Source organism: Phytobacter diazotrophicus, assembly GCF_052061655.1.
Lineage (GTDB): Bacteria > Pseudomonadota > Gammaproteobacteria > Enterobacterales > Enterobacteriaceae > Phytobacter > Phytobacter diazotrophicus.
This window is the reverse complement of sequence record NZ_CM125428.1, coordinates 4,402,395-4,517,737: the sequence shown is the minus strand read 5'-3', so window position 1 is coordinate 4,517,737 and position 115,343 is coordinate 4,402,395. Positions and strand designations below refer to the sequence as shown.

Here is a 115,343-nt window from a genome sequence, read left to right as displayed (position 1 = left end):
GTCGATCAGCACCATGTCGGCGTAGATATTGCCGTAACAGGGGTCTGAAATACCGAACTGCTTCTGCACGGCTTTGTTGGTTAAACCCAGTTTACGCCCGACCAGACGGCGGCCCTGCGCCTGCCAGATTTTGTCGTTGTAATCCTGAATCATGTACGCAGTTGTCAGGTTTTCACTGTCGACCAGCTCGCGAATCGGGTCGCCCGCTTCGTTGTTATCCCAGGCCTGGCGCAGCAAGTCTGCCGCTTTGATAATGTTGTTTTCCATTGTTCTGGCTCTAATTATTTCTTTGATTTGTAGGGTGATATCAGTCGCCAACGCGATTTTGCGGTTGTCCGGCCAGATACGCTTTTACGTTATCAACGGTGGTCGCCAGAATGCGTCCGCGCGCTTCAACCGAGGCCCAGGCAATGTGTGGGGTAATAATGCAATTCTTCGCCGTTAACATTGGGTTTTCAGGCACCGGCGGTTCTTTGGAGAGGACATCGACAGCGGCACCGGCAATCACGCCGTTATTGAGCGCATCGGCAAGGTCAGCTTCGTTAACCAGATCGCCGCGCGAGGCGTTAAGCAGCAGGGCGGATCTCTTCATTTTGCGCAGGGATTGTGCGTTGATCATGCCCTGTGTTTTGGGCGTCAGTAAGCAGTGCAGGCTAATCACATCGGCTTCGGCGTAAAGGGTATCGAGGTCGACATAGCGGACGCGGTCGTTTTCCAGCGCTTTGTTCTGGTATTCGTCATAAGCCAGTACATTCATACCCAGCGCCTGCGCCACGGCGCCGAACGCCTGACCAATACGGCCATAGCCGATAATACCCACGTTTTTGCCCGCCACCTCGAGCATCGGTTTCAGCCAGTAGCAGAAATCCGGTTTTTTCCCCCAACCACCGGCGTGGACATCGCTGTCGTGCAGGCCAACCTGGTTACAGAGTTCCAGCATCAGCGCAGTTGTAAATTGTGCGACGGTAGAGGTGCCGTATGTCGGGACATTGGAGACCGTCACGCCGTGGGCTTTTGCCGCTGCGAGGTCAATAACGTTATAACCGGTCGCCGTAACGCCAATAAATTTCAGGTTAGGACACTGGCTAAATTCTTTTTCGCTTAATACGATTTTGTTGATAATCGCTATTTCCGCATCACCAATTCGTTCCACCACTTCTTCCGGGGCCGAGTTGTCATAAACGGATATTTCTCCCAGTTGCGAAAGCGCATCCCACGACAGATCGCCAGGATTAAGTACGCCACCATCTAAAATAACAATTTTCATACATTACCTTTTCCAGTTTATTTTCAGCAGCACACCAACTTAATCGATGTACTGCTGTTTGGTCAGCAATTAATTAATGCAATTCTTTGGTCTGATTAATGGCTGTTTGTTTATGGTCGAGGGTTAATACGGCCAACAAACTTAATACGGCGTTAAATCCAAGCCAGACGCCCACCATCGCGTTACTGTTAAAGGTGTGGTTAAGCCAGGTACAAATTGCCGGCGTCAGGCCACCCAGTACGGCGGCGGCAACCGCCTGAGCAAAAGAGTAACCCGCCGTACGGGCATGTGCCGGTACCAGTTCGACCATTGCGGCAACCTGAACGGAGCTGTAGCAGGCATACATAAAAGAGAACCACAGTTCAAAGACGACAAATTTAAACACCGTCGGGTCGGCTGCCAGCCAGGAGAGCATCGGCCATGCGGTGAGCGCACCGGTCAGCGTCACCACGATAAGCATCGTTTTTCTGTTGACCCGGTCAGCGATCATCGCCGTGATTGGCAGCCAGAACAGGATCGACAGGCCAACAAAGAACAGCGTGATAAAGCCAACGTTCTCACCGAGGTTCAGGCTTTTGATAAAGGTGGGGGCATAAGTGGTGACCGTTTGCGCGGTGACGGTTGCCATCGCCACCATCCCCATGCAGACCACAATGGTGCGCCAGCCGGTCACCAGGCTTGTGCAAATCTCTTTTACGGTCGGTGTGGTTTTCTTCTTCGCGAAAACTTCCGTCTCTTGCAGGTTTGAACGCAGCCAGAACATCAGCGGGATAACCGCGCAGCCAATCAACAACGGAACGCGCCAGCCCCAGTCGTGCAGATCTTCGGTGGACATGTTGTAGAGCAGCACCAGGCCGATAATAGACGCTGCCATGACCGCAAACTGCTGAGAACCCACCTGCCAGCAGGTATAGAACGCACGCCGGTTCGGCGGCGATATCTCTGCCAGATACACAACCACGCCACCCAGTTCCGCACCGGCTGAGAAACCTTGTAGCAAGCGACCAAGAATGACGATGATCGGTGCGGCGATACCAATGGAGGCATAGGTCGGCGTCATGGCGACGCACAAAATACCGATGGACATCAGGGTCAGGGCCATAATTAACCCTTTTCGACGGCCATGACGATCGGTGTAAGCCCCCAGAATAATGGCCCCGAACGGACGGGCGAAGAAGCCTAAAGCGAATGTCATCAGGGTGAGCATTAATGACACGTATTCATTATCAGACGGAAAATAAGCCTGCGAAATATAACGCGCATAATAGCCATAGACCATAAAGTCATATATTTCGAGGGCGTTTCCGGCACCCACCTGAACAATGGGTTTGATCTGCATCTTCTTTTTGGCTGCAGGCAATGCCTCGCCGCTGTAATCGGTCATTTGAATCTCCTGAAATTATATATCGACAATTTGGAAAAACTCATACAACCAGAACAGACATCGAAAATTCAGGTCAATGCGTAGGGCCCGGAGATCACGCCTGTTCAGCTAATCGGAATAAAATTAAAAAAATTATTTATGATCTAATGCGGTGATGCCGAAAAATCCCAGAGCATTGGCCTCTTCCAGCCGAATGGCTTCATTCCATTTTGATGTACGCTCTGAGCGGGTCATTGAGCCCACTTTTAATTGCCCGGCATTCAAACCTAATGCGAGGTGGACAATAATATTGTCTTCGGTTTCACCTGAGCGCGCGGAAACAATCGCGCCGTATCCGGCTTTTTGCGCTTCGGAAAATGCATGACGTAATTGGGTAATGGTGCCAGCCTGGTTGGCTTTTAATAATACGGCGTTACAGGCTCCTATTTCCGCCGCTGCTTTTACGCGCTCGCCATTTGTCACGAAATAATCATCACCGACAATTTGCACCCGAGAACCTGCGGCTTTCGTAAAGGCGATGAGACCTTGTTCATCATCTTCTGCCAGCGGGTCTTCAATAGAGAGAATCGGATACCGATCCAACCAGCCGAGCAATAATTCACACATGCCGTCTGAGTCATATTCCGTGGCTTCCAGCGCCAGGCGGTAGCGGCCCTCTTTGCCAAACTCAGACGAGGCGATATCCAGTGCGATAGAGACATCCTGGCCCGGTACATAGCCTGCGCTTTCAATCGCTTTTACCAGCGTGTCCAGCGCCTGTTCATTGCTGCTGAACTCTGGCCACCAGCCGCCTTCATCCGCCACGCCGCTTAAATGGCCGCGCTGTTTCATGATGCGCCCCGCGCTGTGATACACCTCAGCGGTCATCACCAGCGCTTCTTCAAAAGATTTCGCCCCGTTGGCGATAACCATCAAGTCCTGAATATCGATACGCCGCCCGGCGTGCGCACCGCCGCCGAAAATCTGAATTTGCGGCAGCGGCATCGCCACTTTCCGATCGCCTGCCAGATACTTCCACAGCGGCAGATGGGCATTGTTGGCCGCCGCATAGATAGCCGCCATGGAGCAGGCGACCGAGGCGTTGCCCCCCAGACGGGAGAAATTGCCCGTGCCGTCCAGTTCAATCAGAATGCTGTCGATAAGTTTCTGATCGTTGATATCCGTGCCGATAAGCGCCGGGGCAATTTCATGTTGAATGTTATGCAGCGCTTTTTGCACATCTTTGCCGGAAAGGACACTGCCGCCATCGCGTAGTTCCACCGCTTCGTGCATCCCGCATGAGGCCCCGGCCGGTGCCATGCCGCGACCAAAAAGACCATTTTCCAGATGCACTTCAACCTCAACTGTCGGCCAGCCCCGGGAATCCCACACGCGACGGCCAATCACATTTTTAATACGACTCATAACCCGTTCTCCTTCCGCCAGAATGATGTAATGTCTTTCAATTGCGTAAATTGACGTTCCAGTAATGCGCAACTTGCGCGACGTACGTTATTCGCATGCCTGCCCTGGAGATATTCCACCGGTGATTTGCCATCGACGCGGGCCAGAATTAAACAGGGCAGCAGTGTTGCGACACGGGCTTCGTATTCCCCGGCAGGTTCCCAGGTGATGTGGTGAAAATAGCTTTGGTACATTGCATCAAAGGCGAGCATGAGTTTTTGCTGTGTCTCGTGCGATCCGGCAATCACCGTTTTCAGCAGGAAGTGGTTTAAGCAAAATGCTAAATCGAATGCCGGGTCGCCATACCATGCGCATTCCGCATCGAGAATGACCGGGCCGTGTGGGCCGCGTAAGATATTTTTCGGGCTAATATCACCGTGCACCAGTGCCAGTCTGGTGGATTGTGTTCTGTGTAATACCGTCAAAATAAAATCAGCATAGTGCGGGTGAACGCGGGCGATCTCCCCCAGATAGGGATCCAGACGCAGCGAAAAGAAGTTGTCGTCATAGGCGAAGGTTTTTGCCAGCACTTCGCTTTTCGCCGTCTTCTGATGAATTTCACCTAATATGCTGCCTGTTTGCGCGGCAAAATCGATATCGATTTCTCCGCTTAACAGTTGTGATTTCCAGTTATGAAACTGCTCTGCGGGTAGATAATCCATCACAAAACAGAGCGCGCTACGGTCGATGCCTGTGATATGGGGAACCGAGTGCGGCGCAATACCGGCGACGGTTTGCATCCAGTCTATTTCGGCAAAGACACGTTCAAGCGGTGCATGCCATTCTTTGGCGACTTTCAATTTTGGCAGTGCCTGTTTCAGGCAAAACTGCCGTTCCCCGGTGCTGACTTTTAAAATGTTGGAAGAGACGCCGCCCGTGAGTGGGCTGACGTGCAGGGCCTCTTTTGCTTCGAGGAGGCCCATCGTTCGCAATACATCACGTATTGCATCCTGATCTATCGACAGATCTTTGAAACACGTTTCCATTCATCACCCGTAATTGATGTATTTACGTAACTGTTTCTGATGAGTAAAAAACAACAGGCAAGCGTTCCCCTGCGACTGAATTAGCCGTGACGCAATGACGTTAATTATTTACAGCAAAAGGGGATCTATCATGGCGACAAGAATATGCCAGGATACATGCTTACCATCCCGAATTTAGCTTTTTAATCATACTGTATTTATTTATGCACACGTGTGCATAAGAGTCAATCAACCTACGGGTTAATTATGTTGATGCGCTTCTCATTTATTTTTTAATGAGTGCAACTCACTGTTTTTTCTGCCCTTATGTGAGTGTGATCTTGATCGTAATTATAAGAAATGAAATTTTTAAATGTCACTGTTGCGGGTTTTATTGAAAGATAATGATAATTAAAGGGACGGACAGAAGGCAGCGTACTGTGTACTGCCTGCGGCATAATTGCAGACAGCCGCAGCGCAAAGCGGGCTTTATGGCGATTTCGCAATAATCGAGATATGGCCATTGCGTTCAAGGATGGCGTACTTAATATCGTCAAGTTTATCAATGCCCTGATTATTACGTGCAGAGACCATAATGTCATCATAGGTGATATCAGCCTCTTTCATTTTGCCGCGTAACATCTGGCCATGTTCCACCAGAATGACCGGGGCACCGTCGATCATGTCTTCCGCGTTATTGATATATTTTTTGAGATAGCCGAACAGAATGTCCACCGTCACCAGGGTAATGATGGTTAGCGCCGCACCGGTGACGGAAAAATCATTCCCCAGTAACGCCTGTTGTGTGGCCTCGCTGATGATCAACAGTAAGATAAGATCAAAAGAGGTCATTTGTAACAGTGCCCGGCGTCCGGCGATTTTAAAAACCACCATTAACACCAGATAGATGGCGATTGCCCGCAATACCATTTCCATCGTCTCACCCTCAGGGGTAAATAAATTGCCAGATGCTGGTGCTGGATGCGCCTTCCACACCAATTTGCAATGTTGCGCTACCCGGAAGCTGTGGGGTCAGCCCCAGCCAAAGATCAAAGGCTTCTCCCGGATGCGCGTGAGAATATTCCAGACGCAGTATTCCGTTTCGACTGGAGACCTGGTCTGGCTGCGGCTGTAGCGTGCGTATCTCATATTGCTGCATAAAATCGCCGCCCAGCGTGATGACGAGTTGCTCATGCTTTGGCGCCCTGACGGTAACGGCCAGCGCCATATCGCTTTGTAAACGCCCGAATCGCTCGTAATGCACTTGCAGTTGTTTATCGCCAGTTTCCTGCGTTCTGTCGCTTAAAAATCCATGGGAAAACAGGCCCGCAAGGGCACTGATGACAATCAAAAAAAGCAGATAAGCGCCATACTGCTGTACCCGGGATTCGAATCTCAGCCAGCGCGGGTTCTCTCTTACAGGATGATTCTGGGGATCAGGTGCGGTCTCTTTCACCTTGGAGTCTCCACAAACGTAGAATGCACACAGGGTTAACAGAGTATGGAACAAAATTTGCGTTACGCGTCGCGCTTTACCCTTGGGCGATAAAGCGCGCGGGAGGCTAGCGAACGCGTGGGGTCACGCGTCCATGCAGGGCAGGGTTATCGCTTTCGTCTTTTAACTTCACGCCGGTAAGCCTGCGCAGGAACGCCTGTTCCAGCAGCCAGGCGAGCTTAAAGGCGGCGGCGTCGTAGTTCAGCCCCTCGGGGCGAATGTTCGAAATGCAGTTGCGCTCCGACTCAAGCCGTTTGCGCTCGGGGTTCCATGTCAGATAGACACCCAGGCTGTCCGGGGAGGAGAGGCCGGGACGTTCACCAATCAGGATCGCGACCGCTTTGCTGTTGAGCGTTTCGCCAATGTCATCCCCCAGCGCAACCCGTGACTGATGCGCCAGCACCACCGGACCCATTGAGATCCCCAGCGTTTCCAGATAGGGCAGCAGCGCTTTAATCAGGCCGACGGACTGGCGTTGCACCGCATGTGAAGAGAGGCCATCGCCAATCACCAGCAACAGGTCGTGGGCGGGCGTCCGGCTCGCTTTTAAGGCATCGCGGCTCTCTTCGCTGAGCATGCGCCCCAAATCCGGTCGATTCAGATAGATGTGCCTGTCTGTCGCCGCGCTATGCGCATTCAGCGTTTGTAGCCCCAGCTCGTGTAGCTGTGTCGCCAGGCTTTCACTGTCGAACGGCTGGTGGATGGCATCGCGGGCCTGAGCATGGGCCAGGCCAAAGTTCAGCACCTCACGCGTGGGCAGACTGGCGCCGCTGCGTCCAAGCGCGATGCGGGCATCGGTAAATTCGCGCAGTAATGTCCAGGCATCGGGTGGATTCATGCGCTCACTCCTTGTGGTAATGCGGTCAGTAGCGGGTGGTTTGCCCCGGTTAAACGCAACTGTCCATGGGTATCGATAATTTGCATACGGGTGAGCCAGTCGGCGAACTCGGGCGCATGTTTCAGCCCCAGCAGACGGCGGGCATAGAGGGCGTCGTGGAACGACGTGCTCTGATAATTGAGCATGATGTCATCCGCGCCCGGTACGCCAATCAGGAACGTCAGCCCGGCGTTACACAGCAGCGTCAGCAATGTGTCCATATCATCCTGATCTGCTTCGGCGTGGTTGGTGTAACAGACGTCGCAGCCGATAGGCAGCCCCATCAGCTTGCCGCAGAAGTGATCTTCTAAACCGGCACGAATGATCTGCTTGCCGTCATAGAGATACTCCGGCCCGATAAATCCGACCACGGTATTGACCAGTAACGGGTTGAAGTGGCGCGCCACGGCATAGGCCCGTGCTTCGCAGGTTTGCTGGTCAACGCCGTGATGCGCATTCGCCGACAGGCAGCTCCCCTGGCCGGTTTCAAAATACATCACGTTGTTGCCGAGCGTACCGCGTTGCAGGCTCAGGGCTGCATCCTGCGCCTCTTTAAGCATCGACAGATTAATGCCAAAGCCGCTGTTGGCCGCTTCGGTCCCTGCCACCGACTGAAAGACCAGGTCCACCGGTGCGCCACGTTCAATCAGTTGCAGCGTGTTGGTGACATGCGTCAGCACGCAGGATTGGGTGGGGATGGCAAAACGGCTGATGATGTCATCCATCATATGATTGAGCCGTTCGAGGACCGGCAGGCTGTCGCTGGCCGGGTTAATACCCACCACCGCATCACCCGCACCGTAGAGCAGGCCATCGAGCATGCTGGCGGCGATGCCTTTTAAATCATCGGTGGGATGATTCGGCTGCAGGCGAACGCTCAAATGGCCGGGCAGGCCGATGGTGTTGCGAAAACGGGTAATCACGCTGCATTTGCTGGCCACCAGAATCAAATCCTGGTTACGCATCAGCTTGCTTACCGCGGCTGCCATCTCCGGCGTGATGGCCGGGGCGATGTGTGTCAGCGTGGCGGCATCGGTGGTATCGGCCAGCAACCAGTCACGGAAATCGCCGACGGTCAGGTGGCGGATAAGCGAAAAGGCATCGGCGTTGTGGGTATCAATGATCAGGCGGGTAACTTCATCGCTTTCGTAAGGAATGAGCGGATTGTCCAGAAGGTCACGCAGCGGGATATCGGCAAGGGCGATTTTCGCCGCCATGCGCTCTTCCGCTGAATCTGCCGCGACACCCGCCAGTACATCCCCGGAACGGGCCGGGGACGCTTTTGCCATGACTTCTTTAAGACTGGCGAACCGGTATGTCCGGTGCGCCAGGGTCGTTTTATACATTTCGCCTCCTCAGGAGAGCGCACGCAGTTGCGGATCCATCGCCGCACGCTCACGGGCTGACGCTGTTTTACGGAACCACATGTAACCCCCTAGCATCATCAGCGCGAAAATGAGCGCCAGCAGGGTGTTGTACCAGACCATCGCGACCAGACAGAGTACCGCCATACCCAGCGCAAACGCGGGCGCTATCGGGAACAGGGGCGCTTTAAACGGACGCACCAGGTTCGGCTCGCTACGGCGCAGTTTGAACAGCGCGGCCATTGAGATGATATACATAACAATAGCGCCGAATACTGACATCGTCACAATGCAGGCGGTCAGCGGCATGCCGCTAATGGTTATCAGCGAATCGGAGAAAATGGCCGCGATCCCCACCACGCCGCCAGCCAGAATCGCCAGGTGCGGTGTGCGCGTTTTACGGTTCAGGTTCGCCAGGCTGGCAGGCAGATAGCCCGCACGCGCCAGTGAGTAGATCTGACGGGAGTAACCCATGATAATGCCGTGGAAAGAGGCCACCAGGCCAAACAGCCCCAGCCAGACCAGCATATGCAGCCAGCCGCTACTGTTGCCCACCACGACTTTCATCGCCTGCGGTAAGGGGTCATTAATGTTCGACAGGGCGCGCCAGTCACCCACGCCGCCGGCAAATATCATTACGCCAACTGCCAATACGGTCAGCGTCAGGATACCGCCGCCCAGCGCGCGAGGAATGGTGCGTTGCGGGTCTTTGGCTTCTTCGGCGGCCATCGAAGCGCCTTCAATTGCCAGGAAGAACCAGATAGCAAAGGGGATAGCGGCAAACATCCCCGACAATGCCGGGGCGTTAAAGCTTTCTGCACCTGCCCAGCCGTTGGCCGTGAAGTTGTCCCAGGAGAAGCCCGGTGCAACAACACCCATAAAGACCAGCAATTCAAATATTGCCAGCAGGGTGACGATCAATTCAAACGTAGCGGCAATGCCGACACCGAGAATATTCAACGCCATAAAGATGATATAGGCACCGCAGGCGATCCATTTCGGATCGAGGGACGGAAATTGCACGTTCAGGTAGGCCCCAATGGCCATTGCAATAGCCGGTGGCGCAAACACAAATTCAATGAGCGTGGCGAAACCGGCAATAAATCCGCCGGTGGGGCCGAAAGCCCGATACGCGTAAGCAAAAGGGCCGCCCGCATGTGGGATCGCCGTTGTCAGCTCAGTGAAACTGAAAATGAATGCGCAATACATGGCGGCAATCGCCAGCGCGACAATCAAAAATCCCATCGTTCCAGCCTGGGACCAGCCATAACTCCAGCCAAAATATTCGCCTGAAATGACCAGGCCGACGGCTATGCCCCATAAGCGGAAGCTACCGAGTGTTCTTTTTAATGTGGTTGATTCTGTGGTCATCATTTACTGCCTCGCCATTAAACACAGTGCAATGTCAGTAGCAAAGGCAGCGCCAAGCTTAAAAAGCAAATAAATTCATTTGGTTATGGGTGACGCGAGGAATGGCACGAAAAAAACACGGCACCGATGTAGCGCCTGACGGGTAATTCTGGTGCATGCTGCCCCGCAATGGTGAAATTTGCCGTAGGGTAAAGGCTTTTGATGTTTATCACTGGAGAAAATTGCTGAAAGCGAAGCGTAAAAATAATGCCTTGAGTGAAATTTCATTAGGTATAGTAGTTTGAATCTTTTATGGTTGAGGAAAAACAAAATATTATAGGGAGCATGTAGGGCATAAATCCGACAATTCTTACACCCTTTTTATCCCGACGACGCTTTACTATTATTAATTATTGACGATATTTAATTTTTTATTTCACATAGTTTTTACATTTTAGATTTTCATTACCTTATGACATTGTTTTGTCGGTTGTATCACAATGTTTTCAGGTAATTACCTGATGTTAAATTTAATCGTTGAGAATGAGTTGACCTGAATTGTTTCGCACTTTAGTTTGAGAGAAAAATTTTTCAGGCAAATCCAGGATTATATTTAACTAAGGAGGGGCATATGGCCTGGCGACCGATTTTATATGTCATTTTTACGACTAACCCACGGCTGAGCAGCAGACGAGCCCGACTGCGTGTGGTCGCAAACCATCCATAGTGAGGTTCCTGGTCAGGAAGGTAAGGTGTTCCGGTGGCGTAGCCGCATCCGGGAGCATTCCCCCGGTGGCGCGAACGCTTACCGGGGCTACGAATTGACCCTCTCCTGTGGGGGGAGGGGGAAAATGCGGCTCGGGAGGTGGGTTCCGTTCCCCGTATGTTCATGGCGAAATGTCGCCTCCCGCCCCGCTGCCTGCGGTCGGTCTGACTCGCATTACTCGCCCCATCCCTGGCGGCCTGACCTTGTCATCGGGTCTTCGTCTCACCGCTTTCAGCGGGGACTCAACCCCCTCGCTACATGCTCTGCGCCAGGGGGGGGACAAAGATGTCGCTGTGGTTGTCATGTGGGAAAACGAGTCAGCCATGGCTAAAAAGGTTGAAGACGTTCACCGTATCTACGATGGTGGCGGTAGCCCGGATAAGGCGCGGCCGCATCCGGGAATAACCCCGGTGTCGCTGACGCTTACCGGGGCTACGATGGTGGCGTTAGCCCGGATAAGGCGCAGCCGCATCCGGGATAAACTCACGCGGTTTCGGCCAGTTCGAACATACCGTAGGGGTGGATTTGCAGGTAATACTGCTCACCGACATCCGGTTGCAGACGGGTGGCGTTAACCTGCAACAAAATGCGCTGGCCGTGCCATTCCACAATCACCTCGTACTGCGGCCCCATATAGGCCACATGCACGATCACGCAACGCTGGCTGTCATCACCCTGTTCACCCAGCGTAATGGCCTCCGGACGGACACCCACCGTGCCGCTTCCCTGGGCCGAGAAATGTGCTGGCACAGGCAAACGGTATCCATAGATATCAACGAACTGCGGGTGGAACGTTGCCGGGAACAGGTTGGCATCCCCCATAAAACTCGCCATAAAACGTGATGCAGGCTGGCGATACAGATTCTGCGGCGAGCCCATCTGCATGATGTGACCCTTGTTCATCACCAGCACGGTATCGGAGACGGCAAATGCCTCGCTCTGATCGTGCGTCACGTACAGCGACGTGATGTTGAACTGCTTTTGTAACTCGCGAATTTTATCGCGCATGCTGCGACGCAGGTTGGCGTCGAGGTTACTCAACGGCTCATCAAACAACAGCACCTTGGGTTTGAGGATCAGCGCGCGAGCCAGCGCCACACGTTGTTGCTGCCCACCGGAAATCTGATCCACGTAGCGGTCTTCAAAGCCTTCCAGATCCACCATCGCCAGCGCTTCTTTCACCCGCGTTTTCACCTCCGCGCGTGAAACCCCCAGCATCTTGAGACCGTAACCCACGTTTTCTCCCAGCGACATATGGGGGAAGAGGGCGTAGGACTGGAACACCATGCAGATATCGCGCTGCTGAATGGAGCGATGCGTGACATCCTCACCATCAATAAAAATGTGTCCCTCAGAGGGCTTTTCCAGCCCTGCCACCAGACGCAGCACCGTGGTTTTCCCACAGCCTGATGGGCCGAGTAACGTCACCATCTCTCCCTGAGGGATGGCAAGATTAATGTTGTCGATAACCGTGTTGTTACCAAATCGCTTGGTGACATTGCGCAGTTCAACGAAATGTTTTTGTGTCATGGTCGCGCTCCGTTACGCCTGGTTTTTAGCTTTGGAACGGGAGATACGCGCCTCACCGATCAGCCAGTCAAAGATGAAGATGATGGCGAGCATCACCACAATAAGGATTGAGCCATAGGCTATCGCCACGCCGTATTCGCCGTCTTCCACGCGGTTCAGGATGTAGGCGGTCGCCACACGCGTATCCGGCGTTACCAAAAAGACAATGGCGCTGACGGTAGTGATGGCGCGGACAAAGCTGTAAATCAGCGCGGACAAAATCGCCGGGCGCAGCAGGGGCAGCAAAATCTGCGTAATGGTACGCAACGACCCGGCGCGCAGGCTAAGTGAGGCCTCATCCAGTGATTTATCAATCTGGCCTAAGCCTGCGATCCCGGCGCGAATACCCACAGGCACGTTACGCATCACCATCGAAATAATAACAATGGCGGCGGTGCCAGTGATGTACACAGGGGCGCTGTTAAAGGCGAGAATATAAGAGACACCCGCCACGGTGCCCGGAACCGCAAAGCACAGCATGGTGGTGAACTCGATGGTCTTTTTCCCTTTGAATTGCTGGCGCACCACAATCCAGGCAATCAGCAGGCCGAAAATGGCGGTAATCGGGGCGGCAATCCCGGCGTAAAGCAGGGTATCGAGCAGAGAAGGCCACGCGCCGTCGCTCATTCCCTGGCCAAACAGCTTAATAAAGTTATCCAGCGTCAGGGTATAATCCACGCCCCAGTTCACCGTGAAACTGCCGTAGAAAATGCTGCCATAGAGCAGGGCGTTGAAGGCCACCCAGACTGACAGCAGCGCCACTACGCTCCATACCAGCGTGACCGGCAGAGGCTGCACATCGCCGCGATAGGATTTGCCGGAAACGGTGACGTAAGAGCGTTTGCCGATCCACATGTACTGCACGCAGAACACCAGCAGCGAGAAGAGCAGCAGGAACGCACCAAGCGTACTGGCGGCCTGATAATCAAGCTGCGAACCGGTGATGTAGAAGTAGATTTGCGTTGCCAGCACGTCGAAGTTGCCGCCAAGCACCAGCGGGTTACTAAAATCGGCCAGCGACTGCACGACCACAATCAGAAACGCGTTAGCCAGCGCCGGTTTTAGCAGCGGGATAAATACCCCGTTAAAGGTCTGCCAGCGGCTGGCGCGCAGGGTGTACGAGGCCTCTTCCAGTGACGGATGAATAGTCTTAATCGCCCCGTCGAGGATCATAAAGGCCATGGGAGTGAATGCCAGCACCTGCGCCAGCCAGATACCAGTAAACCCATACAGCCAGTTGGTATTGGTGAGTCCGAACCAGTCGACCATTAATTCGGTGATATAGCCGGAACGTCCCATCATCAGGGTAACGCCGAGGCCGACGACAAACGGCGGGGTGACGATCGGCAGAATCGAGAAAATGCGGCCAATAATCGCGCTGCGCTGCGCAATGCGGGTTGTGTAAATCGCCAGCACCAGGCCGAAGAAGGTACAGCCGACGCCCACGGCAATAGAGAGCCAGATGGAGTTCAAAATCACCTGAATGATGTGCGCCTGGGCGAGCACATTCATAAATGCCAGCGGGGCAAATTCGCCGCTGGCGGTGGTGAACATAGGAATAAAGATGGCAATACTTGGCCAGACGATAAAGACGCCGATCAGCGCCACGATGACAATCAGCGAACCAATAACAAAACGGTCGCCGCCGAGCCACTCCAGGCGGGTGAGCGCCAGAGTCATGATGGCTGCAAGGGCGACAAACAGCACAATCACCGCATAACCGAGGCCACGTCCTTCTACGGTGGCGCTGACAGCCACAAACGCCATGCACAGTAAGGCCCAGCCGGCGTCAAAGTAGTGGCGGCCTCGCTGCTCGCGCTTCGCTTCACTCAGTGGGCGAAGCAGTAACACGGCGGGCAGCAGATACCACAACCAACTGACGTTAACGTGCGACCAGCCGTAGGCGTCGATAATTTCATCGCGCGTGGACTCCAGCAGGCCATAATCCAGGCTCCAGCTTGGCAGCAGCGCAAAGGCCAGCCCGCCAAGCAGAACCCAAAGGAATATCGCATCCCGCTTGGGGGCAGGATGGAGTGTGAGTGTGTGTGACATAAGCATTCCGGTGTTGTAGGCCGGGTAAAGCCGTTACGCCGCTACCCGGCAATATGATCGCCAATGCGCGTTTACTGGCCCATCTTCACGTCGCTAACCCATTTGTTAATGAGCGCTTTACGTACGTCCGTGGAACCGTATTTATCCATGTCGTAATTGATAAGTTTCAGATCGTCGAGTTTGAGCGAGTTCGGGGAGGTTTCGGCGGTGGTGTTGGTCAGGATCTGGTAAGACTTGCCCTTTTTCCATGCCAGCTCCTGTGCGTCTTTTGACAGCGCCCAGTCAACGAACAGCTTCGCATTATCCAGGTTACGTGCCCCTTTCAGGATGCTGATACCGCCAATTTCGTAGCCGGTGCCTTCACAGGGTGAAATCAGTTCCAGCGGCGCGCCTTGCTCTTTTTCCAGCGAGTAGTCATGCAGGAAGCCAATGCCGATGGCGGTTTCGCCACGCGCGGCGTTACGTGCCGGGGCGATACCGGATTTGGTGTACTGAGAAATATTGCTATTGAGCTGTTTTAAGTAATCGAAAGCCTGGTCTTCGCCCCAAAGTTGAACGAAGGTTGCCAGCGCGGTATAGGCGGTGCCGGAACTCTGCGGGTCGGCGATTTGAATTTCGCTTTTGTATTCCGGCTTCGTCAGATCTTTCCAGCACTTCGGAATGGGCAGATTTTTCTCTTTCAGGCGTTGGGTGTTAACGCCAAAACCGAGAATGCCCACGTAAACGGCGGAAGAGAGATTGCCTTTTACTTTGGCCGGATCGCGGAATTTCTCCATGATTTCGCCCAGATTGGCTGATTTATAGGGCTGCAACAGTCCCATCTCCCCGGCCTGCGACTGTGGATCCAGCGTGCCGCCGTACCAGACATCCGCCTGCGGGTTTTTCTTCTCCGCATCAACTTTCGCCAGCGTGCTGCCTGAGCCGTTGCGGATGAAGGAGGTTTTCACATTGTATTTCTCGCCGAAGGCCTGTGTTTCGGTTTCACACATTTCGTTGGTCGCGCTGCAGTAGACCACCAGACGACCTTCTGCTTTGGCCGCGCTGCTGAATGCCGCCAGCGCCAAACCGGTCGCCACCAGGGTAGAGAGCAGGGTAACTTTCATTGTTTTATCCTTCCTGTGAGGTTGTAGGACTGCGAGACGTCATGATGCCCGCCATCAACAAGGGCATCAGAAGTAAACCCATTAATACGGCAGCGACGGAGAGCAAGCTGAACATCCCCGACCAGCCATAACGTTCAATCACCTGCGATAGCGGCCAGCCCGCCAGCGCTGCGCCCGCATAGGCAAAGACGCCGAGAAAACCGGTTATCGATCCTGCCGCGGCCTTATGCCCGCATTCGACGGCGGCCAGGCCGATGAGCATTTGTGGGCCAAAAACAAAAAATCCCACGGTAAAAAAGCACATCGCCAGCAACGCGTAGTGATGTACCGGCGCCAGCCACAGTGCTGCGACCGAAACAATCAGCCCCAACGTGAAGAGCAAAATCATCGGCGCTCTCTGCCCACTAAACAGCAAATCCGATCCCCAACCGGCGAACAGCGCACCTAACAGACCGCCGACTTCAAACAGCATCACCGTGGCATTCGCGCTCAATAAATTGACGCCGTGGCTTTCTGCCAGCCAGATGTTGCCCCAGTCATTGAGCGCAATGCGGATCAGGTAGACCAGCACATACGACACGCCCAGCAGCCAGATCATCGGGTTACGCAGCATGGTGATACGTAACATCTGCCATAAGCCCATTGGGGGGCTTTGTTGTTCCTGACGGAGCTCCAGCGGGTCATGCCGCCATTCGCCCACGCTCGGTAATCCTTCTTCCTGCGGTGTACCCCGCAGTTGCATTGTCAGCCAGACGCCGAGCGCCATGCTGATTATCCCTGGTGTCAGCATCGCAGCCTGCCACCCCCACCAGTGGGCGGCAAAGGCACATATCAGCGGAATCACGGCACCGCCAATATTGATGGACATGTTCCAGCATCCCCACCAGAAGCCGCGTTCATTGCGGGAATACCAGTGGGTGAGCAGGCGAGCACAGGGGGGCCAGCCCCAGCCCTGAAAAAAACCGTTTAACGTCCAGACCACTAACAGCAGTGGCAGTGAGTCACCAAAAGCGAACAGCACGTTCAGTAAACCCGTGGCGAACAGCCCGCAGCCCATAAAGGCGCGCTGCCCGTGGCTGTCGTGCCATAGCCCGGCGGCAAACTTTGACAGGCCATAGCTGAGGTAAAACAGTGAGCCCATCAGCCCGATGTCGCCTTTGTCTAACCCCAGATCGCTTTGTAGCGCTGGAAGCACGTAATTGACGCTTTTACGTGTCAGGTAAAACGCCGCATAACCCACCACCATGCACAGCAGTAACCGTGGGCGAAAAGCCCGGTAGCGTTGTTCAATTTCAGCAGATGAGATGGCGTGCATAGCGGTCTCCAGTTGCGCTGACTATAGGTAAGCGCAAACGAAAGCGGATGAGAGAAACTCCCCAGGTGACTAAGACTTTTTCCTGGTCAGAGCGGGTTTTGTTGCAAAATTGTGGGCAGGTTAACAGTTACGTGCGTGCCCTGACGCGACTCAAGCGTCAGCTCACCCCCCAGGGCATGGACACGTTCGCGCATTCCCTGGATACCAAAGCCCGGCATCTTCTCAGCGGCTATACCGAGGCCGTTATCATGAACTTCGAGGCACAGACGGCCGTTTTGCTCGCTAAGGGCGATGCGCACTTCACTGGCGCAGGCGTGTTTGCAGACGTTATTGAGTAACTCTTGCAGCAAGCGATAGAGGGTGAAAACCAGAGTTTCGCTGGCGGGGGGAGCACTTAGCCGATAATCGAAATGGCAGGCAATACCGCGCTCGGCAAAGGCAAATTCGTTAACCAGATGGTGCAAGGCTTCTTGTAACGAGAGCTCATCCAGCACCGGTGGGCGAAGCTGGCGCAACAGTTGTCGGGTGGAGTGGTGGATGCGCCTGGCGAGTTCGTTGATTTGATTCGCGGCTTCCAGCGCCCGATCTGTTTCGCCCGCCCGCTTCACCAACTGAGACTGAATTTGGATGGCGGTAATATTCTGGCCAATTTCGTCATGCAGTTCGCGGGCGAGACTTTTGCGGGTGTCCTCTTCTGTATGGATAAGTTTCTCGGTCAACACCCGGCGGGCCTGTAATTCCGCCTCCAGCCGTTTGCGGTAGTGGTGAAGATTTTGCGCCAGATGTTGCTGACGGCTGATGGCGATCCCCAGGCCAATCCCCAGTAGCGCTTGTGTCGCAAGGAAGATTTCCAGTTCCAGCAGGTCGCTAAACCCCACCCCAATCTGACGGGCGATGGTGATCAACATACTGCCGAGCAGGCCAGACAGCACGCCGCCCTGCCAGCCGAACTTCCATGCCATCACCACGTTGGGTAAAAACACCACGATCAGTAACAGGCGTTCAATCTGCGGTGACAGCACCATCTGCGTGCCGATCCCGATAATAAAAAAGAGGCTGCACCAGATGATAAGCGAGGTCCGTAACGGTGGCGCGATCGTGTCAAGGCCAAGCAGATGATGGCGATGTTGCTGACGTAAGAATTCAAAAATGAGATAGACAAAGGGTGTCAGTAGCACCCCGCCGGTGAACGAAGCCAGGACCGCCAGCAGCATGGTGCTTTGCAAAAAAGGGGCGAGCAGCAGGGTATGCAGCAGTGCGCTGGCGGTAACGGCAGTCAACAACAGGGACAATCGCTGCCAGTAGAGCGGAAAGCGATGCCAGAAATGTTGCGTCATCAGCGCCGGAAGCAGGCTGATGACGGGCGCGGCCAGCATCGTATAGCCACTCAGGAGCTGCTCGCTGTGCAGCCAGAAAATCAGCGCCAACTGGGGGAGCAATAAGGCTGGCCAGAAACGACGCGAGAGCAGAATCAGCAGTGCCAGATAGACGCCATGCGGTAGAAAGAGCACCGCCTGCTGGCCGTTATGGGTGAGGTAGAAACTGAGCGTCCACAGCATTAGCCAGCCAGGCCCCCAGGCCAGCACAATAAACAGCGAGATGATCCCGTGGCGTAATGAACGCGACATCAGTGATTCGCCAGCAGATTATGGTTAAGCGCAAAATGGACCAGCTCAATGGTGGTGGCGCAGTTCAGTTTACCGAGCACATTGGCACGGTGAACATGCACCGTTTTATGGCTGAGATCGAGTTTGAACGCGACTTCTTTGACGCTATCGCCTTTCACCAGTAAATCAAATACTTCCCGCTCGCGTGGTGTCAGGGACGCCAGGACTTTGACCGGTTCTATCCCGCCGCGCAGCGCCTTTAGCGCATCGGCACAAAGATAATGGCCGCCAAGACCGACGGAACGCACCGCGCGCACCAGTTCTTCCGGGCCGCAGCGCTTGGTCAGATAGCCGCTGGCTCCCGCGTCCAGCGCGCTTTGCACAAAGGCAGGGGTATCGTAGATGCTTAGAATGATGGCGCGAAAATCAGGGCGCTGCGCCCGCAGGCGTTTCAGCAGGCTCAGACCATTTTCATCCGGCATGGCGACATCAAGGACGGCGACATCCACATCACTTTTTAATAGTGCAGGCCAGGCGTCGGCGGCGGTACTGTATTGCCCGGTGATGCTGAGATCGTCTTCAAGGCCGAGAAGTTGGGCGAATCCTGAACGCACCACCACATGATCATCCACCAGAACCACACGAATCATAACGTACTCTCATAAGCCTAAAGCTTTATGATGCCGTCTGGTTTTCGCGTGGCAATGCTCTGGTCAATGATATGTAAGCGGTGTAACAAAATTGCAATATTTAACCTGTTCCGGGAAGGGAAAGAGGGGTTGCCATTGAGGCCATCCCTGGCCATCCACGAATCCTTTCTGAGGATCAGGCTGCTGTGTCATTCAGATGTGCGGCGATATAACGTTCATAGCGGTTCGCTTTCAGATAGGTCAGGTCGACGAGCACCAGACCGTCTACGCAGTTGTTGAAATCCGGGTCACAGCCAAAATCGATAAACTGCACGCCGCCGGGATCGCACAGCTCGGAGTATTGCTTGTAAAGCGGCGGAATACCGCAGCCCAGGTTGCCCAGCAACGACTTAAGACGCGTCAAATCTTCGATGTAATCTTCGCCCGTAAACTGTGCCAGCACATCCGGTAGTGTCGCAGGCCAGGGGCGGCGGGATTCGGCCAGCGGCCATCTTGCCGGAAACCACAACCGATAGAAGGCAACCAGTAAATCCCGTGCCGCGGGCGGTAAACCGCCGGAAATAGAGACAGGGCCGAACAGATAGCGATACTGGGGGTAGCGTGCCAGATAGGCGCCAATACCGGACCACAGATAGTCGAGGCCACGCCGTCCCCAGTAACGCGGCTGAATAAAGCTGCGCCCCAGTTCAATGCCGTGTTCTAACACCTCTGACATGCGTTCGTCGTAATGGAACAGGCTATAGCTGTACAGCCCCTCCGGGCCATGCGCCTCCACCTGACGCGCCGTGGGCGTAAAGCGGTACGCGCCGACGATCTCCAGATCGGTTTCATCCCATAAGATCAGATGCAGGTAGTCATCATCATAACGATCCGTGTCACGACGCTTGCCGCTACCTTCACCGACCGCACGGAAAGCAATTTCGCGCAGGCGGCCTAACTCACGCAGCAACGGCGCATCTTCTTGCCCCTGGCGCTGCCAGAGGTAAATGATTTTGCCGTCAGCGGTGCGTCCCAGACACTCCGCCCGGCTAAGTTCGCGACGTAGCGTGGCCCGGTCTTCCGGGCGGGCGATCGCACATTCGGTTTTAAAGACGCCGGGCGCTTTTTTACCTAAACGTCGCACGTGTTTACGGCATTTATCCGCCAGATCGCGTGGAGCCAGCGAGGTCGAATGCCAGCTATCCCAGGGAATGCGCTGACCGATGGTGATGGGCAGTTGGGTACCACGGCGACGGAACATCTGCTGCATAAGGAGCAGCATTGGCAGCGTATCGGAAAGCAAGGCGCAGCCATAAAAGAGGGGGCTGTTTCGGGCATTGATCCACACCGGCAAAAGCGGGGTGCGGAATTTGGCGGCCAGTTTAATAAAACCGGGGTGCCATTTGCCGTCGCGAATCCCTTTGCGGGTCAGGCGTGAAACTTCACCAGCCGGGAAGAAAATCAGCACGCCGCCGTTCTGCAACTGGGTTTCCATCTGCTGCAGCGAGGCCTTGCGGGTGCGACCGCCACCCATATTATCCACCGGGATAAACAGGGAACTGAGCGGTTCCAGATGGCTCAGCATGCGGTTGGTCACGACTTTTACGTCGCGACGCACGCGAGAAACCGCATACATCAGCGCCAGGCCGTCCAGCGTGCCTGTCGGGTGGTTGGCGATAATCACCAGGGGGCCTTGTTCGGGGATTTGTTCAAGATCGTATGCGGGGATGGTGCAGCGAATTTGTAGATGCTCCAGAACCTGCTCAACCATATCCAGCCCTTTCAGATGGGGATGGTTTGCAGCGAACTGCTGGAACTCTTGTTCGTATAATAAACGTCTGAGTAGATTCTTTTGCCAGGGCGCGGGTTTGGCCTGTGGCCAGAGGTCGTCGAGTACATTGTCGAGACTAAACATGGTGGCTCCTCCTGCCGTCTTGCGATGACAGTAGAAGTACGGGATGACAGTTGCATTTCAGCTTTATGAATAAATGGTAATGCGGGTAAGGTGAGGAGAACAGGCCCGGCAGCCGCGCCGGGCCTGAGGGCTTACAAAATCTTACGTTCAGCCAGGTCGAGTGCGAAGTAGCTAAAGATCAAATCGGCACCGGCGCGTTTGATGGCGCCCAGACTTTCCAGTACGACTTTCTCTTCGTCAATGGCTCCCGCCTGCGCGGCGAATTTAATCATCGCGTATTCGCCGCTCACCTGATATGCGCCCAGCGGCAGCGTGGTGCGCTCGCGGATATCACGCAGGATATCGAGGTACGGACCTGCCGGTTTGACCATCAGGCAGTCGGCGCCCTGGGCTTCATCCAGCAGCGATTCGCGAATCGCTTCACGACGGTTCATCGGGCTCATCTGGTAGGTTTTACGATCGCCTTTCAGCGCTGTCCCTGCCGCTTCACGGAACGGGCCGTAGAATGATGACGCGAATTTAGTGGAATAGGACATGATGGCGGTGTCGGTAAAACCAGCGGCGTCCAGCGCCTGGCGAATCGCCTGCACCTGACCGTCCATTGCGGCGGAGGGAGCAATAAAGTCAGCGCCAGCGGCGGCGGCAACCACTGCTTGTTTCCCGAGATTAATCAGCGTAGCGTCGTTATCGACACCGTGGTCGCAAAGTACGCCGCAATGGCCATGTGAGGTGTATTCACAGAAGCAGGTATCTGACATCACAATCATTTCCGGCACCGCGTCTTTGGCAATCCGTGACATGCGTGCTACCAGGCCGTTTTCCTGCCAGGCATCGCTACCGGTCGCATCGGTGTGATGAGAGATACCAAAGGTCATCACAGATCGAATACCGGCCCTGGCAATGCGTTCAATTTCGCGGGCGAGGTGTTTTTCCGGAATGCGCATCACGCCAGGCATGGCGCTGATGGCTTTGTAGTCGTCGATCTCTTCTTCAACGAAGATAGGCAGCACCAGATCGTTCAGGCTGAGTGTTGTCTCTTCGAACATAGCGCGGAGCGAGGCAGATTTGCGCAGGCGGCGCGGACGGGTGATTAAGTCGGTCATGATTTGCCTGATGTCTTAGGAACAGAGGCCACAGTGTATCCGAAAAGTGACCAGTATGTTTCACCAAAATCGGCGTTAAAACGGCAATATATGTAGAACAATGCGTAGAGACATTAAAATGCATTGAATTATTCATCAGTTTAATTTTGATTGGCGTGATTTATAGCTTGTTATGATGTTATTTTTATTTTAATTGAGAGTTGTATTTTTATTTCTTCTGTCAATATGTTTTTTAGCGAATTAATATTCATTGAAATGCTATCATCTTTTTGATTTTAAAGTGTTTTATAATATTTATATATTCTGATTTCTTATGTTTTTGTTTTGTATGTCCGAATTCGGACTTTACGTGAACTTTAATTGAACCATTTTCTTTTTCTGCGGCATAATTTCCCCGCAAATAATTTTATTGCATTTGATGCATTAATAATTGATGGACCAACGATAATGTCCCTGAGGAGGGATGACAAATGCACTCGTGGAAAAAGAAACTTGTAGTATCTCAATTAGCATTAGCCTGCACGTTGGCAATTGCTTCTCAGGCAAATGCGACGAAGTACGATACCTTTGGATATCATGACGACATCAATACCGCATACAGTTGGGATGATTGGACAGTCGCCGATAAACTCAATTATATTTCTTATCATGGTTATATCTATAATAATGCGGCTGATGGCGCTTACGATCAGACGTTCAATAATGATGTTGTAAACGGTGTCCTCTCCACCTATTACATGAACCATGATTATGCCAATGGCACGAGTAATACCCTGGATGTTAAAAACTCAACTATCCACGGTATGATCACCTCTAAGCGTCCGATTGCTTATGTTGACGATGCTGGTATGGGCTATACTTGGAACAACGGTACTAACGTCGATTATAAGTGGCATGATGGTGACATCTTCACTCTGAATATCGAAAACTCCACTATTGATGACGATTACGAGTATTTCTATTTTACCGACAGCTATCTGAATGGTGAAGGTAAAACTGCATCGAAAGATTACCGTACAGCAGCGTTCGCTAAGCAAGGTGTTGCCGTCACTCTGGACGTAGAGAGCAACATCAATATCACTGCCAATTCCCGTGTTGCAGGTCTTGAACTTTCTCAGGGTGACACTTCGAATGTTGATTACACGACCGAATCCCATACCTGGGACAATAATGTCGTTGTAAAAGATTCTGCGATTACTTCGGGATCTTACAGCCCGCTGGAAAACGAAGGCTTCTACGGTAAATCTCCTGAACCAAGCGATTATTCTGGAAATATTGCCTATAACACTGATTCTGCAGGAAATATCATTCCTAACGATGACACCGCAATGTCTTTCAGTGATAATTCTGCGTCTAACTATTCGATGAAAAACAAAGTCTCTCTCAGCAATTCGACGCTGACGGGCGATGTCGTTTTCAATAGTAGCTGGAATGCCAACTTCTACGCGAATGGTCATGATTCAAACAATGATGGTGTGCTGGATACCAACGGCGGCTGGATTGACGATGGACTGAACGTTGACGAACTGAGCATTACGCTGGATAACGGCAGCAAATGGACTGGTGCGGCACTGTTTAGCTACGAAGCTATTGGCCCAGCCGATATGTATGATGTCGCAGTTAACGGCATTGACCCACGCTCAACCAAAGATAAATGGGGCAATGTTGTCGATAACAAAACCTTCCAGAGTGGCCTGTTCAATGTTGCGCTGAACAACGGTTCCCACTGGAATACCGTCAATAAATCTAACATCGATAACCTGACCGTTAACAACGGCTCTCATGTTGATGTGGCTAAAGGTTCAAGCCTGCTCGCGGACAACATTACGCTGACCAACAATTCAGCTATGAACCTGAGCTCTGGCGGTCAGGTTGCAACCGATCATCTGAAAGTCGACAGCTACAGTAAAGTCGACCTGAACGATGAAACCACTTATCTGTATGCGAATACCATTACCGTATCTAACGGCGGTGAATTCAGCATTGGCGCAGGCGCTTATGAAGCAGGGGCTTTTGGTACAAATACCATGGACCTGAATAAAGGCGGCGTATTTAACATCAACAGCAGCGACTATGTGTTAGACGCAGACCTGGTCAACGCCCACACCAATACGAAGAATAAGTCTGATTCAACGTACGGTTATGGTGTGATTGCTATGAATTCTGATGGTCACCTGACTGTCAATGGTAACGGCAACCTTAACAATGCCGACCAGGAATTCAGCGTTTATGATAAGGATGACAATGTTGTAGCGGCCAAAGGTAACTACAAAGTTCGTATCGATAACTCTACTGGTGCAGGCCGTATCGCTGACTACAAAGGTAAAGAAATTATCTACGTCAACGATAAAAACACCACTGCAACCTTTAGCGCAGCAAACAAAGCTGACCTTGGTGCGTATACCTATCAGGCTGAGCAGAAAGGTAACACCGTCGTTATGCGCCAGATGGAGCTGACCGACTACGCGAACATGGCGCTGAGCATTCCTTCTGCAAACACCAACATCTGGAATCTGCAACAGGATACTCTGTCTACCCGTCTGACCAATGGTCGTCATGGCCTGGCTGACAACGGTGGCGCATGGGTGAGCTACTTTGGTGGCAGCCTGAATGGCGACAACGGCGTGATCAACTACGATCAGGACGTTAGCGGCATCATGGTCGGTGTTGATACCTTCGTTGACGGTAACAACGCGAAATGGATCGTCGGTGCGGCAGCAGGCTTTGCGAAAGGTGATGTAAGCGATCGTTCTGGTAAAGTTGATCAGGATAGCCAGTCCGCGTACATCTACTCTTCTGCGCGCTTTACTAACAACATCTTCCTTGATGGTAACCTGAGCTACAGCCGTTTCGATAACGATCTGTCAGCCAGCATGTCCAACGGCCAGTATGTTGACGGCGACTCCTCAACGGATGCATGGGGCTTCGGTCTGAAACTGGGTTACGACTGGAAAGTTAACGACAAAGGTTATGTTACTCCTTATGCCGCTATTTCTGGTCTGTTCCAGTCCGGTGATAACTTCCGTCTGAGCAACAACATGAAAGCGGGCGATCAGGACTACGATAGCCTGCGTTATGAACTGGGTGTGAACACGGGTTATACCTTCACCTATGGCAGCGATCAGGCTCTGACTCCGTACTTCAACCTGGCATACGTTTACGATGATTCCAACAATACTGCAAAAGTAAATGGCGATTCCATCGACAACGGTGTTGAAGGTTCTGCGGTTCGTGTTGGTCTGGGTACGCAGTTCAGCTTCACCAAAAACTTCAGCGCATACACTGATGTGAACTATCTGGGCGGCGGCGACTTTGAACAGGATTGGGGCGCAAAAGTTGGCGTGAAATACACTTGGTAATAAATCTGGCAGGGAATATATTTTCCCTGCTATTTTATCAGTATCCAAATTCCCGCCACGGATTGGCGGGAATTTTATTTTATAAGGGACCTGGATGATTTCATTAAGCAAGCCGCTTGCGGAATTATATTTATTAGATGAATGCTTTTCCGCTCATGGTATTCCTTTTGAGTTAGCCAATGACACCATTCTGACTTTCAATAAAATCGACCCGAATAACGTTACCCTTGTCCTGGCTTTGTTGAATAAATCAGATTTCGGGTAAGTCTCCCCCGTAGCGGGTTGTGTTTTCAGGCAATACGCACGCTTTCAGGCATACCTGCTTTCGTCATTTTGTTCAGCGCTCGTACCAGGGCCATAGCCTCCGCAACCTGACCATCGTAGTCACGCAGCGTCAGTGACCCCCCGAACAGCTGTTTTACCCGGTACATTGCCGTTTCCGCTATCGAGCGACGGTTGTAATCTGTTGTCCATTTCCACCGCGCATTACTCCCGGTCATTCGCTGATTAGCCACTGCACGGTTACGGTCTGCATATTCACCGGGCCAGTAACCCGCACCTTTTCGGGGAGGGATAAGCGCGCTGATTTTCTTACGCCGCAGTTCATCGTGACAGAGCCGGGTGTCGTAAGCGCCGTCTGCCGATGCTGCCCTGATTTTTCTGTGAGTCTGCCGGATAAGACCCGGGAAGGCTTCTGAGTCCGTCACATTGTTCAGCGACAGGTCTGCACAGATGATTTCATGTGTGTTGCTGTCAACGGCTAGATGCAACTTTCGCCATATACGACGGCGTTCTTTGCCGTGTTTTTTGACTTTCCATTCGCCTTCACCAAAGACCTTCAGCCCGGTGGAATCAATCACCAGATGCGCGATTTCACCCCGGGTGAACGTTTTGAAACTGACATTAACCGACTTTGCGCGCTTGCTGACACTGGTGTAATCCGGGCAGCGCAACGGAACATTCATCAGTGTAAAAATGGAATCAATAAAACCCTGTGCAGCCCGCAGGGTCAACCTGAACACGCGTTTAATGACCAGCACAGTCGTGATGGCAAGGTCAGAATAGCGCTGAGGTCTGCCTCGTGAAGAAGGTGTTGCTGACTCATACCAGGCCTGAATAGCTTCATCATCCAGCCAGAAAGTTATGGAGCCACGGTTGATGAGGGCTTTATTGTAGGTGGGCCAGTTGGTGATTTTGAACTTTTGCTTTGCCACGGAACGGTCTGCGTTGTCGGGAAGATGCGTGATCTGATCCTTCAACTCAGCAAAAGTTCGATTTATTCAACAAAGCCCCTTGTCCTTCTGCAGGGTGAAGTAGCCATAAGTCGAAAATATAACGATGTATTATTAGGTATTGCCAGGGCACCGTTTATCAAAGGGTTAAGTACAGGTTTTATTCAGCGCCCATCCGAGTATATATACACCGCGCAAAACGAATGCTCGGGATATTACTTACCTTCTGATTTAGCAATGACGCTCATAGATAAAAACCAACTATGGCGTGAAGCTTTTGCATGGCTGACATGGTGGCACCGCATTGCTGAAACCCGGGATTGCCAGCTTATTGGCAGCAGTACCTACGACCAAATTCGGGCATCACTGTTAACCATGTCTGACTGGGACGAACAGCTTAGAGTACGCGTTGGGGTTATTCAGTACATCCAGCGGCGCACGGGGGTTTCTCGCTCTGTGATTGCCGAAGTACTGTCCGCGCTGCGTAAAGGAAACTATATCGAAATGCATAAAGGCAAGCTGTTGAAAATCAACCGCTTGCCTTATGAGTATTGACCAACTGCCCGGCCAAATCAGGACGAAGGCGCAGCCACCGGTTTATTGTTGCTCAATTCACTAACCAGATCGTTTACACCATCGCTCATATTCACGAAACGCGTTAATGGCGAACGCGTGATCACCACGAACACACCGACATTACTTTGCGGGATCATCGCCATATAAGTAATGAAACCGCCACCACCACCCGTTTTCTGAATAATTCCCGGATGCCCGTCTTTCGGTGCCATATACACCCAGCCCAGGCCTAACGCGTCGGCTTTACCCGGCACATCCATTCCGATAACACGTGTAAGCTGATTGCGCTGATAGATCAGCGTCTGCATACGATCTGCCTGGCTGTTACGGCTGTAGAAATCAGAAGTGAGGAATTGCTGCATCCAGCGCATCATATCGCCCGGCGTTGAATAAACACCACCGCTACCAATAGCCGCCAGGGTGTTATCGCACGGACTCGCGCCTTTTTCCGCCACCATCAGACGACGACACTGATCAGGTGATGGCGTAAACGTGGTGTCTTTCATCCCCAGCGGACGCGTGATTTGCTCTTCGAAAAGCTGAGAGTAGGGTTTCCCCGCCGCATTCGCCAGAGCGTCGGCCAACAGATCAAATGCCAGGTTGGAATACGCCGCCTGGGTTCCCGGTGCCGATTTTAAGGTCGCCGTAGAGAGCCAGTTCCAGCGCTCTGTGCGGGTCGGCCAGGTAAATACGGTACGCTTTGCCGCACCACCCGGTTGTTCACGCGGCAGTGCGCTGGTATGTGTCGCCAGGTTAACCAGCGTAATCGGCGCCCCCTGATAAGTCGGCACACGCGCACCCGGCGGCGCATATTTGCTTAACGGATCGTTGAGTTTCACTACTCCTTGATCGAGGAGCTTCACCAGCATTTCGCTGGTCATAAGCTTGGAGAGCGAGGCAATGCGAATAACCGAATCAAGCTGCGGACGCACATTCGAACCAGGACGCGTTTCACCAAAGCTTCTGAAGACCCGCTGGTTACCGTCAATCGCCACCATCGCCATCCCTGTTGCGCCACTGCCATAAAAAATATGGTTGGCGTAACGATCAACAATATCAGACGCAAATTCAGCATCAGGCGACTGTTGTGCTGCATGCGCGCAAGTCAGTGTTAACGCGTAGAGCGTCGCGGAGAAAAACAAACAACGTTTCAACGAAAGCATCCGTAAATGAAAGAAGTGGATAATGCGTATTTATACTACCAGGCGGCATATTTCAAAGCACCGAAAAGCGCATTATTTCGCGAAATAACGTAACGAGGGGTAAACATGAACTTTTTTCCGGACCACAAAATAGCCGCTTCGTTGTGATACCCTTTTTCTTTCCGCAGCGAATTTCTGGAGGGGAGCAATGTCAGGTAAGCGAGTGGTGATGGTAGTGGATATGCAAAACGGGGTTTTTGCGACGCCACGTTTTCGACGCGAAGCGTGTGTGGCGCAGATAAATCAGCTCACACGGGCGGCGGATACGGTAATTTTCATCCAGCACATCGAAAGCGGTGGACTGGAAGAGGGGAGCGAAGGGTTCCAGTTACTGCCCGATCTTTACCAGCCTGCTAACGCTTTGTATGTCACCAAAACCGCGGCTTTGTTGAATAAATCAGATTTCGGGTAAGTCTCCCCCGTAGCGGGTTGTGTTTTCAGGCAATACGCACGCTTTCAGGCATACCTGCTTTCGTCATTTTGTTCAGCGCTCGTACCAGGGCCATAGCCTCCGCAACCTGACCATCGTAGTCACGCAGCGTCAGTGACCCCCCGAACAGCTGTTTTACCCGGTACATTGCCGTTTCCGCTATCGAGCGACGGTTGTAATCTGTTGTCCATTTCCACCGCGCATTACTCCCGGTCATTCGCTGATTAGCCACTGCACGGTTACGGTCTGCATATTCACCGGGCCAGTAACCCGCACCTTTTCGGGGAGGGATAAGCGCGCTGATTTTCTTACGCCGCAGTTCATCGTGACAGAGCCGGGTGTCGTAAGCGCCGTCTGCCGATGCTGCCCTGATTTTTCTGTGAGTCTGCCGGATAAGACCCGGGAAGGCTTCTGAGTCCGTCACATTGTTCAGCGACAGGTCTGCACAGATGATTTCATGTGTGTTGCTGTCAACGGCTAGATGCAACTTTCGCCATATACGACGGCGTTCTTTGCCGTGTTTTTTGACTTTCCATTCGCCTTCACCAAAGACCTTCAGCCCGGTGGAATCAATCACCAGATGCGCGATTTCACCCCGGGTGAACGTTTTGAAACTGACATTAACCGACTTTGCGCGCTTGCTGACACTGGTGTAATCCGGGCAGCGCAACGGAACATTCATCAGTGTAAAAATGGAATCAATAAAACCCTGTGCAGCCCGCAGGGTCAACCTGAACACGCGTTTAATGACCAGCACAGTCGTGATGGCAAGGTCAGAATAGCGCTGAGGTCTGCCTCGTGAAGAAGGTGTTGCTGACTCATACCAGGCCTGAATAGCTTCATCATCCAGCCAGAAAGTTATGGAGCCACGGTTGATGAGGGCTTTATTGTAGGTGGGCCAGTTGGTGATTTTGAACTTTTGCTTTGCCACGGAACGGTCTGCGTTGTCGGGAAGATGCGTGATCTGATCCTTCAACTCAGCAAAAGTTCGATTTATTCAACAAAGCCCAAAACCGCCTGTGACAGCTTTTACCGTACCCGGCTGGCGGATGTTTTACGCGAGCACGATATCTCTGCATTCGTCATGTGCGGCTGTGCGACAGATTATTGCCTCGATACCACGCTGAAAAATGGTGCCAGCCGTGGGTATTCAATTACCGTAGCCGAAGACGCCCATACGACAGCCAACCGGCCAGCAGCCCCGGCTGAAACACTCATCGCCCATTATAATGAAGTCTGGCGCACACTTACGGTGCCGGATAACCCCGTTTTTGTGAAACCCGTCGAAACAATTCTTCACGAGTGGCAAACGAACTAAGGCGTTACGCTCAGGTCTGATTCTACAGTTCTCACAACGCTCCCCCACTGCAGGACGCTCCTGTGGCGGAGGTGTGTTGTGCGCCGTATGAGTAATGCAGAAAAATAAGAAGTGAGCAGGAGAGTATTATGTTTAAGTCTTTTTTCCCAAAGCCGAAGCTGTTCTTTCTTTCGGCCTTTATTTGGGCACTGATCGCAGTCGTTTTCTGGCAGGCCGGTGGGCAGGCCTGGATAATGCGGCTGGTTGGCGCTTCTGAGGATGTTCCCATCAGCGCGGCGCGCTTCTGGTCCCTGAACTTCCTGCTGTTTTATGCCTACTACGCATTATGCGTTGGCCTCTTTGCGCTATTCTGGTTTTTCTACGCACCGCATCGCTGGCAGCGCTGGTCAATCCTGGGAACGGCCTTAATCATTTTTGTGACCTGGTTTCTGGTTGAAATCAACGTCGCAATTAACGCGTGGTACGCGCCATTTTACGATCTTATTCAAAAAGCGCTGAGTGCGCCGAATAAAGTCAGTATTGGTCAGCTTTATAGCGAAATCGGCGTCTTTTTGTGGATTGCCCTGATTGCGGTAACCGTTGCGGTGCTGAACAACTTCTTCGTGAGCCACTATGTTTTTCGCTGGCGTACGGCGATGAACGAATTTTATATGGAGCACTGGGACCAGTTGCGCCATATCGAAGGGGCGGCGCAGCGTGTTCAGGAAGACACCATGCGTTTTGCTTCTACGCTTGAAGACATGGGTGTTAGCTTTATCAATGCGGTCATGACGTTGATTGCTTTTTTACCGGTTCTGGTGGCACTGTCGCCACACGTACAGGAGCTGCCGCTGGTGGGGCATCTGCCGTATGGTCTGGTGATTGCGTCCATCGCCTGGGCGCTCTCCGGCACCTTTTTATTGGCGTTTGTCGGGATTAAACTGCCGGGGCTGGAGTTCAAAAATCAGCGCGTGGAAGCCGCATATCGTAAAGAACTGGTGTATGGCGAAGATGATGCCAACCGTGCGAAACCTCATACAGTGAAAGAGCTCTTTTCTGCCGTTCGCCGTAACTATTTCCGTCTTTATTTCCACTATATGTATTTCAATATTGCCCGTATTTTGTATCTGCAGGTTGACGTGGTGTTCGGTCTGGTCGTCCTTTTCCCGACCATCGCCGCCGGGGCGATTACTTTTGGTCTGATGCGCCAAATCACAAACGTATTTGAACAGGTGCGCAGTTCATTCCAGTATCTGATAGCCTCCTGGACCACGCTAGTGGAACTTATGTCCATCTATAAACGTTTGCGCAGCTTTGAAAGCGAGTTGAATGCACCGCCAGCATCGCAAATGACCAACACTTTCAGTTGAGCAAGGAACGATATGCCTGTTTGCGCGCCGCGTCTTATCGCGACCACAATGACACTGCTGGCGGGAATGATTCTCGCCGGTTGTACGACACCGAAAAACACAACCAGTGCAGAAAAAGAGACGAAGGAGGCCGAAGCGGAGAAGCCCCGCGATGTGGCGAGCGTGGTCAGAGAAAAAATGCCCGCGAGTGTGAAAGACCGGGATGCGTGGGCGCAAGATATTGCCACCACTTTTAGCAGCCAGTCGATTGCACCGACGCTGGAAAATATCTGTTCGGTGCTGGCGGTTGCGCAGCAGGAGTCTAACTATCAGGCCGATCCGCAGGTGCCGGGGCTGAATAAAATTGCCTGGAAAGAGATTGACCGCCGTGCGGCACGTTTACATATCCCACTTGCCCTTGTACACACCGCGCTGAAAATTGAATCGCCCAATGGCAAAAGCTATAGCGAGCGTCTGGACAAGGTTCGCACCGAAAAACAGTTGAGTGAAATTTTCGACGATTTTATCAGCGTCGTGCCGATGGGTCAGACGCTTTTTGGTTCTTATAACCCGGTGCATACCGGTGGGCCTATGCAAATTAGCGTTGCGTTTGCCGAGAAACACACCGACGGCTACCCGTGGAAAATGGAAGGCACGGTGCGACAAGAGGTCTTTACCCGTCGCGGTGGCTTGTGGTTTGGCACATACCACCTGCTCAATTATCCGGCAAATTACACAGCTCCCCTTTATCGCTTTGCTGATTTTAATGCCGGACATTACGCCAGCCGTAACGCGGCATTCCAGAATGCACTAAGCAAAGCGACCGGCGTTAAACTGGCGCTGGACGGCGATCTGATTCAGTACGGCAGCAACGATGCAGGTGCAACGGAGCTGGCAGCCAGAAAACTGGGGGCGAAACTGGGGATGAGCGACAGAGATATCCGCCGCCAGTTACAAACCGGCGACAGTATTGCCTTAGAGAAAACGGCGTTATACCAGAATGTTTATCATCTGGCAGAACAGAAGGCCGGGAAGACGTTACCGCGAGAAATGCTGCCGGGGATCCAACTCGAAAGCCCGAAGATCACACGTAACCTTACAACTGCCTGGTTTGCTAAGCGTGTCGATGACCGTCGGGCGCAATGTATGATGAAAAACTAATGATGGCGTCGCCAGCGCAATACCAGGGCAATCACGCCCAGAAATGCGCTGCCAATCAGGAAAGGCACCAGACCAAAAATGGTGCCTACACCTAACCCCATCTCAACGTGTGGTCGGTTGGTGTCCTGCATTTGCATCAAATGTTCAAAGACCCCGGGCGCATGCACCAACAGGTTCAGCAGTTGCGCGCCTGCCCAGAAGCAGAGCAGCACAAACACGGCATAAGCGATATTACCGGGCGTAGAGGCGTCGCGAGTTTTTTTACCCGAAAAGGGTTTCGACAGGGTAAAGTCAGCCATATAGACCTCCGCTACGTTTAATTACGTCGGCTCAGAGCCAGTGAATCAGTGTAATTTTGACAGTTCGATTAAATTGTCAACATCGGAATGGTGATAATTTCGCAGCGGGAATGATTCCGGATGTGTAAATTTTGTACGCGCTCACATTTCTGTAACATTTTGACCATCAAATTAACATTTCAGAATTTCCGTATGCGCCACAGACGTGCCATGACAAATATGCGAGGATGGCGTTTTTATTGCCGGAGTTGTCATGAAGCTGCCTTCAAAAATACGCCGTGACTGGCACTACTATGCGTTTGCGATTGGTTTGATCTTTATTCTGAATGGCGTTGTGGGTTTGCTGGGTTTTGAAACGAAAGGCTGGCAAAACTATGCCGTCGGGCTGGTGACCTGGGTTATCAGTTTCTGGCTTGCCGGGTTTATCATTCGCCGCCGCCCCGAAGAAAATGAAGAAGCGGCGAATGAGGAAGAAAAAACGCAGGATTAACCGTTCATCGAACTTTTCAGCGCGCTATCAGCCTGATGGCGCGCCACAGCCAGTTCAATCAGGCGCGTGATCAAATCGGTGTAGCCGAGACCGCTCGCCTGCCACAGTTTCGGGTACATGCTGATATTGGTGAAACCGGGCAATGTATTGATCTCATTAATAATCACTTTGTTGTCCGGTGTCAGGAAGACGTCGACGCGTGCCATACCCGCGCAGCCCAGAGTCTGATATGCCTGTACGGCGATGGCGCGAATATGATCATTCACTTCGGGGGCGATCGCCGCCGGTACAACCACTTGCGCACCGTTATCGTCAATGTATTTGGTGTCGTAAGCGTAAAACTCACTGTTAAGCACAATTTCGCCACAGGTACTGGCTTGCGGATCGTCATTACCCAGCACCGCACATTCGATCTCGCGACCGGTGATGCCGGTTTCGACCACCACTTTATGGTCAAATTCGAACGCCAGGCTGACGGCGGCATGGTACTGCGCTTCGTTGGTGACTTTACTGACGCCAACGGAAGAGCCCTGGTTGGCTGGTTTTACAAACAGCGGCAGCCCAAGTTTCGCCTGTATCTCAGAGAACGTCATACGATCGCGATTACTGCGGGTTAAGGTGACAAACGGCGCAATAGCGAGACCCGCATCACGGAGCAGACGTTTGGTCACGTCTTTGTCCATGCAGGCGGCGGAGCCCAGCACATCTGAGCCGACAAACGGCAGGTTTGCCATGCGCAGCAGGCCCTGTAGCGTACCGTCTTCACCCTGCGTACCATGGACAATCGGGAAAATCACATCCACTTGTGGGAAGGGTTTGGCATCCGTGGCATTCATCAGTTGCTGTGACGGTTGTCCCGGCACCAGCGCAACGCTGCTTTCAGAGGGATTAAGTGCAATTCGCGCCGGATCGCTGGCATTTTGCAGATAATTATTCGCGTCGTTGATATGCCACTGACCCTGCTTATCGATCCCCAGCAATACAACATCGAAACGCGATTTATCCATTGCATCGACGATATTTTTTGCCGATTGCAGCGACACTTCATGTTCAGCCGATTTGCCGCCGAACACGACCCCTACCCGCAGTTTTGCCATCTCAACTTTCACTCACATGAATCAGAAAGCACATACCATATCACTTCTGCCATACTGTTTTGCAGTGATTAATGGAGGGGATGCGTGAAAGGGAAAGGCTTCATCGGTTTGTTTATTTTGCTCGGCGGACTGGCGGCGGGTTGGCGCTATTTGCCTGCCTACTACAACCCCTTCGCACCATTACAACTTAATGATCCGCCTGGCCGCATTACCCAGTTTAAGTTACGCCGGCTCGAACCGGGGCAATGCGTTGAGTTGCTGCAGCAGGCAAACCAGCAGCAACTCATTTCTTCAACATCTGTCGCCGATACCCAGGGTGACTGTCCGCTGAACAATGTGGTACGGGTGCGCGATTTTGGCCCGGTCAAACTCAGCAGCACTTTTCTTGCCAGTTGCCCGCTGGCACTCAGTTCAGCGCTTTTTGTTGAACAACAGGCCCGGCCGCTAACGCAGCAATTTATGGGCAGTCCGCTCATACGCATCGACCATCTGGGCAGTTACGCGTGCCGTAATATCTATAATCGACCCGATGCCCGTCTTAGCGAACACGCCACTGCCGAAGCGCTGGATATCAGCGGTTTTCATCTGGCAAACGGTCAACAGGTAACGGTACTGCGAGGCTGGACGCGCGATGATACGCACCCCTGGCTACAGGCGATGTTGAGCGCGAGTTGTGGGTATTATGGCAATGGTCTTGGGCCGGAGTACAACGCGGCGCACGCCAACCATTTTCATCTTGGAATGCGTGGATTTGGGCTATGCCGCTAAAGCATAAACTACCGTGATAAGTGTGGTTGATATTCAGGGCTGTGGTCTGTGGCAGAATAGAGAAGATAAAACACCAAAAAAAAGCTAATCGCACCTCTGGTGCGTATTCTTATTACTGTTCTTGTTAACCTGTGTCTCATTTGCCAAAAACTGAATACTAATTGCTGTTTATGGAATCCTGGAGAATTAACCTTATTTCCGTATGGTTCGGCTGTTTTTTCACCGGTCTTGCCATCAGTCAAATCTTACCGTTCTTACCCTTATATGTCTCCCAACTGGGGGTCTCTTCTCACGAAGCGTTGTCGATGTGGTCCGGGTTGACCTTTAGTGTCACGTTTATGGTTTCCGCGATAGTTTCACCGCTATGGGGCAGCCTTGCTGACAGAAAAGGGCGCAAGTTAATGTTGTTGCGCGCCTCTCTGGGGATGGCAATCGCCATTTTACTGCAGGCTTTTGCGACAAATGTCTGGCAGTTGCTGATCTTACGTGGCGTCATGGGGCTCACGTCTGGTTATATTCCCAATGCGATGGCGCTGGTCGCCTCTCAGGCTCCCCGTGAGCGTAGCGGTTGGGCCCTAAGCACACTCTCGACGGCGCAAATCAGTGGGGTGATTGGCGGGCCGTTAATGGGCGGTTTTCTGGCGGACCATTTTGGTTTACGAACCGTTTTCTTAATTACCGCAACACTGCTGATCGTCAGTTTTCTGGTCACACTGTTTCTGATCAAAGAGGGGGCGCGTCCTAAGGTCAGCAAGGCGCAACGGCTGAGCGGCAAGGCCGTTTTTTCCTCGCTACCTTATCCGGGCCTGGTGATCAGTCTTTTTCTGACGACGCTGGTTATCCAGTTATGCAATGGCTCTATCGGGCCTATCCTGGCGCTGTTTATCCAGTCTATGACGCCCGACAGCAGCAATATCGCCTTCCTCAGCGGGATGATTGCCGCCGTACCGGGTGTTTCCGCGCTGATCTCGGCGCCGCGTCTGGGAAAACTGGGCGATCGAATTGGTACGGCGCGCATTCTGATGGCAACGCTAGTCTGCGCCGTGGTGCTATTTTTCGCCATGTCGTTTGTCACCTCGCCGCTACAACTGGGCATTCTGCGTTTTATGCTTGGCTTCGCCGACGGTGCGATGCTTCCCGCCGTTCAAACGCTGCTGCTTAAATATTCCAGCGACCAGGTGACCGGACGTATTTTTGGCTATAACCAGTCGTTTATGTATCTGGGTAACGTGGTCGGGCCGCTGATGGGGGCGTCTGTCTCGGCGATGGCCGGATTCCGCTGGGTATTTGTCGCCACGGCGCTGGTGGTTTTATGCAATATCTGGCAACTGGCGCTGGCATTACGTAAAGCGCGACGTTGAACGAATATCCAGATCGAAAGCTTCTGGCTCCGGTCTGGATATAAATTTTCTTTATAGAAAAATATATTCTTTTATCTCCCGCCTCGCTTTGACACAGAAATAAATTTGCGTCTATATCATAGAAACGTTTCGTTACTGGGTTTCCTGTTTTACGGTTCTACATAGCGCAAATTTAGCGAAAAATAATAGATGCATCCACTTTGCAACTACAGAACAGAATGCTAACGTCATCGAATATCACATAAGGAAATAGCGCTATGAAAAATCTCATTGCAGAGCTGTTGGTAAAACTCGCGGAAAAGGAAGAGGAATCCAAAGAACTGGTTGCGCAGGTGGAAGCGCTGGAGATCGTTGTCACTGCACTTTTGCGTCAGATGGCGCTGCCTGAGCAACAGGCGCTTATCCAGAGTATTGAAGGCGCGATGGATGATGTTCATCCGGGAACGGACGTTTCCGATCAGGATACGGAGTTGCTGCAACAGTATATAAAAAAGCTTTTAAGGCACCCGCGCAACTGAGACTTTGAGATAAGTCACGCTGTCATCTCACTGTCATACGCGGTGCCTATAGTCGCTCTGTTTTATTTCTTTTTAAGTATTTATACACGGAGAAAATAAAGTGAAACAGAGCGCACTATTCGTCGCCTTATTCCCTATTTTGTTTACCCCTTCTATTTATGCGGATACTACTTCCGCCACCACTGTGCTTGAGAATCGTGCCGCGCAGGGTGATATTACGACGCAAGGCGGCGCCCGCCGTTTAATTGCCGATCAAACTGACGCAATCCGTTCCTCGCTCAATGACAAACCGGCTAAAAATATTATTCTGCTGATCGGTGATGGCATGGGTGATTCAGAAATTACCGCTGCGCGAAATTATGCCGAAGGGGCGGGCGGTTATTTTAAAGGTATCGATGCGTTACCACTGACGGGTCAGTACACGCATTACGCGCTGGATAAGAAAACGGGCAAACCCGATTACGTGACCGACTCTGCGGCATCCGCCACGGCATGGTCTACCGGCGTGAAAACCTATAACGGCGCCCTGGGCATCGATATCCACGAAAAAGATCATATGACGATTCTGGAGATGGCAAAGGCCGCGGGTCTTGCTACCGGTAACGTCTCTACCGCTGAATTGCAGGATGCTACGCCTGCCGCGCTTGTTTCCCATGTGACGTCGCGTAAATGCTACGGCCCGAGCGTTACCAGTGAAAAATGTGCCAGCAATGCGCTGGAGAAAGGTGGCAAAGGTTCCATCACTGAGCAGTTGTTGAATGCGCGTGCCGATGTCACTCTCGGCGGCGGTGCGAAAACCTTTAGTGAAACGGCAACCGCCGGTGAGTGGAAAGGCAAAACGTTGCGTGAGCAGGCACAGGCGCGTGGCTATCAGTTAGTGGGGGACGCCTCGACGCTGGCGGCTATCACCGAAGCGAATCAGGATAAACCGCTACTGGGGCTGTTCTCCGATGGCAACATGCCGGTTCGTTGGGAAGGCCCGAAAGCCACATTACACGGTAATCTCGATAAACCTGCGGTGACCTGCACGCCAAATGCTAAACGTACCGATAGCGTACCGACGCTGGCGCAGATGACCGAAAAAGCGATCGACCTGCTGAGCAAAAACGAGAAAGGTTTCTTCCTGCAGGTGGAAGGCGCATCGATCGATAAACAAGATCATGCTGCCAACCCGTGTGGTCAGATTGGTGAAACCGTAGACCTCGACGAAGCCGTGCAAAAAGCGCTGGCCTTCGCCAAAAAAGATGGCAACACGCTGGTCATCGTTACCGCTGACCATGCTCACGCCAGCCAGATTATCCCGCCTGACACCAAAGCGCCTGGCTTGAGCCAGTTGCTGAACACCAAAGACGGTGCTGTGATGGCGATAACCTATGGTAACTCTGAGGAAGAGTCGATGGAGCATACCGGTACGCAGGTTCGTCTGGCAGCCTATGGTCCACACGCGGCTAACGTTGTAGGCCTGACCGATCAGACCGACCTGTTCTTCACCATGAAAAACGCGCTTGGGCTGAAATAAGTTACTGCCCGGTGGGAAATCTCTCCTGCCGGGTGGTTTTTTCTCCATGACAGACCATCCTTAAGGGGCAAGGCTTACAAAAGGATGGTGCTATGAAAATAACATTACTTGTTACGCTCCTGTTCGGCCTGGTGTTTGTTACTGCACTGAGTGCCGCTGAGAAGACCCTTACCCCTCAACAACAACGTATGACCCTCTGCAATCAACAGGCTACGGCGCAGACCCTTTCCGGCGATGCTCGCAAGCGGTACATGAGCGATTGCCTGAAAAATACCAAAACCGAGCCCGGACAAAAAAGTTTGAGTCCTCAGCAGCAAAAAATGCGCGAATGCAACGCACAGGCGACGCAGCAGTCGCTTAAAGGTGAAGATCGCAGCAAATTTATGAGTGGCTGCCTGAAAAAAACAGGCTAATCCAAACGGGTGAGCTCGCCACGCGACTCACCCGAAATTTCATACTTTCCCCGCATGGCCCCTCTCTATAATTTGGGAAAATGTTTCAGAATGTTCCCAATAATGATGAATGATAATAACTTTTATACAACAGAGAGTGGCAAGGAGAGACGTAGCGCTCTGCACGATGACGATCCCCATTCCATGGGGCTCCAGTTCGCGCAGCGGGAACGGCTGCCACGGGCGGTGGGGCTGGCTTGCCTGTTTATGCCGCTCGCTGGGGTACTGGTATTACAGCCGGTTGCGGGAGGCTGGTGGATTTTATTGGTTTTATGGACTTTCGTCTGGCCGCATCTCGCCTGGCAACTGGCGGCCCGCTCAAGCGATCCCTACGCCAGTGAAACCCATAATTTGAAGGCAGATGCCCTGCTGGCTGGAATGTGGATGGGGCTAATCGGCGTAAACCTGCTTCCCTCTATCGCCATGGCAATGGTGGTTTTTATCACTACGATGGGGGCGGGTGGGCCGCGACTGTGTCTTGCCGGCGTTATCCTGATGGCGGTTGCCTGCCTGGTCACACTCCAGCTTACGGGTATTGCCATTACCCCCGATAGCTCGTCACTGATTATCTGCCTGACGGTGCCGGTACTTCTGCTGTATCCACTCCTCTTTTCCTGGGTGACTTTCCGTAACGCCGCGAGGCTTGAGGAGCATAAACGCCGCCTGCAGGTGATGAGTATTCGTGACGGTATGACTGGCGTTTACAATCGTCGCCATTGGGAAAGTCTTTTGCGTGATGAATTTGATGATTGTCGCCGTCATCAACGGATCGCGACGCTGTTGCTGATCGATGTCGATCATTTCAAAACTATTAACGATACCTGGGGTCATGACGTGGGTGATGAGGCGATCATTGCCATCACCCGTCACCTGCAACTCACTTTGCGCGGTAGCGATCTGATTGGGCGTTTCGGTGGTGATGAATTCGCCGTCATCATGTGCGGCACACCGCCTGAAAACGCTATTGCAGCCATGGAGCGTGTTCATGACCGCCTTACCGCCTTCCGCCTGCCTTCTGCTCCGCAACTGGCGCTGCAAATCAGCGTCGGTGTTGCCCCTCTGAGCGAAGAAATGACCCACTACCGGGAGTGGCTAAAATCTGCCGACCTGGCGTTATACAAAGCGAAAAAAGCCGGGCGCAATCGCACCGAAGTGGCCGCCTGACTCCTCGCCTGGTTGCTATAGGCCTATTCTCTGCCAGGCTTAACAGGTCATCATTACAGATTGAGTGCTTTTTATTTCCTCGTGGTGTGCGCTGTCTGGCGTTACGTCCGTATCTCCAACACTGACACGAGAGCAATGTTATGAGCTACCAATACGTCTTAGATATCAATTCACTACCGGAAAACAAGCCGGTAAAAGTCGAAGTGGCGGGTACCGCCATGATCCTCATTCGCACCTTAACGCAGGTGCGCGCATTCCAGAGCAAATGTCCCCATGCGGGAGCTCCCCTTGAAAAAGGGGCTGTCTGCGAAGGGCGCCTGGTTTGTCCGTGGCACAAAGCTGAATTCGACATTAAGAATGGACAGTGGCTTGAGCCGCTTGCGCTGACCAGCCTTAAACAATATCCGGTACTGCTGGAACAAAACCGCGTTCTGGTCAATCCACGCTCGATGTCCCCTGCCAGCAGGCCACTGATCCGCGGTGAGCAGGAACAGACCACGGTTATTTTGGGTACCGGGGCAGCCGGGAGTTCCGCCGCCATAACGCTGCGCGACGCGGGCTATAGCGGGCGTTTAGTGCTTATCGATAAAGAGAACGATGCCCCCTATGACCGTACGGCACTGAGCAAATTTGTCCCCGCGGGCAAAATGAAAATCAGTGAAGTGCCGCATGTGCTTGATGATGCGTTTTACCAGCAGCCGGGCGTTGAAAGCCTGCGAGAAGAGGTGACCGACCTCCACAGCCGTGAGCACTTTCTTATCCTGGCCAGCGGGCAAAGGCTCCATTTTGACAAACTGTTGTTGGCGACCGGCGGGCAACCGCTGTGTCCTGATATTGAAGGTAACCACCTGCAAGGCGTTCATGTTCTGCGAGATCTCCATCAGGCACAGCAGTTGCTCAACGATGTGGAGCAGGAACATCAATTAGTGATCATCGGCAACAGCTTTATTGCCATGGAGCTGGCGGCAGCCTTACGTAACCAGGATATTGACGTGACGGTGGTGTCGCGCCACGAATTGCCTTTTGTTCCGCAGTTTGGTGAAGAGATAGGCCAACACTTTCTCAATATGCATAAGCAGAATGGCGTGAAATTTGTGACCGGTGAACCGGCGGCACTGGAGGGTAACGGGCATGTGCAGGGGGTACGCCTGAAAAATGGCCTTACGCTGCCTGCACATGTGGTGGTGTTTGCCACCGGGGTTCGTCCGTTTACCGATCTGGCCCATGATCTTCACCATGAAGAAGACGGTAGCCTGACGGTGGATGAAACCTTATGTGCCGCGCCGGGAGTGTGGGCGGTAGGCGATATCGCCAGTTATCCGGCGCCGGAAGGCAGACGGCGAATTGAACACTGGCGCGTGGCGCAGCAGCAGGGGAGACTGGCGGCAAAAAATATGCTGGGTGAGCACCATGCATTTGATCGGGTGCCATTTTTCTGGACCACTCATTTCGGTACGCGCTTCGAATATCTGGGTTATGCGCGGGAATGGGACAGTGTAAAAATGCTTGGTTCGTTTGAGGATAAGCGTTTTGCGGTGCTTTATGGCGAAGAGGGGATGCTGAAAGCGGTACTAAGCTGCGGTGAAAATACCGCAACGGCACAATTGTTGGTGAAAATGCAGCAGCCGATGCCTCTGCGTCAGGCCAGTGAGATGCTGGCGTAGCACAGTGCTTGCGCCGCGGGTGGCCCCGGCGGCGCAAGCACGGTCTTATTTACTCATCTGTTCGGATTTCGCCATACAGGCCTGAATGGCGTCGATAACGGCCGCGCGGAAGCCTTTCTCTTCCAGTACCTTGACCGCTTCAATGGTCGTACCGCCGGGGGAACAGACCATGTCTTTCAACTCTCCCGGATGTTTGCCGGTTTCCAGCACCATTTTCGCCGATCCCATCACCGCCTGCGCGGCAAACTTGTATGCCTGTGCGCGTGGCATTCCGCCCAGCACGGCGGCATCGGCCATGGCTTCGATAAACATAAACACATACGCCGGGGCGGAACCACTGACGCCTACCACCGGGTGAATCATCGGTTCGGCAATAACCTCAGCGGCACCAAAGCAGCGGAAGATGTTAAGTACGTCGGCGATATCTTCCGGTGTCACCAGGGCGTTCGGCGTGATGGAGGTCATACCGGCATTTACCAGCGACGGTGTGTTAGGCATGGTGCGGACGATTTTCCGATCGTGGCCCAACGCCCGCGCCAGTTGATCGAGGGTGACGCCTGCGGCAATCGACACGACCAGAGACTCTTTGTTCAGGCTGGATGCGACGTCGCTAAGAACCTTGACCATAATATTCGGTTTTACGGCGCCAAAGACAATGTCGGCTATCTGGGCGACTTCCTGCGCGCTCTGCGCGGCGTTAATGCCGTACTGGTCATGCAGTGCGGCGACTTTTTCTGGCGATGGGGTATAGACCCAGACCTGTCCAGGCTGTACCTGACCGCTGGCGATCAGACCGCCGAGAATGGCTTTGCCCATGTTACCGCAGCCGATAAAACCGATTTTTTTCTCCATTACGTCTGTCTCTCTGCTGTTACGTATTGTGAGGTATAGCTTAACGTGGAAAGGCTTACAGGGCGAAAGCTTAACGTCATGCTTTGCGAAGCGGGGCATTTAACGCGACAATGCCCGAAATGAGAGTGAGGAGCGATAATGGCGATTTGGGTTGATGCGGACGCCTGTCCGAATGTGATTAAAGAGATTCTGTTTCGTGCAGCCGAGCGCACACAAACGCCAGTGACGCTGGTGGCGAACCAAAATATCCGTGTGCCCCCCTCGCGCTTTATCCGTTCCGTGCGCGTTGCAGCGGGGTTTGATGTCGCAGATAACGAAATTGTGCGTCTGTGTGAGGCGGGCGATCTGGTGATCACCGCAGACATCCCATTGGCGGCGGAAGTCTTAGCCAAAGGCGCGGCAGCCGTTAACCCGCGCGGCGAGCGCTACACCGAAGCGACGATTCGCGAACGTCTGACGATGAGAGATTTTATGGATACGCTGCGTGCCAGCGGGATTCAGACCGGCGGTCCGGATAGCCTGTCCCAGCGTGACCGCCAGCAATTTGCCGCGCAACTGGATAAATGGCTGCTTGAGCGCCAGCGCCGCAAGGCTGACGAGTAGTAGCATCAACGGTTATATGAATATGTTACGCTAAACGAGCCTGTGGGCTTGTCAACAGGCAATCTTTTAAAGTAAGGTTATCGCTACATAGGTTGCATTAAAATCTTTACACTCAAATGTGGCGTCGTCTCTGGGTTCTAATGAGGAAGGATGCAAGTTGTTTTTGAAGCGTAACGATTTGTTTACGATCACTCAACGCCCGGCAGGGTGATTTACCGTTATCTTATTTTTCTTTTTTTCACCTTGCGATATCAGAGGGAACACCCGTTCATGACGTTACCCATTTTTTTAGTTGGCGCACGCGGTTGCGGTAAGACTACCGTTGGTCATGCGTTATCACAGTTACACCTTTGTCAGTTTGTCGATACAGACCATTGGTTGCAGGAGCAGGCGCAGATGACCGTTGCCCAGCTCGTAAGCAAAGAAGGCTGGCATGGTTTTCGTGCGCGTGAAACCGAAGCTCTGGAAGCTGTTACCGCGCCTGCGCGTGTTGTTGCCACTGGCGGCGGTATCATTCTGAGCGAATATAATCGCAAGTTTATGCGCGAGCAGGGTGTGGTGATTTATCTCTCTGCGCCTGTCCCGGTACTGGTTGATCGTCTGGAAGCGTACCCGAAAGAGAGCCAGCGTCCGACCTTGACCGGTAAGCCAGTTCGCGAAGAAGTGGGCGAAATTCTTGCGGTTCGTGATGCCCTCTACCGTGAAGCTGCACATCATGTTGTGAATGCCGCGCAAGATCTTGATTTGGTGATCGCTGAAATTCAGACTGCTCTGCGTCTGGCGCGCGCCAGCTAGCGAAACGATTGTCTATACTTAAGGCCTGACCCCGTAACTGAGGTAACGTCATGCCTGGTAAACCACCTTATCCTCGTGAAGCCCGTGTTGTTGCTGTAGAAAAAGGCACAGCCGGGCAGACCGTCACCTGGTACGAATTGCGTGCCGACCATCCTAAACCTGACTCTTTAATCAGTGAGCACCCCACTGAACAAGAAGCGCTGGATGCTAAAAAGCGGTATGAGGATCCAGATAAAAACTGATTGCCTTGAAAAAGTTCTGAAACATGAAATAAACGGGTCCTCATCACATTTTTCACTCTGGCAAGATGGATGAGGACCGTCAATAATCAGACATTACTGGCGTATTTGGGAATCTTTTAGAACCTGGAAGTTGCCTGTGCATTTAGGCTGCGTCAAAGCATTAATGAAAAAGCAGTTTTGCAAGGTGGATGAACAAGATGAGTTCAACGATGGCGATCCTCACCGTAGGGGTGGTGCCTGTTCAAACGATATTACCGTTGCTGACCGAGCATATTTCTGAACAGCAGATAACCCATTTCAGCCTGCTTGGTAAAATGGATCCCCAGGACGTCCTGACAGATTACAAAGTTGATCCGGGCGAAACGCCGCTGCCTACGCGCCTGTGCGATGGCAGTATTGCGATGGTCTCGCGCGAGAAAGTGGAGCGTGATCTGCAAAGCGTTATCGAAGTGATGGACAACCAGGGCTACGACGTTATTTTGCTGATGAGTACGGCAGATATTCGTGGGCTGAATGCGCGTAATGCCATTTTGATCGAACCACAGCGTATTATCCCGCCCCTTGTTGCCTCGATTGTTGATGGTCATCAGGTGGGGGTGATTGTGCCGATCCCTGAATTGATGGAACCACAGCAGCTAAAATGGAGCGTGCTGGAAAAGACGCCATTTTATACGCTGGCACACCCGTACGAGGCGACTGAATATCAACTGGTTTCGGCGGGAAAAGAGCTCATTGAGCAGGGTGCGGACGTATTAATGCTTGATTGCCTCGGTTTTCATCAATGGCACAGAGATTTACTTCAAAAATCATTGGATGTGCCAGTATTACTTTCTAATGTTCTGGTGGCGCGGCTCGCCTCGGAACTGCTGGTATAAGCCGTTTTACGCTGCAATTTCGCGTGACAGAAGCGAAGTCTGGCCTCTATAGTGTTTTTCCAGACATTTTCTTTATAAGGGCCAGTTCATGCTTCAAAGTAACGAATACTTTTCCGGTAAAGTGAAATCCATTGGTTTTACCAGCAGCAGTACTGGCCGCGCCAGTGTGGGCGTAATGGTGGAAGGTGAATACACCTTTGGTACCGCGCAGCCGGAAGAGATGACGGTCATTAGCGGTGCGCTTCATGTTTTGCTGCCTGGTGAAACTGAGTGGAAGACTTACTCTGCGGGTGAAGTGTTCAATGTTGCCGGCCAAAGTGAATTTCATCTGCAGGTAGCCGAGCCGACCTCTTATCTCTGCCGTTATCTGTAAAAAAACGCCCGGCTAAACCGGGCGTTCTGCTTTTTAGCGTCTGATTTTTTTGTCTTAGCGCTGAGCTTCGCCGCCGAGTCCTTCTACCAGACTGTGGATCAGCGTCGCCAGTTCACCTGTCATCAGAATAAAATCGGCATCAAAGCGCTGGGCGACATCATCGCGGTCGATATCTTCGTTCTGATCGCGGAGCTCATCACCAAATTTCAGGCGTTTAATCGATCCATCATCACATACCACAAACTGAACGCGTTGCTGCCAGTCGAGCGCCAGTTTGGTTACCACTTTGCCCGCTTCGATATGCACGGCGATCTCATCGCTGACCAGTTCCTGTTTTTTGCAGCGAATCACGCCGCCATCTTCCAGGATGGCTTTCAGTTCGGCCTCGTCGAGAAGCTGGAAGCCTTGCGCCACCGTACCGGAACGCACCCATTCCGTCAGCGTCAGTTCAATAGGGGTTTCCAGCGTCAGCGGGACAACCGGCAGAGAACCCAGGCTTTTACGCAGCAGTGCCAGCGTGTCTTCCGCTTTTTTCGCGCTGGCGCAATCCACCATAATGAGGCCATTAACGGTATCAATCCACATCATGGTCTGGCTAAAACGACTGAAGGCGCGCGGCAGCAATGAGTGCAGTACTTCGTCTTTCAGAGAATCTTTTTCGGTTTTTTTCAGCTTGCGGCCCTGGTCGGCCTCAAGACGGGAAATTTTGGCTTCCAGCGCCTGTTTAATCACCGGCGCAGGCAGGATTTTCTCTTCTTTGCGCGCGCAGATAATAATCTGACCGTTCGCAGTGTGGGTCAGCGCATCACTGTGTGAACCCATCGGTGGAACCCAGCCGGTTTTCGCCATATCCTGACTACCGCACGGGGTAAACGATAGTGGGGCAAGCTGTTTTTCCATCTCTTCCGCCCGCAGCGCTACATCGCGGCTGAGACGGTATACCATTAAATTTTTGAACCACAGCATGATATTTTCCACGGTCTAGTCGTTAATTGCAGCGGGCATGATAACCAATTGTCGCCGCGCTTGCATGTGAATGCGTTGTCCAACTATGAGGAGCATTATGTGCGTATTGGTATCGATTTAGGCGGCACAAAGACGGAAATCATTGCGCTCAGCGATAGCGGTGACGAGCTGTTTCGCCATCGTCAGCCGACACCGCGTGATTACCATCAAACCCTTGATCTGCTGGTCTCTCTGGTGGCGTTGACTGAGAAAGAAACCGGGCAAACGGGCACCGTCGGTATGGGGATCCCCGGCTCTATTTCCCCCTATACGGGCGTGGTAAAAAATGCCAACTCAACCTGGCTCAACGGTAAGCCGTTCGATAAAGATTTAAGCCAACGTTTAAACCGGGACGTTCGTCTGGCGAATGACGCTAACTGCCTGGCCGTTTCTGAGGCTGTGGATGGCGCAGCGGCCGGTGCGCAGACCGTGTTTGCGGTGATTATCGGTACAGGCTGCGGAGCGGGTCTGGCGTTTAATGGCCGCTCGCATATCGGCGGCAACGGGACGGCGGGCGAGTGGGGGCATAATCCGCTGCCGTGGATGGATGCAGATGAATTGCGTTATCGGGAAGAGGTGCCGTGCTATTGCGGCAAGCAAGGGTGCATCGAAACCTTTATCTCCGGCACGGGCTTTGGTACCGATTATCAGCGCTTAAGCGGACATACGCTTAAAGGCAATGAAATCATTCGCCTGGTGGACGCGCAGGATCCGCTTGCCGAGCTGGCGTTAAGCCGTTATGAGCTGCGTCTGGCGAAGTCGCTGGCCCACGTGGTGAATATTCTCGACCCGGATGTGATTGTGCTTGGCGGCGGGATGAGCAATGTCGAACGGTTGTATAAAACCGTGCCGAATCTGGTGAAAAACTGGGTATTCGGCGGTGAGTGTGAAACCCCGATCCGTAAAGCGCTGCACGGTGATTCCAGTGGTGTGCGTGGTGCAGCCTGGCTGTGGCCTCAGGCGTAAATTAACGATTCCCCGGCTGCGCTGTGCCAGCCGGGGCGACTAAATTGTGGTCTGGTTTTAGTCTCAAAACGAAACGTTCGCTAGCCCGGATAAGGCGCTTACTCCGCATCCGGGTATTCACAGATTACGTGTGTGGCACCGAAAATGCGCTATCCAGCTTGCTGTACCCTAGCCCGTTAATTTTCCTGACTTTAATCTGCACCGGAATACGCTCCTTCATTGCCTCAACGTGACTGATAACGCCAATGGTTTTTCCACTGGCATTCAGTGCGTCTAGCGCATCCAGGGCGGTATCCAGTGTTTCGCTGTCGAGCGTGCCGAAACCCTCATCCAGGAAGAGTGAATCGATGCGGGTTTTATGGCTCACCAGGTCCGACAGCGCCAGCGCCAGCGCCAGGCTCACAAGAAAACTTTCGCCGCCGGAAAGGGTGCGGGTATCGCGTATCGCATCGGCCTGCCAGGTATCGACGACCTCCAGCTCCAGCGCTTCGCTGACTTTGCGTTTAAGCAAGTAGCGCCCGTGCAGGCGGTTCAACTGATTGTTGGCCAGCCACACCAGGTTATCGAGAGTTAACCCCTGGGCGAATTTACGGAATTTATCCCCTTCTTTTGAGCCAATCAGCGCGTTGAGATGCCCCCAGTCGTCACAGCGCAGCGCCGCGCGTTCAATATCCAGCATCAGCGCCTGCTGGCGCTGGCGATTGTCTGCATCCTGTTTAAGTTGCTGCCGGCATTCCCCCTGGCGGGTGGTATTTTCACGCAACTGGCGGGCCAGCAACTCCAGCGCCTCACGGGATTTTTCGGCGTCCGTATCGTCAGTCAGGGCGGCAGGAGGCTGCGCGCTATGCGCCGCGAGAGCCTGTTCAGCGTTGGCCACCAGTACCTGTGCCTGTTGTTCGTCACGGTCGAGACGCTGACGAAGCTGCTCCAGGCGCGCGCGTTCGTCATCGCTCAATAGCGCAGCAAGAAAGTCCTGCCGATCGGCAAACTCACTGTTTGCCAGCGCATCGGCAAACTGTTTCTCCAGTTCAGCCAGGCGCTCCGTCTCAAGCCGTAGTTGCTGTTGCAGCGTTTGCCACTGACTGTGCAGCGACACGCAATCGTTATGTACCTGCCGCCAGTTGTCCAGAGCAACGGTTTTTATCGCCTCCGGTACTGCCTCCTCCGGCAGTGTGTCGAGAAGCGGCGTCAGTAGTGCAATCTGCTCGTGCAATGCGCTAAATGCGCTCTGTTTTTCCTGCCAGAGTTCCGCTTCCGAGGTGCGTGCTGCCAGCCATTGTGCCTCTTCACCTTCTGGCGGCAGTGTTAGCTCCAGTGGTTCCAGCATCGCGGCCAGACTGGCCCGGCGCGCCTCTGCCGCCTGCTGGTATTGCTGAACCTGCAGGCGCAACTCGTTGATCTGGCTCTGTAATGTCAAACGCTGACTCAACTGATAGAGTTGATGTTCGTAGGCATCCTGCGCGCTCAGCCAACTGGAGATGTCTTGCTGCGGCCGCAGGGTGACATTCAGCGTCAGGCACAATTCCTGCCACTCGTTGGTAAGCGTTTGCTCCTGCTCGCGAAGTGATTTCGCTTCGCGGTCGTCTTTTTCAATGCGCTCACTTATCCCCTTCAGACGTTCGCTGAGTGCCACGCCATCCTCTTTTACCTGACGGACTTCGAGATCCAGCGCATCGCGGCGGGCATGATTCACGCCGGGGACGATGGCCTGATATTCAGCAATCGCAGGGTGCGATGCCGAACCACAAAGCGGACAGGGATGACCCGGTTGCAGACGGGCGCGTTCGGTTTCCAGGCTGTGGATGCGGTCTTCCAGCTCGCAAATGGTGCGAACATCCGTCAGCAACTGGTTTTTTTCTTTATAAAGCTCACGCTTACGCGCCAGCTCGGCCGTCAGTTTTTCCTGCTCAGCTTTCAATTCGGTCAGGCTTTGCTGCCGCTGGGCGAGATGTTTTTGTAACGGAGCAAAACGTGCATGCAGGGCGGTCAGGCGTTGACGCAGCGGGCGGTTCTGCGCACAGAGCGTCATCGCTGCGCTAACCTCATCGGTTGTCATCTCCAGCGAGACGGTCATCAGATTACGTAATTTGTGTTCGTTTTGCTGAATGCGTTCCTGCAGGGCATGCCACGGCTTTTTGTCATCTTCCTGCTGGCTTAGCATCGCCCGCCAGCCGGTTAACTCGGTCTGCCAGCGCTGGAAGCGTTTGTTGTCTTCAAGCCAGAGTGACAGCGTTTTTTGAGACGCCATTAATTCCTGATGCTGGCGTGCAGCGCTGGCGCGGATCTGTGCCCGCAGCGCGAGGCTCGCCTGTAAGCGAGTATTTACTTCTTCATTCTGGCGACGACTGCTGTCCTCTGCTTTTCGCTGCTCCAGTAACCGTTCCCAGACAGGCCGCAGCAGCAGGGCCGGTTGAACCCGCGCAAGCCGCGCCAACTGAGGCTCGGCGGCAGTGCGTGCCTGTTGTGCCTGCTGCCGGGCTTTGTATGCCTGGTCGCAGGCGGCTTGTAGTTCACCGCTGCGAATAAGCCAGTTCAGTTGTGCCTGCACACTCCGCTGCCCGTCTAACAGACGCTGTTCTTCGTCAGTGAGTGCCTGCACACTTGCATTCAGGGATTCCCGCTGCTCATCGGTAAGCAGAACCACGCCTTCGGCCTGCGCCTGCAGTTTCTCCAGCTCGATTTTGGCAACTTTATGTTTTTCAAACACATCGGCAGAAATCTGCCCGTAGATTTCGGTGCCGGTCAGTTCTTCAAGCAGTTCTGCACGCTCTTTCGGTTTGGCGTTGAGAAACGCGGCGAATTGCCCCTGGGAGAGCAACATGGAGCGGGTGAAACGGCCATAATCGAGCCCGGTTAAGGCGGCGGTTAGCTCCAGTTTATCTTTTACTTTGTCGGCGAGGATCTTACCGTCTGCACAGCGGGCCAGTTCTACACGCGGAACCTGCAAATTACCGTCCGGCTGATTACGCGCACGGCTCTGGCTCCAGAATGCACGATAAGCGACCTCTTTAACTTCAAATTCGACCTCTGCCAGGCAGTCGGCGGTGTCACGTGTCATCAGATCATTCTGCGACTGTGAAACGGTATTCAGACGCGGTGTCTCGTGATAGAGCGCCAGGCAGATGGCATCCAGCAGTGTCGTTTTCCCGGCGCCGGTTGGCCCGGTGATGGCAAACAGGCCGTTACTGGCAAACGGCTCGGCGGTGAAATCAATCTTCCATTCGCCTTTTAATGAGTTCAGGTTTTTCAGGCGTAGGCTGAGGATTTTCATGCGTCATGCTCCTGATTGAGCGAGTGGAGCGTTTCGGAAAAGAGCGACTGCAGGCGGGCAATCTGGATGTCATCGAGCTTCTCCTGCGCCAGGCGACGCGCGAAAACCTCCTCCACTTTTAACTCGCTTAAGGTTTCGCTGCGCTCGCCCGCGAGGATGCGCTCCCGCTGTTCGCGGCTGCGGCGAACCAATAACACCTCGACCGGCAGATCGGCGGTAAGCGCCTGAATTTTTCGCTGCATGTCGCTCAGATAATCCTCGGTTGCGATCTCAATATCCAGCCACACGGGAGCGTCGGTTGGGCTGCCACGCCACTGCTCAAGTTGCTGACGAATCGACTCAAGATCACCCTTGATGACCGCCAGTTGCTGTGTAACAGGGACTTCCAGCGCTGTCACATCCGCCAGTTTTCCTGCTGAAAATGTCACCAGATTGACATATTTGCTGTTACCGGTTTCGTCAAAGCTCAGAGCGATAGGCGAGCCGCAGTAGCGGATATGCTCTTGCCCACCCGGCTTTTGTGGGCGGTGAATATGCCCAAGCGCGATGTAATCCGCAGGCGGGAAGTTTTGCGCGGGGAAGGCATCCAGCGTACCGATATAGATGTCACGTACGGCGTCACTCTTACTGGCACCGACGGTGGTCAGATGCCCACTGGCGATTATCGGCAGCACGCTGTCGCCGCGTAATTCGCAGGCGGCCTGATACTGTTGCTGGTAGTAATCGGTAATGGCTTGCAGCAAATGAAGCTGTTTTTCTTGCCCGGAGAGTCCCGCCTGGCTGGTCATGATGTCGCGTGGACGCAAAAAAGGCACCGGGCAGAAAACCGCACCGGGCGAACCGTCACGCAACGGTAAATAAAAAGGCGCGCTGCCTGCGCTGGCAACAACGGTTGTCTTCAGCCACGCAAGAATATCTTTCGATTCATTAAGGGTGGCTACTGAATCATGATTGCCTGCCAGCACAACCAGATGACAACCCGTCTGCTGTAATTTTACCACAAAACGGTTGTACAGCTCGCGCGCATAGCTGGGTGGGGAGCCGGTATCAAAGATGTCACCCGCGACAATAATGGCGTCGACCAGGTGCTCCTCAGCGGTGACCAGCAGCCAGGTGAGGAAAGCGTCGTGTTCGGCGGCGCGGCTTTTACTGTAGAAGTTCTGACCCAGGTGCCAGTCCGAAGTATGAAGGATGCGCATAGCGGTTCCGTGGCAAAAAAGCGTAAACGCGATTATAACATTCAGGGGCACACGAGCCGCCAGTGAAAGAATTTCCCACTGTCATAAAACAAAGGCTTGGGTCACCTGTTGGTCATTTGTTTCATAAATCTGTCACAAAAGTGACGCATAATGGCGCCGCACTTAGCTGATGACTTAATTTAAACAGGGCAAATTATGGCAAGACGCATTCTGGTCGTAGAAGACGAAGCGCCAATCCGTGAGATGGTGTGTTTCGTGCTCGAACAAAACGGCTTTCAACCTGTCGAAGCGGAAGATTATGACAGCGCGGTGAACCAACTTAATGAACCCTGGCCCGATCTAATTTTGCTCGACTGGATGCTGCCAGGTGGCTCAGGTATTCAGTTCATTAAACATCTCAAGCGTGAAGCGATGACCCGTGATATCCCGGTGATGATGTTGACCGCCCGTGGTGAAGAAGAAGACCGCGTGCGCGGACTTGAGACGGGCGCGGACGATTATATTACTAAGCCGTTTTCGCCCAAGGAACTGGTGGCACGTATTAAAGCTGTCATGCGTCGTATCTCGCCGATGGCGGTAGAAGAAGTCATTGAAATGCAGGGGTTGAGCCTTGATCCGAGCTCTCACCGTGTGATGACCGGTGAAAATCCTCTGGACATGGGGCCGACGGAGTTTAAGCTACTGCATTTCTTTATGACGCATCCTGAGCGTGTGTATAGCCGCGAACAGCTGCTGAACCATGTCTGGGGAACGAATGTGTATGTTGAAGACCGCACGGTGGATGTGCATATTCGCCGGTTGCGTAAAGCGCTGGAACACAGCGGCCACGATCGTATGGTTCAAACCGTTCGCGGCACGGGTTATCGTTTCTCGACCCGTTTCTAAAATCTGAAAGGAGTGTGACGCGTGCTGGAACGGCTGTCATGGAAAAGGCTGGTACTCGAACTCATCCTTTGTTGTCTACCCGCTGCACTGCTCGGCGCTTTATTTGGTTATCTGCCCTGGTTTTTACTGGTGGCAGTCACCGGGTTACTGGCCTGGCATTTCTGGAATTTAATGCGTCTTTCCTGGTGGTTGTGGGTCGATAAAAGTATGACGCCGCCGCCGGGCACGGGAAGCTGGGAACCCCTGCTTTATGGTCTGCACCAGATGCAGATGCGTAATAAAAAACGCCGTCGTGAGCTGGGTAATCTGATCAAACGTTTTCGTAGCGGCGCGGAGTCGCTACCTGATGCGTTAGTGATGATCACCGAAGAGGGGACGATGTTTTGGTGTAATGGCCTGGCACAGCAATTGCTGAATCTACGCTGGCCGGACGATAACGGACAAAACATTCTCAACCTGCTGCGTTATCCGGAATTTACCCGCTACCTTAAAACGAAAGATTTCACCCGCCCGCTTAATCTGGTGCTTAACAATGGTCGTCATCTGGAGATCCGCGTGATGCCCTACAGCGAGCAGCAGTTATTGATGGTGGCGCGTGACGTCACGCAAATGCATCAGCTTGAAGGGGCCCGGCGTAACTTTTTTGCCAACGTCAGCCATGAGCTACGCACACCGCTGACGGTATTGCAGGGCTATCTGGAAATGATGCAGGAGCAGACGCTGGAAGGGCCGCCGCGTGACAAGGCGCTGCACACCATGCGTGAGCAGACATCGCGAATGGAAGGTCTGGTTAAACAGTTACTGACATTATCCAAAATAGAAGCGGCGCCGACGTTACCGCCAAATGAAACTATTGATGTGCCGATGATGCTGCGTGTTGTGGAGCGCGAGGCGCAGACGTTAAGCCAAAAGAAGCATGAGCTTGAATTCGTGGTCGACAACGACCTGAAAGTGCTGGGGAATGAGGATCAGCTACGCAGCGCGATTTCCAATCTGGTCTATAACGCCGTGAACCATACGCCAGCGGGAACACACATTACCGTGCGCTGGCAGCGTGCGATCTCTGGCGCGCAGTTTATCGTTGAAGATAATGGGCCGGGGATTGGGCCTGAACATATTCCTCGCCTGACAGAGCGCTTTTACCGCGTTGATAAAGCCCGCTCCCGGCAAACCGGTGGTAGCGGTTTGGGGCTGGCTATCGTAAAACACGCGCTTAACCATCACGAAAGTAAGCTCGAAATCGACAGTACGCCGGGTAAAGGCACCCGTTTCAGCTTTACATTGCCCGCACGTCTCGTCGTGAAGAACGCAAGCTGACACCTGAGGTGTCAGTTTTTCTTTCCACTTCTGTCATAGACCCGCTTTTCACACTTCGTTTTTCCCGAATCTTCAAACAGATTATGTCTCTGACTATTTTTTGTTCGCATGATTAGCCATCCGTTTTTCTTATATACAGTATCTTCATCTGGCATTTATTGTAGAGTTGGTATAACCATCTGGTTTTGCGATCCCTTATTGCCTTTAAACGTTATAAGCGTTTAAATTGCGCCCCGTATGTCGTCAGACCGACTGTATTTGCGTGATAAATCGAAAAACTATTCTCCGTCACGCAGCGCGGGAAGTGTTTCCCGCTACGTTTAAAGGTTATTTCCGCCGTAATGTTCCGCTGAAATAAGGCGAAAATTTCAACACTTACAACATCACATCCACAGGCAGTAAACGTTTATGACCCATCATTTAAAACCACGAGACATTGTTGCTCTGGGCTTTATGACTTTCGCGTTGTTCGTCGGCGCCGGAAATATCATCTTCCCTCCGATGGTTGGTTTGCAGGCGGGCGAGCACGTCTGGACTGCCTCAATTGGCTTTCTGATTACCGCTGTGGGCCTGCCGGTGCTGACGGTCGTCGCGCTGGCGAAAGTGGGCGGAGGGGTGGATAGCCTCAGCACGCCGATTGGTAAAGTAGCCGGCGTACTGCTGGCCACCGTCTGCTATCTTGCCGTGGGGCCGCTGTTTGCCACGCCGCGTACCGCGACGGTATCGTTTGAGGTGGGGATTGCGCCGCTGACCGGTGAAGGTTCTTTGCCGCTGCTGATTTACAGCATTATCTATTTTGCACTGGTCATTCTGGTGTCGCTCTATCCGGGCAAATTGCTGGATACCGTCGGGAATTTTCTCGCACCGCTGAAAATTATCGCGCTGATCGTTCTCTCTGTTGCCGCTATCATCTGGCCAGCCGGTCCGATTAGCCATGCGATGGATGCCTACCAGCATGCGGCGTTCTCGAACGGTTTTGTGAATGGCTATCTCACCATGGACACGCTGGGCGCGATGGTGTTCGGCATCGTTATCGTTAATGCGGCACGTTCACGTGGCGTAACAGAAGCCCGCTTGCTGACCCGCTATACCGTCTGGGCTGGCCTGATGGCCGGCGTCGGTCTGACGCTGCTCTATCTGGCGCTGTTCCGTCTGGGTTCTGATAGCTCGACGCTGGTGGATCAGTCTGCCAATGGTGCTGCGATTTTGCATGCATATGTTGCCCATACCTTTGGTGGCGCTGGCAGCCTCCTGTTGGCTGCGCTGATTTTTATCGCCTGCCTGGTTACGGCGGTGGGGCTGACCTGCGCCTGCGCGGAGTTCTTCTCGCAATATCTGCCGCTCTCTTACCGTGCGCTGGTGTTTATCCTGGGGATCTTCTCCATGGCGGTGTCGAATCTGGGGCTGAGTCATCTGATTCAAATCTCTATTCCGGTGCTGACAATGATCTATCCGCCGTGTATCGCACTTGTGGTGTTAAGCTTTACGCGCTCCTGGTGGCATAATTCGACCCGCGTAATTGCACCGGCGATGTTCATCAGTCTGGCCTTTGGCGTACTGGACGGTATCAAAGCATCTGCATTTAGCGATATGCTTCCGGCCTGGACTCAACGTCTACCGCTGGCAGAGCAGGGGCTGGCCTGGTTGATGCCAACAGTGGTGATGGTGGCTCTGGCTGTGTGCTGGGATCGTGCCGCCGGGCGTCAGGTGACATCCAGCGCCCATTAATTGCGCAATAAGGTTTACTAACCACGGGACGTAAAGTCCCGTGGTTTTTTGTTTTTTTTAGATCCTGGAACAGGAAACCATGGAAAGTACGAACAAACTAAAGCGAGGTCTTAGTACCCGGCACATTCGCTTTATGGCCCTGGGGTCGGCGATTGGCACCGGGCTGTTTTACGGTTCCGCCGATGCCATCAAAATGGCCGGGCCAAGCGTATTGCTGGCCTATATCATCGGTGGTGTGGCGGCGTATATCATCATGCGCGCGCTGGGCGAGATGTCAGTACACAACCCGTCCGCCAGTTCATTTTCCCGCTATGCGCAGGAAAACCTCGGGCCGTTGGCCGGTTATATCACCGGCTGGACCTATTGTTTCGAAATCCTGATTGTGGCGATTGCCGATGTGACCGCCTTTGGCATTTACATGGGTGTCTGGTTTCCCGCCGTACCACACTGGATCTGGGTGCTCAGCGTGGTGCTGATCATCTGTGCCATCAACCTGATGAGCGTGAAAGTCTTTGGTGAGCTGGAGTTTTGGTTCTCTTTCTTCAAAGTCGCTACCATCATCATCATGATTGTCGCTGGTTTTGGCATCATCATCTGGGGGATTGGCAACGGCGGCCAGCCTACCGGTATCAGTAACCTGTGGACCAACGGCGGTTTCTTTAGTAACGGCTGGTTGGGGATGGTGATGTCGCTGCAAATGGTGATGTTCGCCTACGGCGGTATTGAAATCATCGGCATCACCGCCGGGGAAGCGAAAGACCCTGAGAAATCTATTCCGCGTGCAATCAACTCCGTGCCGATGCGTATCCTGGTGTTCTACGTGGGCACGCTGTTTGTCATCATGTCTATCTACCCGTGGAACCAGGTGGGGACCGACGGTAGCCCCTTCGTGCTGACCTTCCAGCATATGGGGATCACTTTCGCGGCCAGCATTCTTAACTTCGTCGTACTGACAGCCTCATTGTCGGCGATTAACTCCGATGTGTTTGGCGTGGGGCGTATGCTGCACGGTATGGCGGAGCAGGGCAGTGCGCCCAAAGTGTTTGCCAAAACGTCCCGTCGCGGCATTCCGTGGGTCACGGTAATGGTGATGACCATCGCGCTGCTGTTTGCGGTTTACCTCAATTACATCATGCCGGAAAACGTCTTCCTGGTGATTGCTTCGCTGGCGACATTCGCCACCGTGTGGGTATGGATCATGATCCTGCTGTCGCAAATTGCCTTCCGTCGTCGTTTGTCGCCGCAGGAAGTGAATGCTCTGAAATTCAAAGTCCCGGGCGGCGTTGCCACCACGGTGGCTGGCCTGGTTTTTCTGGTCTTTATTATCGCCCTGATTGGCTGGCACCCGGACACGCGCATTTCGCTGTATGTGGGTTTCGCGTGGATTGTTCTGCTACTGATTGGCTGGATGTTTAAACGCCAGAAAGCATAATTCTCTGATGCCCGGTAATGTCAGATTACCGGGCAAACACTGCGTTAACACTCTTCCTTCATCTTCCACCTTACCGCGCCTGTATCCGACGAAAAACCCGACAAATCACATCTGGCTTTGCGAAAAATATGCGCAGCGAGTTTTCTGCGCCCTGGTTCTCAACCCCATAAAAACGCAGAAAAGATGAGCTATCGAGACGAGATTTGTGCAAGAGTGAGGTCATTTTTGACATAGGGGAAAGTCGATGTTGCAAGCCTGGCATCTGCCTGTCGCGCCATTTGTAAAACAGAACAAAGACCAACTGGTGATGACACTCTGGCTAACCGGAAGTAAGCCTCCGTCTCGTGTCACGTTACGGGCCGAGATAGACAATGAAGAGACCTCGATACCGATGCGGCGGGTCCGCCTGGCACCAAAATCAGGCGTGACGGCCTGGCGTGCAGCCATCTCACTACAAAGTGGGCAGCCGCGGCGTCGTTACAGCTTTAAGCTGCTGTGGGACGACCGCCAGCTCTGGTTTACCCCTCAGGGGTTTAGCCCGTTTCCCCCTGCACGGCTGGAGCAATTCGCCGTCGATTCCCCTGACAGTGGGCCGCAGTGGGTAGCAGAACAGGTGTTCTATCAGATCTTCCCCGATCGTTTTGCCCGGGGGGAACAGCATCAAGATCGGCAGGACAACGTTTACTATCACCATGCCGCAGGCCAGGAAATTGTGCTGCGCGACTGGGATGAACCGTTGAGCGGCGAGGCCGGCGGCTCGACCTTTTATGGCGGTACGCTGGACGGTATCAGTGAAAAGCTGTCCTATCTGCATGAACTGGGCGTAACTGCGCTTTATCTGAACCCGGTCTTTGTCGCCCCTAGCGTGCATAAATATGATACGGAAGATTATCGTCACGTGGACGCACGTTTCGGCGGCGATCAGGCACTGCTTCGCCTGCGTCGGAGTACCCTTCGTCTGGGGATCCGTCTGGTACTGGACGGGGTCTTTAATCACAGCGGTGATTCACATGCCTGGTTTGACCGACACAACCGCGGCACCACCGGCGCCTGTCATAATCCCGCTTCCGAATGGCGTGAATGGTACAGTTTTGATGAGGATGGCCGCGCGCGTGACTGGCTGGGCTATTCCAGCCTGCCAAAGCTGGACTACCAGGCGCAAACTCTGGTGAACGAGATGTACCAGGGCGAAGACAGTGTGGTACGTCACTGGCTGAAAGCGCCCTGGAATATGGATGGCTGGCGGCTGGATGTGGTGCATATGCTGGGTGAGGGGGGCGGTGCGCGCAATAACCTGCAACATGTCGCCGGGATTACCAAAGCCGCCAAAGAGACGCTGCCTGAGGCCTACATCGTTGGCGAGCATTTTGGCGATGCGCGCCAGTGGCTACAGGCGGACGTGGAAGACGCCGCCATGAACTACCGTGGTTTTACCTTTCCGGTATGGGCGTTTCTGGCGAATACCGATATTTCGATGGATCCCCAGCGTATTGATGCGCAAACCTGCATGGTATGGATGGATAACTACCGCGCCGGGCTTTCGCATCAGCAACAGTTACGTATGTTCAACCAACTCGATAGCCACGACACGCCGCGTTTTAAAACGGTGTTGGGAAAAGATGTGGCCCGGTTGCCGCTGGCGGTGGTTTGGCTGTTTACCTGGCCCGGCGTGCCCTGCATTTACTATGGTGATGAGGTTGGGCTGGACGGTGCCAACGATCCCTTCTGCCGCAAACCCTTCCCGTGGGACAAAGCGAAACAGGACACGGAACTGCTGGTGCTCTATCAGCGGCTGGCCCGTCTGCGCAAACGTAGCCAGGCGCTCTGTTACGGCGGCTGTCAGGTTATCTACGCCGAAGGGAACGTGGTGATCTTTTTGCGTCTGTATCAGCAAGAAAGGGTGCTGGTGGCGATTAACCGTGGCGAGCACTGCGAAGTTGTCCTGCCGGAATCGCCGTTACTGGATGTCAAAGTCTGGCACGGTAAAGAGGGCAAGGGCACATTACAGGATGGGGTACTGTCGTTACCGGCAATCTCTGCCTCAGTGTGGCAGGGGAACTAACACCTACCAGAAAGCGCAGCGGGAATAGCGCAATTCCGATACTTTGTGCCAAAGTATATGCACGCTCCGGAATGAAGGTGAAATCATGGATGGACTGGTACTGATAGCCTGTACTGTGTTGTTTTTATTGCTGGTGGTTATCCCGGTAATGTCGATTCTGGCTTACCGGCGTAGTAATGCGGCCAGAGATGAGCTGTCGCGCCTGCGCCAGCGCGTGGCTCTGCTTGAACAGCAGATGAGTGGTTATGCGCCGGGACATGCGCCTGCAGCGCAGGAGGCTGCTTCTCCTGTTGACTCGCCTGAGGTTATCGTACCTGATGTTGTCGTACCTGAGGTTTCAGTTACGGAACCGCAGCCAACGCCTGAACCCGAACCGGTTCCTATCGAACCGGCTCCGGTGAATGTCTGGGCGCGAGGGACGACGGCGGCAACCGTGTCGGCCAGAGGTTCCGTTCCCCTGCCGGAACGCGAGGAGCCCGCGTCTGGCAGCCAGGCTGGCGGTATGGTCACCTCGCTGTTGCGCTGGTTTATGCAAGGAAACCCGCTGGCAAAGCTGGGTATCATCCTGCTGTTTCTTGGGCTGGCTTTTCTCTTTCGTTATAGCGTTGAACGCTCGCTCTTCCCGTTGGAGCTGCGTCTGGCTGTTGCCGCGCTGGGTGCGATGGCGCTGTTATTCCTCGGCTGGCGCTTGCGGCACAAGCAGCCTGTTTTTGCCTTAATTCTACAAGGTGGTGCAACAGGCGCGCTCTATTTAACAGTCTTTGGCGCGTTTCGACTGTGGCAGATGCTCCCCATGTCGCTGGCGTTTGCGCTGTTATTGCTAATTTGCGCGGCCAGCGTCGGGCTGGCGGTGCTACAGCGCGCATTGAGTCTGGCCATGCTGGCGAGTCTGGGTGGTTACGCCGCGCCGCTGCTGCTGTCTTCGGGCGGCGGCAGTCATGTCACGTTATTCTCTTTCTATTTATTACTGTCTGTCGGCATCCTGGCGATCAGCGTCTGGCAGCACTGGCGCGAACTCAATCTGTTGGGGATGTTCTTCACCTTCGGGGTGGGGGGAGTGTGGGGTATCGCCGACTACCGGCCTCAGTACTATCTGAGCTGCCAGCTCTTCCTGATTGCTAATCTGTTGATCTTCGGCGTATTGAGCGTGGCGCTGTCACTGCGTGCGCAAAAGAGAGGCAAACGCATTATCGATGGCGTGCTGCTCTTTGCCCCGCCGCTGATAGGGTTTGGCATGCAATATGCCATCACACAGCACCTGACATATGGCCCGGCACTCAGTGCGCTGGGTTACGGCGCGTTTTATATGCTGCTGGCCTGGGGCGCCGTAAAACGCTTTCCTGCGGCGGGAAAACCGCTCGTTCTGGCGGCGCTGGCACTCGGCGGCGCATTCACCACGCTTGCTATTCCGCTGGCGCTTTCAGCCCGTTGGACTGCAATGGCCTGGGCGCTGGAAGGGTTGGGCGTATTGTGGCTTGGCGTGATGCAAGGGCAGCGTCGCATGAGCTATAGCGGTACTGGTTTGTTGGTACTGGCGCTCGGCAGCGCGCTATGGGCGATGACCGACGGCACAACGGCGCTCTCGGTGATGGTGATTTTTGCGGTATTGAGCGCGACCTGGCTGGTTGCCGCCAGATTGTGGCGTCGCCTGCCGACACCAGGCAGCCTGGTGCTGTTGGCGGGCGGCATCGCCTTCTGGCTGGTGGCGCTCTGGGGCGCGTCTGACTGGATACTCAATAAAGGCATTCCGGCGGCGGTACTCGGACTGCTGGCGCTGTCGGTTTGGGGCTGGCGCTATATGGCACGGCGGCTTCACTGGCGGGCGTTACACTATGCTGTATGGCTGCTTTGGCCCGTGATGCTGGTGGTTTTGCTCTGGCAGTTGACTATCGAGCGGCAATTGTTGGGGGCGGGCTGGCAAAACCTCGCTTGGTGCGTGGCGCTGCCCTCGGCGTACTTACTGTTATCGCGGGAGCGCAGAGTTCCGGCCCGGTTGTCGCAAGGGCTTCATATTTCGCTGCTGTGGATGGTTTTACTGGCGGCGGGAACCGAGCTTTTCTGGTTTGTTGATGCGCTGCCCTGGGGAATGGACGCCTGGCGTATCGGCTTGCCGATGGCGGCTGGCGGCATTGTTATTCTGCTGCTTCACGGCGGCATTCGTCGCCATATTTGGCCGCTACGCGTCTGGCCTGCACTCTATGGTCAATTGGGGCCGCTGCCGCTTATCCCGCTGTTAGTTGTTCTGCTGGTGGCTGGCAATATGCATGACGGGCGCGTTATTCACTCCCTTTATCTGCCGCTGGTTAACCCGCTGGAAGAGGGGGCAGCCTTCGCGCTGCTCGGCGTGTGGTTCTGGTGTCGTTATGCGCGGCCGCGCCTGCCTGCGACCGTTACGCCATTGGTTGCACCTGCGCTGCTGGCGCTGGCTTTCTGGTGGATTAACGGGCTATTGCTGCGCCTGCTGGCGCACTATGGCGGTGTGGACTGGGATAGTGAAAGCCTGTGGAATTCGCGTCTGGTACAGACCAGTTTCGCGTTGTTCTGGATGTTGGGTGCGCTGGTGGTGATGCTGCTGGCTACCCGGCGAGGGTCGCGGCACCAGTGGCTCGGCGGCGCGACGTTGCTGGGGGTTGTCATCGTGAAATTAATGCTGGTAGACAGCGCGGGCGGTGGCGGCCTGGCGCGGGCTATCGCCTTTATTGGCGTGGCGGTGCTGGTGTTAATCGTGGGGTATTTCTCTCCCTTACCGCCTAAAGGGGCGAAGGCGTTCAGCGAGGAAGAAAAATCATGAAATGGAAGATAGCGATTTTTACCGGCGCGTTATGGTGCGCGGCGTTACCGGGGCTTGCCCAGGAAACCGCCCCGGAGTCGCCGCAGGATTATGCCTGGGGCAGGTCGCTTACGACAACGGCCTCATCGCCCTGGTATCGGGTTGCGTTACCCGACGATGTCTACCAGCAAAGCGTCTGGCCCGATCTGCGCGATGTCCGGGTGTTTAACCATCAGGGTGAGCGAGTGCCCTTTACGCTCCAGGTGCAGCAGGAGGCGCAGCCCGCGCCGAAGGAGCAGGCTTTACGCCTTTTCCCTCTTGCTGCTTCACCTGTTGAAAAGCTGTCCGATTCCGGGGAACGGGTCTGGCTGCGTTCCCCGGAGGGTTATGAAATCAAGCTTGAAGGGGAACGCATTAACACGATGGGCGAGAGCTATCTGCTGGCGCTGCCGGATAACGTGCAAAGGCAGAACGTCACACAGCTTCAGCTTAGCTGGGATAAACCGGCGGTGAACTGGCAGGGGAAAGCATCGCTCTACTACAGCAGTGATATGAAAGAGTGGGATTTAATGCAGGCGGATGCGCCGCTGATGGACGTTGCGAGCGGCAGCGATCGCCTGACGCTGAATACCATCACCATTAGTCTTTCGATGGCTATCAATACCCCGCGCTATTTACTGCTGGTGTTTGATAAGCCGCAGTTGCCTGTCACGCTTACCCGCGCAGTGGTGATAGAAAACCCGCAATCGACGGAGATAACGAACGTGGCCCTGCCCGCCGCCGGGCGAGCGATCTCGCAGGATAAGGCGCTTTACCATTGGGCCAGCCCGCAGCCTATGACCTCCATTTCCTTGAGTCTGGAAGAGGAGGGTACACTGCCGGTAGAGATCGCCTGGCGCTCCGGCGCCGATGAGGCGTGGCGACCGCTTGCGAAAACAGTGCTGTGGAATTTAAATAACCAGATATCAGAGCCAATTCCCGTCACGGTGGGTAACGTGCAGGAGATTCAGGTGACAACGGTCAACGCTCACCTGCCGAAAGTCTTGCCGCAATTGACTGGGTTACGACCGGGCCAGACGCTTATCTTTAATGCCCAGGGGAGCGGCCCGTACATTCTGGCGTGGGGGAATAAAGCGGCGCAAAGCGTGGCAACGGATCTCGATGCGTTGATTCCTGCGGCTTTACGCCAGAAGCATGCGCCGGAAAGCCTGCCAGAGGCGTGGGTCGGCGACGAGGTAAAACTGGGCGGCGAAGGGCGTCTGAGCGCCACCTCGCCGATTGAGCAGCGTAGCCAGTGGCTTACCGGCCTGGTCTGGGCCGCGCTGGTACTGGGCGTACTGGCGCTGGCATGGATGGCGCTGCGCATATGGCGCGAGGTGAAAGAGAAGGCGTAATTACAGCGTTCTGGCTTCTGCCTGCGCCATCATGCGTGGGTAGAACTGCCAGAACTTCTCTTCCAGCGCCTCGTAGTGGTTATCCAGGTCCTGCCACGAGTCACGCAGAGCATCGAGTCGCGGTCGGCGGCTGGCCATGCCGTTTAGCACCCGCTGGATAAAATCCATCTCCCGGTAGCGCTCCAGCCAGCGCTCCGACCATAAATAGTCATTTAAATTGACGAAACGTGGCGGGGCCTCCGGCAGGATCACACTGACTTGTGAATGTGCGTAGCCGACAAATTCGCTAAGCGGCATTGACGGCGAGAGCTGCTCCCAGTGGCGCGAGACGAAATGATCCCACATCACATCAAGCGTGATTGGCGCGACACGGCGTGTTTCAGGACGAAACCAGCCGCGCGCTTCTTTGACTTCCGGCAGGTTGTCGGTCAGTACGTCGATACGGCGGTGCATATGGATGCCGGAAACCACGTCGGGCGCGTAGAGTTCATCCGGGTTGCCGCGAACAAAATCCGCCAGCAAATTACCGGAAAGCGAACTATTGGCGAGGTGAGCCAGGTGCAGGTGTGCGAGAAAATTCATCGTTATACTCGTTTTTGTTCAGGTCGCATATCGTAGCGGCGTGTGTCATTCACCAGCGATGATTGGGAATTTCCTGTGCTGCCGCCATTTGTAATGCGAATTATTTAGAGTATATGAACTCTCCGGAGGGGTAAAGGTTGCAGGGAGAACGCCCCGGCACTAGACTACCCGCCTCTTATTTACGTCTTGAGTTAGTGTCATGCGCGTTGCCGATTTTTCCTTTGAATTACCTGAATCCCTGATTGCCCATTATCCGCAGCCTGAGCGCAGCAGTTGCCGCTTGCTGTCGCTGGACGGGCCGACAGGCGCGCTTGCGCACGGTACGTTCACGGATTTACTCGACAAACTGAATCCTGGCGACCTGTTGGTCTTCAATAATACCCGCGTGATCCCGGCGCGCCTGTTCGGGCGCAAAGCCAGCGGCGGTAAGATTGAAGTGCTGGTTGAGCGTATGCTCGACGATAAGCGCATTCTGGCGCATATCCGCGCCTCTAAAGCGCCGAAACCGGGTGCGGAACTGTTGCTGGGCGATGACGAGAGCATCCATGCCACCATGGTGGCCCGTCATGATGCGCTGTTCGAAGTGGAATTTAACGACGAACGTCCGGTGCTTGATATTCTTAACGCCATCGGCCATATGCCGCTGCCGCCTTATATTGACCGTCCTGACGAAGACGCCGACCGTGAGCTTTACCAGACGGTCTATAGCCAGAAGCCGGGTGCGGTTGCGGCGCCCACCGCCGGTCTGCATTTTGATGAACCGCTGCTGGCGCGTTTGCGCGAGAAGGGGATTGAGATGGCATTCGTTACGCTTCACGTCGGGGCGGGAACCTTCCAGCCGGTGCGCGTGGACAGTATCGAAGACCATATTATGCACTCTGAGTACGCCGAAGTGCCGCAGGAGGTCGTCGATGCGGTGCTGGCGGCCAAAGCGCGTGGCAATCGTGTTATCGCCGTGGGGACCACCTCCGTGCGTTCGCTGGAGAGCGCGGCGCAGGCGGCGAAAAATGCATTGATCGCGCCCTTCTTTGGCGATACGCAAATCTTTATTTTTCCGGGCTATCAGTATCAGGTGATCGATGCGCTGGTGACCAATTTCCACCTGCCGGAATCGACCCTGATTATGCTTGTTTCAGCTTTCGCTGGTTATAAGCACACCATGCACGCCTACCAGGAAGCAGTTGCGCACAAATATCGCTTTTTTAGTTACGGTGATGCGATGTTTATCACGTACAATCCGCAGGCAATTAATGAACGTCCGGGTGAGTGATCTCCCCTGACCGTCGTAGCCCGGCCAAGCGATAGCGCCAGCCGGGGCACTATTAGCACCCTGGCGTGATGCCGGGGTGAATTTTTAACCATCAGACTGTCTCTCTGATGCAGGAGAAATGAAGTGAAATTTGAACTGGATACCACCGATGGTCGCGCACGCCGCGGCCGTCTGGTGTTTGATCGTGGCGTAGTGGAAACGCCTGCTTTTATGCCTGTCGGCACCTACGGCACCGTTAAGGGGATGACGCCGGAAGAAGTGGAAGCCACTGGCGCGCAGATTATCCTCGGCAATACCTTCCACCTGTGGTTGCGTCCCGGTCAGGAAATTATGAAATTGCACGGCGACCTGCATGACTTTATGCAATGGAAAGGGCCGATCCTGACCGATTCCGGCGGTTTCCAGGTCTTTAGCCTGGGTGACATTCGTAAGATCACCGAGAAAGGCGTGCACTTCCGTAACCCAATTAACGGTGACCCGATCTTCCTCGATCCTGAAAAGTCCATGGAAATTCAGTACGATCTCGGCTCCGATATCGTCATGATTTTCGATGAATGTACGCCGTATCCAGCAGACTGGGACTACGCCAAACGCTCAATGGAGATGTCGCTGCGCTGGGCAAAACGCAGCCGTGACCGTTTCGACTCGCTGGAAAACCCGAATGCACTGTTTGGCATCATTCAGGGGAGCGTTTACGAAGATTTACGCGATATCTCTGTGAAAGGTCTGGTAGAGATTGGCTTTGATGGCTACGCTGTCGGCGGTCTCGCTGTGGGTGAACCAAAAGCGGACATGCACCGAATTCTGGAACATGTTTGCCCGCAAATACCGGCGGATAAACCACGTTATCTGATGGGCGTGGGCAAGCCAGAAGATTTGGTAGAAGGCGTTCGTCGCGGCATCGATATGTTTGACTGTGTTATGCCAACACGCAATGCCCGCAATGGTCATCTGTTTGTGACCAACGGCGTGGTGAAAATCCGTAACGCGAAATATAAGAGCGATACGGGTTCACTCGACCCTGAGTGTGATTGCTACACCTGTCGCAATTATTCCCTCGCTTACTTGCATCATCTCGATCGTTGCAACGAAATATTGGGCGCGCGACTCAATACCATTCATAACCTGCGTTACTACCAGCGCTTGATGGCGGGTTTACGTAAGGCCATTGAAGAGGGTAAATTAGAGAGCTTCGTGACCGATTTTTACCAACGTCAGGGGCGAGATGTTCCGCCTTTGAATGTTGCTTAATTTTAATAATGAGGGAATTTGAATGAGCTTTTTTATTTCTGATGCGGTAGCAGCAACAGGCGGCGCGGCAGGTGGCAGCCAGAGCCCGATGTCTCTGATCCTGATGTTGGCGGTGTTTGGTCTGATTTTTTACTTCATGATCCTTCGCCCACAGCAGAAACGCACCAAAGAACATAAAAATCTGATGAACTCCATCGCGAAAGGTGATGAAGTGCTGACCAACGGTGGTCTGGTTGGTCGCGTAACCAAAGTAGCGGAAACTGGCTACATTGCTATCGCGCTGAACGATACCACCGAAGTGGTTATCAAACGTGACTTCGTAGCTGCCGTTCTGCCGAAAGGCACCATGAAGGCGCTGTAATTTCTTGTTTTCCCAAAGGGAACTGCCGTGTTAAACCGTTATCCTTTGTGGAAGTACATTATGCTGGTCGTCGTCATTGCCGTCGGCCTGCTCTACGCACTTCCCAACCTGTATGGTGAGGATCCGGCTGTTCAGATCACTGGTGCGCGCGGTGTCGCCGCCAGTGAGCAAACGCTGATCCAGGTCCAGAAAACTCTACAAGAAGAAAAAATCGACGCGAAGTCTGTGGCACTGGAAAACGGCGCTATTCTCGCTCGCTTTGACAGCACTGACGTTCAGTTACGCGCGCGCGAAGCGCTGGTGTCTGAGCTGGGTGACCAGTTTGTCGTGGCGCTTAACCTTGCTCCGGCCACCCCGCGTTGGCTGAGCGCAGTGAATGCCGAACCCATGAAACTGGGTCTCGACCTGCGTGGCGGTGTGCACTTCCTGATGGAAGTGGACATGGACACCGCGCTTGGCAAACTCCAGGAACAGAATATCGACAGCCTGCGTAGCGATCTGCGCGATAAAGGCATTCCTTACACCACTGTGCGTAAGGAAGATAACTATGGCCTGAGCATTCTCTTCCGCGATGCCAGCGCACGTGACCAGGCGGTCACTTATCTGACCCAACGTCACCGTGATCTTGTTATCACCAGCCAGGGCGACAATGCGCTGCGTGCGGTGATGTCCGACGCGCGTCTGAGCGAAGCCCGCGAATATGCGGTGCAGCAAAACATTAATATCCTGCGTAACCGTGTGAACCAACTCGGCGTCGCTGAGCCGCTGGTACAGCGTCAGGGTTCAGACCGTATTGTGGTTGAGCTGCCGGGTATTCAGGATACGGCGCGTGCAAAAGAGATTCTGGGGGCAACGGCGACGCTGGAATTCCGTCTGGTCAACAGCAATGTTGATCAGGCCGCCGCCGCCGCGGGCCGCGTTCCGGGCGATTCCGAAGTGAAGCAGACCCGTGAAGGCAACCCGGTCGTGTTGTACAAACGGGTGATTCTGACCGGTGACCATATCACGGACTCCACGTCCAGCCAGGATGAGTACAACCAGCCACAGGTGAACATTTCCCTGGATAGCGCTGGCGGTAACATCATGTCTAACTTCACTAAGGACAACATCGGCAAACCGATGGCGACCCTGTTCGTGGAGTACAAAGACAGCGGTAAGAAAGACGCGAATGGCCGCGCTATTCTGGTGAAAGAGGAAGAGGTGATTAACATCGCCAATATCCAGTCTCGTCTGGGTAACAGCTTCCGTATCACCGGTATCAGCAACCCGACCGAAGCGCGTCAGCTCTCTCTGCTGCTGCGTGCCGGTGCGCTGATTGCGCCGATTCAGATTGTTGAAGAACGTACCATTGGTCCAACACTGGGTATGCAGAACATCACTCAGGGGCTGGAAGCCTGTCTGGCAGGTCTGGTGGTCTCCATCATCTTCATGATCTTCTTCTATAAGAAGTTTGGTCTGATTGCGACGAGCGCACTGATTGCCAACCTGGTACTGATTGTCGGCATTATGTCCCTGCTGCCAGGGGCGACGCTCACCATGCCGGGTATTGCGGGTATCGTGTTAACCCTTGCGGTTGCGGTCGATGCTAACGTACTGATAAACGAACGTATCAAAGAAGAGTTGAGCAACGGTCGTTCGGTGCAGCAAGCCATTGATGAAGGCTATAAAGGCGCGTTCAGTTCCATCTTTGATGCGAACGTCACCACGCTGATTAAAGTCCTGATCCTGTACGCAGTGGGTACGGGCGCCATCAAAGGCTTTGCCATTACAACCGGTATCGGTGTGGCAACGTCGATGTTTACTGCCATTGTCGGCACCCGTGCCATCGTGAACCTGCTGTACGGCGGCAAGCGCGTTAAAAAGCTGTCTATCTGAGGAGTGCGTTGTGGCACAGGAATACACTGTTGAACAATTGAACTACGGCCGTAAAGTCTGGGACTTTATGCGCTGGGATTACTGGGCGTTCGGCATCTCAGGTCTGCTGTTAATCATCTCTATCGCTATCATTGGCGTGCGCGGGTTTAACTGGGGTCTGGATTTTACCGGCGGTACGGTTATCGAAATCACGCTGGAAAAACCAGTGGATATGGACCAGATGCGTGAAGCACTGCAGAAGTCGGGCTTTGAAGAGCCGCTGTTGCAAAACTTCGGTAGTAGCCGCGACATCATGGTACGTATGCCGCCTGTACACGGGGAAACCGGTGGTCAGGAGCTGGGCAGCAAAGTCGTTAAAGTCATTAACGAAACCAGCAGCCAGAATGCAACGGTCAAACGTATTGAGTTTGTTGGCCCGAGCGTGGGCGCAGACCTTGCACAAACCGGTGCAATGGCGCTGATGGTGGCGCTGATTTGTATCCTTGTTTACGTCGGATTCCGCTTTGAGTGGCGTCTGGCTGCAGGGGTGGTTATCGCGCTGGCGCACGACGTGGTGATTACCATGGGGGTGCTGTCGTTGTTCCATATCGAGGTTGACCTGACTATCGTGGCATCGCTGATGTCCGTTATCGGTTACTCGCTCAACGACAGTATCGTAGTTTCGGACCGTATTCGTGAAAACTTCCGTAAAATTCGTCGCGGAACGCCTTACGAAATCTTTAACGTGTCGCTGACCCAGACGCTGCATCGTACGTTGATCACCTCCGGGACAACCTTAGTCGTGATCCTGATGCTGTATCTGTTTGGTGGTCCGATTCTGGCGGGCTTCTCCCTGACCATGCTTATTGGTGTCACCATTGGTACGGCGTCCTCGATTTACGTGGCCTCTGCGCTGGCGCTGAAACTGGGCATGAAACGCGAGCACCTGATTCAGCAGAAAGTGGAAAAAGAAGGGGCGGATCAGCCGTCAATTCTGCCGTAATCCGGCTCTCCGCTTAAAAAAACCGCAGCCGCAAACTGCGGTTTTTTTATGGCTGATGTGACTGCGTTACGTCGACGAGGACTTTCTCCGTCCAGAAGCGGGAATATTGATAAAAATACTGCCGCGCGCGAAACTGACGCTAATCCGATATTTATCCAGGTACTGACACATATGGCGATTATCCCTAAAAACTATACGCGGCTGGAAAGCGGCTACCGTGAAAAAGCATTAAAACTGTTTCCATGGGTGTGCGGGCGCTGTTCGCGGGAGTTTGTTTATTCGAACCTGCGTGAACTCACCGTTCACCATATCGATCACGATCATACCAATAACCCCGAAGACGGCAGTAACTGGGAATTGCTTTGCCTGTTCTGCCACGATCATGAGCATTCGAAATATACCGAAGCGGACCAGTACGGTTCGACGGTAGTAGCGGGGGAGGATGCGCAAAAGGATATTGGTGAGGCGACCTATAATCCGTTCGCCGACCTGAAAGCGATGCTCAACAAGAAAAAATAAAACAAAAGTGAAAACCACGGATGGTTTTCTGACGAACAAGGATGTCTGCTATGAGTAAACCTCACTATTTTACATTCCGCTTTCGCGGTTTTGCCGTGGGTAACGATCCCGAAAGCGGCTATCTGCGCCTCATTACCCGCCATCACACTTTTTATACCGATAAGCGCTTTTTCAACGATGATGCAGGCTTTGACCAGCTTCAGCCAGACAGTCGAATCTACCTTGGAACCCACCGTTTAAAAGATGGCAGTTACTGGATTGACTGGATAACTGATGGCACGACGACGCTTGAGATCGCTCACGCACGTCCCGCGTTACTTCTTCCGCTTAGCCGCCTGCTAACAGGAATTCCGGCTTTTTTTATCTCTGGCTCAATGATGTTTAGCTGGGGATTTGCTTTTCTTATGCCGCTGCTGTTTCTGACCGTCACGATGATGCTGCTAACCTGGGGACTGGCGGACCTTCATGCGGTCTGTTTGCGCTTTTCCCCACGGGTTCGTGATCTTCTGGCAAAGCTTGAGCAGGCAAAGCGGGGTGATACCTCCTTTTGTGAAGATATTGGTCAGGCGCTGTTAAACCCGCCGTATCCCGATTCGATGCCGGAAGGCTTCTCTGACTTTGGTCCAACGTTGAGTGAAATAAAACAGACGGTCTCGGCTGTCAGAAGCGGGGAGTGGAAATCGTATGTTGCCGACAGTTCCGGTGCGGCGCTGGTATATGTATGTCAAGGGCGGGGGTTATCGCTGTCATGGCGGATGGGAGATCCGGCGCTGCGCAGCCAGATAGATAAAATTTTGCCTTTTTTCTACCGGACCCATGCGCCTTTTATCAGTCAGGGCGATCATGTTCTGACCATTTTCAACCACCATTCAAATAAAGCGATTGGCGTCTATAACTTTACCGATGGCGGCTGCTACATCGCCAACGGCAACTGGTATCGCAGTGACCAAAGCATGGCGGCATTTTATCGGGGTATGTTGTTTATCTTTGCCCCATGCATGATGGCGCTGATGATGCTTTTTAGCGCGGGCTTTGCATTGAGCGCGGGCGACGTATGGCGCTGGCATGCAGTTTGCGGGGCGCTGAAAAGTATGTTTTCCGTCCTCTGCATCCTCTGTGGCGCACTGCTTGGCGGAAGTGACCTGGCTATTCAACTGACACGCTTATGCTCATCTCGGGTCAGCGACTGGCTGCGCCTGCGCAGGCGGCTTGAAAAATTGCGTCAGGAACAGCAGCACCCACCTTACATTCAGGAGATTTGGTAATGTTCGCTACCTTTCCCCGGCGCAGCCTGTGCGTGGCGCTTTTGTTCGCGCTCGGTTACTGGCTGAGCCCGTTTACTGTTTAAAAATAAAAAAGGCACCGACGCAAATCGCGTTCGGTGCCTGATTTTAAGCCCAAAAGCGCTTAAAAGTTGTAACCCACAACCAGGTATCCACCCCAACCCGTAGAGCGTACGTTCTCTTTCATCCAGACCAGGTCGGCATCATTATTCCACTGACCACCATTGTGCCAGTAACGCGCAACAGCAGAGTAGTGCCAGTGATCGTAGCTCAGAGACAGGATGTGGCTGGACGCGATAGAGTTGTTGGTGCGCTGCTTGATGCCGTTTTCAGCATACGCGCTCTTATCGCCCAGATCTGAACCCCAGTCAAAGTTGGTGAAACCGATATAGCTCAGGTTGCCGCCCCACAGGGAGGTGATCGGCACAAAGTATTTCACTTTGAAACGGTAGCCGTCCCAGTCGTTCTGGTTTTCTGCACCGTAGTTCTGCCACTGGTATTTCGCGTACACGTTCAGAGACAGGCTCATCGGCAGACCGGTATCAATGTCAGTACCCAGACCCATATACCAGGTGCTCTGGCGGCCGGATGCGTTGCGACCCATGTCGTAGATGTAGTTGTTCGCGAAGTACCACTCTTTGAACGGGCCAAAGCTCAGGTCGGTACCGGTCAGCTTATCAATTGAGAAGCGCGGTTCGATTTCCATGAACAACGGAGAGCCATGGTTCCAGATACCTTTTGCGTCAGTGTTACCACCGAAGAAGACGGGTGCATCGGCATAGCCGTAAAAATCGAACCAGTCTTTTTTTGCAAATGCTTCATATTCCAGATAGGTATCGTTACGAATCTGCGGTCCGAAGCGGGTGTGATAGCTACCTACCACGTTAACGCTCTGGTGCCACCAGTCAGACACGTATTCCGGTTTGCTGTTATCCGCTGCATTCACGGAGAAAGAGGTCGAAAAAGCCAGTGCAGCGCCGGCTGCGAGTAATGTTTTCTTCATAATTATGCCACTGATAAGAGATCCCTTACGGGAATGAAAGAATGCACGCATTGCGTTTCTAAATATTTCATGTTTCTGCGGGCTTATTATAAGTATCCTTGCTCACAAAAATATGTGTTGTTTCACATTAATGAAACACACGTAATCGATTGCGTTCACGTTTGCGCGTATTAAGCAGCGGGGATTGTACTGATGATCATCATTGTTGCCAATAAATGACACCCGCCAGATTCTCATCCGGCGGGTGTTCAGACGTAACAAAGTGTGAATAAGAGCGACGGCGTCGCCGGGGAAAATTATTGTGGAGTGGCGGGCTGAATATCGTGGATGCGAACGAAACCTAACTGATCCGGCGTGATGCCATTGAGTTGTAGCGCGACGTCAACATCACTTGGCGCGAGCGTACTGGCCGGAGCACTAATAAGCTGGTTTTGTACGTTAACTTCCTGGAAGCTCTGCGTGGTGCCCTGAATTTGTCCCCACTCAACGGTGCCGCTGAATGCCGGGAGTGGATCGTTAGACTCCCCCTGAATTCGCAGCGTGGCCCGCGTGCCGTTCGCATTTGGCGTGATGTCTTTCAACGTCATACGCAGCATACCGATCTGGCTGTTCAGCCGGGCAGGGGTATTGGAGCCGGGTAGCAGGTAGACACCATTGGTGGATTTAGCATTCAGCGCGTTTTGCTGAGTGATTTTCACCGTCTCTTTGTTCAATTTGGCCATTTCATTGTTCAGTGTGCTGACATTCTGATGCAATTGGCGGACCTCGCTTTGCTGTGCACAGGCGCTAAGGGCGAAAACGCTTCCCAGTAACAGGGATCTTAGGTAACGTCTTGTCATTCTGTCTGTTTCCTTGAAGATGAGGATGTTCTTTATGGTAGATCGCAACGGCTGCGTTGCCATCGATCCATTGTCTCAAAATCGGCTCGTCTTTGTTGTCATGCCAGTTCAGGGTAAAATAGATTTCAGTTAACTCACTCGCCAGGACGTCGTATGCATTGCCCATTCTGTTTCGCCGTGGATACCAAAGTAATTGATTCTCGCCTTGTCGGTGAAGGTTCCTCTGTTCGCCGCCGCCGCCAGTGTCTGGTATGTAATGAACGTTTCACCACGTTCGAAGTGGCTGAGCTTGTCATGCCGCGCGTTGTAAAAAGCAATGAAGTTCGCGAACCGTTCAACGAAGATAAGCTACGCAGCGGTATGTTAAAAGCGCTGGAAAAACGCCCGGTGAGCTCTGATGACGTTGAGATGGCGTTAAATCACATCAAGTCACAATTACGTGCTACCGGTGAGCGAGAAATTCCCAGCAAAATGATCGGCAATCTGGTCATGGAACAATTGAAAAAGCTCGATAAAGTTGCCTATATCCGTTTTGCGTCGGTATATCGCAGTTTCGAGGATATCAAAGAGTTCGGCGAAGAGATCGCCCGTTTACAGGACTGATCATGCACGACGAAATGTACATGGCGCGCGCGCTTAAGCTTGCGCAACGCGGGCGTTTCACTACTCATCCGAACCCGAATGTCGGCTGTGTGATTGTGAATAACGGCGAAATCGTCGGCGAAGGCTTCCACTATCGTGCGGGTGAACCGCACGCTGAGGTACATGCATTGCGTATGGCGGGTGAGCGTGCACGGGGTGCTACCGCGTATGTGACGCTTGAGCCGTGCAGCCATCATGGGCGTACACCGCCGTGCTGTGAAGCACTCATTGCCGCTGGTGTCGCTCGCGTTGTGGCGGCCATGCAGGACCCGAATCCGCAGGTTGCGGGGCGGGGGTTGTACCGCCTGCAGCAGGAGGGCATCGAGGTCAGTCATGGTCTGATGATGTCAGAAGCCGAAGCGCTGAATAAAGGTTTTTTAAAACGCATGCGTACCGGTTTCCCCTGGATCCAGCTTAAACTTGGCGCATCCCTTGACGGCCGTACCGCGATGGCCAGCGGCGAGAGTCAGTGGATCACGTCGCCGCAGGCGCGACGCGATGTACAGCGTTTACGCGCCCAGAGCCACGCGATTTTAACCAGTAGCGCGACGGTACTGGCGGATGACCCAAAACTGACCGTTCGCTGGGACGAGCTGAGCCCGGACGTACAAGGGCTTTATCCGCAAGAAAACCTGCGCCAGCCGGTGCGTATTGTCGTGGACAGCCAGCATCGCGTGACACCTGAACATGCCATCGTTCAGCAGTCGGGAGAGACCTGGTTTGCGCGGACACGCCATGATAGCCGTGCCTGGCCTGAATCAGTACGTGAGATCCTCGTGCCGGAACACCGTGGTCATGCAGACCTGGTCACGCTGATGATGCTGCTGGGCAAACAGCAGATCAACAGCATTTGGGTAGAAGCGGGGGCTAACCTTGCGGGCGCTTTGCTGCAGGCGGGGCTGGTCGATGAACTGATTGTCTATCTTGCGCCGAAACTGTTGGGTGCGGATGCTCGGGGGCTGTGCGTACTGCCAGGTCTGGAAGCGCTGGCCGATGCACCCTCTTTTAAATTCAATGAGATACGTGAGGTTGGGCCAGACGTCTGCCTGCATCTTACCCACGCGTAGCCTCTGCTGTAAAAGGGAGGCAGCGCGTGAAATATTATGATAAAATCCGCCCCCCTGCGGGGTCTGAACTGAACCTGTGAAGGAAGAGTATGAACATTATTGAAGCTAACGTTGCAACCCCGGACGCTCGCGTCGCCATCACCATTGCGCGTTTCAACAACTTTATCAATGACAGCCTGCTGGAAGGTGCGATTGACGCCCTGAAACGCATTGGTCAGGTAAAAGATGACAACATTACCGTTGTTTGGGTGCCGGGCGCGTATGAACTGCCACTGGCGGCTGACGCGCTGGCGAAAACCGGTAAATATGATGCGGTGATTGCGCTGGGTACCGTTATCCGTGGCGGCACCGCGCACTTTGAATATGTGGCTGGCGGTGCAAGCAATGGCCTGGCGCATGTCGCTCAGGACAGTGGAATCCCGGTAGCCTTCGGTGTTCTGACCACTGAAAGTATTGAACAAGCCATCGAACGCGCTGGCACCAAAGCCGGTAATAAAGGTGCAGAAGCTGCACTGACCGCGCTTGAAATGATTAACGTATTGAAAGCCATCAAGGCCTGAATTTTGTAAGGGGAATTCCGTGAAACCTGCTGCTCGTCGCCGCGCCCGTGAGTGTGCCGTCCAGGCGCTCTACTCCTGGCAGTTGTCCCAAAACGACATCGCTGATGTTGAATACCAGTTCCTGGCGGAACAGGACGTAAAAGATGTGGACGTTCTGTACTTCCGTGAACTGTTGACCGGGGTGGCGACTAACAGCGCGTATCTCGACGGCCTGATGAAGCCGTATCTGTCCCGTCTGCTCGAAGAGCTGGGCCAGGTTGAAAAAGCGGTGCTGCGCATTGCTCTGTTCGAATTGTCTAAACGTGATGATGTTCCGTACAAAGTTGCGATTAACGAAGCTATCGAACTGGCGAAAACCTTCGGCGCAGAAGACAGCCACAAATTTGTAAATGGCGTGCTCGACAAAGCAGCCCCCGCGATCCGTCCCCACAAAAAATGATCCGTAAGCCGGAGCCGGGCGTTGTTTTGACACGCCCGATCCGGCTTTTTCTTTTCTTTGCTGAGGCATAACGTATGGCATGCGGCGAATTTTCCCTGATTGCCCGTTATTTTGACCGTGTAACAAGCTCGCGCCGTGACGTCGATACCGGCATTGGCGACGACTGTGCACTGCTCAACGTACCCGAAAAGCAGACGCTGGCAATCAGCACTGACACGCTGGTGTCAGGCATCCATTTTCTTCCTGATATCGAACCGGCTGACCTGGCATATAAAGCACTGGCGGTGAACATTAGCGATCTGGCGGCCATGGGGGCTGATCCGGCATGGCTAACGCTGGCGCTGACCCTGCCGAGTGTCGATGAAGACTGGCTTAAAGCGTTTAGCGATAGCCTGTTCGAGCAACTCAATTACTACGATATGCAACTCATTGGCGGTGACACAACCCGTGGTCCGTTGTCGATGACGTTGGGTATTCATGGCTATGTTCCCGCCGGGCGCGCTTTAAAACGTAGCGGCGCCAGGCCTGGCGACTGGATTTATGTCACCGGCACACCGGGCGATAGCGCCGCCGGGCTGGCTATTTTGCAAAAGCAGTTGCAGGTCGCCGACGCACAAGATGCCAAATATCTGTTGCAGCGCCACCTGCGCCCTGTACCGCGCGTTTTGCACGGGCAGGCGATGCGCAATCTGGCAAGCTCGGCTATCGATCTCTCCGATGGGTTGATCTCGGATCTTGGACATATTCTCAAGGCCAGCGGTTGCGGTGCGCGGGTCGATCTCAATGCGTTACCTTATTCGCAGGCGATGTTGCGTCATGTGGATACGGAACAGGCTCTGCGCTGGGCGTTGTCAGGCGGTGAAGATTACGAGTTGTGCTTTACCGTACCGGAAATTAACCGGGGTGCGCTGGAGGTAGCCGTGGGCCATCTGGGTGTGCCTGTGACCTGTATTGGGCAGATGAGCGCGGATGTGGAAGGCCTGAATTTTACCCGTGAAGGTAAAACTGTGACGCTTGACTGGAAAGGATATGACCATTTTGCCGCGCTTTAAAGACATTGCCAAAAGCCGTTTGAAAATGAGCAACCCGTGGCATTTGCTGGCTACGGGTTTTGGTAGCGGATTAAGCCCTGTCGTGCCGGGCACAATGGGCTCTTTAGCCTCTATCCCGTTCTGGTATCTGATGACCTTTCTCCCGTGGCAGCTCTATTCGTTGCTGGTGATGCTGGGGATTAGCGTGGGCGTTTATCTCTGCCATCGTACGGCGAAAGATATGGGCGTGCACGATCATGGCAGCATCGTCTGGGATGAATTTATCGGGATGTGGATCACCCTGATGGCACTCCCGACGAATGACTGGCAGTGGGTCGCCGCCGGTTTTGTGATCTTCCGTATTTTCGACATGTGGAAACCGTGGCCGATTCGCTGGTTTGATCGGAATGTACATGGGGGCATGGGGATCATGGTTGACGATATCGTGGCCGGGATTATCTCCGCAGGTATTTTGTATGCGGTGGGTCACTACTGGCCGATTGGTATTCTCTAACCGACGCTTTTATCAGAGATTGCCCGGATGAGGCGTTTAACGCTGCATCCGGGACATTTCAGACCGTTCAAAAAACCACTAACGAATCACTTAAACCCGACCACCGGATGCTGTTTGTACGGTGTTTCCATTTCGGCGATCTGCTCTGGTTTTAGCGTTAAATCTACCGCCTGTAATAGCTCTTCGAGTTGTTCTTCGCGCGATGCGCCGATAATCGGGGCGGCGATACCGGGTTTGCTCAGCAGCCATGCCAGCGCGACCTGCGCGCGCGTAGCGCCCGTTTCTTCGGCAATGGAGCCAAGACGCTCAGCAATCTGCGCGTCGTTCTCATCGCTTTCGTTGTAGAGTTTTTTCCCTACCTCGTCTGATACGATTCGCGCGGTGGTTTCACCCCAGGGACGAGTCAGGCGACCGCGCGCCAGCGGACTCCACGGGATCACCGCCACCCCCTCTTTATAGCAGAGCGGCAGCATTTCACGCTCTTCTTCACGGTAGATGAGATTGTAGTGATCCTGCATGGTGACAAAGGGCGCCCAGCCGTGCTGTTTTTGCAATTCCAGCGCCTGTGCGAACTGGTGGGCGTGCATGGAGGACGCGCCGATGTAACGGGCTTTCCCGGCTTTTACGACATCATTGAGCGCTTCCAGCGTCTCTTCAATCGGTGTGTTGTAGTCCCAGCGGTGGATTTGCAGTAAATCGACATAGTCCATCCCCAGGCGTTGCAGACTGTCATCAATGGAACGCAGAATTTGCGCACGTGAGAGGCCTTCTTTGAGCGTGCCGGACGCATGATAGACCTTGGTGGCCACTACCACGTCTTCACGGCGGGCGAAGTCACGTAGCGCACGGCCCACGATCTCTTCACTGCTGCCATCGGAATAGCTGTTTGCGGTATCAAAGAAGTTAATTCCGCCATTCAGGGCGTGCTGGATAATCAGACGACTACTCTCTTCCGGCAGCGTCCAGGCGTGGTTGCCACGATCTGGTTCACCAAAGGTCATGCAGCCAAGGCAAAGGCGGGAAACTTCAAGATCTGTTTTTCCTAACGTGTTGTATTGCATGGGTCCACTCCTGCTTATACTCGTCATATCTCGAGTGACAGGTGCGTTGCCTGCGTCAGCGCGCCCCAGTCACATCGGTGTCTATGCTCCCGGGGATTTACTGACTTGGTGCCTTCCTGCAACCCGAACTATTTAGAGTAGGATTTAAAACATTACCGTTAAGCATAGCAGGAGCGTCAGGGGAGGTTATGCGAGCCAGCCTGTGATACGTGCTTGAATACCCGCAGCATCCAGCCCCAGTTCGGCACGCGCTTCATCCTGGGTTCCCTGAGGAATGAAAAAGTCCGGCAGGCCAAGGTTCAGGACAGGAATCGGTTTACGCTGCGACATTAATAGCTCGTTCACGCCGCTGCCCGCGCCACCGATGATGGCGTTTTCTTCCAGCGTAATCAACGCCTCATGCCGTGCCGCCATCTCCAGAATCAGCGCGTTATCAAGTGGTTTAACGAAACGCATATCGACCAGTGTGGCGTTGAGTGCTTCCGCGGCTTTTGCGGCTTCCGGCAATAAGGTACCGAAGTTAAGGATGGCGACTTTCTCACCTTCACGCTTCACTACGCCTTTACCTAACGGCAGTTTTTCCAGCGGTTCGAGCGTCACGCCAACCGCGTTACCACGTGGGTAACGCACGGCGCTCGGGCCTGCGCTGTGGTGATATCCGGTAAACAGCATCTGGCGGCATTCGTTCTCGTCGCTTGGCGTCATGATAATCATGTCCGGGATACAGCGCAGATAGGAAATATCAAACGCCCCCTGATGAGTCTGGCCATCAGCACCGACGATCCCTGCACGATCAATGGCGAACAGCACCGGCAGTTTCTGGATAGCGACGTCGTGGATAACCTGATCATAGGCGCGCTGCAGGAAGGTGGAATAGATGGCGACCACTGGCTTATAACCGCCAATCGCCAGCCCGGCGGCAAAGGTCACCGCGTGCTGTTCAGCGATCGCAACATCGAAATAGCGATCCGGGAATTTGCGGGAAAACTCCACCATGCCTGAACCTTCACGCATCGCGGGGGTAATCGCCATCAATTTGCTGTCTTTTGCCGCCATTTCGCACAGCCAGTCACCGAAAATCTTCGAATAGCTCGGCATACCGCCACTGCTTTTCGGCAGGGTACCGCTGGTCGGGTCGAATTTCGGTACCGCATGGAAAGTGATCGGGTCTTTCTCGGCGGGCTCATAGCCACGGCCTTTCTTGGTCATGATATGCAGGAACTGCGGGCCTTTCAGACCGCGCATATTCTTAAGCGTATTGATAAGCCCCAGAACATCGTGGCCGTCAACCGGGCCAATGTAGTTAAAGCCCAACTCTTCAAACAGGGTGCCGGGCACTACCATGCCTTTGATGTGTTCTTCGGTACGCTTGATGAGCTCTTTGATTGGCGGCACGCCGGAAAGCACTTTTTTGCCGCCTTCGCGCAGCGTGGAATAGAGCTTACCCGAGAGTAACTGCGCCAGATGGTTATTCAGCGCGCCGACATTTTCAGAAATCGACATCTCATTGTCATTCAGCACAACCAGCATATCCGGGCGGATATCGCCCGCATGGTTCATGGCTTCGAATGCCATACCGGCGGTAATCGCGCCATCGCCAATCACGCAGACGGTGCGGCGCTGTTTGCCCTCTTTCGCGGCGGCAACGGCAACACCAATGCCCGCGCTGATGGATGTGGAGGAGTGACCGACGCTTAACACATCGTATTCGCTCTCACCGCGCCACGGGAAAGGGTGCAGGCCGTTTTTCTGCCGGATAGTACCGATGCGATCGCGTCGGCCTGTAAGAATTTTGTGCGGATAAGCCTGGTGGCCAACGTCCCAGATTAACTGATCAAATGGCGTGTTATAGACATAATGCAGTGCCACGGTCAGTTCAACCGTGCCAAGCCCGGAGGCGAAGTGTCCGCTGGAGCGGCTCACGCTGTCGAGCAGGTAGCGACGCAGTTCATCGCACAGCTTCGGCAGGCTCTCTTTTGGCAGCGAACGCAATTCCGCAGTGGAATCGACAAGTGCCAGGGTCGGGTATTTGGCTATATCAAAACTCATCAGAGACTCATCGTGTTGCTCGTCATCCATTGGGCGATGTTTTTGCCTTTCGGCAACCCGGACGATTCGGAGCGTATTGTTTATTTATCACGCTGGATTATGTAATTCGCCAGTGCTTCCAGTGCCGTTGTATCCAGTGATTGCGCCGCCAGGAGATCAAGAGACTGGCGAGCGTCGGCAATCAGATCGCGGGCTTTAATCCGGGCTTGCTCAAGGCCCAGTAACGCAGGATAGGTGCTTTTGCCGAGCTGCTGATCGGCACCCTGGCGTTTACCAAGTGTCGCAGTATCGCCGACAACATCCAGGATGTCATCCTGAACCTGGAAGGCCAGACCGATGCTTTCGGCGTACTTATCCAGCACCGGCAGCCATTGATGACCTGAATTGCCCGCACTGAGTGCCCCCATTCTTACCGCCGCGCGAATCAATGCGCCCGTTTTATGGCGATGAATGCGCTCCAGCGCGGCTAAATCGACCTGCTGACCTTCTGCTGCGAGATCCAGAGCCTGGCCTCCGCACATGCCGGCAGCGCCGCTGGCAATCGCCAGTTCGCGTACCATGGCAAGGCGGTCCTGCGTTGCCACTTCTGGCATGGGCGCATCACTGAGGATAGTAAACGCCAGCGTTTGCAGCGCGTCTCCGGCCAGTATCGCATTGGCTTCGCCGAATTTGATGTGGCAGGTGGGCAGGCCACGACGCAAATCATCATCGTCCATGGCAGGCAAGTCATCGTGAATCAGCGAATAGGCGTGAATACACTCAACCGCTGCTGCAGGGGCATCCAGGGTTTCCCGGCTGACGCCGAACATGCCGCCAGTGGCATAGACCAGGAACGGACGCAGGCGCTTACCGCCTAATAATGCGCCATATTGCATGGCCTCAACCAGAGGAGTGTTCTGAAAGGGAAGAGGGGCAATAAACCGCCGCAGGGCATCATTGGCATGTTCGACACAGGCCTGTAATTGTTGGCTAAAGTCCATTTACTCGTTATCCGGTGTGAACGGCGTGAGAGGTGCCTCTTCATTGTCGGACAGCAAAATCTGTACGCGCTGTTCCGCCTGCTGGAGTTTCACTTGCCCCTGACGGGCAAGCTGTACGCCGCGTTCGAATTCATTAAGGGCCTCTTCCAGCGGAAGATCGCCGCTTTCAAGACGGGTAACAATCTGTTCCAGCTCGCTCAACGCCGTTTCAAATGTGGCGGGTGCGTCGTTTTTCTTTGGCATAGTGAATGTCTGACTCTTATTGATACCGACTACGATATGGTAGCGAAGTCGTGAGGCTTAGCAAATAACGCGCAATGGTCATGCAAAATGCGCAGGAGCTTCGCGATGGTGGTATACTTCCGCGCCTGGATGGCAGCCGCGGTATACACTTCATCCTTCAAACTGCTTCTTTGTTGGCTGCCTTTGTTCACCCCAGTCACTTACGTGAGTAAGCTCCTGGGTTCACTCAGTTGCCGCCGCGAAGCATTTTGAATGATTTTGTGTATAAGGGCTGCTGTACTATTTTCCATTTCTAGCCCTGTCGGGCTTACCAACGAACCATTGCCGCCATGAAGTTTATCATTAAATTGTTCCCGGAAATCACCATCAAAAGCCAATCTGTGCGTTTGCGCTTTATTAAAATTCTCACCGGGAACATTCGTAACGTTCTTAAGCAGTATGATGAGACCCTCGCCGTTGTCCGTCACTGGGATAATATCGAAGTGCGCGCCAAAGATGAAAACCAACGTCTGGTGATTCGCGACGCGCTGACCCGTATCCCGGGTATTCACCATATTCTGGAGGTGGAAGATGTCCCGTTCACCTCTTTGCACGATATTTTCGAAAAAGCGCTGGTGCAATACCGCGACCAGATCGAAGGCAAAACGTTTTGCGTGCGTGTAAAACGTCGCGGCAAGCACGAGTTTAGTTCTATTGAAGTGGAACGCTACGTCGGCGGCGGTTTGAATCAGCACGTAGAGTCCGCCCGCGTGAAGCTGACGCACCCGGATGTCACCGTGAATCTGGAGATCGAAGATGATCGCCTGCTGCTGGTAAAAGGCCGTTACGAAGGCATCGGTGGTTTCCCGATTGGTACGCAGGAAGATGTACTGTCGCTGATTTCCGGCGGTTTCGACTCCGGCGTCTCCAGCTACATGCTGATGCGTCGTGGCTGTCGCGTACATTATTGCTTCTTTAACCTGGGCGGCGCGGCGCATGAGATTGGCGTGCGCCAGGTTGCGCATTACCTGTGGAACCGCTTTGGTAGCTCCCACCGGGTACGTTTTGTGGCGATCAATTTTGAACCAGTGGTTGGCGAGATCCTCGAAAAAGTTGATGACGGTCAGATGGGTGTAGTGCTCAAACGCATGATGGTGCGTGCGGCATCCAAAGTTGCTGAGCGCTATGGCGTGCAGGCGCTGGTAACGGGCGAAGCGCTCGGTCAGGTCTCCAGCCAGACGCTGACCAACCTGCGCCTGATTGATAATGTCTCCGATACCCTGATCCTGCGTCCGCTGATCTCTTACGATAAAGAGCACATCATCGATCTGGCGCGTGAAATCGGTACCGAAGATTTCGCCCGTACAATGCCGGAATATTGCGGTGTTATTTCGAAAAGCCCGACGGTGAAAGCTGTGAAGGCCAAAATCGAAGCGGAAGAAGCACATTTCGATTTCGAGATCCTGGATCGGGTGGTTGCAGAAGCCTCGAATATCGATATTCGTGATATCGCCGCGCAGACCAGCGAAACGGTTGTTGAGGTCGAAACGGTCAGCGGATTTGGCCCGAACGATGTGATTCTCGATATCCGTTCTATTGACGAGCAGGACGATAAACCTCTGGCGGTGGAAGGTATCGACGTGGTGTCGCTGCCGTTCTATAAGCTGAGCACCAAATTCGGCGACCTCGATCAGAGCAAAACCTGGTTACTGTGGTGTGAGCGTGGGGTGATGAGCCGCCTGCAGGCGCTCTATCTGCGTGAGCAGGGCTTTGAGAATGTGAAGGTGTACCGACCGTAAGCATTGCTGTGCGATTTGTCCGGGCTACATGCAGCCCGGCATGTCTGACACCGCCAGGGCAATCCTGGCGGGCTAAGCAGGCAAATTAAGCGCCGTAAAAGTTATAAATTCCGGCTGGAATGACCAATTGCGACGCTACTTCATGGGCCTTCTCCCCACTGACCAGCAGATCAATAATCTTTAAGCCAAAATCAATGCTCGTGCCTGGCCCCTGGCTGGTGAGCAGTTTTACGCGTGGATCCCAGACAACGCGTTTGTCCTGCCACTGCTCCGCCGGTATTTTCTCTTTCAGCGCCGGGAAGCCGGTCATATTGCCTAGTGGGAACAGGTTGTGGGGCACCAATACGGTAGCTGCCGCTGCGCATATGGCCGCGACGATACGTCCGGAGGCATGGAATTGCCGTACGGTCTCTACCAGCAGTGGGCTGTCACGGAAACATTCTGCCCCCTTAATTCCGCCCGGTAAGACGATAATGTCGTAATCACCGTCTGCCACAGAGACCAGCGGCGCATCTGCCAGCAGCTTGACCCCACGTGAGCAGGTGATCGCAAGATTACCGTCACTGGCAACGCTGGCGGTGGTCACGCTGATGCCGCCACGAACAAGCAGGTCGATAGTGGTGACCGCTTCGGTCTCTTCACTACCAGGGGCGAGACATACCAGAGCTGATGCGCTCATACTCACTCTCCTTACGTTTCACTAAGTCATACAGGCGGGCGTTTTCCGGCACCGCGATACCGTGGGCACGGGCGCGTTTGAGCAGGTAGCCTGTGATGTAATCGCACTCGGTATGGCGCATGGCGCGGATGTCCTGCAGCATTGAGGAAATATTATCCGCCGTGTTATCAATCACCTGGTAGACATAGCTGAGTAACTCATCTGCCGAGATATGGTGGCCTTCACGTTCGATAACGGCAGCGACCTCATGGGTGATTTTCTTGATTTCATCGGGAAAGTTACGTAAATCGCCGTTTCGGCAATTTTCCAGCGCGCTCAGCGGATTCACCACGCAATTAACCGCCAGTTTGCGCCAGAGGGCCGGACGAATGTTGTTATGCCAGGCCACGTCCGGAAGCACCTCCTGCAGACTATCAGCCAGATAGCTAAAGTCGCCGTCCTGCTGCCTCGCCGGGCCAATATGCGTCGTGCCGCTGGCAACATGCACAATGACATTGCCATCACGGCGCGCTGCGTGCGTCGTGGTGCCAATCAGTAAGGGCTGCGACAGTGATTTCAGCTCTTCTACCGTGCCCATGCCGTTATGAATCAGCAAAATAGGTGTGGTGGCTGGCAACATCGCCGCTAAACCTCTTACCGCGTCAGAAACCTGCCAGGCTTTAAGCGTGACCAGCAATAAGTCGCTGCTCGCCAGAAATTCGGGATCGTTCGCGGTCAGGGATTCGTTAAAAATGGAGCCGTCTTCATCAACCAGGTTCACACTGCAAAAGGGTTGCGGTACGCGCAACCAACCCTGTACTTCGTGTCCATGCTTGCATAGAGCAGTTAACCATAATTGCCCTAAAGCACCGCATCCGAGTACGGTAATTTTCATTGTTCCTCCTCACCTGCAACTGCGCCAGGTGTCACTGCTTACAGTATAGCGCCGTCAGCACTGCATTCAGCTATTACAAGTTGAGTTATGCTTCGTTGCGGGTATTATGCATCGCAATAAACACTGAGGGAGAAGAAAAGATGCCATCTTTCGATATTGTTTCTGAGGTTGATCTTCAGGAAGTCCGCAACGCCGTTGAAAATGCGACCCGTGAAGTCGAAACACGCTTCGATTTTCGTAACGTTGAAGCTACTTTTGAGCTGAATGAACAGAATAAGACGATCAAAGTTCTCAGTGAGTCCGATTTTCAGGTCAATCAATTGCTGGATATCCTGCGTGCGAAGCTGTTAAAACGCGGCATTGAAGGCACATCAATTGATGTTCCTGAAGAGTTTGTCCACAGTGGCAAAACCTGGTTCGTTGAAACCAAACTCAAGCAGGGCATTGAGAGCGCTGTTGCCAAAAAAATCGTTAAGCTGATTAAAGACAGCAAACTGAAAGTACAGACGCAAATTCAGGGCGAAGAAATTCGCGTTACCGGGAAAGCGCGTGACGATCTGCAGTCCGCGATGGCGCTGGTACGTGGCGGTAATCTGGGACAGCCTTTCCAGTTCAAAAACTTCCGCGATTAATAAAAAAAGCGGGATTTCCCCGCTTTTTTTTATACCCCTTTGATGGCTTGCTCAACCTCGAAACGGTTGGTGACTTTGCTGTCTATTTTGACGTAGGCGCTGCGTTCTTCAGCGACGACCAGCACTTCGCTCACCCCGCTAGTTGCCAGCAGCCGCTCCTGCAGCGAGGCATCTGGCGTGACCCCCTCCGGTATCGCAATACGCAGGCTACTGACATAGGGCGGTTCCTGCATACTTCCGGCGACCAGCAGCCAGACCATGGACAATAGGGCGCCGGCCAGAAAGACCGTCTGTGAGTCGAACAGGCCGTCGACCCAGCCACCGAGCGCGCCGCCAATCGCCACCCCAAGGAACTGGCTGGTGGAGTAAATCCCCATCGCCGTGCCTTTGTATCCGGCAGGGGCTTCTTTGCTAATAAGCGACGGTAGCAAGGCTTCCATCAGGTTAAAGGCGAGGAAGAAAATCTGAACCCCCAGCACCAGTTCCCAGAAATGGGGACCCGCCCCCCAGAGCACGATCTCCGCAATAAGCAGCAGCGCGACGCAAAATACAAACACGCGCTTCATGCGGCGCTTCACTTCCGCATAAATAATAAAAGGCACCACGGAAACAAACGACACCAGCATCGTAACAAGATAGATTTTCCAGTGATCGCGGGCGGCAAATCCGGCGGCTTCAAGCATGCCCGGCAGGGCGACGAAGGTGGACATTAGCAGGATATGCAGACACATAATGCCGAAGTTCAGTTTCAGCAGTTTCGGACTGGCGATGACCTGACTAAAGCAGCCTTTTACCATCCCGGAGTCCCGGTTAAGCACGTGGTTGTGGCTGTTTGGCACCACCCACAATGTTAACGCAATACCCAGGGTCGCCAGCGCGGCAATCAGCCAGAAGAGGGCGTGCAGACCCAGTGTGTGGGTGATGATCGGGCCAAGCACCATCGCGATAGCAAAGGTCACGCCGAAACTGACGCCAATAAACGCCATGGCTTTCGTGCGATTTTGTTCACGGGTTAAATCAGAAAGCAGAGCCATCACCGCGGCGGCAATGGCGCCAGAGCCCTGGAGCGCTCGCCCAAGAATAATGCCCCAGATGGAATCTGAGAGGGCCGCAATAATGCTGCCGATCACAAAGATGGCGAGGCCACCGACGATAAGCGGTTTGCGACCAACGCGGTCTGAAAGCAGACCAAAGGGAATTTGAAACACCGCCTGTGCCAGGCCGTAAATGCCAATCGCCAGACCAATCAGCGCCTCGCTGGCACCCTGTAATGCCATGCCATACGTGGTCAGAACGGGCAGGACCATAAACATGCCAAGCATGCGCAGGGAAAAAACAGTCCCTAAACCCCAGGTTGCGCGCAACTCGCCTGGCGTCATTTTATAATCGTTCATTACCACCTCAATCGAAAAACAGGCCATAGTTTAGGCGGGGCGCCAGGCGCGGTAAATAGGTGATTGTTTAATAGATATTACGAGGCTGTGAACGGTATTTATTTCGCTGCCAGCACACATTAACTACCCAGCCGAAACGGACCGACTCTGGAAACGTGCCGCGAAAGAATTATAAAGGCCATATCGTGGTAAAGAGACGAGGGGAGGGGGCTATGGGGAGGTGGAACGCTGTAGCCAACTGACAGACATAAAAAAGCCGGGTTATCCCCGGCTTTTAAAAGGCGTTATCCGTTACCAGACAGCCGCGAGCAGACTGTGAGAGTCAGGGACCATAAAATCCACTGACATCATCACACTTAACGCGGTAATTGCGATGATGGAAAAGCCGAACAGCTTACGCGCCCAGACTTTGTCATCTTCCACTTTGTAGCCACGCAGCGCCATACCCAGCCACCATACGCTTACGGCCGCGGCAACCACCAGATATTTGTACCCGGCGTAACCGCCAAGGGAGAGCATCAGTGTTGCGACCGCAAAAGCGATGATATAGAGCGTGATATGGTTTTTGGCGACCGAAATGCCTTTCACCACCGGTAGTACCGGGATGTTTGCCGCCTGGTAATCTTTAAAGCGGAAAATGGCGATGGCGTACGAATGAGGCATCTGCCAGAGGCTGAAAATCGCCAGCAGAATAGCCGCACCGCTGTCAAACCCGCCGGTGACGGCACAGTAGCCAATCACCGGAGGCGCTGCGCCGGAAAGCGAGCCGATCAGCGTGCCGTAGACCGAGTGGCGTTTCATATACAGGCTATAGACGCCCACATACACCACAAAGCCCATCACCCCCAGCCAGCAGGCCAGAGGATTCGCGCCAAACCACAGCAGCATGAAGCCAGCAATACCCAACAAGGCAGCGTAAACCAGCGAGACTTTCGGCGAAATCAGGCCCCGGACCAGCACGCGGTTTTTCGTCCGCTCCATCTTCTTATCGATGTCACGGTCAATGTAGTTGTTAAATACACAACCGGAGGCGACAACCAGCGACACGCCAACCAGCGTGTAGACGAACAGCGGGTAATCAATATGGCCTTTAGAGGCCAGCAGGAACCCACCGATCACCGAGATCAGGTTGCCAAAAATAATGCCAGGTTTCGTTACTTGCAGGTATTGCTTCAACATACTCGCCGCTCTTAGTGAACCATCATGTTGTAGTTGAGGTTCCACATGATCCAGATGGAGCCGACTACCAGGATTGCGATGATAATCACGGTAAAGACGAAAGCTGTCATATTCCAGCCTTCATCGGACTTCGTGTTCATGTGCAGGAAGCAAACCAGATGCACCAGAATCTGCACAACCGCCGTTACCAGTACTGTGCCCAGAATCGCAGCATGAGATGCTGTGCCGCTCATCACCATCCAGAACGGAATAACCGTCAGGATGACCGACAGGATAAAACCTGTCATGTAGGTTTTTACGCTACCGTGGGAAGCGCCATGTTCCGTTGAATGACTCATTACATCGCCCCCATCAGATAGACTACAGAGAACACACAGATCCACACCACGTCCAGGAAGTGCCAGAACAGGCTCAGGCACATGATACGGGTACGGTTAGTGCTGGTCAGGCCGCGACGCGAAACCTGGAACATCAGCACTGCCATCCATACCAGACCCGAGGTCACGTGCAGACCGTGGGTGCCGACCAGCGCGAAGAACGCGGAGAGGAAGCCACTGCGATCCGGACCCATACCTTCTGCGATCAGGTGATGGAATTCATAAATCTCCATGCCTACGAACCCGGCACCGAACAAGAAGGTCAGTGCCAGCCAGGAAATAACCTGGCTTTTGTTGTTTTTGTACATGGCGATCGCCGCCATGCCGTAGGTGATGGAGCTGAATAACAGCAGTGCGGTTTCTACCAGGACGAACGGCAGCTCGAAGATGTCCTTGCCAGTCGGGCCACCCGCCGTGCCGTTCACCAGAACGGCATAGGTAGCAAACAGGCATGAGAACAAAATGCAGTCGCTCATCAGGTAGATCCAGAACCCAAATACCTTAGTCGGGCCTGCATCGTGGTGCCCATGTTCGTGCGCGTGGGCATTCGCATGCGTTAAAGTATCAGTTGCCATTTTTCAGCCCTGCCTTAGAAATCTCATCGAAATGCTGTTTTTCCAGTTTTTCGATTTCTGCAACCGGTACGTAGTAATCCACGTCCTCGTCGAAGCTTTTCACAATCCAGGTAATGATCATGCCGGCGAAGCCAACAATCGCCATCCACCAGATGTGCCAGATCATCGCGAAACCAAACACCGTTGCGAAGGCGGCAATCACAACGCCCGCACCGCTGTTTTTCGGCATATGAATTTCTTCATAATGCGCCGGTTGCTTGTACGCTTCGCCTTTTTCTTTCATTTCCCAGAAGGAATCACGTTCGTGAATCTCAGGAACCACAGCGAAGTTATAGAACGGCGGCGGAGAAGAAGTCGCCCATTCCAGCGTACGGCCACCCCACGGGTCACCGGTCAGGTCACGGTTCTGGTCGCGGTCGCGAATAGACACGTAAATCTGAATCAGCAGGCAGAGGATACCGATAGCAATCAGTGCCGCACCGCAGGCTGCAATCACCAGCATAGAGTGGAACTGCGGATCAATCTGCTGGCTCAGGCGACGGGTCATACCCATAAAGCCCAGCACGTACAGCGGCATAAATGCCACGAAGAAGCCGATGATCCAGAACCAGAATGCGCGTTTGCCCCAGGTTTCATTCAGCGTGAAGCCAAATGCCTTCGGCCACCAGTAGGTCAGGCCTGCGAAGCAACCGAACACCACACCGCCGATAATCACGTTATGGAAGTGGGCAATCAGGAACAGACTGTTGTGCAGTACGAAGTCCGCACCCGGCACCGCCAGCAGAACGCCCGTCATACCGCCCACCGAGAAGGTGACGATAAAGCCGATGGTCCACAGCATCGCAGAGTGGAACACGATGCGACCCTGGTACATGGTGAACAGCCAGTTGAAGATTTTCACCCCGGTCGGGATGGCGATGATCATCGTCGTAATACCGAAGAAGGCGTTTACGTTCGCGCCTGCACCCATCGTAAAGAAGTGGTGCAGCCAGACGATAAACGACAGGATGGTAATACAGATGGTCGCCCATACCAGCGAAGTGTAACCAAACAGACGTTTACGCGAGAAGGTCGCTGCGATTTCGGAGAATACCCCGAACACCGGCAGAACCAGGATGTACACTTCCGGATGGCCCCAGGCCCAAATCAGGTTGATGTACATCATCATGTTGCCGCCCATATCGTTGGTAAAGAAATGGGTACCGATATAACGGTCGAGGGTCAACAGCGCGATGGTCACGGTCAGAATGGGGAACGAGACGATAATCAGGACGTTGGCGCACAGCGATGCCCAGGTAAAGACTGGCATCTTGAACATACCCATGCCCGGCGCACGCATCTTCAGAATCGTTACGAAGAAGTTGATACCGGTCAGCGTCGTACCGATACCAGAGAGCTGGAGTGCCCAGATCCAGTAATCGACCCCGACACCAGGGCTGTATTCAATTCCCGACAGCGGCGGATAAGCCAGCCAACCCGTCTGCGCGAACTCACCGACGCCCAGAGAGATGTTAACCAGAATCACACCGACAACCGTGAACCAGAAGCTCAGGTTGTTCAGGAACGGGAACGCCACGTCACGCGCGCCGATCTGTAGCGGAACCACGAGGTTCATCAGACCGATAACGAATGGCATCGCCACGAAGAAGATCATGATCACACCGTGAGCGGTGAAAATCTGATCGTAGTGGTGAGGTGGCAGGAAACCTGCTTCCCCGGCAGAAGCCAGCGCCTGCTGACTACGCATCATCACGGCGTCTGCAAAGCCACGCAGCAGCATAACGACTGCAACCGCAACATACATAATGCCAAGACGTTTGTGGTCTACAGAGGTAAACCATTCATTCCACAGCCATGCCCACTTTTTGAAGTAAGTGAGCAGACCGACTACCGCCAGTCCCCCGACGATAATCGCAGCAATCGTGACCATGATAATGGGTTCATGGTACGGCACTGCATCCAGTGTAAGTTTTCCGAACATCGTATTCTTCCTCGACCCCTTTAGTGAGAGGCTTCCGCGTGGCTCATGTCCATGCCTTCCATACCTTCATGCGAGGCGTGCTCACCTTCCGGCTGGGTCATGTCCATGCTCTTGCCGTGGCCCATAAATTTGTTGATAACGTCTTTAAACAAATCGGGTTTCACGCTGGAGAAGTATTCAACCTTATTGTATTCGCTTGGTGCGGCAACTTTCTCGTAAGCATCCATGTCAGCCATGGTGTTCTGAGATTGTTTCACTTTAGCGACCCATTGGTCGAACGCTGCGCGGTCCGGCGTGGCGATAGCTTTGAACTTCATACCGGAGAAACCTGGTCCGCTATAGCTGGCGGAGATACCGTCGTAGGTACCGGCTTCATTGGCGATAAGATGCAGTTTGGTCTGCATACCCGCCATCGCGTAGATCTGGCTGCCCAGACGCGGGATAAAGAACGAGTTCATCACGGAGTTGGAGGTCACCTTGAATTCCACCGGAGTGTTCGCCGGGAAGGCGATTTCATTCACGGTAGCAATGCCTTGTTCCGGGTAGATGAAGAACCATTTCCAGTCCATGGCGACAACTTCAATGGTAACAGGTGCTTCGTCATGCGCCAGCGGTTTGCTCGGTTCGAGCGAGTGGGTAGTTTTCCAGGTGAGTACAGCAAGGAACAGGATGATCAGAATCGGCACCGTCCAGACCACAGCTTCAACTTTGTTGGAGTGTGACCAGTTAGGGCTATACTTCGCATCTTTATTGCTCGCACGATACTTCCAGGCGAAACCAACGGCCATCAAGATGGCGGGAATAACGACAATCAACATCAGGCCAAATGCCGTCAGTATCAGCGAACGTTGCTCCAGTCCAATCTGTCCTTTGGGGTCAAGTAGTGCAGAATCACAGCCACTGAGTAAAATCGTGCCTGCAAATAATGACAACCATCCCAAACTTTTATTGTATTTCCTGAGTCTCATTTACCGACCTCAATTCCACGGGGATCTGGTGGCGTTTAAAGTGTGCGGGCATTTTACGGGAAGGTTACATTACTGTAAACATGAATGGCGTAGTGTCAGTATGGTGTTACTGGGTTCTGCCGATTATGTCACACGAAATGCAACAACCTGTAAAATTGGGTGTTCGCACAGCCTGCCATTAAGGTTATAACGAAATCCCAGGAATACAATAAGGGGGCAGGTAAATTGGTATAACCAATCAAAATCATAAACAATTGCTTAACAATATTTCAGCATTTATTGAACATTACTGGAAACATATAATTAATAACCGTGCTGAATCGTTCAAGAGTAACCCTTAATTAATACCGCACAAAATAATTAAAGAAATTTTCTTCCCCTTTCGATAAATATTCGTACGTTGAATATTGTTAGCTTGCTTGTTTATTGAACGAAATAATAACTGAAAGGTAATATCTAAAGCGAATCCGCATAACTTGCTGATTATTATATTGCGATTCGTTTTTGCTTTTTTATCAGTGACTAAGGGATGGAAATGGCCATAACAGGAAACGACTCGCCAATTATTGGGATAGATCTGGGAACATCTAACAGTGCTGTCGCGTGGTTTGATGGTGAGAACCCACAGTTGCTCACGGGCGCGCGGGGCGAAAGATTGACCCCCTCAGTGGTTGGAGTGGACGACGACGGTAATCTGCTGGTGGGTGAAGCGGCGAAAACACGACTGGTCAGTCATCCTCACCTGACCATTGCCAGTTTCAAACGCTACATGGGAACAGATAAGACGTGGAGCCTGGGGGCTCGCCGGTTCCGGGCAGAAGAGCTGTCGGCGTTGGTGCTACGTAAACTGAAGACTGACGCGGAAGTTGCGTTGGGTGGCACCATTTCTCGCGCCGTCATCACCGTACCGGCTTATTTTAATGACGTTCAGCGTAAAGCCGTCAAAGCGGCCGGAAGACTGGCCGGGCTTGAGGTTGAGCGCTTGCTGAATGAACCCACTGCGGCATCTTTGGCATACGGGCTTGCGGATAATCGCGAGCAAAAATTCCTGATTTTCGATCTCGGCGGCGGCACCTTCGATGTCTCCATCGTCGATATGTTTGAAGGGGTGATTGAAGTTCGCGCCAGCAGCGGCGATGCCTGGCTTGGTGGCGATGATTTTACCCAGGCTATTCGTCAATGGATGCAGGAGCGTTACCCTGCTTTAGCCCACCCGAATACGGAATGTGCGGCGGAGTTAACCCGGATTGCCGAAGCGTTCAAATGCGCACTGAGCCAGCAGGATGAAACCAGCGCGACGCTGAGCTATAACGGTGAAGAGTACTGTTGGATATTAACGGCTGAGACCTTTGCTGGCTGTGCCGCCTCACTTCTCACGCGGTTAAAAAAACCGGTTGTACAGGCTTTGCAGGATGCGCATTTCGACCCCGAACACCTCGACCATGTCATCCTGGTGGGGGGCGCAACCCGGATGCCGATTGTTCGTCAGATGGCGACCCGCATGTTCGGGCGCTTCCCGCGTAGCGAATTAAACCCCGATGAAGTGGTGGCCCTTGGTGCCGGTGTTCAGGCCGGACTGATTGCCCAGGCATGCGCGCTGGATGATATTGTCCTGACCGATGTCATGCCTTATTCCCTGGGGATCGAGGTTTCACGCAGAAATGGCGACAAAATCGATACTGGCCATTTCCTGCCGATTATTGAACGCAACGCCTTTGTTCCGGTGAGCGTGATGAAAACCGTGAGTACGCTGTTTGATAATCAACAGTATCTGGAGATAGAAGTTTACCAGGGGGAAGCCCGTCGGGTCAGCGACAATCTGTTGCTGGACAAAATGAAGATTAACGTCCCACGTCGTAAAGCTGGTGACGTGAGCGCTGACATCCGCTTCACCTATACGCTGGACGGCATTCTTGAGGTTGAATGTAAAGTTCAGGGTGAAGAGACCGCATCAACCCTGGTCATTGAAAAAGTGCCCGGACAGCTCAGCGAAGAGGAGATACGTGAACGTCTTCGTCAGCTTGATGGCCTGAAAATGCACCCCCGTGATGTGCCAGAAAATCGTCATTTACTGGCAGAGGCTTCTCGTTGTTACGAACGGCATCTTGGGGAGCGGCGACAAATTATCGATCACTATACCAGCCTGTTTGAACAGTCACTTGATCGCCAGGATGTACGTATGATTGCCGCCGCGCGGGATGAATTGCGTCAGGTGCTCAACCAATTTGATGATGGGATGTAAGTGATGTCGACAATGTGGGAAACACTGGGCATCGAACCAACAACCGATGAATCCACCATTCGCCGGGCATACGCGCGAGAGCTTAAGATGCATCGTCCCGATCAGGATCCGCAAGGCTACCAGCTACTGCGTGAAGCGTTCGATGCGGCGAAAGCATTCGCAAAAGGCGAGATAATCTGGCTGGACGATGACAATGTGAAAGCGGTCATCAATCTGGACCGGGCGTTGTCTGAGTTACCGCAAGCTGAATCACAAGAGGCCGTGCAGCCAGCGCTCCCACCGCAGCCAGACTGGCAGCGAGAAACCCTTGAGGAGGATGCCGAGCGCTTTTCCGTTCAGTTACTTGCTGATGAAAGTGACGCGCTGAATGCGCTGCGATTCTATCTTGATCACCACCTGCCTGATGCCCTGGAAGCCGGACGGGTGTTTAGTCTTGAGCTGGCCCAGGCGTTGAGTCAACGACCGGGCATTTCCCGGAGTCTGGTGAACAATGTGTCGGACATTATGGGATGGGATCTGGGTGGGTATCGCGATTCCCAACTGCCTTATTGGATCGTTCACGCCCTGGAAACGCAAATTGAGGCGACTGCTGCGGACCATCATTGGGACTATCTATGCCGACAGGCTAGCCTGGATCGACAGAGCCGTCTGGCCTGGCGAATCCTCAGCGGCGAAATAGCGTATTTACCCTGGTGGGCGAGACTCATTCCGGATTTTGTTCAGGGGCTGTTGAATCAGGTGGCTGAGATCAAAAATGCTTATCCACAGTTGCTGGAACGCGTTAACCCGGCGCTGCTCCGGCTTCTTTCGACTCCCACGCCAGCCGTTTCCTGGGGGGCGCTGATCGCTATCTGGTTCTGGGGATTTGCACTTTATATCCAGGTGCGGGCTGATGAACATTTGGTCTGGCAGGCGGTCACTATGGTGGGGATTGTGATCCTGTACTTATGGGGGGCGCCTGTGTTGCTGGCGTGCTACGAACGTAAGGCACTTCTCGCACGCATAAGCCATATTTTCTTCTGGCTACTTTCATGGGTCATTATGGCGGTCCCGTTGTTCCACATCTACGCGCTACTGTATCACTATCCGCCAGCGAGTGCGGGCGTTGCGCGGGTCTGTATGTTTACTGCGGTGATTGCTTACCCTGTCTGGTGGCTGGTGCGCAGTAATTTACATCAGTGGTACGCAATACCCTTTAATGGCGTCGTGAAACTGATCATGTTGCCTATCTTGTTTCTCAAGCAGTTGCCGCCGATGGTCAATGTCGTCGGGCTTATCATCCTGCCACCGTTATACAGTTACGTGATTAAGTGGCTCTATTTTTTCAATTAATCACTGCGCGAGCGCCAGCGATGCTGGCGCTTTCAGACAACACGTGTTTTGCGTAGCGCCAGAAAATCTAATAATCCGCCATAGACAATACCCACCAGCGCCAGTAATGCGCCGAATTCCAGCAACGTACTGCCAATGTCGATATGGACCCATCCGCTGGCGTTCACTATCAGGATGACCAGCCAGAAACCCAGTAACAGACAGCCAGTAGAAAGCAGGCGTAATGCCAGGCGGTAGGCTTTGGCAAACTCAGTGCGTGGCATAAAACGTTCTGTGCGCTGCGTGAATTCAAGCGTCTCTTTACAGAGCAGCAGCATCAACAGACCTGGCAGGGCAGCCGCGATAGAGAACAGGTAAAACATCGACCAGCCATGGGCTTCAACAAACCAGCCTGCCAGCGGCCCAACGTAAACCCGACCAACAGCAGATAACGCGGAAAGCAGGGCAAACTGAGTGGCAGAAAAGGACTTGTTGCACAGTGTCATCAGCAGCGCAACGAAGGCAGACGTGCCCATACCGCCGCAGAGGTTTTCCAGAAAAACCGCTGACGCCATGCTGATCATATCTTTCGGCGTCACGGCAAGCAGCCAGTATCCCGCATTCGAAATGCCTTGCAGCAGACCGAAAATCAGCAACGCGCGAAACAGCGACAAGCGTTGCATTAATACACCACCCCAGAGTGCGCCAATAATTGTTGCGATAAGCCCAAGGGTTTTGTTGACCACGCCCACTTCACCGGCATCAAAGCCGACACCGCGAATCAGAAAGGTGGTTGTCAGGCTCATCGCGAACGCGTCGCCAAGCTTATAAAGAACAATCAAGAGCAAGATAAGCCAGGCATTATTGCGACCGAAGAAATCACGCAGCGGTTCGACAACGGCTTGCTCCAGTGAGCGCGGTGCCGGGATAGCGTCGGTCGGTTCAGGGGCCAGCAACGTTGCGATAATGCACGGGATCAACAGCCCGGCCATCAGCCAGTACATGCCTTGCCAGCCGAGCCAGCGGTCCGCCAGCCACAGCGCCAGGCCGCCGGACACTAACATGCCTAAGCGATAACCCAGAACGCTGATTGCCGCCCCGGTTCCGCGCTCCTCTGCCGGTAGCACATCCGTTTTCCACGCATCGAAAACAATGTCCTGTGAAGCAGAACAAAAAGCGATAACGACGGCCAGACCTGCCATCCAGCGTAAATGACTGCCTGGCTCAAGAAAGCCCATCGCAGCGACCGCGACAAGTAAACCCAGTTGTGTCAGGAGTAGCCAACCGCGGCGTCGGCCAAGGAAGGGCGGGGTATAGCGGTCCATCATTGGCGACCAGAGAAATTTAAAAACATAGGCCTGGCCGACAAGCGAGAAGAAACCGATGGTTTTCAGATCGACGTTAGCTACTGTCATCCACGCCTGGAGCGTACCGGATGTCAGCGCCAGTGGTAAACCTGAGGCGAAGCCCAGCATCAGCAGAATGGCTGATTTGGGTTGCTGAAATATACGAAGGTAATGACTGGACATGGTTGAGTACTGGCCCGGCGAACCGGGCCAGCGTGCGGAACTTAACGCGTGTTCTGCTTGATGAACTGATGAATTGTGGTGTCCTGAGACATATCCGCGATGGTGTCGGTCAACACGCTGTTAACGGCATTCGTGATCTTGTCGTTAGTCGCCTGGAGTGCGCCTTCAACGTTATAGCTGGCGCGGTAGTTTTTCGTCATTTTATTGCCGTTAGCTGCGGTTGCGATGATCGCGATATCCGCTTTCGTGGCAATGCTGTAACGCAGGTTGCCCTGAGAAACATCGGCATACAGCTGGTTAACAATGATTTGCAGGTTAGCCGCACCGCTTGGGCCAATCATATAACCGCGCGCAGTCATTTGTTTTTCCAGCACTTCTTGTAGCAAGAAGCGCAGGTCGCGGGATGCCGTTAGGGTAACCAGTTGGTTATCGCGAGTGACTTTTGCCAGTGCCTGGTCGGGACGCTGGTCTGCGCCAGTGATGCTCACTGTAACGCCCATCAGGCTAGGATCCTGCTGTGGCAGCGTAATCTTCGGTGACACTTCAAGAGTGGTTGGCGGGGTGGCGCACCCGGCCAGCATAAATAAAGCGACCAATGGGAAGAGAAGTTTTTTTAACATGTTCAGGCTCTCAGTGGATCTTAAGCTTAGATAGGGAAAATTCTTGCCATCATAACATCGCCGTCAACAAGGGGAAGTCCTCAATGCATGTAAATTCATCGCCTTGTGTTTTTTTTAACCGCACGACCGATTTGCTCTGTCGAACATGACGTCATTTTTGACCTTTTCAGTAGAGTTCATACCTTTGACTGAGAAAATAGGACGAAAGCTAAATTTTTGTTGTTTTCTTGTTATGAACACGATAAAAGCGGCTAACATTTAAAGGGATGGGTCGCATCTCAGCGTTGTCGGAGGAGTCCTTTCATGATGATACGTGAGCAGATAGAAGATAAATTAAGGGCAGCGTTTGAACCCGTGTTCCTCGAAGTTGTTGATGAAAGCTATCGTCACAATGTACCGGCCGGTTCCGAAAGCCATTTCAAAGTTGTGCTGGTCAGTGACCGCTTTTCCGGGGAGCGTTTCCTCAACCGTCACCGTATGATCTACGGCACCCTTGCGGCGGAACTCTCGTCCACCGTTCATGCACTGGCTCTGCATACCTACACGATTAAGGAATGGGAAGGTCTGCAGGACACCATTTTCGCCTCGCCGCCATGCAGGGGAGCAGGCAGCATCGCGTAAAACGCATTTGCAACTGCCTGAGCTTTTCCAGTATGTTGCGTACAGTTTAAGTAAAAACGGCCTACGGGCCGTTTTGTTTTGTCTGAGTTTTGAGCGAGAAGCGCAATTTTTAGGTCAAAATTACCTCGGAATTGTGAAAAATGGCGCAACAATGCGGCGTTCCCGTTCTCGACTCACTAAAGTGATGCCGCTATAATGCCGCGTCTTTATATATGAACGTCTTCGGGATGATTCTGGTGACAGGGAATGTATATCTGATTTGAGAGAGCATCCCGGTTCTGCGAAGCCCTATGACAGCTTCCAGAGTAGAGTTGACCGAGCACTGTGATTTTTTGAGGTAACAAGATGCAAGTTTCAGTTGAAACCACTCAGGGCCTTGGGCGCCGTGTAACGATTACTATCGCTGCTGACAGCATCGAGACCGCTGTGAAGAGCGAGCTGGTTAACGTAGCGAAGAAAGTACGTATTGACGGCTTCCGTAAAGGCAAAGTACCGATGAATGTCGTTGCTCAGCGTTATGGCGCCTCCGTACGTCAGGACGTACTGGGCGAACTGATGAGCCGCAACTTTATTGACGCGATCATTCAGGAAAAAATCAACCCGGCTGGCGCACCGAACTATGTTCCGGGCGAATACAAGCTGGGCGAAGACTTTACCTACTCCGTAGAATTCGAAGTTTATCCGGAAGTTGAGCTGAAAGGCCTGGAAACTATCGAAGTTGAAAAACCGGTTGTAGAAGTGACCGACGCTGACGTCGACACTATGCTGGACACCCTGCGTAAACAACAAGCAACCTGGAAAGATAAAGATGGAGCTGTTGACGCGGAAGACCGTGTGACTGTTGATTTCACTGGCTCTGTAGACGGTGAAGAGTTCGAAGGCGGCAAAGCCACTGATTTCGTGCTGGCGATGGGCCAGGGTCGTATGATCCCAGGCTTTGAAGACGGCATCAAAGGCCACAAAGCGGGTGATGAGTTCACCATCGACGTGACCTTCCCGGAAGACTACCACGCTGAAAACCTGAAAGGTAAAGCGGCGAAATTCGTTATCAACCTGAAAAAAGTTGAAGAACGTGAGCTGCCGGAACTGACCGAAGATTTCATCAAACGTTTCGGCGTTGCAGATGGTTCTGTTGCTGGTCTGCGTGCAGAAGTACGTAAGAACATGGACCGTGAGCTGAAAGGCGCAGTGCGTAACCGCATCAAGTCTCAGGCAATCGAAGGTCTGGTAAAAGCGAACGAGATCGAAATCCCGTCTGCCCTGATCGACAGCGAAATCGACGTTCTGCGTCGTCAGGCTGCTCAGCGCTTCGGTGGTAACGAGAAACAAGCGCTGGAACTGCCGCGTGAGCTGTTTGAAGAGCAGGCTAAACGCCGCGTGATCGTCGGTCTGCTGCTGGGCGAAGTGATTCGCACCAACGAGCTGAAAGCTGACGAAGAACGCGTAAAAGGCCTGATCGAAGAGATGGCTTCTGCTTACGAAGATCCGACCGAAGTTATCGAATTCTACAGCAAAAACAAAGAGCTGACCGATAACATGCGTAACGTCGCTCTGGAAGAACAGGCTGTTGAAGCTGTACTGGCAAAAGCAAAAGTGACTGAGAAAGCTACCAGCTTCCAGGAACTGATGAACCAACAGGCTTAATTTACTCATCCGGTATAAAGAGTAAACAATAAGCCCGTCACCTTCTGGTGACGGGCTTTTTTTATCGCATTGATGTTATCAGAAGTGTGCTAAAAGGGCGTTTCAGTGTTAGCGTAACAGCAAAAGGTTGTTATGCTTGAAATAAGGTGTGGTCATCCCCATTAAGGGACTATCGACTGTGAACACTCTGGCTGATAATCCGTCCGTGAGGGGTCGTAGTCAGACCTGGCTCACTCAAGTACAATCAGTACAGCAGGTTATTTATTTTTAGATCCAGGAGACGGACATGTCATACAGCGGCGAACGAGATACCTTTGCACCCCATATGGCCCTGGTGCCAATGGTTATTGAACAGACCTCACGCGGTGAGCGCTCTTTTGATATCTACTCCCGTCTTCTTAAGGAACGTGTCATTTTCATGACGGGTCAGGTTGAAGACCACATGGCAAACCTGATCGTGGCGCAGATGTTGTTCCTGGAAGCGGAGAATCCGGAAAAAGATATTTACCTGTATATTAACTCTCCGGGTGGCGTTATCACCGCCGGAATGTCAATTTACGACACCATGCAATTTATTAAGCCTGACGTCAGCACCATTTGTATGGGCCAGGCCGCGTCCATGGGCGCATTCCTGCTGACGGCGGGAGCAAAAGGCAAGCGTTTCTGCCTGCCAAACTCACGCGTGATGATTCACCAGCCGCTGGGTGGTTACCAGGGGCAGGCGACGGATATTGAGATCCACGCCCGTGAAATCCTGAAAGTGAAAGGGCGTATGAACGAACTCATGGCGCACCATACGGGTCAATCTTTAGAGCAAATTGAACGAGATACAGAACGTGACCGTTTCCTCTCTGCGAACGAAGCCGTCGAATACGGTCTGGTTGATTCAATTTTGACCCATCGTAATTAATGCTCAGGCCGGAGTAGTGCCGCTATAATGAATATCGAGCGGCACTACGCTGGCAAGCGTTTTGCGCCTGGAATGGCATTTGCGTCGTCATGTGCGGCACAAAGAACAGAAAAGAGGTTTTGACTCATGACAGATAAACGCAAAGATGGTTCGGGCAAACTGTTGTACTGCTCTTTTTGCGGCAAAAGCCAGCATGAAGTGCGCAAGCTCATTGCCGGGCCGTCCGTGTATATCTGCGACGAATGTGTTGATCTGTGTAACGACATTATTCGCGAAGAGATTAAAGAAGTTGCGCCGCATCGCGAGCGCAGTGCACTGCCGACCCCGCACGAGATTCGCCATCACCTGGACGATTATGTTATCGGCCAGGAACAGGCGAAAAAAGTGTTGGCCGTCGCGGTATACAACCACTACAAACGTCTGCGCAACGGCGACACCAGCAATGGTGTTGAGCTGGGCAAAAGTAACATTCTGCTGATCGGGCCAACCGGTTCCGGTAAAACGCTGCTGGCTGAAACACTGGCGCGCCTGCTGGATGTTCCGTTTACCATGGCGGATGCCACTACACTGACCGAAGCGGGTTATGTGGGTGAAGACGTTGAAAACATCATCCAGAAACTGTTGCAGAAGTGCGATTACGACGTGCAAAAAGCGCAGCGCGGAATCGTCTACATCGATGAGATCGATAAGATCTCGCGTAAGTCTGATAATCCGTCTATCACCCGTGACGTATCCGGTGAAGGCGTACAGCAGGCATTGCTGAAACTGATCGAAGGTACCGTGGCAGCCGTGCCGCCGCAGGGTGGTCGTAAACACCCACAACAGGAATTCTTACAGGTTGATACCTCCAAGATCCTGTTCATTTGTGGTGGCGCATTCGCCGGTCTGGATAAGGTGATTTCCCATCGTGTTGAAACCGGTTCTGGTATCGGCTTTGGCGCGACGGTAAAAGCGAAATCCGAAAAAGCGAATGAAGGCGAACTGCTGGCCCAGGTTGAGCCGGAAGATCTGATCAAATTTGGTCTGATCCCGGAATTTATTGGTCGTCTGCCGGTGGTGGCAACCCTCAACGAGCTGAGCGAAGAAGCGCTGATTCAGATCCTGAAAGAGCCGAAAAATGCCCTGACCAAACAGTATCAGGCGCTGTTCAATCTTGAAGGTGTGGATCTGGAGTTCCGTGACGAGGCCTTGACCGCTATCGCGAAGAAAGCGATGGTGCGTAAAACGGGTGCGCGTGGTCTGCGTTCCATCGTCGAAGCGGCGTTACTGGACACCATGTATGATCTGCCGTCTCTGGAAGAGGTCGACAAAGTGGTTATTGATGAGTCCGTGATTGCCGGGCAAAGCAAACCGCTGTTGATCTACGGTAAGCACGAAGCGCAACAGGCATCTGGTGAATAATTCACCAATCCATACATACAGTTAATGAAAAAGGGGGGATTTTATCTCCCCTTTTATTTTTCCTGATTCTCGCCGTTGAATGTGTGGGAAACATCCCCATATACTGCTTTACATGTTAATGGTGCGTGTTGCACAGTCACGTCACCGGATTACCTGGCGGACATTAAACTAAGAGAGAGCTCTATGAATCCTGAGCGTTCTGAACGCATTGAAATCCCCGTATTGCCGTTGCGCGATGTGGTGGTTTATCCGCACATGGTCATACCCCTGTTTGTAGGGCGGGAAAAATCTATCCGTTGTCTTGAAGCGGCCATGGACCATGATAAAAAAATCATGTTGGTTGCACAGAAAGAAGCCTCAACGGATGAGCCGGGTGTAAACGATCTTTTCACCGTCGGGACCGTGGCCTCTATTCTGCAGATGCTGAAACTGCCTGACGGCACTGTCAAAGTGCTGGTGGAAGGTCTGCAGCGCGCGCGCATTACCACGCTGTCGGATAATGGCGAACATTTCACGGCTAAAGCGGAATACCTTGATTCCCCGGCCATTGATGAGCGCGAGCAGGAAGTGCTGGTACGCACTGCCATCAGCCAGTTTGAAGGCTATATCAAGCTCAACAAAAAAATCCCACCGGAAGTGCTGACTTCGCTGAACAGCATTGACGATCCTGCGCGTCTGGCCGATACCATTGCCGCGCATATGCCATTGAAACTGGCCGACAAACAGTCCGTTCTGGAGATGTCCGACGTTAATGAACGTCTGGAATATTTGATGGCGATGATGGAATCGGAAATCGACCTGCTGCAGGTCGAGAAACGTATCCGTAATCGCGTCAAAAAACAGATGGAGAAATCTCAGCGCGAGTACTACCTGAACGAGCAGATGAAGGCCATTCAGAAAGAACTCGGCGAGATGGATGACGCGCCGGATGAAAACGAAGCGCTGAAACGCAAAATCGACGCGGCCAAAATGCCAAAAGAGGCAAAAGAGAAGGCCGAAGCCGAACTGCAGAAACTGAAAATGATGTCCCCGATGTCTGCGGAAGCCACCGTGGTCCGCGGTTATATCGAGTGGATGATTCAGGTTCCGTGGTATGCGCGCAGCAAAGTGAAAAAAGACCTGCGTCAGGCGCAGGAAGTGCTCGATACCGACCACTATGGCCTTGAGCGTGTCAAAGACCGCATCCTTGAGTATCTCGCGGTGCAGAGCCGTATGAACAAACTCAAAGGCCCAATCCTGTGTCTGGTTGGACCACCGGGGGTGGGTAAAACCTCCTTGGGTCAGTCCATTGCCAAAGCGACAGGACGTAAGTACATCCGTATGGCGCTGGGCGGCGTGCGTGACGAAGCTGAAATTCGCGGTCACCGTCGTACCTACATTGGCTCCATGCCAGGCAAACTGATCCAGAAGATGGCCAAAGTGGGCGTGAAAAACCCGCTGTTCCTGCTTGATGAGATCGACAAAATGTCTTCGGACATGCGTGGCGATCCGGCGTCTGCTTTGCTGGAAGTGCTTGATCCGGAACAGAACGTTGCATTTAGCGATCACTATCTGGAAGTGGATTACGATCTCAGCGATGTCATGTTTGTCGCGACGTCTAACTCCATGAACATTCCGGCACCGCTGCTCGATCGTATGGAAGTCATCCGTCTTTCCGGTTACACGGAAGATGAGAAGCTGAATATTGCTAAACAGCATCTGCTGACGAAACAGATCGAACGTAATGCGCTCAAACCGACGGAACTGACCGTGGATGACAGCGCCATTGTCGGGATCATCCGTTATTACACTCGTGAAGCGGGCGTGCGTAGCCTTGAGCGTGAAATCTCGAAATTGTGCCGTAAAGCGGTGAAACAGTTGCTGATGGATCCGACACTGAAACACATCGAGATTAACGGGGACAACCTGCACGATTACCTGGGTGTTCAGCGCTTTGACTATGGCCGTGCGGATGACGAAAACCGTGTGGGTCAGGTAACCGGGCTGGCGTGGACCGAAGTCGGCGGTGACCTGCTGACCATCGAAACCGCGTGCGTACCGGGCAAAGGCAAGCTGACTTATACCGGTTCGCTCGGTGAAGTTATGCAGGAATCTATCCAGGCTGCGCTGACCGTGGTGCGTGCACGGGCGGAAAAACTCGGTATTAACGGGGATTTCTACGAAAAACGCGATATTCACGTTCACGTACCGGAAGGGGCTACGCCGAAAGACGGCCCGAGCGCCGGTATCGCGATGTGTACTGCGCTGGTTTCTTGCCTGACGGGTAACCCGGTACGTGCTGATGTGGCGATGACGGGTGAAATTACCCTGCGTGGCCAGGTTCTGCCGATTGGCGGCCTGAAAGAAAAACTGCTGGCGGCACACCGTGGCGGGATCAAAACCGTGCTAATTCCTTACGAGAACAAACGCGATCTTGAGGAAATTCCGGAAAACGTCATTGCCGACCTGGACATCCATCCGGTTAAGCGCATTGACGAGGTTCTGGCCCTGGCATTGCAAAACGAACCGTTTGGTATGCAGGTCGCGACCGCAAAATAGTGACCGCGCGCAAAGAGCGTTGATAAAAACAAGGCTGGTAAGGCATTTCGGACTTGCCAGCCTTTTTTTGTATAGCTAATTTAGATTGCTGGTTGGGTGTGTCATCATCAACTGGTGTTGTAAGGGCATGACAGGCCTGATATAACTGCTGCGCGGTCGCGCTGTGAAGGACTCAGGCGCGATATAAATTATAAAGAGAGGAAGAGAAGAGTGAATAAATCTCAACTGATAGACAAGATTGCCGCGGGGGCTGACATCTCTAAAGCGGCTGCTGGACGTGCGTTAGATGCTTTAATTGCTTCTGTTACTGAATCTCTGAAAGAAGGGGACGATGTAGCGCTGGTAGGTTTTGGTACTTTTGCTGTTAAAGAGCGTGCTGCGCGTACAGGTCGCAACCCTCAGACCGGCAAAGAAATCACTATCGCCGCGGCTAAGGTTCCGGGCTTCCGCGCTGGCAAGGCACTGAAAGACGCGGTTAACTGATCGCTTCCCTGTGGGAGGTGAAAAGTACAAGGGCGCATCGAGAGATGTGCCTTTTTTATTTATTCAGTCACTCTTATCTGAGTTTCTGCGAGTTGTGGGCTGACAATTGCCCCCTTTTCTTGTCAAAATACGACCCTATACGCAGCGTCGGGAAACTGAGTGACTGCGAGAGGTCTACAGTCACCTACAGCGGAGTGTTGTTACACCATGATGGACAATTTACGCACGGCAGCAAACAGCATCGTGCTCAAGATCATTTTCGGCGTCATTATCGTGTCGTTCATTTTGACCGGCGTCAGTAGCTACCTTATTGGCGGTAACAATAATTATGCCGCAAAGGTAAATGACCAGGAGATTGGTCGCGCACAATTCGAAAATGCGGTTGCCAGTGAACGTAATCGTATGCAGCAACAGCTGGGTGACCAGTTCTCAGAGCTGGCCGCGAATGAAAACTATATCAAATCCATGCGTCAGCAGGTGCTGAACCGCCTTATCGACGAAGCACTGCTGGACCAGTACGCGCATAACCTGCACCTGGGCATCAGCGATGAGCAGGTTAAGAAAGCGATTTTCTCCACCCAGGCTTTCCAGACCAACGGTAAATTCGATAACGACCGTTTCAACGGTATCGTCAACCAAATGGGTATGAATGCAGATCAGTATGCGCAGGCGCTGCGCAATCAACTGACTTCTCAGCAACTGATCAACGCGATTGCGGGTACTGACTTCATGCTCAAAGGTGAGACGGATGAACTGGCGGCGCTGGTTTCCCAGCAGCGCGTTGTGCGTCAGGCGCTGATCGACGTGAATGCGCTGGCGGCAAAACAGACCGTAAGCGATCAGGAGATCGCTGGCTTCTATGAGCAGAATAAAACCCGCTTTGTCTCCCCGGAGCAGTTCCGTGTCAGCTATATCAAGCTGGATGCGGCTAACATGCAGCAGGACGTCAGCGACGCGGATATTCAGTCTTACTATGATCAGCACTTGGATCAGTTCACGCAGCCACAGCTTAATCGCTATAGCGTTATTCAGACCAAAACAGAAGATGACGCGAAAGCCGTGCTGGACGCACTGAGCAAAGGGGCAGATTTTGCCGCACTGGCGAAAGAAAAATCCACTGACATTATCTCTGCCCGTAACGGCGGTGATATGGGGTGGCTGGAGCCGGCCACCACACCTGATGAACTGAAAAATTCAGGCCTGAAAGACAAAGGCCAACTGTCAGGCGTGATCAAATCTTCTGTTGGCTTCCTGGTTGTTCGTCTTGATGACATTCAGCCTGCAAAAGCTAAACCGCTGAGCGACGTTCATGACGAGATCGCCGCGAAAGTGAAGCAGGATAAGGCACTGGATGCCTGGTATGCCCTGCAACAGAAGGTGAGCGAAGCCGCAAGCAACGATAATGAATCTCTGGCGGGTGCTGAGCAAGTCGCCGGAACAAAAGCCATTGAAACGGGTTGGTTTAGCCGTGACAGCCTGCCGCAAGAGCTTAATTTTAAACCGGTTGCCAATGCTATTTTTGACGGTGGTCTGGTGGGTGTGAACGGTGCGCCGGGCAGTAACTCTGACATTATTACTGTCGATGGTGACCGCGCCTTCGTGCTGCGTGTGAGTGAGCATAAAGCAGAAGCGATTAAGCCACTGGAAGAGGTTAAAGCTCAGGTCAGTGATATTGTTAAGCATAACAAAGCGGAGCAGCAGGCCAAACTGGATGCTGACAAGCTGATCGCTGAACTGAAAGCGGGTAAAGGCGACGATGCGCTGAAAGCCGCAGGGTTAAGTTTTGGCGCAGCGAAAACCTTGACTCGTACCGGTCAGGATCCGATTAGCCAGGCGGCCTTTAGCCTGCCGCTGCCTGAAAAAGACAAACCGGGCTATGGCGTAGCGAACGATGCCCAGGGCAATGTCGCGATTCTGGCGTTAGATGAAGTGAAAGCTGGCACCATGCCGGACGACCAGAAGAAAGCGATGGTTCAGGGTATTACCCAGAACAATGCACAGATCGCTTTCGAGGCGCTGATGACCAACTTGCGTAAAGAGGCCAAAATCAAACTTGGCGCGATTATGGAACAGCAGGAATAACGAGACGCTTCCCACAAATATTGCAACGCTTTGCAATTCAAAAGGCCGCTTTCGCGGCCTTTTCCACATTTGCGCTTCGCCATTTGTACCGTTTTTCCCGGTTGTTTATCGTAGCCTCGTTGTTAAACACCAAGGAGAAACAGCATGAAACATGGAATCAAAGTACTTTTACTGACCCTTTCTTTTGCCTGTGCTGGCATCAGCCATAATACGCTGGCTGCCCCCAATGGCGGTGGTGCGAAAGCGCCAGCGGTACAAACCAAAGCCGATAATGGCGCGACGCCGAATGCTAAAACCCCCGACCCGGCAAAAAGCACTGATGATGACGGTACAAGGGTTAGCATTAATACCGCCAGCGCCGAGGATCTGGCGCGGGTGATGAATGGGGTGGGCATGAAAAAAGCGCAGGCGATTGTGAGCTACCGGCAAGAGTACGGTCCCTTTAAGACCCTGGACGATCTCAAGCAGGTGCCTGGTATGGGGAGCGCGCTTGTTGAACGCAACCTCGGAAATCTGACCCTATAAAAGATGATGCTTGCGTAGTGGCGAAATTTTGCCAGACTAAAGAGGTCATACCAGTTATGGCCTCTGTTCCTATAACAAAAGTAAAGGTTAAAGCGCTATGCAGACTCAGATCAAAGTTCGTGGTTATCACCTCGATGTCTATCAGCATGTGAACAATGCCCGCTATCTGGAATTCCTGGAAGAAGCGCGTTGGGATGGGCTGGAAAACAATGAAAACTTTAAATGGATGACGACGAATAACATCGCGTTCGTGGTCGTCAACATCAATATCAATTACCGTCGTCCTGCCGTGCTGGGCGACCGCCTGACGGTGACCAGCCACGTTAAACAGATTAACGGACGAAGCGGCGTACTCAGCCAGGTCGTGACGCTGGAACCGGGAGGTGAAGTGGTGGCGGATGCGTTAGTGACCTTTGTGTGTATCGATCTTAAAACGCAAAAGGCGCTGGCGCTGGAAGGGGAGTTACGTGAAAGGCTGGAAGAGATGATCCGCGAAGAGGCGTGACAGTCGCAAAAATCTCCCGGATAAGGCGCTTGCGCCGCATCCGGGCTTGTATTATTAAAAAATCCAGAGATAACCGGCCAGTTCTCTCTGGTGGTGGTCCGGATGCCGTATCCGGGCTCAGACTTTGAGTCTGTATCGTAGATCCCCGCACCGGACCACCGTTATCCACAAGTGATAAACCGAACAGTATCATGGACCGGATTACCCGGTACCCCGCATTTGCAAGGAGGGTTACACTATGGAGTACGAACTTCACTTTATCGGCATTGATGTTGCCAAAGCTAAACTCGATGTCGATATGTTGCGGCCTGATGGCCGTCACCGCAGCAAAAAATTTGCCAACACCCCCGGAGGGCATGACGAGCTCGTCAGCTGGTTGCAGGGACATCAGGTCAGCAATGCCCATATCTGCATGGAAGCGACCGGGACGTATATGGAAGATGTCGCCGCTCATCTCTCTGACGCAGGATATCAGGTCTCTGTTATCAATCCGATGCTCAGCAAAGCGTTCGTTCAGAGCCAGGGAATACGCAGCAAAACCGATACGGTGGATGCCCGCCAGCTGGCATATTTTTGCCGGGAGAAACGCCCGGCGATATGGGAAGCCCCCATCCGGTTGAACGTGCCCTGCGGGCGCTGGTGCTGCGGCATCAGGCGCTGACAGAGATGCATGTACAGGAGCAGAACCGGCGGGAAAGCGCGCGTGAGGTTCAGTTGCCGAGCATAGACATGCATCTGCTGTGGCTGGAGACGGAACTGAAACGTCTTGAAAACCAGATAAAAGACCTGACGGATGATGACCCGGATATGAAACAGCGGCGCAAACTGCTGGACAGTATCCCGGGCATAGGCCCGAAAACCGCAGCGGTGCTGCTGGCTTATGTGGGACTGAAAGACAGGTTCAGGGAGGCGAGGCAGTTCGCGGCGTATGCAGGTCTGACGCCCCGGCAACATGAATCAGGCAGCAGTATCAGGCGGGTGAGCAGGATGAGTAAACTGGGCCATGCGTCGCTGCGTCGTGCGCTGTACATGCCAGCGATGGTGACGCTGTACAAAACGGAATGGGGCCGGGTGTTCAGGGAACGGCTGGAGAAGAACGGGAAGAATGCGAAGCTGATAATCGGGGCGATGATGAGGAAACTGGCGCAGGTTGCCTATGGCGTCCTGAAGTCAGGACGCCCGTTCGATGCCACGTTACATCAGGGAAATGCTTGCGCGGCATAACAGTATCTACGCGATTATCGCAGTGGATACAAATTGTAGCCCGGGGAAGCCATGTTCCCGGTTCATACCGCAGCGCACCTGGGAACCCAGAAAGGTGCGTCACTTCAACCCGGTTTTCTTTTTCATGGTTGCCATCACCCCGGCCTTATCGGCCAGGTAATGGCTCAGGCCATTCGCCCGCAGGTTACAGGCGGCGCACTGTCCGCAACCATCGCCTTTGATGCCGTTATAGCAGGTCAACGTCTCATTGCGCACCAGTTCCAGCTTGCCCCAGTAATCTGCCAGCGCCCAGGTTTCGGCTTTATCTATCCACATCAATGGCGTTTCAAAGCGAATGTCTTTCGCCATGCCCAGATTAACCGCATGGTTCAGGGCTTTGACAAACTCGTCGCGGCAGTCCGGATAACCGGAAAAATCGGTTTCGCAAACGCCGGTGATCACCGCTTCGGCCTGCACCTGATATGCGTAAATGGCCGTCAGGGTCAAAAACAGAATATTGCGCCCGGGTACGAACGTATTCGGGATACCACTGGCATCAGGCTGATAATCCGGTACCGGGATGCTGTCGCGCGTCAGGCTGCTAACTGCCAGTTCATTCAGTAACGTTACATCCAACACTTTGTGCGCACGTGCACCTAACTGTAATGCCAGTTCACGCGCCACATCGATTTCCGCACGATGACGCTGACCATAATCGAAGGTGACACAATGCACTTCATCGTATTGTTGCAACGCCTGAACCAGACAGGTTGTGGAATCCTGCCCGCCACTAAACACGACTACGGCACGTTTCATAATTATTCCCGGTATTCATTCATAAAGGCGATATGGTAGCGCGTGCGGATTGCCCCGACCAGCTTCTTCACCGCGCCGGTGCCGGTAGCCAGGCCTGGGTAAAATCAAACCAGCCACGGGTGTTCAGGCGAATGCCTTCTACGCCTGGTGGCGCGCTAATCCGATACTGATAATTAAACAGCGGTGTCAGTATGGCCTCATCCATCAGGTGGCTGAATACCGCCTGCAACGCCTCGCTACGCGCAGTTTCGTCCGCCAAGCTTTGCACGGCATCGAGCGTTGCCTGCAAATGGGAGAATTGCGCACGGCTGAGTACATTGGGCCAGACCGGGTCGCAGCGCAACCACTGTTCCAGCGCATATTCCGGGGCTTCGCCAATCAGCCTGTCGCCCATCAGTAAGTCTGCCTGCGCCAGCGCACTGCACCCATCCCAGGTTTTCGCATCATGAAAAATCAGCGTGACATCGCAACCCAGTTCGGCCAGATAACGTTTGAACTGTTGCGCCATAGTGTGTAATTCCACCGGCAGATGGTAAAGCAGGGTTAGCGTGGGCGGTAACTCAACGCTCTCTTCCGGTGGCCACTGCGGAATCGTCCAGCCAGGGAGAAGTTCTTTACTGGGGGTAATGAGGTTTTCATCCAGCGGCAGTGTCTCCAGCAGCGACGTCTGATGGATGATTTGCACAAGGCGTCGTGACTGTGCCGGGGTGAGATTCGCGCCAATACGCTGTGTCAGATAACAAAACCCAAGGCTGACACTGTTACTCACTTGCTGCAAATGCACAAGCTCATCAGGCTCGCCAATCGCAATTTGCACAGGGTGGCGACAACTGGTCCCGAGATTCTGTTCAAAAAGCTGCGGTGTAATCCAGAACTCCACCGCTTTCAATAATGGATGGGTGAGGTGGTACTGCTCATGACTTTCCAGTCTGACCAGTTCCTTACTGAATGAGGCAAGACGGAACGGCCCGGTACCGATAAGCGGCATTTGCGGATGCGCCAGCGTGGAGGCATAGCTGGCAAGACGGTGTGCCAGCCAGAAATCTGGATGGTGCAATGTAAATGTCAGACAGTGGGAATGGGTAGCCTCTACGCTTTTGACGCTGGCGAACAGCGTCCGCAAGGCGGGCAGTTCAAGGAGTAGCATGAAACGTGTTGCTAACTGACGAACATTCACGACATCGCCGTTATGCCAGTGCAATGTCGTGCGGATATGAAACCGCCAGGTCAGCGTGTCCTCACTAATATCCCAGTGGTGCGCTAAATCCCCCTGCGGTAAAAAGCTATCGTCCACGAAACGCGTCAGGCCAGAGAAGATTTGCCCGGCAAGATGCTGTTCCGCACGGCCAGGTAAAAAACCCTGCCGTAGCGGCTCCAGGGGGCGGTAGTAAGGAATGCGTAACGTCGGGGTATCGTTTTGCCAGAGCCCGCCAAGGAACGGATTCAGTAAAATGCGCAAATCTTCCGGCGCGAGCTGCGCCAGCGCCAGCGCGTTTTGCTGCTGGCCCTCATTCAGCGCCTGCTCCATCATCTCCTGGCGCAGGGATTCCGGCGTCCGCAAAAACTGCAGGGCCGCACGTTTACCCCGCCCGGAACGGGAATCCCAGTTCAGCCAGCCGGCTTCCTGCATCTGGCGTAACAGCGTACGCATATGGCGTTCGCTGCAAAAACAGCGTGCGGCAAGTTCGGCCACGCTGACCTGTTGCGCTTCTCCTGATGAGACCTGCCAGAGGCGCTGGTATTGATTGAGTCTGTTAAGGAGTCGCATAAACCCGGAACAATTCTCTCTATCTGCTCACTATTACTTCCGTATATATCAGGCAATACTTCTGCGCAATACACGGTGATCACATCTGGAGATGAAATATGGCCCGGTTGGCTGCTTTTGATATGGACGGTACTTTGTTGATGCCCGATCACCGCCTTGGTGAGCAAACTGTAGCGACGCTGCGCCGTCTGCGTGAACGCGACATTACCCTCACTTTTGCGACCGGCAGGCATGCGCTGGAGATGCGTAAGCTCATCGATATCCTCGCGCTGGACGCTTTTTTGATAACCGGTAACGGCACGCGCGTCCACTCTCTGGAGGGGGAGCTTTTACATCGTCAGGACCTTGATCCCGAAGTGGCTGAACTCTTACTGCACAGCAAATGGGATACGCAGGCCAGCATCCATGCGTTTAACGATGATGGCTGGATGACGGATAAACCTGTCCCGGAGGCGTTGGACGAACATATCTACAGTGGATTCACTTACCAGTTGGTGGATCTCAAGCGCCTGCCTGCCCATGACGTGACCAAAATCTGTTTTGTGGGTGAACATGACGACCTGTGCCGCTTGCGGATTCAGATGAATGAAGTGTTAGGCGGACGCGCGAGTTTATGCTTTTCCGCCTCTTACTGTCTGGAGGTATTACCGCTCGGCTGCAACAAAGGTTCGGCATTGACCATGCTCAGCTCGCTGTTAGGCGTGCCGATGCAGGATTGCATGGCGTTCGGCGATGCCATGAATGACAGAGAGATGCTGGAAAGCGTAGGGCGCGGCATGATCATGGGAAATGCCATGCCACAGTTGCGCGCCGCGCTTCCACACTTACCGATTATTGGACACTGCCGCGATCAGGCCGTGTCGCACTTCTTAACGCATTGGCTGGATACACCTAATCTTCCTTATTCCCCCGAATGATGAGATCTTTTCCAGCGGCCAGGTGTGAATGCCTGGCTTTTTTATTTTATCAGCGAGTTAATTTCTTCCCGCCACGGGCGGATATCGCCAATATTGGCTTCGACCCACTGCGGGTTGTAGTAGGTATCAAGGTAACGTTCACCGCTGTCGCACAACAGGGTCACGATAGAACCGCTTCGCCCCTCGTCGCGCATACGCGCCGCCAGTTGTAGGGCTCCCCACATATTGGTGCCGGTCGATGCGCCAACCCGACGCCCTAATTGTGTCTCCAGCCATTGCGCCGTTGCCACACTGGCGGCATCCGGCACTCGCAACATCTCGTCCACCACGTCAGGAATAAATGACGGTTCGACGCGTGGTCGGCCAATGCCTTCAATTTTGCTTCCCACCGAGGAACGCAGCCTGGCGTCTCGGGTCTGCCAGAAATCGAGAAATACCGAGTTTTCCGGATCCACGACCATCAGTTCGGTGCTGTAGCCCTGACAGCGAATGTAACGCCCGATAGTGGCCGATGTGCCACCCGTACCTGCGCTCATGACGATATAGTCCGGCACCGGATGCGGCTCGTTTTTCATCTGGCGAAAAATGCTATCCGCAATGTTGTTATTACCGCGCCAGTCGGTGGCGCGCTCGGCATAGGTAAACTGATCCATATAATGGCCGTTCAGTTCACGCGCCAGGGTTTCTGAGGCCGCGTAAATCTCGCAGGCGCTCTCCACGAAGTGACAGCGACCACCGTAAAATTCAATCTGCTCGACTTTTCGTTTTGCCGTGCAATAAGGCATAACGGCAATAAACGGTAATCCCAGCAGACGGGCAAAATACGCTTCTGATACCGCCGTTGAACCGGATGACGCTTCAATGATGGTGGTGCCTTCTTTAATCCAGCCATTACACAGGCCATAGAGAAAGAGTGAACGCGCCAGCCGATGTTTGAGGCTTCCGGTTGGGTGCGTACTTTCATCTTTCAGATAGAGCCTGATGCCGGGGAAAGCAGGCAGCGCGAGACGGATCAGGTGCGTGTCCGCAGAGCGCTGATAATCGGCATTGATTTCATTAATGGCGTGCTTAACCCAGTCACTGTTCATACATCGTTTCCATTTATCATTTTGTGCCCAGATTAGCGGAAAACGCAGGAAAAATTGTTGCCATTTAAACTTTGAAATAGACTGTTAAGAGAAAAACTTTCTCCGGGAAGGCGTAATGCTAGATAAAATAGATCGTAAGTTGCTTTCGTTGCTCCAGCAGGACTGCACGCTCTCTTTGCAGGCGCTGGCGGATGCCGTTAATCTGACCAGCACGCCATGCTGGAAACGACTAAAGCGGCTT

At 53.4% G+C, this 115,343-nt stretch carries 101 protein-coding genes and 3 pseudogenes (2 of these 104 cut by a window edge); 57 read left to right on the top strand and 47 right to left on the bottom strand.

Annotation, left to right across the window (positions count from 1 at the left end):
* From ACS0RQ_RS22035 to hemB, 18 genes are all read right to left on the bottom strand, one after another.
* Nucleotides 1-267 carry the 5' portion of a 2-keto-4-pentenoate hydratase gene (locus tag ACS0RQ_RS22035; protein WP_271850672.1) on the bottom strand. 516 nt of this gene lie to the left of the window's left edge, so the window shows 267 of its 783 coding nt (coding positions 1-267); its start codon is at nucleotides 265-267; its stop codon lies beyond the left edge, outside the window.
* A 40-nt stretch (nucleotides 268-307) separates the two neighbouring features.
* Nucleotides 308-1,267 (bottom strand): D-2-hydroxyacid dehydrogenase, encoded by a 960-nt coding sequence (locus ACS0RQ_RS22030; RefSeq protein WP_271850673.1) that lies wholly within the window; start codon nucleotides 1,265-1,267, stop codon nucleotides 308-310.
* Nucleotides 1,268-1,340: 73 nt separating this feature from the next.
* On the bottom strand, nucleotides 1,341-2,651 hold the full coding sequence (tcuC, locus tag ACS0RQ_RS22025; RefSeq protein WP_071195874.1) for a tricarballylate/proton symporter TcuC: 1,311 nt from the start codon (nucleotides 2,649-2,651) through the stop codon (nucleotides 1,341-1,343).
* 132 nt (nucleotides 2,652-2,783) lie between these two features.
* Nucleotides 2,784-4,055: a phosphopyruvate hydratase gene (gene eno / locus ACS0RQ_RS22020; RefSeq protein ID WP_271850675.1), complete on the bottom strand. Its 1,272-nt coding sequence runs from the start codon at nucleotides 4,053-4,055 to the stop codon at nucleotides 2,784-2,786.
* Complete coding sequence (locus ACS0RQ_RS22015; protein ID WP_271850676.1) at nucleotides 4,052-5,080, bottom strand: phosphotransferase family protein; 1,029 nt, start codon at nucleotides 5,078-5,080, stop codon at nucleotides 4,052-4,054. Before ACS0RQ_RS22015 ends, eno begins: the two co-directional genes overlap by 4 nt.
* A gap of 468 nt (nucleotides 5,081-5,548) precedes the next feature.
* Nucleotides 5,549-5,995 carry a DUF421 domain-containing protein gene (locus ACS0RQ_RS22010; RefSeq protein ID WP_041852583.1) on the bottom strand — a complete coding sequence of 149 codons (447 nt, stop codon included), beginning with the start codon at nucleotides 5,993-5,995 and terminating at the stop codon, nucleotides 5,549-5,551.
* A gap of 10 nt (nucleotides 5,996-6,005) precedes the next feature.
* Nucleotides 6,006-6,515 carry a hypothetical protein gene (locus tag ACS0RQ_RS22005; protein ID WP_271850677.1) on the bottom strand — a complete coding sequence of 170 codons (510 nt, stop codon included), beginning with the start codon at nucleotides 6,513-6,515 and terminating at the stop codon, nucleotides 6,006-6,008.
* 106 nt (nucleotides 6,516-6,621) lie between these two features.
* Nucleotides 6,622-7,392, bottom strand: coding sequence for an ethanolamine ammonia-lyase subunit EutC (eutC, locus tag ACS0RQ_RS22000; RefSeq protein WP_193795236.1), 771 nt, complete (start codon nucleotides 7,390-7,392; stop codon nucleotides 6,622-6,624).
* Entirely contained in the window at nucleotides 7,389-8,777 is a 1,389-nt protein-coding gene (locus tag ACS0RQ_RS21995; RefSeq protein WP_271850678.1) for an ethanolamine ammonia-lyase subunit EutB, read from the bottom strand. The genes eutC and ACS0RQ_RS21995 overlap by 4 nt, the downstream gene beginning before the upstream one ends.
* Before the next feature lie 9 nt (nucleotides 8,778-8,786).
* On the bottom strand, nucleotides 8,787-10,166 hold the full coding sequence (gene eat, locus ACS0RQ_RS21990; protein WP_271850725.1) for an ethanolamine permease: 1,380 nt from the start codon (nucleotides 10,164-10,166) through the stop codon (nucleotides 8,787-8,789).
* A gap of 1,228 nt (nucleotides 10,167-11,394) precedes the next feature.
* On the bottom strand, nucleotides 11,395-12,441 hold the full coding sequence (gene fbpC / locus ACS0RQ_RS21985) for a ferric ABC transporter ATP-binding protein (RefSeq protein WP_041852578.1): 1,047 nt from the start codon (nucleotides 12,439-12,441) through the stop codon (nucleotides 11,395-11,397).
* Nucleotides 12,442-12,453: 12 nt separating this feature from the next.
* Nucleotides 12,454-14,532: an ABC transporter permease gene (locus tag ACS0RQ_RS21980; RefSeq protein WP_271850679.1), complete on the bottom strand. Its 2,079-nt coding sequence runs from the start codon at nucleotides 14,530-14,532 to the stop codon at nucleotides 12,454-12,456.
* A 71-nt stretch (nucleotides 14,533-14,603) separates the two neighbouring features.
* Complete coding sequence (locus ACS0RQ_RS21975; protein WP_271850680.1) at nucleotides 14,604-15,635, bottom strand: ABC transporter substrate-binding protein; 1,032 nt, start codon at nucleotides 15,633-15,635, stop codon at nucleotides 14,604-14,606.
* 4 nt (nucleotides 15,636-15,639) lie between these two features.
* Entirely contained in the window at nucleotides 15,640-16,950 is a 1,311-nt protein-coding gene (gene uhpC / locus ACS0RQ_RS21970) for an MFS transporter family glucose-6-phosphate receptor UhpC (protein ID WP_271850681.1), read from the bottom strand.
* A gap of 86 nt (nucleotides 16,951-17,036) precedes the next feature.
* On the bottom strand, nucleotides 17,037-18,578 hold the full coding sequence (locus ACS0RQ_RS21965) for an MASE1 domain-containing sensor histidine kinase (RefSeq protein ID WP_271850682.1): 1,542 nt from the start codon (nucleotides 18,576-18,578) through the stop codon (nucleotides 17,037-17,039).
* Nucleotides 18,578-19,207, bottom strand: coding sequence for a response regulator transcription factor (locus tag ACS0RQ_RS21960; protein ID WP_271850683.1), 630 nt, complete (start codon nucleotides 19,205-19,207; stop codon nucleotides 18,578-18,580). The genes ACS0RQ_RS21965 and ACS0RQ_RS21960 overlap by 1 nt, the downstream gene beginning before the upstream one ends.
* 175 nt (nucleotides 19,208-19,382) lie before the next feature.
* Nucleotides 19,383-21,101 carry a bifunctional ornithine lipid synthase OlsF gene (gene olsF / locus ACS0RQ_RS21955; protein WP_271850684.1) on the bottom strand — a complete coding sequence of 573 codons (1,719 nt, stop codon included), beginning with the start codon at nucleotides 21,099-21,101 and terminating at the stop codon, nucleotides 19,383-19,385.
* 131 nt (nucleotides 21,102-21,232) lie between these two features.
* Nucleotides 21,233-22,204, bottom strand: coding sequence for a porphobilinogen synthase (gene hemB / locus ACS0RQ_RS21950; RefSeq protein ID WP_071195863.1), 972 nt, complete (start codon nucleotides 22,202-22,204; stop codon nucleotides 21,233-21,235).
* A gap of 470 nt (nucleotides 22,205-22,674) precedes the next feature.
* Here hemB and ACS0RQ_RS21945 point away from each other — a divergent pair, with 470 nt between their 5' ends.
* Both ACS0RQ_RS21945 and ACS0RQ_RS21940 read left to right on the top strand, forming a co-directional pair.
* Nucleotides 22,675-25,563, top strand: a complete 2,889-nt coding sequence (locus tag ACS0RQ_RS21945; RefSeq protein ID WP_334634540.1) for an autotransporter outer membrane beta-barrel domain-containing protein — start codon at nucleotides 22,675-22,677, stop codon at nucleotides 25,561-25,563.
* A gap of 94 nt (nucleotides 25,564-25,657) precedes the next feature.
* On the top strand, nucleotides 25,658-25,828 hold the full coding sequence (locus tag ACS0RQ_RS21940; protein ID WP_499079240.1) for a hypothetical protein: 171 nt from the start codon (nucleotides 25,658-25,660) through the stop codon (nucleotides 25,826-25,828).
* A 25-nt stretch (nucleotides 25,829-25,853) separates the two neighbouring features.
* On the opposite strand, the gene ACS0RQ_RS21935 is transcribed toward ACS0RQ_RS21940, so the two are convergent.
* Nucleotides 25,854-26,822 carry an IS5 family transposase gene (locus tag ACS0RQ_RS21935; RefSeq protein ID WP_023279773.1) on the bottom strand — a complete coding sequence of 323 codons (969 nt, stop codon included), beginning with the start codon at nucleotides 26,820-26,822 and terminating at the stop codon, nucleotides 25,854-25,856.
* On the opposite strand from ACS0RQ_RS21935, the gene ACS0RQ_RS21930 reads away from it, so the two are divergent.
* Nucleotides 26,802-27,350 carry a helix-turn-helix domain-containing protein gene (locus ACS0RQ_RS21930; RefSeq protein WP_499079239.1) on the top strand — a complete coding sequence of 183 codons (549 nt, stop codon included), beginning with the start codon at nucleotides 26,802-26,804 and terminating at the stop codon, nucleotides 27,348-27,350. The genes ACS0RQ_RS21935 and ACS0RQ_RS21930 overlap by 21 nt on opposite strands.
* A 17-nt stretch (nucleotides 27,351-27,367) precedes the next feature.
* Here the strand turns inward: ACS0RQ_RS21930 and ampH are convergent, their stop codons facing one another.
* On the bottom strand, nucleotides 27,368-28,525 hold the full coding sequence (gene ampH, locus ACS0RQ_RS21925) for a D-alanyl-D-alanine-carboxypeptidase/endopeptidase AmpH (protein ID WP_334634854.1): 1,158 nt from the start codon (nucleotides 28,523-28,525) through the stop codon (nucleotides 27,368-27,370).
* Nucleotides 28,526-28,721: 196 nt separating this feature from the next.
* On the opposite strand from ampH, the pseudogene ACS0RQ_RS21920 reads away from it, so the two are divergent.
* Nucleotides 28,722-28,955, top strand: a pseudogene (locus ACS0RQ_RS21920) (cysteine hydrolase family protein); the annotation flags it as partial.
* Between the two features lie 55 nt (nucleotides 28,956-29,010).
* Here the strand turns inward: ACS0RQ_RS21920 and ACS0RQ_RS21915 are convergent.
* Nucleotides 29,011-29,979: an IS5 family transposase gene (locus tag ACS0RQ_RS21915; protein WP_023279773.1), complete on the bottom strand. Its 969-nt coding sequence runs from the start codon at nucleotides 29,977-29,979 to the stop codon at nucleotides 29,011-29,013.
* A gap of 33 nt (nucleotides 29,980-30,012) precedes the next feature.
* Between ACS0RQ_RS21915 and ACS0RQ_RS21910 the strand changes: the two are divergent.
* From ACS0RQ_RS21910 to ACS0RQ_RS21900, 3 genes and pseudogenes are all read left to right on the top strand, one after another.
* Nucleotides 30,013-30,321: pseudogene (locus tag ACS0RQ_RS21910) on the top strand (isochorismatase family protein); the annotation flags it as partial.
* Nucleotides 30,322-30,449: 128 nt separating this feature from the next.
* Nucleotides 30,450-31,670, top strand: coding sequence for a peptide antibiotic transporter SbmA (gene sbmA, locus ACS0RQ_RS21905; RefSeq protein ID WP_271850689.1), 1,221 nt, complete (start codon nucleotides 30,450-30,452; stop codon nucleotides 31,668-31,670).
* 12 nt (nucleotides 31,671-31,682) lie between these two features.
* Complete coding sequence (locus ACS0RQ_RS21900) at nucleotides 31,683-32,810, top strand: DUF1615 domain-containing protein (RefSeq protein WP_271850690.1); 1,128 nt, start codon at nucleotides 31,683-31,685, stop codon at nucleotides 32,808-32,810.
* Here the strand turns inward: ACS0RQ_RS21900 and ACS0RQ_RS21895 are convergent.
* The gene (locus ACS0RQ_RS21895; RefSeq protein ID WP_041852564.1) at nucleotides 32,807-33,109 is read right to left on the bottom strand and encodes a YaiY family protein; all 303 of its coding nucleotides are present in this window, start codon (nucleotides 33,107-33,109) and stop codon (nucleotides 32,807-32,809) included. The genes ACS0RQ_RS21900 and ACS0RQ_RS21895 overlap by 4 nt on opposite strands.
* A 253-nt stretch (nucleotides 33,110-33,362) precedes the next feature.
* On the opposite strand from ACS0RQ_RS21895, the gene ACS0RQ_RS21890 reads away from it, so the two are divergent.
* A complete protein-coding gene (locus ACS0RQ_RS21890) occupies nucleotides 33,363-33,599 on the top strand; it encodes a DUF2754 family protein (protein ID WP_047371635.1) in 237 nt (78 codons plus the stop codon).
* On the opposite strand, the gene ddlA is transcribed toward ACS0RQ_RS21890, so the two are convergent.
* Entirely contained in the window at nucleotides 33,596-34,696 is a 1,101-nt protein-coding gene (gene ddlA, locus ACS0RQ_RS21885) for a D-alanine--D-alanine ligase (protein WP_271850692.1), read from the bottom strand. The two genes, ACS0RQ_RS21890 and ddlA, sit on opposite strands and share 4 nt — an antisense overlap.
* 84 nt (nucleotides 34,697-34,780) lie before the next feature.
* Here ddlA and ACS0RQ_RS21880 point away from each other — a divergent pair, with 84 nt between their 5' ends.
* From ACS0RQ_RS21880 to ACS0RQ_RS21850, 7 genes are all read left to right on the top strand, one after another.
* Nucleotides 34,781-35,464, top strand: coding sequence for an extensin-like domain-containing protein (locus ACS0RQ_RS21880; protein ID WP_271850693.1), 684 nt, complete (start codon nucleotides 34,781-34,783; stop codon nucleotides 35,462-35,464).
* A gap of 170 nt (nucleotides 35,465-35,634) precedes the next feature.
* Nucleotides 35,635-36,825, top strand: a complete 1,191-nt coding sequence (locus ACS0RQ_RS21875; RefSeq protein WP_041852687.1) for a multidrug efflux MFS transporter — start codon at nucleotides 35,635-35,637, stop codon at nucleotides 36,823-36,825.
* 257 nt (nucleotides 36,826-37,082) lie between these two features.
* Nucleotides 37,083-37,343 carry an anti-adapter protein IraP gene (gene iraP, locus ACS0RQ_RS21870; RefSeq protein ID WP_271850694.1) on the top strand — a complete coding sequence of 87 codons (261 nt, stop codon included), beginning with the start codon at nucleotides 37,083-37,085 and terminating at the stop codon, nucleotides 37,341-37,343.
* Nucleotides 37,344-37,443: 100 nt separating this feature from the next.
* Nucleotides 37,444-38,862 carry an alkaline phosphatase gene (gene phoA / locus ACS0RQ_RS21865; RefSeq protein ID WP_271850695.1) on the top strand — a complete coding sequence of 473 codons (1,419 nt, stop codon included), beginning with the start codon at nucleotides 37,444-37,446 and terminating at the stop codon, nucleotides 38,860-38,862.
* Nucleotides 38,863-38,954: 92 nt separating this feature from the next.
* Nucleotides 38,955-39,275, top strand: coding sequence for a phosphate starvation-inducible protein PsiF (psiF, locus tag ACS0RQ_RS21860; protein ID WP_132439366.1), 321 nt, complete (start codon nucleotides 38,955-38,957; stop codon nucleotides 39,273-39,275).
* A 90-nt stretch (nucleotides 39,276-39,365) separates the two neighbouring features.
* A complete protein-coding gene (gene adrA / locus ACS0RQ_RS21855) occupies nucleotides 39,366-40,478 on the top strand; it encodes a diguanylate cyclase AdrA (RefSeq protein WP_334634061.1) in 1,113 nt (370 codons plus the stop codon).
* 140 nt (nucleotides 40,479-40,618) lie between these two features.
* On the top strand, nucleotides 40,619-42,142 hold the full coding sequence (locus ACS0RQ_RS21850; RefSeq protein ID WP_271850697.1) for an FAD-dependent oxidoreductase: 1,524 nt from the start codon (nucleotides 40,619-40,621) through the stop codon (nucleotides 42,140-42,142).
* A 45-nt stretch (nucleotides 42,143-42,187) separates the two neighbouring features.
* On the opposite strand, the gene proC is transcribed toward ACS0RQ_RS21850, so the two are convergent.
* The gene (gene proC, locus ACS0RQ_RS21845) at nucleotides 42,188-42,994 is read right to left on the bottom strand and encodes a pyrroline-5-carboxylate reductase (RefSeq protein WP_071195854.1); all 807 of its coding nucleotides are present in this window, start codon (nucleotides 42,992-42,994) and stop codon (nucleotides 42,188-42,190) included.
* A gap of 138 nt (nucleotides 42,995-43,132) precedes the next feature.
* On the opposite strand from proC, the gene ACS0RQ_RS21840 reads away from it, so the two are divergent.
* The 5 genes from ACS0RQ_RS21840 to ppnP all read left to right on the top strand — a co-directional run bounded on the left by ACS0RQ_RS21840 (nucleotide 43,133) and on the right by ppnP (nucleotide 45,882).
* Nucleotides 43,133-43,597: a YaiI/YqxD family protein gene (locus ACS0RQ_RS21840; RefSeq protein ID WP_041852554.1), complete on the top strand. Its 465-nt coding sequence runs from the start codon at nucleotides 43,133-43,135 to the stop codon at nucleotides 43,595-43,597.
* Nucleotides 43,598-43,867: 270 nt separating this feature from the next.
* Entirely contained in the window at nucleotides 43,868-44,392 is a 525-nt protein-coding gene (aroL, locus tag ACS0RQ_RS21835) for a shikimate kinase AroL (RefSeq protein WP_041852553.1), read from the top strand.
* A gap of 50 nt (nucleotides 44,393-44,442) precedes the next feature.
* Nucleotides 44,443-44,634, top strand: a complete 192-nt coding sequence (yaiA, locus tag ACS0RQ_RS21830) for a protein YaiA (RefSeq protein ID WP_041852552.1) — start codon at nucleotides 44,443-44,445, stop codon at nucleotides 44,632-44,634.
* Between the two features lie 197 nt (nucleotides 44,635-44,831).
* Complete coding sequence (locus tag ACS0RQ_RS21825) at nucleotides 44,832-45,509, top strand: AroM family protein (RefSeq protein WP_271850698.1); 678 nt, start codon at nucleotides 44,832-44,834, stop codon at nucleotides 45,507-45,509.
* Nucleotides 45,510-45,597: 88 nt separating this feature from the next.
* Nucleotides 45,598-45,882 (top strand): pyrimidine/purine nucleoside phosphorylase, encoded by a 285-nt coding sequence (gene ppnP, locus ACS0RQ_RS21820; RefSeq protein ID WP_041852550.1) that lies wholly within the window; start codon nucleotides 45,598-45,600, stop codon nucleotides 45,880-45,882.
* A gap of 54 nt (nucleotides 45,883-45,936) precedes the next feature.
* On the opposite strand, the gene rdgC is transcribed toward ppnP, so the two are convergent.
* Nucleotides 45,937-46,848 carry a recombination-associated protein RdgC gene (rdgC, locus tag ACS0RQ_RS21815; RefSeq protein ID WP_079497577.1) on the bottom strand — a complete coding sequence of 304 codons (912 nt, stop codon included), beginning with the start codon at nucleotides 46,846-46,848 and terminating at the stop codon, nucleotides 45,937-45,939.
* Between the two features lie 99 nt (nucleotides 46,849-46,947).
* Between rdgC and mak the strand changes: the two genes are divergently transcribed.
* Nucleotides 46,948-47,853, top strand: a complete 906-nt coding sequence (mak, locus tag ACS0RQ_RS21810; RefSeq protein WP_271850699.1) for a fructokinase — start codon at nucleotides 46,948-46,950, stop codon at nucleotides 47,851-47,853.
* A 124-nt stretch (nucleotides 47,854-47,977) separates the two neighbouring features.
* Here the strand turns inward: mak and sbcC are convergent, their stop codons facing one another.
* Nucleotides 47,978-51,124 carry an exonuclease subunit SbcC gene (gene sbcC / locus ACS0RQ_RS21805; protein WP_271850700.1) on the bottom strand — a complete coding sequence of 1,049 codons (3,147 nt, stop codon included), beginning with the start codon at nucleotides 51,122-51,124 and terminating at the stop codon, nucleotides 47,978-47,980.
* Nucleotides 51,121-52,323, bottom strand: a complete 1,203-nt coding sequence (sbcD, locus tag ACS0RQ_RS21800) for an exonuclease subunit SbcD (protein WP_271850701.1) — start codon at nucleotides 52,321-52,323, stop codon at nucleotides 51,121-51,123. The genes sbcC and sbcD overlap by 4 nt, the downstream gene beginning before the upstream one ends.
* 195 nt (nucleotides 52,324-52,518) lie before the next feature.
* Here sbcD and phoB point away from each other — a divergent pair, with 195 nt between their 5' ends.
* The 7 genes from phoB to ACS0RQ_RS21765 all read left to right on the top strand — a co-directional run bounded on the left by phoB (nucleotide 52,519) and on the right by ACS0RQ_RS21765 (nucleotide 63,911).
* Nucleotides 52,519-53,208 carry a phosphate response regulator transcription factor PhoB gene (phoB, locus tag ACS0RQ_RS21795; protein WP_041852545.1) on the top strand — a complete coding sequence of 230 codons (690 nt, stop codon included), beginning with the start codon at nucleotides 52,519-52,521 and terminating at the stop codon, nucleotides 53,206-53,208.
* Nucleotides 53,209-53,229: 21 nt separating this feature from the next.
* Nucleotides 53,230-54,525, top strand: a complete 1,296-nt coding sequence (phoR, locus tag ACS0RQ_RS21790; protein WP_271850702.1) for a phosphate regulon sensor histidine kinase PhoR — start codon at nucleotides 53,230-53,232, stop codon at nucleotides 54,523-54,525.
* 408 nt (nucleotides 54,526-54,933) lie between these two features.
* Nucleotides 54,934-56,253 (top strand): branched-chain amino acid transporter carrier protein BrnQ, encoded by a 1,320-nt coding sequence (gene brnQ / locus ACS0RQ_RS21785; RefSeq protein ID WP_041852543.1) that lies wholly within the window; start codon nucleotides 54,934-54,936, stop codon nucleotides 56,251-56,253.
* A gap of 79 nt (nucleotides 56,254-56,332) precedes the next feature.
* On the top strand, nucleotides 56,333-57,685 hold the full coding sequence (gene proY, locus ACS0RQ_RS21780) for a proline-specific permease ProY (RefSeq protein WP_079497574.1): 1,353 nt from the start codon (nucleotides 56,333-56,335) through the stop codon (nucleotides 57,683-57,685).
* Between the two features lie 244 nt (nucleotides 57,686-57,929).
* A complete protein-coding gene (gene malZ / locus ACS0RQ_RS21775) occupies nucleotides 57,930-59,747 on the top strand; it encodes a maltodextrin glucosidase (RefSeq protein WP_271850703.1) in 1,818 nt (605 codons plus the stop codon).
* Between the two features lie 85 nt (nucleotides 59,748-59,832).
* Nucleotides 59,833-62,538, top strand: coding sequence for a DUF2339 domain-containing protein (locus ACS0RQ_RS21770; protein WP_271850704.1), 2,706 nt, complete (start codon nucleotides 59,833-59,835; stop codon nucleotides 62,536-62,538).
* Entirely contained in the window at nucleotides 62,535-63,911 is a 1,377-nt protein-coding gene (locus ACS0RQ_RS21765) for a DUF3999 family protein (RefSeq protein ID WP_271850705.1), read from the top strand. Before ACS0RQ_RS21770 ends, ACS0RQ_RS21765 begins: the two co-directional genes overlap by 4 nt.
* On the opposite strand, the gene acpH is transcribed toward ACS0RQ_RS21765, so the two are convergent.
* A complete protein-coding gene (gene acpH / locus ACS0RQ_RS21760; RefSeq protein ID WP_271850706.1) occupies nucleotides 63,912-64,493 on the bottom strand; it encodes an ACP phosphodiesterase in 582 nt (193 codons plus the stop codon).
* Nucleotides 64,494-64,692: 199 nt separating this feature from the next.
* On the opposite strand from acpH, the gene queA reads away from it, so the two are divergent.
* From queA to ACS0RQ_RS21725, 7 genes are all read left to right on the top strand, one after another.
* The gene (gene queA / locus ACS0RQ_RS21755; protein WP_041852535.1) at nucleotides 64,693-65,763 is read left to right on the top strand and encodes a tRNA preQ1(34) S-adenosylmethionine ribosyltransferase-isomerase QueA; all 1,071 of its coding nucleotides are present in this window, start codon (nucleotides 64,693-64,695) and stop codon (nucleotides 65,761-65,763) included.
* A 123-nt stretch (nucleotides 65,764-65,886) separates the two neighbouring features.
* Complete coding sequence (gene tgt, locus ACS0RQ_RS21750; RefSeq protein ID WP_041852534.1) at nucleotides 65,887-67,014, top strand: tRNA guanosine(34) transglycosylase Tgt; 1,128 nt, start codon at nucleotides 65,887-65,889, stop codon at nucleotides 67,012-67,014.
* Between the two features lie 22 nt (nucleotides 67,015-67,036).
* Nucleotides 67,037-67,375, top strand: a complete 339-nt coding sequence (gene yajC, locus ACS0RQ_RS21745) for a preprotein translocase subunit YajC (protein ID WP_041852533.1) — start codon at nucleotides 67,037-67,039, stop codon at nucleotides 67,373-67,375.
* Between the two features lie 27 nt (nucleotides 67,376-67,402).
* On the top strand, nucleotides 67,403-69,250 hold the full coding sequence (gene secD, locus ACS0RQ_RS21740) for a protein translocase subunit SecD (RefSeq protein WP_072039800.1): 1,848 nt from the start codon (nucleotides 67,403-67,405) through the stop codon (nucleotides 69,248-69,250).
* 10 nt (nucleotides 69,251-69,260) lie between these two features.
* A complete protein-coding gene (secF, locus tag ACS0RQ_RS21735; RefSeq protein ID WP_271850707.1) occupies nucleotides 69,261-70,232 on the top strand; it encodes a protein translocase subunit SecF in 972 nt (323 codons plus the stop codon).
* 171 nt (nucleotides 70,233-70,403) lie between these two features.
* A complete protein-coding gene (gene yajD / locus ACS0RQ_RS21730; RefSeq protein WP_041852530.1) occupies nucleotides 70,404-70,751 on the top strand; it encodes an HNH nuclease YajD in 348 nt (115 codons plus the stop codon).
* Between the two features lie 50 nt (nucleotides 70,752-70,801).
* Nucleotides 70,802-72,016, top strand: a complete 1,215-nt coding sequence (locus ACS0RQ_RS21725; protein ID WP_271850708.1) for a hypothetical protein — start codon at nucleotides 70,802-70,804, stop codon at nucleotides 72,014-72,016.
* Nucleotides 72,017-72,158: 142 nt separating this feature from the next.
* On the opposite strand, the gene ACS0RQ_RS21720 is transcribed toward ACS0RQ_RS21725, so the two are convergent.
* On the bottom strand, nucleotides 72,159-73,037 hold the full coding sequence (locus ACS0RQ_RS21720; protein WP_271850709.1) for a nucleoside-specific channel-forming protein Tsx: 879 nt from the start codon (nucleotides 73,035-73,037) through the stop codon (nucleotides 72,159-72,161).
* A gap of 296 nt (nucleotides 73,038-73,333) precedes the next feature.
* Nucleotides 73,334-73,876 (bottom strand): SadB/YajI family lipoprotein, encoded by a 543-nt coding sequence (locus tag ACS0RQ_RS21715; protein ID WP_271850710.1) that lies wholly within the window; start codon nucleotides 73,874-73,876, stop codon nucleotides 73,334-73,336.
* A gap of 153 nt (nucleotides 73,877-74,029) precedes the next feature.
* On the opposite strand from ACS0RQ_RS21715, the gene nrdR reads away from it, so the two are divergent.
* From nrdR to pgpA, 6 genes are all read left to right on the top strand, one after another.
* On the top strand, nucleotides 74,030-74,479 hold the full coding sequence (nrdR, locus tag ACS0RQ_RS21710) for a transcriptional regulator NrdR (RefSeq protein WP_041852526.1): 450 nt from the start codon (nucleotides 74,030-74,032) through the stop codon (nucleotides 74,477-74,479).
* A 2-nt stretch (nucleotides 74,480-74,481) separates the two neighbouring features.
* Nucleotides 74,482-75,585, top strand: a complete 1,104-nt coding sequence (ribD, locus tag ACS0RQ_RS21705; RefSeq protein WP_271850711.1) for a bifunctional diaminohydroxyphosphoribosylaminopyrimidine deaminase/5-amino-6-(5-phosphoribosylamino)uracil reductase RibD — start codon at nucleotides 74,482-74,484, stop codon at nucleotides 75,583-75,585.
* Between the two features lie 89 nt (nucleotides 75,586-75,674).
* Nucleotides 75,675-76,145: a 6,7-dimethyl-8-ribityllumazine synthase gene (gene ribH, locus ACS0RQ_RS21700; protein WP_041852524.1), complete on the top strand. Its 471-nt coding sequence runs from the start codon at nucleotides 75,675-75,677 to the stop codon at nucleotides 76,143-76,145.
* 19 nt (nucleotides 76,146-76,164) lie between these two features.
* Nucleotides 76,165-76,584 (top strand): transcription antitermination factor NusB, encoded by a 420-nt coding sequence (gene nusB, locus ACS0RQ_RS21695; protein WP_041852523.1) that lies wholly within the window; start codon nucleotides 76,165-76,167, stop codon nucleotides 76,582-76,584.
* 74 nt (nucleotides 76,585-76,658) lie between these two features.
* Complete coding sequence (gene thiL, locus ACS0RQ_RS21690) at nucleotides 76,659-77,636, top strand: thiamine-phosphate kinase (RefSeq protein WP_271850712.1); 978 nt, start codon at nucleotides 76,659-76,661, stop codon at nucleotides 77,634-77,636.
* Nucleotides 77,614-78,129 carry a phosphatidylglycerophosphatase A gene (gene pgpA / locus ACS0RQ_RS21685; RefSeq protein WP_041852521.1) on the top strand — a complete coding sequence of 172 codons (516 nt, stop codon included), beginning with the start codon at nucleotides 77,614-77,616 and terminating at the stop codon, nucleotides 78,127-78,129. Before thiL ends, pgpA begins: the two co-directional genes overlap by 23 nt.
* Nucleotides 78,130-78,215: 86 nt before the next feature.
* On the opposite strand, the gene ACS0RQ_RS21680 is transcribed toward pgpA, so the two are convergent.
* From ACS0RQ_RS21680 to xseB, 4 genes are all read right to left on the bottom strand, one after another.
* Entirely contained in the window at nucleotides 78,216-79,190 is a 975-nt protein-coding gene (locus ACS0RQ_RS21680) for an aldo/keto reductase (protein ID WP_271899763.1), read from the bottom strand.
* Nucleotides 79,191-79,376: 186 nt separating this feature from the next.
* Entirely contained in the window at nucleotides 79,377-81,239 is a 1,863-nt protein-coding gene (dxs, locus tag ACS0RQ_RS21675) for a 1-deoxy-D-xylulose-5-phosphate synthase (RefSeq protein ID WP_271850714.1), read from the bottom strand.
* An 80-nt stretch (nucleotides 81,240-81,319) separates the two neighbouring features.
* The gene (gene ispA, locus ACS0RQ_RS21670) at nucleotides 81,320-82,219 is read right to left on the bottom strand and encodes a (2E,6E)-farnesyl diphosphate synthase (protein WP_041852519.1); all 900 of its coding nucleotides are present in this window, start codon (nucleotides 82,217-82,219) and stop codon (nucleotides 81,320-81,322) included.
* Nucleotides 82,220-82,462 (bottom strand): exodeoxyribonuclease VII small subunit, encoded by a 243-nt coding sequence (gene xseB, locus ACS0RQ_RS21665; RefSeq protein ID WP_041852518.1) that lies wholly within the window; start codon nucleotides 82,460-82,462, stop codon nucleotides 82,220-82,222.
* Between the two features lie 329 nt (nucleotides 82,463-82,791).
* Between xseB and thiI the strand changes: the two genes are divergently transcribed.
* On the top strand, nucleotides 82,792-84,240 hold the full coding sequence (thiI, locus tag ACS0RQ_RS21660) for a tRNA uracil 4-sulfurtransferase ThiI (protein WP_041852517.1): 1,449 nt from the start codon (nucleotides 82,792-82,794) through the stop codon (nucleotides 84,238-84,240).
* Between the two features lie 85 nt (nucleotides 84,241-84,325).
* Here the strand turns inward: thiI and yajL are convergent, their stop codons facing one another.
* Together yajL and panE are read right to left on the bottom strand one after the other, a co-directional pair.
* Nucleotides 84,326-84,919 (bottom strand): protein deglycase YajL, encoded by a 594-nt coding sequence (gene yajL / locus ACS0RQ_RS21655; RefSeq protein ID WP_271850715.1) that lies wholly within the window; start codon nucleotides 84,917-84,919, stop codon nucleotides 84,326-84,328.
* Nucleotides 84,882-85,793 carry a 2-dehydropantoate 2-reductase gene (gene panE / locus ACS0RQ_RS21650; protein WP_041852514.1) on the bottom strand — a complete coding sequence of 304 codons (912 nt, stop codon included), beginning with the start codon at nucleotides 85,791-85,793 and terminating at the stop codon, nucleotides 84,882-84,884. Before panE ends, yajL begins: the two co-directional genes overlap by 38 nt.
* Before the next feature lie 140 nt (nucleotides 85,794-85,933).
* Here panE and ACS0RQ_RS21645 point away from each other — a divergent pair, with 140 nt between their 5' ends.
* Nucleotides 85,934-86,425: a YajQ family cyclic di-GMP-binding protein gene (locus ACS0RQ_RS21645; RefSeq protein WP_107223657.1), complete on the top strand. Its 492-nt coding sequence runs from the start codon at nucleotides 85,934-85,936 to the stop codon at nucleotides 86,423-86,425.
* A 29-nt stretch (nucleotides 86,426-86,454) separates the two neighbouring features.
* Here the strand turns inward: ACS0RQ_RS21645 and ACS0RQ_RS21640 are convergent, their stop codons facing one another.
* From ACS0RQ_RS21640 to cyoA, 6 genes are all read right to left on the bottom strand, one after another.
* Nucleotides 86,455-87,819 carry an MFS transporter gene (locus ACS0RQ_RS21640; protein WP_271850716.1) on the bottom strand — a complete coding sequence of 455 codons (1,365 nt, stop codon included), beginning with the start codon at nucleotides 87,817-87,819 and terminating at the stop codon, nucleotides 86,455-86,457.
* A gap of 291 nt (nucleotides 87,820-88,110) precedes the next feature.
* A complete protein-coding gene (cyoE, locus tag ACS0RQ_RS21635; RefSeq protein WP_041852512.1) occupies nucleotides 88,111-88,998 on the bottom strand; it encodes a heme o synthase in 888 nt (295 codons plus the stop codon).
* Nucleotides 88,999-89,009: 11 nt separating this feature from the next.
* Entirely contained in the window at nucleotides 89,010-89,336 is a 327-nt protein-coding gene (locus tag ACS0RQ_RS21630; RefSeq protein WP_041852511.1) for a cytochrome o ubiquinol oxidase subunit IV, read from the bottom strand.
* Entirely contained in the window at nucleotides 89,336-89,950 is a 615-nt protein-coding gene (locus tag ACS0RQ_RS21625) for a cytochrome o ubiquinol oxidase subunit III (protein ID WP_041852510.1), read from the bottom strand. The genes ACS0RQ_RS21630 and ACS0RQ_RS21625 overlap by 1 nt, the downstream gene beginning before the upstream one ends.
* Nucleotides 89,940-91,931 carry a cytochrome o ubiquinol oxidase subunit I gene (cyoB, locus tag ACS0RQ_RS21620; RefSeq protein ID WP_193795281.1) on the bottom strand — a complete coding sequence of 664 codons (1,992 nt, stop codon included), beginning with the start codon at nucleotides 91,929-91,931 and terminating at the stop codon, nucleotides 89,940-89,942. Before cyoB ends, ACS0RQ_RS21625 begins: the two co-directional genes overlap by 11 nt.
* A 20-nt stretch (nucleotides 91,932-91,951) precedes the next feature.
* Nucleotides 91,952-92,899, bottom strand: coding sequence for a cytochrome o ubiquinol oxidase subunit II (gene cyoA, locus ACS0RQ_RS21615; protein WP_271850717.1), 948 nt, complete (start codon nucleotides 92,897-92,899; stop codon nucleotides 91,952-91,954).
* Nucleotides 92,900-93,434: 535 nt separating this feature from the next.
* Between cyoA and ACS0RQ_RS21610 the strand changes: the two genes are divergently transcribed.
* Entirely contained in the window at nucleotides 93,435-95,141 is a 1,707-nt protein-coding gene (locus ACS0RQ_RS21610) for a molecular chaperone HscC (RefSeq protein WP_271850718.1), read from the top strand.
* Nucleotides 95,142-95,144: 3 nt separating this feature from the next.
* Nucleotides 95,145-96,473 carry a J domain-containing protein gene (locus ACS0RQ_RS21605; protein ID WP_271850719.1) on the top strand — a complete coding sequence of 443 codons (1,329 nt, stop codon included), beginning with the start codon at nucleotides 95,145-95,147 and terminating at the stop codon, nucleotides 96,471-96,473.
* A gap of 32 nt (nucleotides 96,474-96,505) precedes the next feature.
* Here the strand turns inward: ACS0RQ_RS21605 and ampG are convergent, their stop codons facing one another.
* Together ampG and ACS0RQ_RS21595 are read right to left on the bottom strand one after the other, a co-directional pair.
* Nucleotides 96,506-97,981, bottom strand: a complete 1,476-nt coding sequence (gene ampG, locus ACS0RQ_RS21600; protein ID WP_071195834.1) for a muropeptide MFS transporter AmpG — start codon at nucleotides 97,979-97,981, stop codon at nucleotides 96,506-96,508.
* 41 nt (nucleotides 97,982-98,022) lie between these two features.
* Complete coding sequence (locus ACS0RQ_RS21595) at nucleotides 98,023-98,601, bottom strand: lipoprotein (protein WP_041852504.1); 579 nt, start codon at nucleotides 98,599-98,601, stop codon at nucleotides 98,023-98,025.
* 303 nt (nucleotides 98,602-98,904) lie between these two features.
* Here ACS0RQ_RS21595 and bolA point away from each other — a divergent pair, with 303 nt between their 5' ends.
* The 10 genes and pseudogenes from bolA (at nucleotide 98,905) to ACS0RQ_RS21545 (ending at nucleotide 110,534) form a co-directional block, all read left to right on the top strand.
* On the top strand, nucleotides 98,905-99,222 hold the full coding sequence (bolA, locus tag ACS0RQ_RS21590; protein ID WP_271850721.1) for a transcriptional regulator BolA: 318 nt from the start codon (nucleotides 98,905-98,907) through the stop codon (nucleotides 99,220-99,222).
* A 345-nt stretch (nucleotides 99,223-99,567) separates the two neighbouring features.
* A complete protein-coding gene (gene tig / locus ACS0RQ_RS21585) occupies nucleotides 99,568-100,866 on the top strand; it encodes a trigger factor (RefSeq protein WP_271850722.1) in 1,299 nt (432 codons plus the stop codon).
* Between the two features lie 286 nt (nucleotides 100,867-101,152).
* The gene (clpP, locus tag ACS0RQ_RS21580) at nucleotides 101,153-101,776 is read left to right on the top strand and encodes an ATP-dependent Clp endopeptidase proteolytic subunit ClpP (protein WP_041852501.1); all 624 of its coding nucleotides are present in this window, start codon (nucleotides 101,153-101,155) and stop codon (nucleotides 101,774-101,776) included.
* A 126-nt stretch (nucleotides 101,777-101,902) separates the two neighbouring features.
* Nucleotides 101,903-103,177 carry an ATP-dependent protease ATP-binding subunit ClpX gene (gene clpX / locus ACS0RQ_RS21575; protein WP_041852500.1) on the top strand — a complete coding sequence of 425 codons (1,275 nt, stop codon included), beginning with the start codon at nucleotides 101,903-101,905 and terminating at the stop codon, nucleotides 103,175-103,177.
* A gap of 183 nt (nucleotides 103,178-103,360) precedes the next feature.
* Complete coding sequence (gene lon, locus ACS0RQ_RS21570) at nucleotides 103,361-105,715, top strand: endopeptidase La (protein WP_079497563.1); 2,355 nt, start codon at nucleotides 103,361-103,363, stop codon at nucleotides 105,713-105,715.
* Between the two features lie 210 nt (nucleotides 105,716-105,925).
* The gene (gene hupB / locus ACS0RQ_RS21565; RefSeq protein WP_041852498.1) at nucleotides 105,926-106,198 is read left to right on the top strand and encodes a nucleoid-associated protein HU-beta; all 273 of its coding nucleotides are present in this window, start codon (nucleotides 105,926-105,928) and stop codon (nucleotides 106,196-106,198) included.
* Between the two features lie 207 nt (nucleotides 106,199-106,405).
* Entirely contained in the window at nucleotides 106,406-108,280 is a 1,875-nt protein-coding gene (ppiD, locus tag ACS0RQ_RS21560) for a peptidylprolyl isomerase (protein ID WP_271850723.1), read from the top strand.
* Nucleotides 108,281-108,424: 144 nt separating this feature from the next.
* Nucleotides 108,425-108,805: a helix-hairpin-helix domain-containing protein gene (locus ACS0RQ_RS21555; RefSeq protein WP_271850724.1), complete on the top strand. Its 381-nt coding sequence runs from the start codon at nucleotides 108,425-108,427 to the stop codon at nucleotides 108,803-108,805.
* Between the two features lie 97 nt (nucleotides 108,806-108,902).
* On the top strand, nucleotides 108,903-109,310 hold the full coding sequence (locus ACS0RQ_RS21550) for a YbgC/FadM family acyl-CoA thioesterase (RefSeq protein WP_041852495.1): 408 nt from the start codon (nucleotides 108,903-108,905) through the stop codon (nucleotides 109,308-109,310).
* A 238-nt stretch (nucleotides 109,311-109,548) separates the two neighbouring features.
* Nucleotides 109,549-110,534, top strand: a pseudogene (locus ACS0RQ_RS21545) (IS110 family RNA-guided transposase).
* Nucleotides 110,535-110,633: 99 nt separating this feature from the next.
* Here ACS0RQ_RS21545 and queC read toward each other — a convergent pair.
* A complete protein-coding gene (gene queC, locus ACS0RQ_RS21540) occupies nucleotides 110,634-111,329 on the bottom strand; it encodes a 7-cyano-7-deazaguanine synthase QueC (protein ID WP_271850359.1) in 696 nt (231 codons plus the stop codon).
* Nucleotides 111,330-111,396: 67 nt separating this feature from the next.
* Nucleotides 111,397-113,097: an SgrR family transcriptional regulator gene (locus tag ACS0RQ_RS21535; RefSeq protein WP_271850358.1), complete on the bottom strand. Its 1,701-nt coding sequence runs from the start codon at nucleotides 113,095-113,097 to the stop codon at nucleotides 111,397-111,399.
* 98 nt (nucleotides 113,098-113,195) lie between these two features.
* Here ACS0RQ_RS21535 and cof point away from each other — a divergent pair, with 98 nt between their 5' ends.
* Nucleotides 113,196-114,014 carry an HMP-PP phosphatase gene (gene cof, locus ACS0RQ_RS21530; RefSeq protein WP_271850357.1) on the top strand — a complete coding sequence of 273 codons (819 nt, stop codon included), beginning with the start codon at nucleotides 113,196-113,198 and terminating at the stop codon, nucleotides 114,012-114,014.
* A gap of 41 nt (nucleotides 114,015-114,055) precedes the next feature.
* Here the strand turns inward: cof and ACS0RQ_RS21525 are convergent, their stop codons facing one another.
* Nucleotides 114,056-115,102: a PLP-dependent cysteine synthase family protein gene (locus ACS0RQ_RS21525; protein WP_041852491.1), complete on the bottom strand. Its 1,047-nt coding sequence runs from the start codon at nucleotides 115,100-115,102 to the stop codon at nucleotides 114,056-114,058.
* Nucleotides 115,103-115,217: 115 nt separating this feature from the next.
* Here ACS0RQ_RS21525 and ACS0RQ_RS21520 point away from each other — a divergent pair, with 115 nt between their 5' ends.
* A protein-coding gene (locus ACS0RQ_RS21520; protein ID WP_041852490.1) for an Lrp/AsnC family transcriptional regulator crosses the window boundary here: on the top strand, nucleotides 115,218-115,343 show its beginning. 333 nt of this gene lie beyond the right edge of the window; the window shows 126 of its 459 coding nt (coding positions 1-126); the start codon lies at nucleotides 115,218-115,220; the stop codon falls past the right edge of the window.

Coding starts and splice junctions, on each gene's coding strand:
- ACS0RQ_RS22030 (WP_271850673.1), bottom strand. CDS start 1,267: ATGAAAATTGTTATTTTAGATGGTGGCGTACTTAATCCTGGCGATCTG.
- tcuC (WP_071195874.1), bottom strand. CDS start 2,651: ATGACCGATTACAGCGGCGAGGCATTGCCTGCAGCCAAAAAGAAGATG.
- eno (WP_271850675.1), bottom strand. CDS start 4,055: ATGAGTCGTATTAAAAATGTGATTGGCCGTCGCGTGTGGGATTCCCGG.
- ACS0RQ_RS22015 (WP_271850676.1), bottom strand. CDS start 5,080: ATGGAAACGTGTTTCAAAGATCTGTCGATAGATCAGGATGCAATACGT.
- ACS0RQ_RS22010 (WP_041852583.1), bottom strand. CDS start 5,995: ATGGAAATGGTATTGCGGGCAATCGCCATCTATCTGGTGTTAATGGTG.
- eutC (WP_193795236.1), bottom strand. CDS start 7,392: ATGAATCCACCCGATGCCTGGACATTACTGCGCGAATTTACCGATGCC.
- ACS0RQ_RS21995 (WP_271850678.1), bottom strand. CDS start 8,777: ATGTATAAAACGACCCTGGCGCACCGGACATACCGGTTCGCCAGTCTT.
- eat (WP_271850725.1), bottom strand. CDS start 10,166: ATGACCACAGAATCAACCACATTAAAAAGAACACTCGGTAGCTTCCGC.
- fbpC (WP_041852578.1), bottom strand. CDS start 12,441: ATGACACAAAAACATTTCGTTGAACTGCGCAATGTCACCAAGCGATTT.
- ACS0RQ_RS21980 (WP_271850679.1), bottom strand. CDS start 14,532: ATGTCACACACACTCACACTCCATCCTGCCCCCAAGCGGGATGCGATA.
- ACS0RQ_RS21975 (WP_271850680.1), bottom strand. CDS start 15,635: ATGAAAGTTACCCTGCTCTCTACCCTGGTGGCGACCGGTTTGGCGCTG.
- uhpC (WP_271850681.1), bottom strand. CDS start 16,950: ATGCACGCCATCTCATCTGCTGAAATTGAACAACGCTACCGGGCTTTT.
- ACS0RQ_RS21965 (WP_271850682.1), bottom strand. CDS start 18,578: ATGTCGCGTTCATTACGCCACGGGATCATCTCGCTGTTTATTGTGCTG.
- ACS0RQ_RS21960 (WP_271850683.1), bottom strand. CDS start 19,207: ATGATTCGTGTGGTTCTGGTGGATGATCATGTGGTGGTGCGTTCAGGA.
- olsF (WP_271850684.1), bottom strand. CDS start 21,101: ATGTTTAGTCTCGACAATGTACTCGACGACCTCTGGCCACAGGCCAAA.
- hemB (WP_071195863.1), bottom strand. CDS start 22,204: ATGACCGACTTAATCACCCGTCCGCGCCGCCTGCGCAAATCTGCCTCG.
- ACS0RQ_RS21945 (WP_334634540.1), top strand. CDS start 22,675: ATGCACTCGTGGAAAAAGAAACTTGTAGTATCTCAATTAGCATTAGCC.
- ACS0RQ_RS21940 (WP_499079240.1), top strand. CDS start 25,658: ATGATTTCATTAAGCAAGCCGCTTGCGGAATTATATTTATTAGATGAA.
- ACS0RQ_RS21930 (WP_499079239.1), top strand. CDS start 26,802: ATGCGTGATCTGATCCTTCAACTCAGCAAAAGTTCGATTTATTCAACA.
- sbmA (WP_271850689.1), top strand. CDS start 30,450: ATGTTTAAGTCTTTTTTCCCAAAGCCGAAGCTGTTCTTTCTTTCGGCC.
- ACS0RQ_RS21900 (WP_271850690.1), top strand. CDS start 31,683: ATGCCTGTTTGCGCGCCGCGTCTTATCGCGACCACAATGACACTGCTG.
- ACS0RQ_RS21895 (WP_041852564.1), bottom strand. CDS start 33,109: ATGGCTGACTTTACCCTGTCGAAACCCTTTTCGGGTAAAAAAACTCGC.
- ACS0RQ_RS21890 (WP_047371635.1), top strand. CDS start 33,363: ATGAAGCTGCCTTCAAAAATACGCCGTGACTGGCACTACTATGCGTTT.
- ddlA (WP_271850692.1), bottom strand. CDS start 34,696: ATGGCAAAACTGCGGGTAGGGGTCGTGTTCGGCGGCAAATCGGCTGAA.
- ACS0RQ_RS21875 (WP_041852687.1), top strand. CDS start 35,635: ATGGAATCCTGGAGAATTAACCTTATTTCCGTATGGTTCGGCTGTTTT.
- iraP (WP_271850694.1), top strand. CDS start 37,083: ATGAAAAATCTCATTGCAGAGCTGTTGGTAAAACTCGCGGAAAAGGAA.
- psiF (WP_132439366.1), top strand. CDS start 38,955: ATGAAAATAACATTACTTGTTACGCTCCTGTTCGGCCTGGTGTTTGTT.
- adrA (WP_334634061.1), top strand. CDS start 39,366: ATGTTCCCAATAATGATGAATGATAATAACTTTTATACAACAGAGAGT.
- ACS0RQ_RS21850 (WP_271850697.1), top strand. CDS start 40,619: ATGAGCTACCAATACGTCTTAGATATCAATTCACTACCGGAAAACAAG.
- proC (WP_071195854.1), bottom strand. CDS start 42,994: ATGGAGAAAAAAATCGGTTTTATCGGCTGCGGTAACATGGGCAAAGCC.
- ACS0RQ_RS21840 (WP_041852554.1), top strand. CDS start 43,133: ATGGCGATTTGGGTTGATGCGGACGCCTGTCCGAATGTGATTAAAGAG.
- aroL (WP_041852553.1), top strand. CDS start 43,868: ATGACGTTACCCATTTTTTTAGTTGGCGCACGCGGTTGCGGTAAGACT.
- yaiA (WP_041852552.1), top strand. CDS start 44,443: ATGCCTGGTAAACCACCTTATCCTCGTGAAGCCCGTGTTGTTGCTGTA.
- ACS0RQ_RS21825 (WP_271850698.1), top strand. CDS start 44,832: ATGAGTTCAACGATGGCGATCCTCACCGTAGGGGTGGTGCCTGTTCAA.
- ppnP (WP_041852550.1), top strand. CDS start 45,598: ATGCTTCAAAGTAACGAATACTTTTCCGGTAAAGTGAAATCCATTGGT.
- rdgC (WP_079497577.1), bottom strand. CDS start 46,848: ATGCTGTGGTTCAAAAATTTAATGGTATACCGTCTCAGCCGCGATGTA.
- sbcC (WP_271850700.1), bottom strand. CDS start 51,124: ATGAAAATCCTCAGCCTACGCCTGAAAAACCTGAACTCATTAAAAGGC.
- sbcD (WP_271850701.1), bottom strand. CDS start 52,323: ATGCGCATCCTTCATACTTCGGACTGGCACCTGGGTCAGAACTTCTAC.
- phoB (WP_041852545.1), top strand. CDS start 52,519: ATGGCAAGACGCATTCTGGTCGTAGAAGACGAAGCGCCAATCCGTGAG.
- brnQ (WP_041852543.1), top strand. CDS start 54,934: ATGACCCATCATTTAAAACCACGAGACATTGTTGCTCTGGGCTTTATG.
- proY (WP_079497574.1), top strand. CDS start 56,333: ATGGAAAGTACGAACAAACTAAAGCGAGGTCTTAGTACCCGGCACATT.
- malZ (WP_271850703.1), top strand. CDS start 57,930: ATGTTGCAAGCCTGGCATCTGCCTGTCGCGCCATTTGTAAAACAGAAC.
- ACS0RQ_RS21770 (WP_271850704.1), top strand. CDS start 59,833: ATGGATGGACTGGTACTGATAGCCTGTACTGTGTTGTTTTTATTGCTG.
- ACS0RQ_RS21765 (WP_271850705.1), top strand. CDS start 62,535: ATGAAATGGAAGATAGCGATTTTTACCGGCGCGTTATGGTGCGCGGCG.
- acpH (WP_271850706.1), bottom strand. CDS start 64,493: ATGAATTTTCTCGCACACCTGCACCTGGCTCACCTCGCCAATAGTTCG.
- queA (WP_041852535.1), top strand. CDS start 64,693: ATGCGCGTTGCCGATTTTTCCTTTGAATTACCTGAATCCCTGATTGCC.
- yajC (WP_041852533.1), top strand. CDS start 67,037: ATGAGCTTTTTTATTTCTGATGCGGTAGCAGCAACAGGCGGCGCGGCA.
- yajD (WP_041852530.1), top strand. CDS start 70,404: ATGGCGATTATCCCTAAAAACTATACGCGGCTGGAAAGCGGCTACCGT.
- ACS0RQ_RS21725 (WP_271850708.1), top strand. CDS start 70,802: ATGAGTAAACCTCACTATTTTACATTCCGCTTTCGCGGTTTTGCCGTG.
- ACS0RQ_RS21720 (WP_271850709.1), bottom strand. CDS start 73,037: ATGAAGAAAACATTACTCGCAGCCGGCGCTGCACTGGCTTTTTCGACC.
- ACS0RQ_RS21715 (WP_271850710.1), bottom strand. CDS start 73,876: ATGACAAGACGTTACCTAAGATCCCTGTTACTGGGAAGCGTTTTCGCC.
- nrdR (WP_041852526.1), top strand. CDS start 74,030: ATGCATTGCCCATTCTGTTTCGCCGTGGATACCAAAGTAATTGATTCT.
- ribD (WP_271850711.1), top strand. CDS start 74,482: ATGCACGACGAAATGTACATGGCGCGCGCGCTTAAGCTTGCGCAACGC.
- ribH (WP_041852524.1), top strand. CDS start 75,675: ATGAACATTATTGAAGCTAACGTTGCAACCCCGGACGCTCGCGTCGCC.
- thiL (WP_271850712.1), top strand. CDS start 76,659: ATGGCATGCGGCGAATTTTCCCTGATTGCCCGTTATTTTGACCGTGTA.
- pgpA (WP_041852521.1), top strand. CDS start 77,614: ATGACCATTTTGCCGCGCTTTAAAGACATTGCCAAAAGCCGTTTGAAA.
- ACS0RQ_RS21680 (WP_271899763.1), bottom strand. CDS start 79,190: ATGCAATACAACACGTTAGGAAAAACAGATCTTGAAGTTTCCCGCCTT.
- dxs (WP_271850714.1), bottom strand. CDS start 81,239: ATGAGTTTTGATATAGCCAAATACCCGACCCTGGCACTTGTCGATTCC.
- ispA (WP_041852519.1), bottom strand. CDS start 82,219: ATGGACTTTAGCCAACAATTACAGGCCTGTGTCGAACATGCCAATGAT.
- xseB (WP_041852518.1), bottom strand. CDS start 82,462: ATGCCAAAGAAAAACGACGCACCCGCCACATTTGAAACGGCGTTGAGC.
- thiI (WP_041852517.1), top strand. CDS start 82,792: ATGAAGTTTATCATTAAATTGTTCCCGGAAATCACCATCAAAAGCCAA.
- yajL (WP_271850715.1), bottom strand. CDS start 84,919: ATGAGCGCATCAGCTCTGGTATGTCTCGCCCCTGGTAGTGAAGAGACC.
- panE (WP_041852514.1), bottom strand. CDS start 85,793: ATGAAAATTACCGTACTCGGATGCGGTGCTTTAGGGCAATTATGGTTA.
- ACS0RQ_RS21645 (WP_107223657.1), top strand. CDS start 85,934: ATGCCATCTTTCGATATTGTTTCTGAGGTTGATCTTCAGGAAGTCCGC.
- ACS0RQ_RS21640 (WP_271850716.1), bottom strand. CDS start 87,819: ATGAACGATTATAAAATGACGCCAGGCGAGTTGCGCGCAACCTGGGGT.
- cyoE (WP_041852512.1), bottom strand. CDS start 88,998: ATGTTGAAGCAATACCTGCAAGTAACGAAACCTGGCATTATTTTTGGC.
- ACS0RQ_RS21630 (WP_041852511.1), bottom strand. CDS start 89,336: ATGAGTCATTCAACGGAACATGGCGCTTCCCACGGTAGCGTAAAAACC.
- ACS0RQ_RS21625 (WP_041852510.1), bottom strand. CDS start 89,950: ATGGCAACTGATACTTTAACGCATGCGAATGCCCACGCGCACGAACAT.
- cyoB (WP_193795281.1), bottom strand. CDS start 91,931: ATGTTCGGAAAACTTACACTGGATGCAGTGCCGTACCATGAACCCATT.
- cyoA (WP_271850717.1), bottom strand. CDS start 92,899: ATGAGACTCAGGAAATACAATAAAAGTTTGGGATGGTTGTCATTATTT.
- ACS0RQ_RS21610 (WP_271850718.1), top strand. CDS start 93,435: ATGGCCATAACAGGAAACGACTCGCCAATTATTGGGATAGATCTGGGA.
- ACS0RQ_RS21605 (WP_271850719.1), top strand. CDS start 95,145: ATGTCGACAATGTGGGAAACACTGGGCATCGAACCAACAACCGATGAA.
- ampG (WP_071195834.1), bottom strand. CDS start 97,981: ATGTCCAGTCATTACCTTCGTATATTTCAGCAACCCAAATCAGCCATT.
- ACS0RQ_RS21595 (WP_041852504.1), bottom strand. CDS start 98,601: ATGTTAAAAAAACTTCTCTTCCCATTGGTCGCTTTATTTATGCTGGCC.
- bolA (WP_271850721.1), top strand. CDS start 98,905: ATGATGATACGTGAGCAGATAGAAGATAAATTAAGGGCAGCGTTTGAA.
- tig (WP_271850722.1), top strand. CDS start 99,568: ATGCAAGTTTCAGTTGAAACCACTCAGGGCCTTGGGCGCCGTGTAACG.
- clpP (WP_041852501.1), top strand. CDS start 101,153: ATGTCATACAGCGGCGAACGAGATACCTTTGCACCCCATATGGCCCTG.
- clpX (WP_041852500.1), top strand. CDS start 101,903: ATGACAGATAAACGCAAAGATGGTTCGGGCAAACTGTTGTACTGCTCT.
- lon (WP_079497563.1), top strand. CDS start 103,361: ATGAATCCTGAGCGTTCTGAACGCATTGAAATCCCCGTATTGCCGTTG.
- ppiD (WP_271850723.1), top strand. CDS start 106,406: ATGATGGACAATTTACGCACGGCAGCAAACAGCATCGTGCTCAAGATC.
- ACS0RQ_RS21555 (WP_271850724.1), top strand. CDS start 108,425: ATGAAACATGGAATCAAAGTACTTTTACTGACCCTTTCTTTTGCCTGT.
- ACS0RQ_RS21550 (WP_041852495.1), top strand. CDS start 108,903: ATGCAGACTCAGATCAAAGTTCGTGGTTATCACCTCGATGTCTATCAG.
- queC (WP_271850359.1), bottom strand. CDS start 111,329: ATGAAACGTGCCGTAGTCGTGTTTAGTGGCGGGCAGGATTCCACAACC.
- ACS0RQ_RS21535 (WP_271850358.1), bottom strand. CDS start 113,097: ATGCGACTCCTTAACAGACTCAATCAATACCAGCGCCTCTGGCAGGTC.
- cof (WP_271850357.1), top strand. CDS start 113,196: ATGGCCCGGTTGGCTGCTTTTGATATGGACGGTACTTTGTTGATGCCC.
- ACS0RQ_RS21525 (WP_041852491.1), bottom strand. CDS start 115,102: ATGAACAGTGACTGGGTTAAGCACGCCATTAATGAAATCAATGCCGAT.